Raw genomic sequence first — 113245 nt, forward strand, 5'->3', positions numbered from 1 at the left:
AAGGCGGCGTGCTGCAGTTCGGCACCGAGCTGGTCGCAGCCAAGGACGGCTCTCTCGCTGCCCTGCTTGGCGCTTCGCCAGGCGCTTCGGTGACCGTCTCGATCATGCTCGAACTGATCGAGCGCTGCTTCCCGGCCAAGGCGGCTGGCGAGTGGGCCAGCAAGCTCAAGGAAATCTTCCCGGCCCGTGAAAAGGCCCTGGAAACCGACGCAGCGCTGTATCGCAAGATCAACAGCGAGAACAACGTCAGCCTGGAGCTGGTCGAGCAGAGCAGCGAAGCCGAAAGCTACGCTTAAGCCGCGCCCATGAAAAACGCCCCGCTCTCTTGAAGAACGGGGCGTTTTTTATGGCTGCTTTAAAGACAACCACTTCCGGGGCGACGCGCTTTCAGCCGCGGGCTTTTTCGATCAGTTCGATGTAATCGGCGGCATTGCGCTGGTCCTGGATCAGGGCCACGAAGTCCCTGCCGTGTTCGTCCTTGCCGTCCAGGTCGTAGCCGGCCTCGACGAAGAACACCAGGAAACGCTCGAAATCGTCGATACGCAGGCCACGATAGGCCTTGATCAGCTTGTGCAGGGACGGCGAAGTGGCGTCGGCCGGCTCGAAATCGAGGAACAGTTTGATCTGCGCATCGCCGATCTCGTCACCAATCACTTGTTTCTTATCTTTACGCATTGCCGACTCCAGCTCGCAGACATTTCACGGGGCAGGCAGTTTACCCCCAGGCCGCGTCGGGCCTCAACGCGAGCGTACCGCGCCGGTGTGCAGGTCGGCCCAGATGTGGCCGTTGGCATAGCTGAGGAACTGGCAATACACCGTGTCGTTGCGCAGCAGGTCCATCACCACCCGATACTGGGCCAGCGGGTAGAACAGGGTGAGGGTCTTGGTCTTGTCGTCGAACTGCGGTTTTTTCAGGCTTTTGCTCTCGCCGTCGAAATTCACCAGCACCTGGCTGATGGTCGCGCCCTTGTTCAGCGGCTTGCCCTTGAGGCGGACCAGCAGCGGCGAGGTCACCGGGATCGGTTGCTGGTTGGATTGGCGCTGGCTGCCGATGACCACCGAGTACTCAGTGACCTGCAACAACTGTTGCTGCTCGGGAGCGGCATCACGCAGGGTCAGGTCATCGGGGGGCAGGAACTGCGCGTGCATGGGCGCCGGGGCGGCGGCCAGGGGCAGGCTCAGGATCAGAACAAAGGCCGCGCAACTGCGAATCAAAAGGCTCATGACAGGCTCCGGACACAAGGCCTGGCACTCTAGCATGGGTCAGCGCAGATTTTTGCAGGCGCGGCTACAGCTCAAGCGCGAGGATGGCGCTCAGTCGAACTGGGCGCGCATCCAGGCCTGGTACTCGGCCACGCCCGACTCACCTTCGCGGGGCGCCCAAGCAGCCAGCTCACCTTCGCCGACCGGACGATAAGGCCCGGCCTTGCATTCGAACATCAGGCTATCGGGCTCAAGCACCACCAGGCCGTGGTAGACGCCGACCGGCAGGTCGACGCCCATGCAATCCCCACCCGCCTGCAGCACACGCTTGCCCAGCACCTGACCGGCATCGTCGAAAACCAGCAGGCCCAGGCGCCCCTTGAGCACCAGCAGGGTCTCGGCCTTGTCGTCGCTCAGGTGGCGATGGGGCGGGATGTAGGTGGATGGCTGCAGCCCCACCGCCATGCGGTGACAAGGCTCTTGCATCTGATGGAAGTTGTGATGGTGGCGACCACGGGGGCTGGCCGAGGCTTTTTCGGCCAGTTCGGCAAACAGCGACTGATCCAGAAAGCTCGGCCCGTTCATGATTTACATGCCCTTGACGGCAAAGATGCCGGCAGCGTTGCGCCAGTAACCCTTGTAGTCCATGCCGTAACCGAAGATGTAGCGGTCCACGCATGGCAGGCCAACGTAATCGGCTTTCAGGTCGGGACGGGCCTTGCGGTCGTGGTCCTTGTCGATCAGCACGGCGGTGTGCACCGCGCGGGCACCGGCGTGTTTGCAGAAGTCGATGATCGCGCCCAGGGTATGACCTTCGTCGAGGATGTCGTCGATGATCAGCACATCACGGTCGATGAAGGACACTTCCGGCTTGGATTTCCAGAACAGCTCGCCGCCGCTGGTTTCGTTGCGATAGCGGGTGGCGTGCAGGTAGGAAGCTTCCAGCGGGAATTTGAGGTGGGTCAGCAGCTTGCCGGAGAAGATCAGGCCACCGTTCATCACGCAGAAAACCACCGGATTGCGTTCCGCCAGTTGTTCATTGATTTGTGCACCGACTCGGGCAATGGCCGCCTCGACCTCAGCTTCGGTGTACAGGCAGTCAGCCTCGCGCATGATTTGACGGATATGCTCGAGATCAGCGGACATGGCGCTCTCCAGGGGGTGGCAGTTTCGGAAAAGCGAGCAAAGGTACGCATCCGGCCCGGTCGAATCAAGCGTTTCTGGACTAACGTACTTAGATGTCTATAGGACAACACCCCCGGATAGATTAATCTAGGCCGTTTTTTTTGCCCGCCGCCGGAGCCTTTCCCTATGCCCATCCGTGAGATCCGCCATCCGCTGATCCGACACAAACTTGGCCTTATGCGCCGCGCCGACATTAGCACGAAGAACTTCCGCGAGCTCGCTCAGGAAGTCGGTGCCCTGCTGACGTACGAAGCCACCAAAGACCTGCCGCTCGAATCCTATGAGATTCCAGGTTGGTGCGGCCCTGTCCAGGTCGAGAAGATCGCCGGCAAGAAGATTACCGTGGTGCCTATCCTGCGCGCCGGTATCGGCATGCTCGAAGGCGTGCTCAGCCTGATCCCGGGCGCCAAGGTCAGCGCCGTGGGCGTGGCCCGCAACGAGGAAACCCTGCAGGCGCACACTTACCTGGAAAAACTGGTTCCGGAAATCGACGAACGCCTGGCCATGATCATCGACCCGATGCTCGCCACCGGCAGCTCCATGGTCGCGACCATCGACCTGTTGAAAAAGGCCGGCTGCAAGGACATCCGCGCCATGGTGCTGGTCGCCGCTCCCGAAGGCATCGAAGCCGTCGAGAAAGCTCACCCGGACGTGACCATCTACACCGCTTCCATCGATCAGAAACTCAACGAGCACGGCTACATCATCCCGGGCCTGGGCGATGCCGGCGACAAGATCTTCGGCACCAAGCAGAAGGACGCCTGAGCATGCGGGATGAGTTCAACGATCCGCTCTGGCGCCAGGTGCTGTCTGGCGCGCAGATGCTCTTCGTGGCCTTTGGCGCGTTGGTGTTGATGCCGCTGATTACCGGTCTCGACCCCAACGTGGCGCTGTTCACGGCGGGTCTCGGGACTCTGTTGTTCCAGCTCGTGACCGGGCGCCAGGTACCGGTATTCCTGGCCTCCAGCTTTGCCTTCATCACCCCGATCATTCTCGCCAAGGGCCAGTTCGGCCTGGCCGCGACCATGGGCGGCGTGATGGCGGCCGGTTTCGTTTATACCTTCCTGGGCCTGGCGGTGAAGATCAAGGGCACCGGTTTCATCGACCGGCTGCTGCCACCGGTGGTAATCGGCCCGGTGATCATTTCCATCGGCCTGGCCATGGCCCCGATCGCCGCCAACATGGCGATGGGCAAGGCCGGCGACGGCAGCGAACTGATTCATTACCAGACGGCGATGATGATCTCGATGCCGGCGCTGCTCACCACCCTGATTGTCGCAGTGTTCGGCAAAGGCATCTTCCGCCTGGTGCCGATCATCTCCGGGGTGCTGGTGGGCTTTGCCCTGTCCTTTTACTTCGGCGTGGTCGATACCGCGAAGATCGCCGCGGCGCCCTGGCTGGCCCTGCCGCACTTCACCGCGCCAGAGTTCAACTGGCAGGCGATCCTGTTCATCGTCCCCGTGGCCCTGGCCCCCGCCATCGAGCACATCGGTGGGGTGATCGCAGTCGGCAGCGTGACCGGTCGCGACTACCTGAAGAAGCCCGGCCTGCATCGCACCTTGTTCGGTGACGGTATCGCCACCACCGCCGCCGGCCTGTTCGGCGGTCCGCCCAATACCACCTACGCCGAAGTGACTGGCGCGGTAATGCTGACCAAGAACTACAACCCGAAAATCATGACCTGGGCGGCGATCTTCGCCATCAGCCTGGCGTTCATCGGCAAGTTCGGCGCACTGCTGCAAAGCATTCCGGTACCGGTGATGGGCGGGATTCTCTGCCTGTTGTTCGGTTCGATCGCGGCAGTGGGCATGAACACCCTGATCCGTCACAAGATCGACCTGGGCGAAGCCCGCAACCTGGTGATCGTCTCGGTGACCCTGGTGTTCGGGATTGGCGGGGTACTGATCGGTACCGGTACCGGACCGGACGACTTCGGCCTGAAAGGGATCGCCCTGTGCGCCATCGTCGCGATTGCGCTGAACCTGATCCTGCCGGGCAACGATAGCTGGAAGAACAAGAGGGCTGACGAGCCGCTGATCTGAGGATCTCTGTAGCCGCTGCCGCAGGTTCGGGCCACGTTCGGACGATAAGGCTCGAAGAGCCTTCCCGCGATAGCAAGAGCACGGCCGCTGCGCTGCCGATCGCAGCCTTCGGCAGCGGCTACAGGGTTGCGTTACAACGCCAAAGGCGCGCGCTCGCACAAGGCGTTCAATGCCTTGGCCCATTGCGGGTCGTCGTTCAGGCATGGCACCAGCACCAACTCCTCCCCTCCCGCTTCGCGGAACTGCTCGCGACCGCGATCGCCGATCTCTTCCAGGGTCTCGATGCAGTCGGCGACGAACGCCGGGCACATCACCAGGATCTTCTTCACCCCCTGTCGGGCCAATTCATCCAGCCGCGCCTCGGTATAGGGCTCGATCCATTTGGCACGTCCCAGACGGGACTGGAACGACACCGACCACTTGCCGTCCGCCAGCCCCATGCGCTCGGCGAATGCCCGGGCCGTGTTCAGGCACTGGCCGCGGTAACAGGTGGCGGCCACCTCGGGGGTCGCGTCGCGGCAGCAATCGCCGTCCAGGCTGTGGCCGGGATTGAGCTTTTTCAGGTGCCGTTCGGGCAAGCCATGGAAACTCAACAGCAAATGATCGAAGTCCTGTTGCAAGTGCGGCCTGGCACTGGCCACCAGCGCGTCGAGGTACTCCGGCTGATCGTAAAACGGTTGCAGCACCGAAAGCTGCACATCCAGCTTCTTGTCCCGGATCACCCGCCGGGCCTCTTCCACCACCGTGGTCACGGTGCTGTCGGCAAATTGTGGATAGAGCGGCGCCAGGGTGATTTTCTTCTGCCCCTGGGCCACCAGACGCACCAATGCCGACTCGATGGACGGCTCGCCATAACGCATCGCCAGTTCCACCGGGCCGTGCTTCCACTCACTCGTCATGGTTTCCTGCAAACGGCGGCTGAGCACCACCAGCGGCGAACCCTGCTCCCACCAGATCGAGGCGTAGGCATGGGCCGACTGCTCCGGACGCTTGATCAGAATCAGCGACACCAGCAGACGCCGGACCGGCCACGGCAGATCGATCACGTAAGGGTCCATCAGGAATTGATTGAGGTAGCTGCGCACATCCGCCACCGAGGTGGAGGCCGGCGAACCCAGGTTGACCAGGAGCAACGCGTGATCGGTCATGCAACGTCCTATTTCAGAGGCGGCTGGACAGGTCGTCCAGGGCCGCGCGCAAATCAGTGAACTGGAAAGTGAATCCGGCGGCCAACAACCGCGCAGGGACCGCGCGCTGACCACCCAGCAACAACAACGACAATTCCCCCAGGCCGACGCGCAAGACAAAGGCCGGCACCGGCACTACCGCCGGCCGGTGCAAGACGCTGCCCAGGGTCTTGGCGAACTCGCGATTGCGCACCGGCTTCGGCGCGCAGGCATTATAAGGACCGCTGGCATCACTGCGGTGCAGAAGAAAATCAATCAGGGCGATTTGATCCTTGATATGAATCCACGGCATCCACTGCCGACCGTTGCCGATCGGCCCGCCCAGGGCCAGTTTGAAGGGCAGCAGCAAGCGCGACAAAAAGCCGCCCTCGGCCGCCAGCACCAGGCCCGTGCGAATCAGCACCACCCGCACGCCCATGGCCTCGGCACGTTGTGCGGTCTCCTCCCAGGCGATGCACAACTGGCTGGCGAAGTCCTCACTGACCGGGGGCGAGTCCTCGTTCAGCTCGCGCTCCCCGCCATCGCCGTACCAGCCCACCGCCGACCCGGAGATCAACAACCCGGGTTTCTGCCCGCGGCTTTCCAGCCAGGCCAGGAGCTTTTCCGTCAGGGTAATGCGGCTGCTCCAGAGCAGCGCCTTGCGCTTGTGGGTCCAGGGCCGGTCGGCGATCGGCGCTCCCGCCAGGTTGATGATGGCGTCGACCGGCTCCTCCGCGAGTTCGTCCAGGCGGGCAATGCCGCGGACCTGAGTGCCGCACAGTTTGGGCACCGCGGCAGGCCGACGACTCCATACGGTCAACTGATGGCCCTGGGTCAGCCAGTGACGGCAGAGTTGACGTCCTATCAAACCAGTACCGCCGGTCAGCAATATGTGCATGACATCTTCCTCGCGTGGCGTTTTACCCGGATCACTAGTCTATTTTTATAAGCAGGGATCTTTTCAATCGGGCAGGCTCTGTGTTTAACAATAGGACACCCTGTAAAACCGATAACGCCGAAAGTTATACCAAAAAACAAAATTGTACAGATTTTAACGACGGCGTAGTCTGCACAGAAAGGTAAACGAGGCCCCTATGACCGTACCCATCGCAATCATCGGTACCGGCATCGCCGGACTCTCCGCCACCCAGGCGCTGAGAGACGCCGGGCATGTCGTGCAACTCTTCGATAAAAGCCGCGGCAGCGGCGGGCGTATGTCCAGCAAGCGCAGCGACGCCGGCGCGCTGGACATGGGCGCTCAATATTTCACCGCTCGCGACCGGCGCTTCGTCACCGAAGTCCAGCGCTGGCAAGCCAATGGCTGGGCCGCCGAATGGGCGCCGCAGCTGTACAACTTCCATGGCGGCCAACTCACCCCGTCGCCGGACGAACAGACCCGCTGGGTCGGCACCCCGCGCATGAGCGCTATTACCCGTGGCTTGCTGGGCGAAACGGAGGTGCATTTCGCCTGCCGCATCACCGAGGTCTACCGCGGCGAACGGCATTGGCACCTGCAGGATGCCGAAGGTTTCACCCACGGCCCGTTCAGCCACGTGATCATCGCCACGCCGGCCCCCCAGGCCACGGCCCTGCTGGCCGCCGCGCCGAAACTGGCGAGCGCCGCCGCCGGGGTGAAGATGGACCCGACCTGGGCCGTCGCCCTGGCTTTCGAGACCGCGCTGGAAACCCCGGTGGAAGGCTGCTTCGTACAGGACAGCCCGCTGGACTGGCTGGCCCGCAACCGCAGCAAGCCAGGGCGCGACAACAGCCTCGACACCTGGGTCCTGCACGCCAGCAGCACCTGGAGCCGCCAGCACATCGACCTGCCGAAAGAAGCAGTGATCGAACAACTGCACGGCGCATTCGCCGAACTGCTGCACAGCGCCATGCCCGCCCCAAGCTTCAGCCTCGCCCACCGCTGGCTCTACGCCCGCCCAGCGAGCAGCCATGAATGGGGAGCCCTGGCGGATGTCGACCTGGGACTCTATGTGTGCGGCGACTGGTGCCTGTCCGGTCGCGTCGAAGGGGCCTGGCTCAGCGGGCAGGAGGCCGCCCGCCGGTTGCACGAAAACCTGTAAGCGCATCACCCCGCGTAACATTGCTGCTGTCGCCCTGGACAGCAGCCTGTCTCCTCCACTCAAGACTCGAACACACTTCTGCTGATCGGACTGTTCCGAGATGAAGAAAAACACGCGGCAAAATTTCCTGTGTTAGCCATCCAGCAATCGAACGGCTACAGACCAGCGACCGACAGATGAGCAGAACGTAACCCGAAAGGCTGCGCGGCAAAGCTGTACAAAATATTTGACTTGCACACCTTTGATCCTATGATGATGCAAAGTTGTACAAAATCTTATTTCTGTACATGAAAACCCGGAGCCCTGCACATGCCCGACAATCCGACCCAGGCCGACAAACCGAGAATCGCCATCAGCGCCTGCCTGCTGGGTGCGCCGGTGCGCTACAACGGCGGGCACAAGGAATCGCGCCTGTGCAGCCAGGCCCTCGCTGAGTTTTTCGAGTTTGTCCCACTGTGCCCGGAAGTCGCCATCGGCCTGGGCACACCCCGCGAACCGATCCGCCTGGTGGGCGATCCGCGGCAACCGCGGGCCGTCGGCAGCATCAATCCGGCCATGGATGTCACCCAGGCCCTCACGGATTACGGCCAGCACATGGCCGATGAACTGGGCAGCCTCTGTGGCTACATCTTCATGCAGAAATCTCCGTCCTGCGGCCTGGAGCGGGTCAAGGTCTACCAGGACCAGGGCCGCCCCGCCGAACTCAGCGGGCGCGGTATCCATGCCGCAGCTTTCTGCAGCCGCCATCCGGACCTGCCGGTGGAAGAAGACGGCCGACTCAATGATCCGGTGCTGCGGGAAAACTTCCTGACCCGGGTGTTCGCCTACAGCGCCTGGCAGGACGTGCTCAGGCAAGGCCTGACCCATCGCCGCCTGACCGATTTTCACGCGCGCTACAAATACCTGCTGATGGCCCACAACCCGGAGCAATACAAGGCCCTCGGCACCCTGCTGGGCAGCATGGGCCAAAGCGATCCAGCGCAAATCGGCCCACGTTATTTCAGCCAGCTGATGGCGGCCCTGAAAAAGTGTGCCACCCGCCGTACCCACAGCAACGTACTGCAACACATCAGCGGCTATCTCAAGCAAGCCATCAGCCGCGAAGACAAACAGGAAATGCAGCACCTCATCGGCCAGTACCGCCACGGCATCGTGCCTCTGGTCGTGCCGCTGACCCTGCTCAAGCATCACCTGCGCCGGCATCCCGATCCCTACATCGCGCAACAGGTGTACCTGCAGCCCCATCCGGAAACTCTCAGCCTGCGTAATGCGCTCTGAACCATGAACGATTCGACGTTCGACGACCCGGATGCAGCCGCCAGCGAATCCGATCGCGCCCATGGGCAAGGCTGGTTGCCGATTCGCGAAGTAACCCGCCAGACCGGGGTCAACGCCGTCACCCTGCGGGCCTGGGAACGTCGTTACGGGTTGATCGTGCCGCAGCGTACCGCCAAGGGTCACCGGCTGTTTTCGAACGAACATGTGCAACGCATTCTGAAGATCCTGACCTGGCTCAATCGCGGCGTGGCGGTCAGCCAGGTCAAGCACCTGCTGGACGCCGAGCCGGCACTCGGCGAAGCGACCCGCAACGACTGGCACCTGCAACGCCAGAGCCTGATCCAGGCCATCAGCCAACTGGCCGAGTGCCAGGTCGACGACAGCGTCAACCAGGCCATGGCGCTCTACCCGCCGCGGACCTTGTGCGAGCACCTGCTGCTACCGCTGCTGGGCGAACTCGAACAGCGCTGGCAGGGCCGCTTCGGCATGCAGATGGAGCGGTTTTTTTTCCATTCCTGGCTGCGCAGCAAATTCGCAGTGCGGGTCTATCACAACAACCGCCAGTTGCAAGGCGCCCCGCTGCTGCTGATCAATCACTCGGACCTGCCGCTGGAGCCGCACCTGTGGCTCTGCGCCTGGCTGATCAGCAATAGCGACTGCCCGGTGGCAGTCTTCGACTGGCCGCTGCCTCCCGGTGAATTGGCCCTGGCCGTCGAGCGCCTGAAAGCGCGGGGCGTGCTGCTGTACGCGAGCCAGTCGATCAACCTGCGGCAACTGCCACGCCTGCTCGGCGGCCTCGAGCGCCCGGCATTCATCGTCGGCCCCGCGGTGAGCATCCACCCCGCCGAACTGGCGATCCGCACCAACCAGATTGCCAATCTGCACCTCGTCGCAGACCCGCTCTCGGCGCACCAGGCCCTGACCGGGCTAGGACTTCTCTAATGCAGGAACTCCCATGCAACTGATCTGGCTACGCAGCGACCTGCGCCTGCATGACAACACCGCGCTGAGCGCCGCCATCCGGCGCGGGCCGACTGTGGCCGTATACCTGCTGAGCCCGCGGCAATGGCAGGCGCATGACGATGCGCCGTGCAAGGTCGACTTCTGGCTGCGCAACCTGGAGCAACTGAGCAGCGACCTGGTCCGGCTGAACATCCCGCTGCTGATTCGCCAAGCGCCGAGTTGGGAGCAGGCCCCCCAGGTGCTGCTGCAACTGTGCCGGGAACTGGCCATCGAGGCGCTGCACGTCAACGAGGAATACGGCATTCACGAGAGTCGCCGCGATACGGCGGTGGCCAGCCTGCTGAAGAGCCAGGGCGTGAGCTTCCACAGTTACCTCGACCAGTTGCTGTTCCGGCCCGGCAGTGTGCTGACCGGGAGCGGCGGCTACTTCCAGGTCTTCAGCCAGTTTCGCAAGGTCTGCTACAACCGGCTGTACAGCGCCCTGCCGCCACAGCTGGCGGCTCCCAGGGCGCAAGCCGCGCTGAGGACAAAGGCCGATGCGCTGCCCCGACAGGTCGAGGGGTTCCCGACACCCGGCCCGCACCTGCAGGCGCTCTGGCCAGCCGGTGAAACCGCGGCGCAACAGCGCCTGGCGCACTTTGCCGAAACGCAGCTCGATCACTACCAGGCCGAGCGCGACTTGCCGGCCAAGCCCGGCACCAGCCAGCTTTCGCCCTACCTCGCCGCCGGCGTGCTGTCGCCGCGTCAGTGCCTGCACGCGGCCCTGCAAAACAACCGGGGCGAGTTCGCCAGCGGCAGCCCCGGCGCCGTCACCTGGATCAACGAACTGCTCTGGCGCGAGTTCTACAAACACATCCTGGTGGGCTACCCACGGGTGTCCCGGCACCGGGCCTTCCGCCCGGAAACCGAAGCCGTGGCCTGGCGCGATGCCCCCGATGAGCTAGCGGCCTGGCAACAGGCCCGCACCGGCCTGCCGATCATCGACGCGGCCATGCGCCAGTTGCTGGAAACCGGCTGGATGCACAACCGCCTGCGGATGATCGTGGCGATGTTCCTGACCAAGAACCTGCTGATCGACTGGCGCCAGGGCGAGCGTTTTTTCATGCGCCACCTGATCGACGGCGACCTGGCGGCGAACAACGGTGGCTGGCAGTGGAGTTCATCCACCGGCACCGACTCGGCGCCCTACTTCCGGATCTTCAACCCGTTGAGCCAGTCACAGAGGTTCGACAGCCAAGGGACTTTCATCAAGCACTGGCTGCCGGAGCTGGCGGGGCTGAATGAAAAAGATATCCACAACCCGGCCGCCATGGGCGGCCTGTTCGGCGTGGCCGATTACCCGCCGCCGATGGTCGATCTGTCGATGTCCCGCGAGCGCGCCCTGGCGGCCTTCAAGAACCTGCCGTCACGGGGGGTTGCCGAGGGGTATCAGCAATAAGATCGCGGCAGGCGTCCGTCAGTGGTTTCACACAGCCTGCGGCCACTGCCTTACACTGCGCGCCTATGACCACTATTCCCGTCACCCAGATCGCCGAAGCGGCGGTCACCTGCTCGAGCTGCGCGGCCTGCTGCTGCCAACTGGAAGTGATGCTGATCACCGAAACCGGGGTGCCCGAACGTTTTATCGACACCGACGATTGGGGTGGCGAAGTCATGTTGCGGCTGGATGATGGCTGGTGCGCCGCGCTGGATCGCAACAGCATGCTGTGCAGCATCTACGAACAACGGCCGCTGATCTGCCGGGAGTTCGAGATGGGGGAAGTGGACTGCCTCAACGAACGCCGTGGCATCGCCACGGCGTATCGCTGAAAAGAGTCTTACAACGGCATGGTGTAATGCAGCGAGTAGCTCTCTACACCGTCGTTGGGCGTCGCGATGCCGGCGTTGGAATAGTGCGTGGCACGGAGACCGACTTCATGCCCGCCGTTGAACCGCAGGCCGAAACCGAAGCGGTCCTCGAACTGGAACGCCGAACCGAGCTTATTGTCCTCCACCTCGGTGTTGGCGAACACCGCCACGCCGATCCCCGCCTCGATGTAAGGCTTGATGTTCTGCCCGGCAAATTCGTACACCAGCACCGGCGAGAACGACAGGCTGTGGTTGCTGGACTTCTCGTCGCCATCCCAGAAGGTATAGGCGCCGCTCCAGTAGCCGGTCAGGCGACCGACATCGCTTTGCAGCCAGCTTTTGTCCCAATCGAATTGCATGCCCAGGCGATAGGTCTGGGTCGAATCGCCGGTCTGCCCCACCGAAAACTCGACGCCGGCCGCCTGTGCCGAAAAACTTTGTCCCAATAACGCAGCTGCAAGTGCAGCCAAACAAAACATTCGTCTCATCAGGAACATCCTTTTCAAACGATTTGTATGGTGTTGTACAGATTCTGCAGACACGTTAATAGAAATCTGCGCTTGAACAGAAGTTCAGCGCAAATCAGCGCTTCTGCAGTTTTTTATAAAGTGAAGCTTTGCACCGCTCCCGCCTCTTTCCAGAGCAACGGCAGGATATGTCTGAAGTGACACGGATCGCCACTGGTCCAGAACTGAGCCTGGCGCGCAGGCCCCGCAGCCAACAACTCGCGCTCGCCGAGCAGGCGCTCCAGCTGGCGGGCAACCGCGGCCCCGGTATCGATCAGGCTAATGTCCTCGGGGATCATCGACTTGAGCAACGGCTTGAGAAACGGATAGTGGGTGCAGCCGAGGATGATGGTGTCGCAGCCGGCCGCCAGCAGCGGCTCGACATACCCCTGCAGCAGTTGGCGCAATGCGGGGCTGTGCAGGTCACCGGCTTCGATCCGTTCCACCAGGCCCGGGCATGGCCGGGTAATGACCTTGATGTCGGTGGCGAAACGATCGAGCAAGGCGGCGAACTTGGCGCTCTGCAAGGTGCCGGTGGTGGCCAGCACGCCGACCACGCCGCTGCGAGTGGCGGCGGCAGCCGGCTTGACCGCGGGCTCCATGCCGATGATAGGCCAGTCCGGGTAGTCTCGACGCAGGTCGGCGACAGCGGCCACGGTCGCGGTGTTGCAGGCCAGCACCAGCGCCTTGGCCCCCTGCTCGCGGAAAAACCCGGCGACCAGGCTGCAACGCTGACGGATGAATTCAGGGGTTTTCTCGCCGTAGGGAATGTTGCCGCAATCGGCTACATACAGCAGCGACTCATGGGGCAGGCGCTGCTGGATTTCCGCCAGCACCGACAGGCCGCCGACGCCAGAGTCGAAGACACCGATCGGCGCTTCACGCATGCTGGCCTCCACAGACGCTGCAGCCCGGATCACGCTTGACCCGCAGTTCACGAAAGCGCGTGCCCAGGGCATCGATCAACAACAGACGGCCCACCAGCGGCTCACCGAACCCCACCAGCAGCTTCAACGCCTCGAGCGCCTGCAGGCTGCCCACCAGGCCCACCAGCGGCCCGACCACACCGGCTTCGCTGCACGTCAGCTCGGCTTCGCTGCCGTGCCCATATAAACAGTGGTAGCACGGGCTCTCGGGGCGCCGCGGATCGAACACCGACAGCTGCCCTTCCAGGCGAATCGCCGCGCCACTGACCAGCGGCTTGCCGGCGGCGACACAGGCGGCGTTCACCGCCTCGCGGGTCGAGAAGTTGTCGGTGCAATCGAGCACCAGGTCCACCGCCGTGACCGCGGCCGCCAGGGAATCGGCATCCAGCGCGGCACGATGGGGCACCAGCTGGATGTCGGGATTGATCGCGGACAGGCGACGCATCGCCGAATCGACCTTGCTCAGGCCGACGCTGTCGGTGTCATGGATGATCTGGCGTTGCAGGTTGGTCAGGTCGACCGTATCGAAGTCGGCCAGGTGCAGCTCGCCGACACCCGCGGCGGCCAGGTACAAGGCCACCGGAGCACCCAGGCCGCCCAGGCCGACGATCAATACGCGGCTGGCCTTGAGTCGCAACTGGCCGTCGATGTCGACGTGCTGCAACAGAATCTGCCGGCTGTAGCGCAACAACTCCTGATCGTTCAGCACGGCAGGCTTCCTAAGCTGATGCGTTCATGACCGCCCAGGTCGACACGGCTGTGCACCTCGGCGAACCCTTGGCTGAGTAACAGGTCGCGCACCGCCGGCGCCTGGTCGTAGCCATGCTCCAGCATCAGCCAGCCGCCGGCCTCGAGGTGCCCTGGCGCCAGGGCGATGATCAGGCGCAGATCGTCCAGCCCGTCCTTGCCCGCAACCAGCGCGCTTTCCGGCTCGAAACGCACATCGCCGGCCGCCAGGTGCGGGTCGGCTTCGGCAATATAGGGCGGGTTGCTGATGATCAGCTGATAACGCTCGCCTTGCAGGGCGCTGAACCAATGGCTGCTCAGCACCGTGACATTGTCCAGTTGCAGGCGCTCGCGATTGCGTTCGGCCAGGGCCACGGCTTCCAGCACCCGGTCAACCGCGGTGACCCGCCACGCCGGGCGCTCGCTGGCCAGGGCCAGGGCAATGGCGCCGCTGCCGGTGCCCAGGTCGAGCACCTTGGCCGGCGTGGCGGGCAGCAGTTCCAGCGCCGCCTCCACCAGCAACTCGGTGTCGGGACGCGGGATCAGGGTGTGCGGCGCCACTTCCAGGTCCAGTTTCCAGAAGCCCTGCTGGCCAAGGATATAAGCCACCGGCTCGCCGGAGCGGCGCCGCTGCAGATAACTGGCGAAAGTCAGTGCCGCTTCGCTGGGCACGATCCGCTCGGGCCAGGTGTGCAGGAAGCTGCGCGGCTTGCCCAGGGCAGCGGCCAGCAACAACTCGGCATCCAGACGGGCCGTAGGCGAATCGGGCAATTGGGCGGCGCGCAACAGGCTGGCAATGATGGTCATTGTGTTTACTCGCCCAGTGCCGCAAGTTGATCGGCCTGGTATTCGGCCAGAAGCGGCTCGATCACCGCTTCGACGCCACCGGCGAGGATTTCATCGAGGGAGTAGAGAGTCAGGTTGACGCGGTGATCGGTCACCCGGCCCTGGGGAAAGTTGTAGGTACGGATGCGCTCGGAGCGGTCGCCCGAACCCACCAGCAGCTTGCGTTCGCTGGCGATCGCATTGGCCGCGGCGCTGGTCTGCTGGTCGTTGAGCTTGGCCGACAGCCAGGACATGGCCCGCGCCCGGTTCTTGTGCTGGGAACGTTCTTCCTGACACTCGACCACGATTCCCGACGGGATGTGGGTAATGCGGATCGCCGAGTCGGTCTTGTTGACGTGCTGGCCGCCGGCACCGGAGGAGCGGTAGGTGTCGATCCGCAGGTCCGCCGGGTTGATCTCGATGGCTTCCTGTTCGTCCGGCTCGGGCAGCACCGCCACGGTGCAGGCCGAAGTATGGATGCGGCCCTGGGATTCGGTGGCCGGTACCCGCTGTACGCGGTGGGCGCCGGATTCGAATTTCAGCTTGCCGTAGACGTTCTCGCCCTCGACCCGGGCGATGACTTCTTTATAGCCGCCGTGCTCGCCCTCGTTTTCCGAGAGGATCTCCAGCCGCCAGCCACGCCGCTCGGCATAACGCGAATACATGCGGAACAGGTCGCCGGAGAAGATCGCCGCCTCGTCGCCGCCGGTGCCGGCGCGGATTTCCAGGAACACGTTGCGCCCGTCGTTGGGGTCCTTGGGCAGCAGCATGCGTTGCAGGGTGCTTTCCAGCCCGACCAGTTGTTCCTTGGCCTGGCGGACTTCTTCCACCGCCATTTCGCGCATATCCGGGTCGCTGTCCTTGAGCAGCGCCTGGGCGCCCTCGAGGTCGGCCTGGACCTTGAGTACCTGTTTATAGGTCTCGACGATCGGCTCGACTTCGGCGTACTCCTTGGAATAGGCGCGGAACTTGGCCTGATCGGAAATGACTTCGGCGTCGCCAAGCAACGCGGTCAGTTCCTCGAAACGGTCCTGGAGGACATCCAGCTTATTGAGCAGTGACGCTTTCATTGCGGTTTTTTATCCGAAGAGTCCGAAGCGCCCTCACCGAGGGCAAAGAGTTCCTGGGCCATGGCCAGCGCATCCAGGCGGCCTTCAGCGGTCAGTTTTTTCAACTGGACGCTGGGCGCATGCAGCAATTTGTTGGTCAGGCCGCGAGCCAGTTGCATCAGGACGTCTTCGGCGCTGCTGCCGTTGGCCAGCATGCGCTGGGCCTTTTGCAACTCTTCGTCGCGCAGGCGCTCGCTCTGCTGACGATACGCCTTGAGCACATCCACCGCAGCCAGCTCGCGCAGGCGCACCATGAAATCCTCGGCGCCGATGTTCACCAGTTCTTCCGCCGCCTGCGCCGCGCCTTGGCGGCTCTTGAGGTTTTCGGCGACCACTTCGTGGAGATCGTCGACGGTATAGAGGTAAACGTCGTCCAACTCGCCGACTTCCGGCTCGATATCCCGGGGAACGGCGATGTCCACCATGAAGATCGGCTTGTGCTTGCGCAGCTTCAGCGCGCTTTCCACCGCGCCCTTGCCCAGGATCGGCAGCTGGCTGGCGGTGGAACTGATGACGATGTCGCTGTGCACCAACTCCTGAGGGATATCCGACAGCAGCACGGCATGGGCTCCAAACTGTTCGGCCAGGGTACTGGCGCGCTCCAGGGTGCGGTTGGCGACCACGATGCGCTTGACCCCCAGGTCATGCAGGTGGCGGGCGACCAGGGTGATGGTCTCGCCGGCACCGATCAGCAGCGCCTGGCTGCGCTGCAGATCGCTGAAAATCTGTTTCGCCAGGCTCACCGCGGCAAAGGCGACCGAAACCGGGTTTTCGCCGATGGCGGTGTCGGTGCGCACCTGCTTGGCGGCGCTGAAAGTGGCCTGGAACAGCCGCCCCAACAGCGGACCAATGGTTCCGGCCTCACGCGCCACGGCGTAGGCGGATTTCATCTGCCCGAGGATCTGCGGTTCGCCCAGCACCAGCGAATCCAGCCCCGAGGCGACACGCATCATGTGACGAACGGCCGCATCGTCTTCGTGCACATAGGCACTGGCGCGCAGGTCTTCGAGACTCAGATGGTGGTACTCGGCCAGCCAGCGCAGCACGACATCCGCCGAAAGGTGATCCTGTTCTATATAGAGTTCACTGCGATTGCAGGTGGAGAGGATCGCAGCTTCGCGGCTGTCGGTGAGGCGGCAGAGCTGCTGCAAGGCCTCAACCAACTGCTCAGGGGTAAAGGCCACGCGCTCGCGGACGTCTACTGAGGCAGTCTTGTGGTTAATACCGAGTGCGAGGAAGGCCATTCAAGGTCGCTGATGATGTCGAGAAGCCGACAATTGTCCTACTTCGAAAGATTCAGAACAACCACTGCCGACTATTGTCCCAATAGACTGCCTCTGTAAGGCATCCGCTGAGTCTCGGTTATGTTTGGCCGAAGGCTTGTGTCATGATGATCCGACCGCAGGTTAGTCGTCCTCTTCCTATATGAATAGATCTTCCGCGTTGCTCCTCGCTTTTGTCTTCCTCAGCGGCTGCCAGGCCTTGGCCCCCGTTTCACCGGACGGTACACCGCCGGTCGAAGACAGCACACCGGCTCCTGAAAAGCCCAAGGTTTACTCCTCGTTCAGCGAAGACACGATCTTCAGCCTGCTGAGCGCGGAACTGGCTGGCCAACGCAATCGTTTCGACATTGCCCTGGACAACTATGTCACCCAGGCCATCAATACCCAGGACCCGGGCATCTCCGAGCGGGCGTTTCGCATCGCCGAATACCTGGGCGCCGACCAGGCTGCGCTGGACACCGCGCTGATCTGGGCGAAAAACGCCCCGCAAGACCTGGAAGCCCAGCGCGCCGCCGCCATCCAACTGGCCCGCACCGGGCGTTACGACGAATCCATGGTCTATATGGAGAAAGTCCTGCAGGGCAAGGGCGATACCCATTTCGATTTCCTCGCGCTGTCGGCCGCCGACACCGACCAGGACACCCGCAACGGTCTGATGAAGAGTTTCGACCGCCTGCTGCAAAAACACCCGAACAACGGCCAGTTGATCTTCGGCAAGGCGCTGCTGCTGCAACAGGACGGCGACACCCGCGAAGCCCTGAAACTGCTGGAGCAGCACCCGCCGGAAGAAGGCGAAATCGCCCCGATCCTCCTGCGTGCCCGCCTGCTGCAGAGCCTCAGCCGCGCCGACGAAGCCCTGCCGCTGCTGGAAAAAAGCATTCGCAAGTACCCGGACGACAAGCGCCTGCGCCTGACTTACGCGCGCATGCTGGTCGAGCAGGATCGCATGGACGACGCCAAGGCTCAGTTCTCCAGCCTGGTCCAACAGTATCCGGAAGACGACGAGCTGCGTTACTCCCTGGCACTGGTCTGCCTGGAAGCCAAGGACTGGACAGAAGCCAAGGGTTACCTGGAAGACCTGATCGCCCGGGAAAGCCATGTCGATTCGGCGCACCTGAACCTGGGCCGGATCGCCGAAGAACTCAACGATCCGCAAGGCGCGCTGGCGGAATACGGCCAGGTCGGCCCAGGTAACGACTACCTGCCGGCACAATTGCGTCAGGCCGACATCCTGATGAACAACGGCCGTACCGCCGAAGCCGAAAAACGCCTGGCCGCCGCCCGCGACACCCAACCGGACTATGCCATCCAGCTGTACTTGATCGAAGCCGAAACCCTGTCCGCCAACAAGCAGGGGGACAAGGCCTGGAAGATTCTCCAGCAAGCCCTGCAGCAATACCCGGACGACGTGAACCTGCTCTACACCCGGGCGATGCAGGCCGAGAAGCGCAACGACCTGGCGCAGATGGAAAAGGACCTGCGCCTGATCATCAAGCGCGAGCCGGACAACGCCATGGCATTGAACGCCCTCGGCTATACCCTGTCGGATCGTACGACCCGCTACGCCGAAGCCAAGGCCCTGATCGAACAGGCCCACCAGCTGACCCCGGACGATCCGGCGGTACTCGACAGCCTGGGCTGGGTGAACTATCGCCTGGGCAACCTCGTGGAAGCCGAGCGCCTGCTGCGCCAGGCGCTGGAACGCTTCCCCGACCAGGAAGTCGCCGCGCACCTGGGCGAAGTGCTCTGGGCCAACGGCAAGCAACGCGAAGCCAAGCAGATCTGGAGCAAGTTCCTCAAGGATCAGCCCGACAGCCCTATCCTGCGCAGCACCATCAAGCGCCTGACCGGATCAGAGACTCTTTAAGACTATGTTTTTGCGCCACTTTATCGTTTTCAGCTTTATCGCTCTGCTCGCCGGCTGCTCGGGTTTCGGTACCCGCGAATCCGTCGAGGGTCATGGCAGCCCCGCGCTATGGCGCGAACACAAACAGCAGCTGACTGGTCTCGACGGTTGGCAGATCAACGGCAAGATTGGCATTCGTGCCCCCAAGGATTCGGGCAGCGGCACCCTGTTCTGGCTGCAACGCCAGGATTACTACGATATCCGCCTGTCCGGGCCGCTGGGTCGTGGCGCCGCCCGCCTGACCGGCCGTCCCGGCCAGGTCGCGCTGGAAGTCGCCAACCAGGGACGTTATGAAGCGCCAACCCCGGAAGCCCTGCTCGAAGAACAGCTGGGCTGGAACCTGCCGGTCTCGCATCTGGCCTGGTGGGTTCGCGGACTGCCCGCCCCCGACAGCAAGAGCCGCCTGACCCTGGATGGCGACAGCCGCCTGTCCAATCTCGAACAGGACAATTGGCAGGTCGAGTACCTGAGTTATGCACAACAGAGCGGTTACTGGCTGCCCGAGCGGATCAAGCTGCATGGCCGCGACCTTGACGTCACGCTGGTGATCAAGGAATGGCAACCACGCAAGCTGGGGCAGTAAGCATGAACGCGCCACGACTGACCCTGCCCTCCCCGGCAAAACTCAATCTGATGCTGCACATCCTCGGTCGCCGTGAAGACGGTTATCACGAACTGCAGACAATCTTTCAGTTTCTCGATTACGGCGATGAAATCACCTTTGCCGTGCGCGATGACGGCGTCATTCGCCTGCATACGGAGTTCGCTGGCGTCCCCCACGACAGCAATCTGATCGTGCGAGCAGCCAAGCAGCTTCAGGAACAGTCCGCGTGCCCACTGGGTATCGACATCTGGATCGAGAAAGTCCTGCCCATGGGCGGCGGCATCGGTGGCGGCAGCTCCAATGCGGCGACCACTCTGCTGGGCCTGAATCACCTCTGGCAACTGGGCTGGGACGACGATCGCCTGGCCGCGCTGGGCCTTTCCCTGGGCGCCGATGTGCCGGTTTTCGTGCGCGGGCATGCGGCTTTCGCCGAGGGCGTGGGAGAAAAACTCACCCCGGTGGACCCCGAGGAGCCCTGGTATCTCGTACTGGTGCCGCAAGTCTCTGTAAGTACAGCAGAAATTTTTTCAGATCCGCTGTTGACACGTGACACTCCGCCCATTAAAGTGCGCCCCGTTCCCAAGGGAAACAGCAGAAATGACTGCTTGCCGGTGGTTGCAAGGCGTTATCCAGATGTACGCAACGCATTGAATTTGCTAGGTAAATTTACCGAAGCAAAACTGACCGGGACTGGAAGTTGTGTGTTTGGGGGCTTCCCAAGCAAAGCTGAAGCTGATAAAGTCTCGGCCCTTCTTACAGAGACCCTTACAGGGTTTGTAGCAAAAGGAAGCAACGTTTCGATGTTGCATCGCAAGCTGCAAAGTCTGCTCTAAAAGGAACCAAGTGCCAGGCACTTGATGCACAGATACAGGGGCGTCGCCAAGCGGTAAGGCAGCAGGTTTTGATCCTGCCATGCGTTGGTTCGAATCCAGCCGCCCCTGCCATTTTCCTTATACTCATCCAGGTATACCCTCAGCCTTCAGGTACTGCGCGTGTCCAAGATGATGGTCTTTACGGGGAACGCTAACCCCGATCTGGCTCGGCGTGTCGTACGTCAGCTGCATATCCCTCTCGGTGACATCTCTGTTGGAAAATTTTCCGACGGCGAAATTACCGCTGAGATCAATGAAAATGTCCGCGGTAAAGACGTCTTCATTATTCAGCCGACCTGCGCTCCGACCAACGATAACCTGATGGAACTCGTCGTGATGGCTGATGCCTTCCGCCGCTCCTCAGCGACTCGAATCACTGCTGTAATTCCTTACTTTGGTTATGCCCGTCAGGATCGCCGTCCGCGTTCCGCACGTGTGGCTATCAGCGCGAAAGTCGTGGCTGACATGCTTACCGTAGTCGGCATCGACCGTGTTCTCACGGTTGATCTGCATGCTGACCAGATTCAGGGCTTCTTCGATATTCCGGTAGATAACATCTACGGCTCCCCGGTTTTGGTGGATGACATCGAAGACCAACGTTTCGAAAACCTGATGATCGTCTCCCCGGACATTGGTGGCGTCGTGCGTGCACGTGCCGTTGCCAAATCCCTGGGCGTGGATCTCGGGATCATCGACAAGCGCCGTGAGAAAGCCAATCACTCTGAAGTGATGCATATCATCGGTGACGTTGAAGGCCGTACCTGCATCCTGGTTGACGACATGGTCGATACCGCCGGCACCCTGTGCCACGCGGCCAAGGCCCTGAAAGAGCATGGCGCTGCCAAGGTCTTTGCCTACTGCACACACCCTGTGCTGTCGGGTCGAGCAATCGAGAACATTGAAAATTCCGTGCTGGACGAGCTGGTGGTGACCAACACCATCCCGCTGTCCGCTGCTGCACAAGCCTGTGCGCGTATCCGTCAACTGGACATCGCACCGGTTGTTGCCGAAGCGGTTCGCCGTATCAGCAACGAAGAATCGATCAGCGCGATGTTCCGCTAGGGCCCTGCCCTAGCCTGACATCTCGATGACGAAAAGCGCCCCGCCCCAGCATTCCTGTTGGGGCGGGGCTTTTTTGCCCATATCGCCTTTAGCGCTGGTCGCAAACGCTGGGGCGAGTGTGGTTATTTTGGAGATACAACATGAACGAATTTACTCTGAATGCTGAACTGCGTTCCGACCTGGGGAAAGGTGCGAGCCGCCGCCTGCGTCGTCTCGCAAGCCTGGTTCCAGCTGTAGTTTACGGTGGCGACAAAGCCCCTGAATCCATCAGCATGCTGGCCAAAGAAGTTGCCAAACTGCTCGAAAACGAAGCTGCTTTCAGCCACGTTATCGAACTGAACGTTGGCGGCACCAAGCAAAACGTCGTGATCAAGGCGCTGCAACGTCACCCGGCCAAAGGCCACGTGATGCACGCTGACTTCGTACGCGTTGTTGCTGGTCAGAAACTGACCGCTATCGTTCCAGTGCACTTCATCAACGAAGCTGCTCCGGTCAAGAAAGGCGGCGAGATTTCGCACGTTATCGCTGAAATCGAAGTGTCCTGCCTGCCGAAAGACCTGCCTGAGTTCATCGAAGTCGACCTGGGCGACGCTGAAATCGGCACCATCGTTCACCTGTCGAACATCAAGGCCCCTAAAGGCGTTGAGTTCGTTGCTCTGGCTCACGGTAACGACCTGGCTGTTGCCAACGTCCACGCTCCACGTGTTGCTCCAGAAGCTACAGAAGGCGCTGCAGAGTAATTCACTCTGCTTGCCGGAGTTACCGGAAACATCGCGGACTGGAACGTAGCGAGAAAGCGGGCGGGAACGCGGAGTTTACATAATGGTAAATGAGCACTTGTCGTCCACTTTCGCCGCACACTCCAGTCGCGGCGATGTTATCCACAACTCCAAGGAAGGGCCCCTATCGTGACTGCCATCAAACTGATCGTTGGCCTGGGTAATCCAGGCGCCGAATACGAACAGACCCGGCATAACGCAGGGGCCCTTTTTGTTGAGCGCATCGCCGAGAAACGAGGTGTCAACCTTGTGGCCGATCGCAAATATTTCGGCCTGACCGGGCGTTTTTCGCACCAGGGTCAGGACATTCGCCTGCTGATACCCACCACCTACATGAACCGCAGCGGCCAGGCCGTGGCGGCATTGGCCGGTTTCTTCCGCATCAAGCCCGAAGAAATCCTGGTGGCGCATGACGAACTCGACCTGCCACCCGGCGTCGCCAAGCTCAAACAGGGCGGCGGGCATGGCGGGCACAACGGGTTGCGCGACATCATCGCGCAACTGGGCAACCAGAATACCTTTCACCGCTTGCGGCTTGGCATCGGCCACCCAGGCGTCGCCAGCATGGTCTCGAACTTTGTCCTGGGTCGCGCGCCACGTGCCGAACAGGAAAAGCTCGATGCCAGCATCGATTTTGCCCTCGGCGTGCTGCCGGATATCTTCGCCGGTGAATGGAACCGTGCGATGAAAAACCTGCACAGCCAGAAGGCCTGACTCTTATCCGAGGGGAAACACCATGGGATTCAACTGCGGCATCGTCGGCCTGCCTAACGTCGGCAAGTCCACCCTGTTCAACGCCCTGACCAAATCCGGTATCGCGGCCGAGAACTTCCCCTTCTGCACCATCGAGCCGAACAGCGGTATCGTGCCGATGCCGGATCCGCGTCTGGACGCCCTGGCCGCCATCGTGGTGCCCGAGCGCGTGCTGCCGACCACCATGGAGTTCGTCGACATCGCCGGCCTGGTGGCGGGCGCCTCGAAAGGTGAAGGCCTGGGTAACAAGTTCCTGGCCAACATCCGCGAAACCGATGCCATCGCCCACGTGGTCCGCTGCTTCGAAGACGACAACGTGATCCACGTTTCCAACAGCGTCGACCCGAAACGCGACATCGAGATCATCGACCTGGAACTGATCTTCGCCGACCTCGACAGCTGCGAAAAGCAGCTGCAGAAAGTCGCGCGCAACGCCAAGGGCGGCGACAAGGACGCCGTGGCGCAGAAAGCCCTGCTCGAGCAACTGATCGCGCACTTCACCGAAGGCAAGCCAGCGCGCAGCCTGATGAAGAACATGAGCGCCGAGGAAAAATCGGTGATCAAGGGCTTCCACCTGCTGACCACCAAGCCGGTCATGTACATCGCCAACGTTGCTGAAGACGGTTTCGAAAACAACCCGCACCTTGACGTGGTCAAGGCCATCGCCGAAGAAGAAGGCGCCGTGGTTGTGCCGGTCTGCAACAAGATCGAAGCGGAAATCGCCGAACTTGAAGACGGCGAAGAGAAAGACATGTTCCTCGAAGCCCTGGGGCTCGAAGAACCTGGCCTGAACCGCGTGATCCGCGCCGGCTACGAAATGCTGCACCTGCAGACCTACTTCACCGCCGGCGTCAAGGAAGTTCGCGCCTGGACCGTTCGCGTCGGCGCCACCGCCCCACAGGCCGCCGCCGTGATCCACACCGACTTCGAGAAAGGCTTCATCCGCGCCGAAGTGATCGCCTACGACGACTTCATCCAGTTCAAGGGTGAAGCCGGTGCCAAGGAAGCCGGCAAATGGCGCCTGGAAGGCAAGGACTACATCGTCAAGGACGGCGACGTGATGCACTTCCGCTTCAACGTGTGAGGCGCTTTAGCCGAAGCTCAGTGGCGTTCAGCAGGACGCCACTGATAATAGAGCTCTTCAAGCAAAAGATTGTTGAAAACAGTAGGGCCCCATACGGGGCCCTACTGTTTTCAGCCAAAAAAACGGAGTATTTCGATTCAAGATCAAGCCAGTAAAACGGTCGCGGTAGGAATGGCAGTTACCTGCCACCCACACAGATCCGTACGGGCGGAACTACCGCATATGACTCCCGCCTTGGGTACGTGACGCGAAGCGATCTTCAGGGGACGGGGGTGCATTCTTTAGGTTCGGTATGTAGTGATCTGTGAGCAGCCTAAAGGCCGCGTGGCTAGAGAGCCTGATGCCAATGTCGGCATAAAGCCTTCAAAACCACTCAGTAGTTTCAAGTTTCCTGGCGCCAACTGGATAAAAGTCCTGATGCAGGATGTCGTAAGCATCTGGCTTGCAGCGCGACAAATTCAGGGCGTAAAAAACGTCCTTGATGAAGACGTCTTTTCATTACAGATCTTGGTAAGGACAAGGCCTGCACATCCTCACTGGATGCACTCCGCCTTCGCACAACCGGCCAGCACAGACAAAGTTACGAAGAAAAGTCCACAGATTAGCCTTTTCATTCACTTCTCCACGACCAACGTGCCAACATACTTTCCTTTTCCTTCTTTCATGCGCTTATCAATCAGGTAGTCGTAAATATCATTCCACTTCAGTAGTTCGTAAAAGGTAACGCAGCCCTCTGATAAATGACCGATGTGGACGTATCGACCGCTGTTCCCGATCATGATCCGATGAGTGCAGGTCACCACCTCGTTTGCACTGCCAGGCGATACGTTTGGCGTAATCTGCACACAACGCGCACTGAGTGGAATCTGCAACGCCAACATACCTTGCCCGATTGTTCCCGCCTTCGTGTTTTCCGTAAGAAAATCCAGACTTCTCAATAAGGCGACTCCTATCCCCTAATTTCATCAAGGAAAACTCCTAAAGTGACTTCACATAGCCGAGGACGATCTCTATGTGGATAGGGGTTGGTTGCCGTCATCATGCAGCGACAACTCCGGATCGCTCGATAACGCTCTTGCAGGCCAAGTCCTGATGAGCGTCAAATTGCAAACCAGATCCATCGTCTTCTCAATAGAAAACCGCAGTCTTGGGTAGCTCTGCCGCTGAAAGCCATGGACATTTCATTGCGCCACGCCGGCCGGCATACCCTGCGCATTGCGATACAGGCAGCTACGTGCACAGGTTCTGCTTAACTCATTCTCTCGCTCATGTTACGCACGGACAGGGACCCGCCACAGATGCAAAGGAAAGTAATAGTCGTCGATGATCATCTGCTGACACTGATCGGCATCCGAGCTTCGCTCAGTAGCGACAGCACGTTGCAGATCGTCGGTGAAGCCCAGGATGTCGAAGGGCTTTTCCAGCTATTGACCGAACAGCCCTGTGACCTGGTCGTCACCGACCTGATGATGCCCCACAGCCAACAGGCCGATGGCATCCGCCTGATCGAACAATTGCGCCGTCGTTATCCGGCCATCGCGGTCATAGTGGTCACCATGCTCAACAATCCGGCGCTGCTGGCCTCGATCCTCAAACTGGGCGTCCAGGGGCTGATCAGTAAACGCGGGGTACAGGGCGACCTGCAAAAGGCGATTCGCGCCAGCCAGGCCAAACCCTTCATATCCCCGTCCATCAGGCATCTGCTCAACCCGGGGCAGCCCGTACCCCAGGTCGAACAACTGTCTCCTCGCGAAGTCGAGGTGCTACGCCTGTACGGCGCCGGGCTGTCGGTCAATGAAATAGCCCTGCACCTCAACCGTTCCAAGCAGACCATCAGCAGCCAGAAAAGCAGCGCCATGCGCAAACTGGGTCTGGATAACAACGCCAGCCTGTACCTGTACATCCAGGAAGTCGGGCTGGCCTGAGACTATGCCTAACCCTCTCGCGAGCCTGTCACGCCTGACCCTCTGGATCACGCTCTTGCTGGCCAGCGTTGCTTCCCTGGGCGCCACCGAGCCTGAACCTGCGCCGCTGTCCCTGGCCACGCTGATGAGCATGCGCCAGACGTTGCCCCCGCGCCCGCTACGGGTCGCCGAGGTAAGCGCCTCCAACGAGCAACCCGAGCCTCGTGGCAACGATGTCCTCAACCAGATCACCAACGATTACCTGGAACACATCAGCCAGTTTCTCGAACTGCCGATCCAGCGCGTGCCCTACCCCACGGTGGACACCGCCATCGCCGCCCTGACCACCGGGGACATCGACCTGATGCCCCGCGCCACCGAGTATGAAAGGAAGCAACCCGGCTTCATCTACAGCATGCCCTACCTGGACAACGAGCCGATCATCGTCGGCCGCATCGCCGACAAGGACCTGTCTCCTGACCTGGCGGGCAAACGCGTGCTGGTCCCTGCCTACTATGTCCAGGCCGCAACAGTCGCCAAGGCCTACCCCAAGGCCGAACTGATCGTGATCAAAAGCATTGTCGAAGGCCTGCAACGCCTGGCCGACGGCGAGGCCGATGCGCTGATCGGCGATCAGCTGCGCAGCAACTTCTACATGCGCAGCCTGGCCAACCTCAAGCTGCAGAACAAATACGTCGCCAACCTGCCGGCCATGGGTTTCAGCTTCGCCGCGCAAGGGCATGAAGAGAATCTGGTCACCCTGATCAACGCCGCGCTAAAGACAGTTTCCCGGGAGCGCAAACAAGAGATATTGCAGCACTGGGAACGCTCGCCCTGGCTGTTCGCGCCGACCGACTCCTTCGCCCTCAACAGCGCGGAAGACAGCTGGCTCAAGCGTCTTCCGTCGCTGAACCTGATCGCCCGCGAAATCCCCAATTACCTGTACCGCAAGGCCGACGGCCAATGGGCCGGGCTGGCGTTCAATGTTCTGCGCAGCCTGGCCGACGACTATCAGCTGCAACTGAACATCATCGACAGTCAGTCACCGGAAATCGATCGGCAGCGCCTGGAGCGCGACGAGGCGCAAATCGCCCTGTCACTGGTACCGACCCCGGTCCGACAAAAGAGCCTGCTGTTCAGCGATGGCTTCGGCACCGAATACTGGGCCTTCGTTACCCGCCAGGGCGCCAGTTCCCCCAGCTCACTGGCGGCCCTGGGCGGCAGGCGCCTGGCACTCCAGGCCGGGCATCCCCTGCAGCACCTGCTCCAGAGCCGCTACCCGAGCATCGAACTGGTGCTCACCGACCACTACGCCCAGACCGTGCAATTGGTGGAACAGGGCATGGTCGACGCCATGCTGAACAACGCCGCCGATGCCAGGCAAATGACCAACCCGGGGCTGCGCGCCGGCAAGCAGTTCCAGGCCCAGCCCGAACCCATGGTGTTCGCCGTATCGGCCCAGCACCCCGAACTCCTGAGCATCCTCAACAAACTCCTGTACTCGTTGAAGAACTCGGACGGCAACCAGGACCGCATCAGTATCCTGGCGCAGCCCGTGACCAAGGGCTCGCTCTGGGACTACCTGCCGAACTGGGTGTGGCAGACCGCTGCGCTGGTCCTGGTGCTGGTGGCGCTATCCTTGCACTGGAACTGGCGCCTGCGGGTGCAGATCCGCAAGCGGCGCGCTGCGCAGAACCAGCTCAAGGACCAGCTGGCCTTCCAGTTCGCCTTGCTCAACGGCTTGCCCGTTCCCCTTTACGTGCGCGACCTGCAGGGACGCCTGAGCACCTGCAACCATGCCTATGAGCAGTTCTTCGGCAAGTCCCTGGAGGAGATCCGCGGCACCACGCCCCGGGAGCAAGGCATCGCCCCGCCCGCGCTGGCCCGGGAGCTGGAGGAACAGCACCAGCGGCTGCTGGATAACCGCCAGTCGCAGTTCCTCGACAGCGTGATCGAAGTCGACGGCAAGACCCACCATATCTACCAATGGCTGGTGCCCTTCTACACCGCGCTCGGTAAACAGCAGGGCTTGCTGGGAGGCTGGATCGACATCAGCATGCGCAAGCATCTGGAAAACAAACTGCTCGAAGCCCAGCAACAGGCACTCGACGCCAGCGCGGCGAAAAGCCAGTTCCTCGCGACCATGAGCCATGAGCTGCGCACCCCGCTGAACGCCATGGTCGGCCTGTTGGAGCTGGAAACCAGTGGCTCGCCCACGGCCTCGCAGAACCTGAGCATCGCCCAGCAGTCGGCACAAGCGATGATCGACCTGATCGGCAACATTCTCGATCTGGACAAGGTCGAAACCGGCCAGATGGAACTGGCGCCCAGCCCCACCGCGCTCGCCCCGTTGCTGGAGAACTGTCTTGAGCTGTTCGCTGTCCAGGCCCGGGAAAAGCACCTGAAGCTGAAACTGGAACATGACCTGGACCCGCGGCGGCACTATCAGGTGGACGCCATGCGCCTGACGCAAATCCTCCATAACCTGCTGTCTAACGCCCTGAAGTTCACCGATCACGGACAGGTCGAACTGCAGGTCCGGGAACTGGACTCGGCACCGCGCCAGAGCCGGTTGACATTCCAGGTCAACGACACCGGTATCGGCATCGCCGATGAGCTCCAGCCGCAAATCTTCGCGCCCTACCAGCAAGCCCATGCGCAGATCGCCCACCTGCACGGCGGCTCCGGCCTGGGCCTGAGCATCTGCAAACAGTTGGTCGAACTCATGGGTGGCAACATCCGGCTCGACAGTGCCCCAGACCAGGGTTGCCGGGTCAGCTTCGAACTGATCCTGCCCTGGCAGCTTGCCGAGGACGAGGCGCAGCAGGCCGCTCATGACGCTGCGGCGGTCGCCGCGCTGAATGTCCTGATCGTCGACGACGTCTCCACCAACGGCCTGGTGCTCGAGCAACAACTGCTCAGGCTCGGCCATCGGGGAACCTATGTCAGCAGCGGCAAGGCGGCCCTGCTAGCCTGGGAACAGGGCCACTTCGATGTGCTGATCACCGACTGCAACATGCCGGAAATGGACGGCTATGCCCTCACCCGCAATGTACGGGCCGCGGAACAGATGCGCGGGCTGCAAAGGCTACCAATCATCGGCTACACCGCCCGTGCCCTGGCGGATGAAAGGCAGCGTTGCCAGGCGGCCGGCATGGACGACCTGATGATCAAACCCATCGTTCTCGAGCGTCTGCGTGAAATGCTCGGTGGGCTGAAAGCGCTCGGCTTCCTTCCCCAAACCACAGCCGCTTTGCCCCTCGCCCCGGCACCCGAGCCAGCCTCCGAAAAGACGGCGCCCGCCACCTTCGACCTGTCCCAACTGGAGGTATTCCAGAACGACCCGCAGCTCAAGGAACGGCTGCTCCAGGAGCTGCGCCGCAACCTGGAACAGGAACATGAGCTGTTGAACGCCCCGCTGCCCGATACGCCGGACTTCCTCGAACAGTGGGTCCACCGGGTCAGCGGGTTGGCCTGCACAGTCGATTCGCCGGCGTTGATGCGGGCCTGCCTCGACCTGCAACTCGCGGCCCGCCAGGGTGCGCAGAATCTGGACGAGCAACGCGAAGCAGTGCTGTCCGTCATCGAACGCATGCTGCGCGACATCGAACGCCACGGCTGACCCGCTCCGGGCCCAGGTATTGCGCCCCGGGCGGCACCCAAGCCGGCGCCTGAAACATCTTGTTCCATTCCCTCCTCCGGCCTTTCGTACTCGTCTCATACAAGCTCACAGCCGTGCTCGGCATCCTAGGCGCCCTTCGTTACCGGGCACTGCCAGCACGGCAACCCTGGCCGCACCCTAGGGCGCTCGGCATCGAAGATCTCCATAAACCTAACTATCGCTAAATAAGGTAATTCGATGCTTCCTAGCACTCGCGTCAGCGCCATGCGCAAGCTCCCGCTGGCCATCACCCTCGGCCTGGCTTCGTTGGCCAGCCAGCAAGCCTTCGCCCATGCTTATGTCGAAAGTCCGAAGTCTCGCTCCTTCATGTGTTCCTCGACCGGGGGCAACCTCAACCGTGATTGCGGTGAGATCACCTATGAACCGCAAAGTGCCGAGTACTCGCCATCGGTCAACCACCACTACCCTTCCGAGTACTGCGGGGGCGACTTCACCCAGTGCGGCCCGGCGAACGGCACAATCCCGGGGGCCGGCACGAACCGTTTCGCTGAACTCAACGAACAGACGGCGACCCGCTGGCAGAAAACCACGATCAAGCCGGGCATGAATGAGTTCAGCTGGTTCTACAAGGCCGGTCACGCCAGCGCCTATTACCAATTCTACATCACCAAAAAAGACTGGAACCCGAACCAACCGCTGACCCGCGACTCCTTCGAGCTCCAACCGCTGCTCAATGAAGATGCTGGAGGCAAACTTCCACCGAGCGAAACCCGGACCAAGCACATGGTCAACATTCCTGCCGATCGCAGTGGTTACCACGTGATCCTGGCGACCTGGAAGGTCGCCGACACCGCCGCCACCTTCTACCAGGCCATCGACGTCAACATCGACAACGATGGCGCGCCGATTCCTGACTGGAAAATCCTCGGTGCGGTGCAGCCTGAACAACTACAGGTTGGCGACAAGGTCAGCACCCGCGTGTTCACCAATGCCGGCGAGCAGCAGAACCGCCAGACCCGCCTGAGCATCGAAACCGAGGAACAGGCCCAGGCCAACACCTGGCCGTTCCTGTTGGCGCAACAAGTCAACAAGGCCAATGCCGGCTACGTGATGGGCGAGCTCAACGCCAATAATGAAGTCGTGCCCAACTACGGCAAGAACACCATGTACGCCAAGAACAACAGCGACGTGGTACGCGTGGAAATCCAGAAAGAGCAGCCGAGCATTCCTGGCGAGCTGAAGCTTTCCGGCCTGCAGGCTGAGTACACCCTGAAGGACAACGGCACCGACCTGCACTTCAACGCCATCGCCCAGGGCGGCAAGTACACCATCGCCTCCACCGTGTTCAACGGCAAAGGCGAAAGCATCGCCCACCAGCAGGCGCAAGCCGGCAACAACACCCCACACTTCTCCATCCCGCTGCGTAATGTCAGCGAAGGCGAATATGACGTGGTGGTCGTAGCCAAGCCGGAGAAAGGCGAGCTGCTGCAACAGACCCACCACTTCAAGCTGAAAGCTGAAGAAGTGGGCGGCGGTGACTACGACTTCGTCTTCCCCAAAGGCCTGACCGGCTACAAGGCGGGCACCAAGGTGCTGGCCAAGGACGGCAACGTCTATGAGTGCAAGCCTTTCCCTTACAGCGGCTACTGCATGCAGTGGAACGCTAGCGCCACTCAGTACGAGCCTGGCGTCGGCAGCAGCTGGAAGGACGCCTGGATTCGCAAGTAATCCATAAACCTGACCAACCGCAGTGTGGTGCCTCGGCACCGCGTTGCGGACCTTGGGAATCGACATGAACCACCTTCACTACTCAAGAACGCGCAGGCTGCTGCACTGGCTGTTCGCCGCCGTAGTCCTGTGGGCAACCATCAGCGGCTACGCCAGCGCCCTGTTGCAGCCGTCCCCTTCGATCAAGCAGACAATCGCCTTTATCAACGTCTCGCTGACCACCCTGCTGGTGCCGCTGTTCGTCCTGCGGCTGTTCTACCTCGTGCGCCATCCCGCTCCGCCGGCCCCCGCCCATCAGAGCGCGGCTGAACGCCGCCTGGTGCATGCTGGGCACGCCGCCCTGCTGGTCAGCCTCGGCACCGTTCTGCTCAGCGGCGTGCTGATGATGTCGCGCCCGATCGACCTGTTCGGCCTGCAGCTCCCGCAACCCTTGCAGGACCCGGCGGCCATCACCTTTTTCGAGGAGTTTCACCACTACAGCTGCATAGCCCTGGCCCTGCTGGTGGCCGGCCATATCGCCGCGGTAATCCTCCACCAACTGCGCGGGCATGGCGTGCTCAGACGCATGCTGCCCAAACGCCCATGAAAACGCTGCCCTCATGGCGCCCGCGCGGCTCCGGCCAACGCTACCTGCTCCCCACCAGCCTGGTCGCCCTGGGTCTCTGGCTGGCCTGGCTCGGCCTCGACAGCAGGACCTACCGGCAAGTGCTGGCGGGCCAGCCGGTGCCGACCGCAGTCCCGAGCGTCAGCGCCGAACAGCCGCTGCCCGCGCCCCTGGACGACCGCAACATCGCCAGGGTCTTCGGCGCCGTGCCGGTCGAATTCGACAGCGCGCAGGCCAGCCTGCCGCTGGTCCTGCTCGCCAGCCTGCTGGGCAACCAGCCCGAGCAATCCAGGGCGCTGATCCAGCATGCCGACAGCCGGGCCTTCTACTCCCCGGGCGAACGCCTGCCCGACGGCACGCTGCTCAAGAGCGTCAGCGCCGACCAGGTGGTGGTGCTGCGCAACGGCCGTGAACAAAACCTGCTGCTGCCCGGGCGCCAGATGCGCCTGCTCAGCCCCCAGACAACCCCACCGGAGGTCGCCGACCGAAAAGCCACGGCCCTTCTGCAAGCGATAGAGAACACACCATGAAACTGTCCCAGATTGCCGGCGCCGTGCTCAGCCTCGGCCTCCTGCTGAACACCCTGCCCAGTAGTGCGGCCCTCACCACCCAGCGCCTGTGGACGCTGAACATGAAGGACGCCGAACTGCGCGACCTGGCCAGCGAGGTCGGGGAAATCACCGGCAAGACCCTGGTGGTCGATGCCCGACTGCAAGGCAAGGTCAGCGTGCAATCGTCCAAAGCCCTGGACAAGGACGGGATCTATTCGCTGTTCCTCAGCGTGCTGCGCAGCCAGGGTTTCGTCGCCCTGGACCAGGGCGACCGGGTGCTGATCATGCCGACGGTGGAAGCCAAGACCAAATCCAGCGATCAATCGGGCGATGAGTTCGTCACCCGGGTCCTGGACCTGCGCAACGCCAACGCCGCGGAAATATCCGGGGTGGTGCGCCCGCTGGTGAGCGACGACGCCTATGTCGCGCCCTCGGCCAGCTCCAATGCCCTGGTGGTTTCCGACAGCGCCAGCAACGTCGAGCGCATCCGCCAGGTGGTCAGCGAACTGGACCAGGCCGGCAACCGCTCGTTCAGCACCGTGGCCCTCAAGCACGCCTGGGCCAGCGATGTGGCCCGTACCCTGAACGAAAGCATCAGCCAGAACGGCAATGGCCCCAGCCAGGCCAAGGCTGTGGGCGACACCCGCAGCAACCGGGTGATCCTCGCAGGCTCCGCCCAGGCCCGCCAGCGCATGGCCGAGCTGGTCAGGGCCATCGACGTGCCGAGCAATTCCAATGACAGCGCGCGGGTGGTGCGCCTGCACCACAGCGATGCCAAGCAGCTGTCGAAGCTGCTCAACGGCATCGGCAAGCGCCTGGAAGACGGTAATCGCGCTGGCGGCGAAGGCAAGGGCGGCGGCAACTCGATACTGGTGAGCGCCGACGAAAGCCAGAACGCCCTGGTGCTGATGGCCGACCCGGCGCAGCTGAGCATGCTCAATAAAGTCATCACCCAGCTGGACCAGCCACGGGCCCAGGTGCTGGTGGAAGCGGCCATCGTCGAAGTCAGCGGCGACATCAATGAAGCCCTCGGCGTGCAATGGGCGGCGCGCGCCGGCAACGTCGCCGGCGGCACCAACTTCAGCGGCACCGGCCTGTCGATCGGTACCCTGCTGGGGAATGGCAAGGACAAGAACATCACCCTGCCGGACGGCGCCATCATCGGCATCGGTACGAGCAATTTCGGCGCGTTGGTCACGGCCCTGTCCAGCGACTCCAAGAACAACCTGCTGTCCACCCCGAGCCTGCTGACCCTGGACAACGAAGCGGCGGAAATCCTCGTCGGCCAGAACGTGCCGTTCCAGACAGGCTCGTACACCACCGATACCGCCGGCGCCAGCAACCCCTTCACCACCGTGGAACGCCAGGACGTCGGCGTGACCCTCAAGGTGACCCCGCACATCAACGAGGGCAACACCCTGCGCCTGAAGGTCGAGCAGGAAAGCTCGGAACTGGCCAGTGCCCCGCCCGGCATCACCACCAGCGACGTGATCACCAACAAGCGTTCGGTGAAAAGCACCATCCTCGCCGACGACGGCCAGATCATCGTGCTCGGCGGCCTGATCAAGGACAACGTCAAGACCCAGGTCAGCAAGGTCCCGGTGCTGGGCAGCATTCCCCTGCTCGGCCGGCTGTTCACCAGCACCAAGGACGTCACCGAAAAGACCAACCTGATGGTCTTCCTGCGGCCGACCCTGGTGCGGGGCAGCGCCGATGCCGTCAACGTCAGCGAGCGCAAGTACAACGACCTACGCAAGCTGCGCGCCAACGGTGACAGCCGCAGCGGCCTGGCCCTGCCGGCCGACTCACGCCAATTGTTCGATGCCGCCCCGCAGGATGGGACAATCGACATGCGCGCCAGAGAGCCACGCCGATGAACCCGGTCGCTCGCCTGCCCTTTGGTTTCGCCAAGCGCCATGGGGTCCTGCTGGAGCCCATGGAGAGCGGCCTGCGGCTTTATTGCCGGGCCGACACGCCGGTGGAAATCCTCGCCGAGATCCGCCGCTGCCACGGCCCGCTGCAGGGCCACCGGATACTCGACGCCGAGGCTTTCGCCGAACGGCTGGCCGAGCAGTATCGCGATGGGCGCGACGACGCCATGCAAATGGCCGAGGGCCTGGGCGACCAGATCGCCGGCCAGGACGACCTGGCCAGCCTGGCCGAGCAACTGCCGCAGATCACCGACCTGTTGGAGCAGGAAGACGACGCGCCTATCATTCGCCTGATCAACGCGATCCTCGGCGAGGCAGTCAAGGTCAAGGCTTCGGACATCCATCTGGAAACCTTCGAGCAACACCTGTCCGTGCGCCTGCGGGTCGACGGCCTGCTGCGCGAAGTGCTGCGCCCGCGCCGAGAACTGGCGGGCCTGCTGGTGTCGCGGATCAAGGTCATGTCCAAGCTCGACATCGCCGAAAAGCGCATCCCCCAGGACGGCCGCATCGCCCTGCGCATCGGCGGCCATGAAGTGGATGTGCGGGTCTCCACCCTGCCTTCTGCCTATGGCGAACGAGTGGTCATGCGCCTGCTCGATAAACAGGCCGGGCGCCTGGACCTGGGGCGGCTGGGCATGGCCGAGGCGATCCGCGGCAAGCTCGAAGACGCCCTGCTGCGCCCCCACGGCATCCTGCTGGTCACCGGTCCCACTGGCTCCGGCAAGACCACCACGCTGTATGCCGGGCTCAGCAGCCTGAACAACCAGACCCGCAACATCCTGACCATCGAAGACCCGGTGGAATACCACCTGGCCGGCATCGGCCAGACCCAGGTCAACACCAAGGTCGACATGACCTTCGCCCGTGGCCTGCGCGCCATCCTGCGCCAGGACCCGGACGTGGTCATGGTCGGCGAGATCCGTGACCGGGAAACCGCCGACATCGCCGTGCAAGCCTCCCTCACCGGCCACCTGGTGCTGTCCACCCTGCACACCAACAGCGCCATCGGCGCCGTCACCCGCCTGCTGGACATGGGCATCGAGCCCTTCCTGCTGTGCACCTCGCTGCTCGGCGTGGTCGCCCAGCGCCTGGTGCGGGTGCTCTGCATCGATTGCAAGCGCGCCGCGCCCGCCGATGCCGCGGCCTGCCACCAGCTGAACCTCGACCCGCAACAGGCGCCGCTGCTCTATCACCCGGTCGGCTGCCCGGCCTGCCAGCACAGCGGCTATCGCGGTCGCCAGGGCATCTACGAACTGGTGCTGTTCGACGAACCGCTGCGCCAGCTGATCCATGAAGGGGCTGGTGAGGCCGCCTTGACCCACTACGCGCGCCAGCATGCCCACAGCCTGTTCGCCGACGGCCGGGACAAGGTGCTGCAAGGCGTCACCAGCGTCGAAGAACTGCTACGCGTAACCCGGGAGCACTGACCGTGGCCGCCTACGAATACCTCGCGATGTGCAACGCCGGACGCAAGACCCGCGGCGTGCAGGAAGCCGACAGCGCCCGGCAGGTCCGCCAGCTGCTGCGCGAACGCAATCTGATCGCCCTGCAGGTCAAGCCGGCCCGCGGGCAAAAGGACCGCTCCGGCGCCGCGCTGACCAGCAACCAACGTCTCAGCCCGGCGCAACTGGCCTTGCTCACCCGCCAATTGGCGACCCTGGTCCAGGCCTCGCTGCCGCTGGAAGAAGTGCTGGCCGCCGTCGCCGCGCAATGCAGCAAACGCGCGCAGCAAAGCATGATGCTGGCGATCCGCGCACGAGTGCTGGAAGGTCATGACCTGGCGCGGGCCATGGGCGAATACCCGCGCGCCTTCGCCTCGATGTACCGGGCCACGGTGGCCGCCGGCGAACGCGCCGGCCACCTGGCCCAGGTCCTGATGCAACTGGCCGACTACACCGAGGCCCGCCACGCCGCCCGCCAGCAGCTGCAACTGGCCATGCTGTACCCGAGCATCCTGCTGCTGGCGGCCTTCGGCATCGTCGGTTTCCTCCTCAGTTTCGTGGTGCCGGATGTGGTCAAGGTGTTCATCGACAGTGGCCAGCAACTGCCGGTGCTGACCCGTGGCCTGATCGCCACCAGCGACTTCGCCCGGGACTACGGCCTGGTCCTGCTGCTGATACTCGGTAGCCTCGCCGCCGGCCTGCGCGTGGCCCTGCGCAAGCCCGCCCTGGCCATGCGCTGGCACCAGGTCCAGTTGCGCCTGCCGGTGATCGGGCGGGTCATCCAGGCCAGCAACAGCACCCGGTTTGTCAGCACCCTGGCGATTCTCGGGCGCAGCGGCGTGCCACTTGTTGATGCTCTGGAGATTTCCGCCGAGGTGGTCGCCAACCAGCAGATTCGTACTCGTATGAAAGACGTGGCGCGCACCGTGCGCGAAGGTAGCGGGCTGACCCGGGCCCTGGAACAGAGCGGCGATTTCCCGCCGATGATGCTGTACATGATCGCCAGCGGCGAACGCTCGGGGGAACTGGACAGCATGCTCGAACGCGCCGCCCACCAGCAGCAGACCCAGCTGTCCAACGGCATCGCCATGCTGGTCGGGCTGTTCGAGCCGGCGATGCTGGTGTTCATGGGCGCCAGCGTACTGGTCATCGTCCTGGCGATCCTGATGCCCATTCTCAACCTCAACCAACTCATCACCTGAAGAGCACACAACATGCGCAACCCATCCCGCCAACGCGGCTTCACCCTGATCGAGATCATGGTGGTCGTGGTGATTCTCGGTGTCCTGGCCGCCCTGGTGGTCCCGCAGATCATGAGCCGTCCGGACCAGGCCAAGGTCACCGCCGCCCGCAGCGACATCAAGGCGGTGGCCACGGCCCTGGAAATCTACAAGCTCGACAACCACCACTACCCCTCTACCCAGCAGGGCCTGGAAGCCCTGGTGAAAAAACCGGCCGGCCTGCCGGCGGCCCTCAACTGGAACCCCGACGGCTACCTCAAGCGCCTGCCCAAGGATCCGTGGGGCAACCCTTACCAGTTCCTCGCCCCGGGTCGCGAAGGCTCGGCCTACGACCTGTATTCCTTCGGTGCCGACGGCCGCAACGGCGGCGACGGGACCAATGCCGACATCGGCAACTGGGAGCCTTGAAGTGCGCAAGCCAATGGCGGGTTTCACCCTGCTGGAGCTGCTGGTGGTCATGGTGATCATCGGCTTGCTGGCCGGCCTGGTCGGGCTGGTCCAGAGCGACTCGGGCGGGCAGAAGGCCCGGCGCGAGGCCGAGCGCCTGCAGAACCTCATTGGCCTGCTGCGTGAAGACGCGGTCTTGAACAACGTCAATCACGGCCTGCGCCTGGCGCCGGACCACTACGCAGTGCTGAGCCTCGACCATGGCGGCCAGTGGCAAGCGGACAAGCGCTTCAAGGAACACCGGCTGCCCGGCGAGCTGCGCCTGAACCTGAAGGATCCACGACCACAGGGCAAGGAACCACAGCTCTGGGTGCTGGCCAACGACCAGATCTCGCCTTTCAACCTGCTGCTGGAATACCGCCAGCAGCCGCTGCTGTCGCTGTCCAGCGACGGAGTCGAGGAGGTGCGTCTTGCGCCGGTGCAATGAACAGGCGGGCTTCACCCTGCTGGAAGTGATGGTCGCCCTGGCCATTTTCGCCGTGCTGTCGCTGTCGCTCTACAGCGCCACCGAACACCTGATCGGCAACAACGGCGGCCTCAGCGAACGCACCCTGGCGCAATGGCTGGCGGACAACCGCCTGAACGAACTGCGCGCCGGCATGCGCCAGGCCCGGAGCCAGCGCCAGGAACCGATCCGCTTCGCCGGGCGCGACTGGCTGCTGACCAGCGAAACCACCGCCGCGCCCGACCCACGCCTGCTGAAGATCGTGCTCGAAGTCTCCACCGACGCGCCCATGCCCCGGCAACGCGCGCGCCTGGCGGGCTACCTGGAGGCCCGCCCATGAAACGCCAGCAGCAGGGCTTCACCCTGCTCGAAGTGCTGATTGCCATGGCCCTGTTCAGCCTGCTCGGCCTGGCCTGTTATCAGTTACTCGAACGCATGATCCACACCGACCAGCGGATTCATCAGCACGAACTGCAACTGCGGCGCCTGCAGCGTGCGGTAGGTATCTTCGAGCGTGACCTGACCCAGGCCATCGCCTACCCGGTCAACGGCAGCTCGGCGCGCCAGGCACTGATCGGCGAGCCCGGGCGCGTCCAGCTGGTACGCGGCGGCTGGAGCAATCCCTTGCAGCAGGCGCGCAACGACCTGCTGCTGGTCACCTATCGCTGGAACGACAACCAATGGCTGCGCGAATACCGCAGCCCGGTGGAAGGTCCCGACCTGTCCGGCACCGCCGCGCAACAGGTGCTGCTCGATGGCGTCCGGCTCGAACGCCTGCGCTACATCGACGACCAGGGTAAGGCCCATTCCAACTGGCCCGTCGACCAGGCGCCATTGAGCCTGCCTCAGGCCATTGAGCTGGAACTCGACGCCCCGGGTTATCCCGGCCTGCGGCGGGTGATCCTGCTGCCGGGCTTCAAGGGGCTGGACCATGGTTAGGGCCTGTAGACAACGGGGCATCGCGCTGATCAGCGTGCTGTTGATCACTTCCCTGGCGACCCTGATCGTCAGTGACATGCTGGCCCGCCAGCGCCTGAGCCTGATCGGCAGTTCCAATCAACTGTTGCAACAGCAACTGTGGCAACTGGCACTCAGCGGCGAAGCCTGGGCCCGTGGCCAACTGCGTGACGACTGGCGCAACGAACCGGAGCCCAAGCGCATACACCTGGGCCAGCGCTGGGCGCACAGCACACCGACCTTCGACATCGACGGCGGGCGTATCGGCATCCAGCTGCAGGACCTCAGCGCGCGCTTCAACCTCGGCACCCTGCGCACGCCCAACGACCGGATCAGCCGCTTGCGTTATCAGCGCCTGCTGCAAGTGCTCGGCCTGCCGCCCCACGACCCCAGGCGCCTGCCGCCGGTGCGTGGTTTCGACGGCAAGCCGCTGGCCTGGAACGACAGCAGCGAATTGATGCGCCTGGAAGGCGTCGACACAGCGGTCATGGAACGCCTGCGGCCCTGGGTCAGAACCACGCCGGGGGCGCTGAACCTCAACACCGCCCCGGCCGAACAACTGGCCAGCCTGGGCAAGCTCGACCTGGCCCAGGCCGTCGCCCTGGTGCAGGCGCGCCCCGCCGATGGCTACAAGACGGTGCAGGAGTTTCTTGACGCCCCGGTGCTGAAACAGCACGAGATCAACAGCCAGGGGCTCGATGTCAGCAGCCGGTATTTCCAGGCGGTGCTGGATGTCGAACTGGGCGACCGCCAATTGCGTTTGATCAGCCGCCTGCGCATCGAGCCAGACGGCCAGGTCAGCGTACTGCAGCGCACCCTCGCCGCCCCTTCCCGTTTTCCGGAGTAAACCCCATGCAAGCCTGGCTTTACCTCACCACCGTGAATGCGGACGACGACTCGCCCGTCACCTGGTGGCAAACCGACTGCGAGCCGGTGCACGGCACGCTGCAACAGGCGGCGGTGCTGGCCGGCCTGCGCCTGACCCTGTTGCTGCCGGCCGAAATCGCCAGCCACCACCGCTTCGACGTACCGCCGCGCAGCGGCCGCTGGCTACAGCAAGCCATCCATTCGGTGCTGGAAGAACGGCTGCTGGACGATCCCGAGCAGTTGCATCTGGCCCGCGGGCCGTTGCAGGCGCGTCGACACTGCCGCGTGTTCGCCCTGCAACGCCAGTGGCTGGAACAACTGCTGGAACGGCTGGCCCGCCATGGCCTGACGGCCGAGCGCATTCATGTCGATGCCGACTGCCTGCCGGACAGCCAGGCGCTGGCCCTGCGTTGCCAGGAGCGCTGGCTGATCGGAGGGGGCTGCCAGCAACGCCTGGCACTCGATGACCAGGCCCTAGAAGAACTGGCCCCGCTGCTGCCCGACAACCTGCAACGCAGCGAGGAAACGCCCTGGCCGCTGTTGGCCCGGGGCAGCACGCAGGCCATCGACCTGCGCCAGGGCGCGTTCGCCCTGCGCAGCCCGTCGCGCACACCCTGGCGGGCGTTGCTGGCGATCCTGGCCATCGCCTGCGGCGCTCAAGTGGCACAGGACGCGAGTCATCGCTGGCTGCTGCAACACCAGACCGCCGAGGTGACCGAGGCCAGCCTGGAACTCTGGCGCCAACGCTTCCCCGACGAGCCGCGGGTGATCGACCTTGCCCGCCAGGTCCAGGCCCGTGCCCGGCAGGCCGGCCAGCCCCGGCAAAGCCTGGCGCGCCGGCTCGACAGCCTGGCCAGCCAATGGACCAACAGCGACGGCGGCGATACGCGGATCCGCCGGCTGGACTACCAACAGGCGCAAGGCTGGACCCTGCAAGTCAACGCGCCGGATTTCTCCACCCTCGAACGTCTGCGCGAAGCCCTCGCGCAGCAGGGCGCGAACGTGCAGGCCGACTCGGCCGTGCTCGCCCCGGACGGGGTCAGCGCCCGCCTGAAAATCACGGACTAAACCATGACCACCCTTTTCAATCGTTACTCGAACCGCTGGCAGCAGCTACCGGCCCGCGATCGCCTGGCCCTGAAGCTGCTCAGCCTGTTCCTGGCGGTGACGCTGTTCTGGACCCTGCTCTGGAATCCGCAGCGCCAGGCCCTGCGCCAGGCTGAACAGCAGTTCCAGGAGGCCCTACAGTTGCAAACCGATCTGCTCAAGCTCCCTTCGTCCACCCAGGCCCGCGGCCAACAGGCCAACAGCCGCACCCTGGCCGGCCTGATCACCGCCAGCACGGCCGCGGCCAACCTGAGCATCGAACGCATGGACAGCGAAGAGTCCGGACGCCTCAATCTCAACCTGGGCGGCGCGCTGCAAGACTTGCTGACCTGGCTGGACGAGGTGGAAAACCAGGGCGTCAACCTGGTGTCGCTGCAATTGGAGGTCGACCCTCAGGCCCTGGTCCAGGCGCGCCTGACCCTGGAGGCGAACTGATCCCGCCCGCCGCTCAGCGGGCGGGTTCCTCATCGACCCGCTCAGTACCCAGCAGGCGCGGGCCCCAATCCTCGACCGCCGCCAGTTCGACCCGACGCTCCAGAGTGCGGCGCCAGGAAGGCACCAGCGGCAGCTCCAGGCACAGACGAATCTCCTCCACTGCCACCTCGCGGGAAAACAGCACCGCGCTCAAGCGCGACAGCGGCCACTGCTCGAAGGGGCGCTCGACCTGCTGCAACACGTCCCCGGCGCTTACGCTGCCCGCTTCCAGCACCCGGTAATACCAGCCGGTGCGCCCGCTCTGCTGGACTCGCAGCGACATGTCTTTCACGGCAAAGCGGTCATTGAGTTTCCAGCACGGCATGCGTCCCTGGGACACCTCCAGCAACACGCTGCCAACCCGGACACGGTCGCCCAGGCAGACGTTCTGCTCGGTCCAGCCGTGGCTGCTGAAGTTCTCGCCAAAGGCGCCCGGCTGTTCCAGCAACGCGTGCGGCCCCAACTCGGCGGCCCAGGCGGCGTAATGCTCGCGGGGGTAGTGATGAATGGCTTTTTCCGTGCCGCCATGCACCCGCAGGTCGCCCTGCTCGTCGTCCAGCAGGCCCAGCGGACCGACCTGCAGACTGCCGGTGCGCGGGGTCTTGGCGATCGCGCTCATAGACCCCGGGCGGCTGTAGGCCACGGCGCGGCCGGTCAACAGGGCATCGAGGGTTATACGCTCAGGGGTCATTACCTTACTCCATGGTTTCATCGGCGAACTGATGTTCCCGGCAGATCAACTCAAGCGCCGACATCGCTGTCGGCGCCCTTTCGTTCACGGCATGCACTCAGGCTTTTTGGGTCCGCGGCAGGAAGATCGCCAGCAGGCCGAACAGTGGCAGGAACGAGCACAGGAAGTACACGTACTCGATGCCGTGGATGTCCGCCAAGTGGCCCAGTAATGCCGCGCCGATCCCGCCGAAACCGAACATCAGGCCAAAGAACACCCCGGCGATCATGCCGACGTTGCCCGGCACCAGCTCCTGGGCGTAGACCACGATGGCCGAGAACGCCGACGCCAGGATGAAGCCGATCACCACGCTGAGCACGCTGGTCCAAAACAGGTCGACATGGGGCAGCAGCAGGGTGAACGGCGCCACGCCGAGGATCGAGAACCCGATCACCGCCTTACGCCCGATCTTGTCGCCGATCGGCCCGCCGAAGAAGGTCCCGGCCGCCACCGCGCCGAGGAACAGGAACAAGTGCAGCTGCGAGCTGGCCACCGACAGGTCGAACTTCTCGATCAGGTAAAAGGTGAAGTAGCTGGTGAGGCTGGCCATGTAGAAATACTTGGAGAACACCAGCAGCCCCAGCACCATCAGGGCGCTGAGCACCCGCCCCTTGGACAGGCCGTGGGTCGCCGCCTGGCCCTGCTTGAGCTTGAACAGCTTGAGGTGGTTGGCGTACCAGCGGCTGATGGCGTAAAGCAGCGCCACGGCGAAGACCGCCAGCAGGCCGAACCAGGCCACATTGCCCTGGCCGAAAGGAATGATGATCGCCGCCGCCAGCAGCGGGCCGAAGGCGGTGCCGGCGTTGCCGCCGACCTGGAAGCTCGATTGCGCCAGGCCATAACGCCCACCGGAAGCCAGCCGCGCCACCCGCGAGGCTTCCGGGTGGAAGGTCGAGGAGCCGACACCGATCAGCCCCGCCGCCAGCAGGATCAAGGCAAAGCTGCCGACCTGGGACATCATCAGAATGCCAACCAGGGTGCAGATCATGCCCACCGGCAGCAGGTACGGCTTGGGATGGCGGTCGGTGTAATAACCGACCCAGGGCTGCAGCAGCGAGGCCGTGAGCTGAAAGGTCAGGGTGATCAGGCCGACCTGGGTGAAGGTCAGGTCGTAGCTGGCCTTGAGCATCGGGTAGATCGCCGGCAGCACCGCCTGGATCAGGTCGTTGATCAAATGCGCCAGCGCCACCGCGCCAATGATGCGCAGCACCAGGGGGCTGCTTTGAGAGGCCGAGGGAGTCGCCACGGAGGCCGACTGAAGGTTGCTGATAGCCATGAGAGTTTCCGTACAGCAGATGGATGCGCAGTTGCAGGGGCGGCCAATGTGCCATTTTTCGGTGCGCCGCGGCTATCCCCTTAGCTTGCTAACGACTTGAATATTTTTCCTGAACAGGGCATTGCCGTACCTGGGCCGATAGCGGCTGCGCCAATGGCGACAGGGGTTCCGTTGGGCTTGCGAGCTGTAGCCGCTGCCGCAGGCTGCGATCGGCGGCGTAACCGTCGTAAGGCTGTTAAAGGTCGACGCACTGGCGAGATTGCCCACCCTCACCGACCAATCACCGCCTCCGGAAAGTCCGCTTCCAGTTCGGTTTTCAGCCATTGGATAAACCACTGCACATCCGCCGAAAGCTCTGCTGACGGGGTTAGCACCCGATAGCTTTCCAGCTTCACCTGATCATCCAGTACCCGCACCAGCCTGCCCGCCTTGAGTTCCTCGCGTACCAGCACCTCGTTGGCCAGGGCGATGCCCTGGCCGCTTTCGGCCACCGACAGCGCATGGTCGTTGTTCACGTAGATCAGGTCGCAGGTGAGGTGGATATCCAGGCCGTTGGCGGCGAACCACATGTTCCACCACTCGCCATCGTCGAAGTGGATCAGCTCGTGCTTCACCAGGTCGCTCGGGTTGTGGACGGGTTCGATGCTGGCCAGGTATTCCGGGCTGCAGATCGGAAATACCCGTGGGCAGATCAGCGTCGCCCGCGAGCCGGCGTATTGCCCGTCCAGACCGTAGGCGATGCCCAGGTCGGTGGTCTTGGCGTCCACTTCGGTGAAGGTCGAGTTGGGCTCGATGGCGAACTTCAGGCCGGGGCGCAAATGCCGCATGGCCTCGAGCCGCGGGGTCAGCCAGCGCTTGGCGAAACCCGGCACCACCATGATCCGCAGCCAGCGTTCGGCGGCCTTGGGCTGCACCTCCTTGCCGGCCTCGATGATCAGTTGCAGGGCCGCGGCGATCTTGCGGTGGTACTTCTCCCCGGCCGGGGTCAGGGTGACGCCGCGCGACGTGCGCTCGAACAAGGGCGTGCCCAGCCATTCCTCCAGCAGCTTCACATGGCGGCCAATGGCCGGCTGGGTCACGTGCAGGGCTTTCGAGGCTTCGACATAGCTGCCCAGGCGGGCGGCGGCATCAAAGGCACGCACCGCGTTGAGCGGTGGCAAACGGTGCTCAGGCATGACTGGAGACGTCTTTAGCTATTAAATTATTTAACAGCTGCTATGTTAAAATTGAAGTTTCGCCCCCGCAACCCCTCACTGATAATCGCCCCCAGCAGAACAATAAAGAGCCTGCAAGACCGGCTCGCCACACACCCGAACACATCTCGATCCTGCCCAGAAAAATAATATCCATGGCCTGGCCGCGCGGCGTCTTGCAGACGCTTGCCAAGGGCGATGGGGGAATCGGAGGTTACGCATGAATGCCCTGCATTCGCTGCAAACGCTGGCGGTGTCTATCCGCGCCGTACGCAAAGTCTACGGCGATCCGCACACCGGGCCAGTGGCGCTGAAAGGCATCGACCTGGACATCCGCGACAACGAATTCTTCACCCTGCTCGGCCCGTCCGGCTGTGGCAAGACCACCTTGCTGCGGATGATCGCCGGGTTCGAATTTCCGACCCAGGGCGAGATCCTGCTCTACGGCGAAAACATCGCCGATCGCCCTCCCTTCCAGCGCCCGGTCAACACGGTGTTCCAGCACTACGCGCTGTTTCCCCATATGAGCATCGCCGAGAACCTGGCCTTCGGCCTGGAATCCCAGCCCATGGGCAAGGTATTGAGCAAGGCGCAGATCGCCGAGCGGGTACGGGAAATGCTCGCCCTGGTGCAGATGGAACGCTTCGCCACGCGCAAGCCCGCCCAACTGTCCGGCGGCCAGCAACAGCGTGTGGCCCTGGCCCGCGCCCTGGCCCCCCATCCCAAGGTGCTGCTGCTCGACGAACCGCTCTCGGCCCTCGACCTCAAGCTGCGCCAGGCCATGCGCGAAGAGCTGAAAAGCATCCAGGCCAGGACCGGCATCACCTTTATCTTCGTCACCCACGACCAGGAAGAAGCCCTGACCATGTCCGACCGCATCGCTGTGCTGTCGGAAGGCGAGGTGCAGCAGGTCGGTCGCCCCGAGGACATCTACGAACGGCCGCGCAACCGCTTCGTCGCCGACTTCATCGGTGAAACCAACTTCATCGACGCCAACGTGACCCGCGTCGAAGCCGGCCTCGCCTGGTTCGTCGGGCCGGCCGGGCATCCGCTGCCCGCCCAGCCGTGCAGCGACATCAGCGTCGGCGCGACCGTGGCCCTGTCGGTCCGCCCCGAGCGCCTGCACCTGCTGCCACAAGGCAGCGAAGGCGCTCTGCCCTGCCGGATCGAGGCGCAGATCTACCTGGGCACCGACCTGCAATACCAGGTCAGCCTCAGCGACGGGTCGCGCCTGACAGTGCGCACCCCCAACAGCGTCGACCAGAGCCAGCGCTTCCCGGTGGGCAGCCAGGCCGGCCTGTTGTTCGACCGTGGCAGCGCCAGCGTCCTGCTGGATTGAGCACGAGGGTTCGTCATGCACACATCATCGCTATCCAACACCCTGGAACGGCGCAAGGCCTTGCACAGCTTCCTCGGGGTCAGCCCGGCGCTGCTGGCCATCGCCCTGTTTCTGCTGGTGCCGATCCTGATCGTCATCGGCTACTCGCTGATGCAGGCCAACCCCTATGGTGGGGTCGACCCGGTCTTCAGCAGCGACGCCTACACCGCTCTGCTGTTCGAACGGCAACTGGACGACAGCCTGGCCTTCGCCGACTCCTACCTGATCATCGCCCTGCGCTCCATCGGCATCGCCGGGCTGACCACGGTCATCACCCTGCTGATCGGTTTCCCGGTGGCGGTGTGGCTGGCCATGCAACCGCCACAGCGTCGCGGCCTGCTGATCTTCCTGATCACCGTGCCGTTCTGGGCCAACCTGCTGATCCGCACCTACGCCTGGATTCTGTTGCTGCGCAGCAGCGGTGTGATCAACAACAGCCTGATGGACCTGGGAGTCATCCACGAGCCGCTGCAGATGCTCTACACCGACGGCGCGGTGCTGCTGGGGCTGGTCTACACCTACGCGCCCTTCGTGGTGCTGCCGATCTACGCGACCCTGGAAAAAATGGACACCCGCCTGCTGGAAGCCGCCCAGGACCTGTATGCCGGGCGTATCCGCACCCTGCGCAAGGTGATGCTGCCCCTGGCCAAGCCGGGAATCCTGGCCGGCGCCATCCTCACCTTCGTGCCTTGCCTGGGGGCGATGATCGCCCCGGAACTGCTGGGCGGCGGGACCCGGATGATGCTCGGCAACCTGATCTTCCGCCAGTTCAGCGATGCCCGTAACTGGCCGTTCGGCGCCGCGCTGTCGCTGGTGCTGATGGCGGCGGTGATGCTGGTCCTGACGTTGTATGCCCTGCGCGCCCAGCGCCAGCGCGTTGCCCGGGGAGGTGTGTGATGCTGCGCCTGTTCAAGCGAAACGGCCTCGGCGTACAGGACTTTCCTGGCTTCGGCGGCTTCAGCTTCCTGTTCTACCTGTACCTCTACGCGCCGATCCTGGTGCTGGTGGTGTTCTCCTTCAACGCCAACCAGTCGGCCACGGTCTGGACCGGCTTCAGCCTCGACTGGTACCGCGCCGCCTTCGCCAACCAGGCGCTGCGTTCGGCGGCCGGCAACAGCCTGCTGATCGCCGTGTGCGCCAGCATGATCGCCACCGCCATCGCCACCCTGGCGGCGCTGGGGACCTCCCGCGGGGCGAAGTTCAAGGGCCTGCAACTGTCCATGGGCGCCATCATGCTGCCGCTGGTGCTGCCGGAAATCGTGGTCGGCGTGGCCACCCTGGCGCTGTTCTCCACCATCGGCCTGTCCCTGGGCTACGGCAACCTGATCATCGCCCATACGGTGTTCTGCATTCCGTTCGCCTACCTGCCGATCCGCGCGCGGCTCAACGACATGGACCTGTCCCTGGAGCAGGCCGCGGCCGACCTCTACTCAGGGCCGTGGCGCACCTTCCGCAAGGTCACCCTGCCACTGCTGATGCCGGGGATCGTCTCCGGGCTGATGCTGGCCTTCATCGTCTCGCTGGATAACTTCGTGATCTCGATGATGGTCTCCCAGGCCGGCACCACCACCTTGCCGATCTTCATCTTCGGCCTGTTGCGCATGGGCGTGACACCCGACGTCAACGCCGTCTCGACCCTGATCCTGGGCGTCTCGGTGCTGTTCGTCAGCCTCTCTTATCTGCTGGGCAAAAAACACGCTTGAACCTTCCACTGACCTTGGGGAAAAGACATGAGCAAGTTGATCGCAAGCCTCGGTACCTCATTGCTGCTGAGCCTGCCACTGGGTGTGCACGCCGCCGAGAAACTCAACGTGGTGAGCTGGAGCGGCTATTTCTCGCCAGAGATCCTCGCCAAGTTCCAGAAGCAGACCGGCATCGAGGTCACGGTGGATTCCTACGACTCCAACGAAACCCTGCTGGCCAAGCTGAAACAGGGCGGCACCGGCTATGACGTGGCGGTCCCTTCGCACCAGTTCATCCCGATCCTGGTCAAGGAACAGCTGCTGGAGCGCTTCGACCCGGCCAAGGAGCCCTACTATGCCGGCCTCGTCGACCACCTGAAAAAGCCCACCTGGGACCCCGAGGGCGCCTACTCCGTGCCCTTTATCTGGGGCACCACCAGCGTGGTGCTCGACGGCGAGCGCTACAAGGGCCCGGCCGACAGCTACAAGGTGCTCTACCAGCCGCCGGCCGAGTTGCAGGGGCGGATCAACATGTTCGACTCGGTCAGCGAGGTGATCGACATGGCCAGCCTGTACCTGGACATCCCGCTGTGCAGCGAAGACCCCAAGCAGATGCAGCAGGTGCTGACCCTGCTCAAGGCGCAGAAACCCTTCGTCAAGACCTACAGTTCCAAGGCCGGCTCGATCCGCGAGAACCTGGCCTCGGGCGAGATCGACATGTCGATGTTCTGGGGCGGCTCGTCGATGCGCGCCCGGGAGATGAAACCCAGCCTGAAATACCTCTATCCCAAGGAGGGCGTGCTGGCCTGGGTCGACAACATGGTCATCCCCAAGGGCAGCAAGAACCCGGCGAACGCCAAGGCCTTCATCGCCTTCCTCAGCGAGCCTGAAAACGCTGCGATGACCCAGAACTTCCTCAAGCACCAGAGCCCGGTCAAGGGCGTGGAAAGTTTCCTCGACGCCGGCCTCAAGGACGCACCTGAACTGCACATTTCCGAAGGCACCAAGGTGGTGTTCAGCCAGACCTGCGGCGAAGGCGCAATCCGCCTGGCCGACCGCCTGTGGACCAACCTGATGCGTTGACCTGTACCGCCCCGCCAGCCTGGCGGGGCGCTTCTCCAGCCGTTTGAAAGGCAGCCCTGCCATGACTTCCAATAACATCAGCGAACTGGTCCTGCTGCAGGCCCACGAACTCGCCGAACGCATCCGCTTGCGCCACGTTTCGTGCCGGGAAGTGATGCAGGCTTATCTTGCCCATATCAAGCGGTTCAACCCCAGGGTCAACGCCCTGGTCAGCCTGCAACCGGCCGAGCAACTGCTGGCCCAGGCCGACACCCGCGATGCCGAACTGGCCCGCGGGCAATACCGTGGCTGGATGCACGGCCTGCCCCATGCGATCAAGGACCTGTCCCTGACCCAGGGCATCCGCACCACCCTCGGCTCGCCGCTGTACAAGGATTTTATTCCCCCGCGCGACGGCATCATGGTCGAGCGGATCAAGGCCGCCGGGGCGATCATCATCGGCAAAAGCAACACCCCGGAATTCGGCCTCGGTTCGCAAAGCTACAACCCGCTGTTCGGCGCCACCGCCTGCGCCTTCGATGCAGGCAAGACCGCTGGCGGCAGCAGCGGGGGCGCCGCCGCGGCCCTGGCCATGCACCTGGTGCCAGTGGCCGACGGCAGCGACATGATGGGCTCGCTGCGCAACCCGGCGGCGTTCAACAACATCATCGGCTTCCGCCCGTCCCAGGGCCGCGTGCCCTTCGACGACAGCAGCGACCTGTTCTTCGACCAGCTGGGCTACGAAGGCCCCATGGGCCGCAGCGTGCGCGATACCGCGTTGCTGCTGTCGGTACAGGCCGGCGCCGATGCCCGGGCGCCGCTGTCCATCGCCGAATCCGGCACGGCCTTCACGGTCCCGCTGGAGCGCGACTTCAAGGGCACCCGGCTGGGCTGGCTGGGGGACTTCAACGGCTACCTGCCGATGGAACCGGGCCTGCTCGCGCTGTGCGAGGCGACCTTTGCCGACTTCGAAAGCCTCGGCTGCCGCATCGAACCGGTGCAACCCGATTTCGCCATGCCGCAGTTGTGGAGCTGCTGGCGCACCTTGCGCCACTGGATGGTCGCCGGCTCCCTGGGCACGGCCTATGCCGATCCGCAACAACGTGCGTTATTGAAACCGGAAGCCCGGTGGGAAGTGGAAAACGGCCTGACGCTCTCGGCCAGCGAGGTGTTTGCCGCCTCGGTCCAGCGCAGCAACTGGTACCGGGCAATCTCCCGGTTGTTCGAGGATTTCGACTACCTGCTGCTGCCCAGCGCCCAGGTCTTCCCCTTCGATAAAACCCTGGCCTGGCCCCAGAGCATCAACGGCGTGGCCATGGACACCTACCACCGCTGGATGGAAGTGGTGATCCCCGGCACCCTGTCCGGCTGCCCGGTGGCCAACGTCCAGGCCGGCTTCAATAAAGACGGCCTGCCCATGGGCCTGCAGATCATCGGCAAGCACCAGGCAGACTTCGCCGTCCTGCAACTGGCCCACGCCTACGAACAGGCCAGCCGCTGGTTCCAGCGCTGCCCATCGCCATTGCTACAGGAGGGAATTGGATAAACGGTTGATAGCGTAGATAATTTTTTTATAAAAAGCGCTTGACGCCTTACCGTTCTACGCGAATAATGCGCGCCACTTGGCTACATAGCTCAGTTGGTTAGAGCATAGCATTCATAATGCTGGGGTCCGGGGTTCAAGTCCCTGTGTAGCCACCAAGTACCGATCCATAGATGTCTACAGCAGTCTATGAATCACCTCAAGAAGCCCGCCTCGTGCGGGCTTTCTTGTTTCTGGCTGTCCACCTCTATCTACACCTATCCTTCCCCACCGTGTATGCCCACGTGTATGCTTCAGAACTAATTGAACTGGAGGCATACACGGATGAAGCGCGCCGATATCAAGCGACGTCCTCTCGCTGATACAACACTTTCCAGCCTGGAGCCTGAGGCCGGGGCATACCGCGAACTAGACAGTCCTGGGCTGTATTTCAGAGTCAAACCAAATGGCCAAAAATCTTGGGAATTACGCTACAAGAAACCGGACGGCAAATGGTCTTGGCTAGGTCTCGGCGGCTATCCAGAAGTAAGCGGCGCCTTCGCTCGACAGAAAGCGGCAGAGCTGCGAGCTGACGCCTCAGAGGGCAAGAACCCAATCATCTCCAAGAAGGCTCGTCAGGCGGCTGACATTGACGCAGCCAATGACACCTTCGAATCACTAGCCAGGGAATGGCATACGTCTCGCCTCAGCGGCTGGGATGCTGGGACTGCCAAAAGGATACTCGGCGCACTCGAACGCCACGTGTTCCCCTCGCTAGGTAAACGCCCCTACACCTCAATCATGTCTATGGAATGGATGGAGCTATTGAGAGGACTTGAGCGCCAGGGGATTCTGGAACAGATGAGTCGCGTGAGGGCTTACTGCAAAGATATCTATGACCTGGCTCGTGTAACTGGCAGAGCCGTCAACAATCCCTTGGAGGGCGTGCATAAGTTTCTGTCTTCGGGAAAGGCAGAGAACTACGCTCATGTCTCTCCTGACGAGCTTCCTCAGTTACTCAGAGCGATACGTTCCTATCCGCATGCCAAAGATGTTCAGCTTGGCCTGCGGCTGTTGACACTGATGGCAATCCGTCCCAGCGAACTTCGCGAAGCTCATTGGGTGGAGTTCGACTTCGACAAGAAACTGTGGACAGTGCCTGTCGAACGCAAGGGACGTAAAAAAGGCCGCGAACATCTGGTGCCGCTATGCACTCAAGCCATAGATGCCCTATTGGAGCTTCGGCAACTTACCGGGGCGTACTCTCTCCTATTTCCAGGCAGAAGCGACCGCACCAAACCCCGAAGCGACACTGTATTTCTCATGGCACTCAGGCGCCTTGGTTACGAAGGCCGCCAGACCGGTCATGGCTTCCGCCACATCGCCAGCACCATCCTCAATGAGCATGGTTACCCCGCTGACCATATCGAGGCCCAACTCAGTCATAAGGCACAGGGAGTCCGGGGGATCTACAACAAAGCCCAGTACCTTGAGCAGCGTGTAAAGATGATGCAGTGGTATGCAGATCACCTTGATGCCTTGGAAGCAGGCAATGTCGTGCAAGGCCAATTCGGAAAGGCAGTATGAGTACACATACCCAGCCCACCTCTAAAACCGGTGTAACGCGTGTGACACGTGTAACGGAAAACACCAACCAATTGAATTTATTGTGTTTTTTTCGAGTTACACCGCGACCACCTCAACGATACACCGAGTGTAACGACACCAAGTCGTGTAACGAAAATCCGCCTCCTTCAGCCCTGCGGGCGGTGACGTCTTCATATGTGCATCGCTGCGACTGCCCTCCAGCTCCGGGGCGACGGGGTGCCCAACATGCCCATTGAACCGAGCACTGGAATAGAGAAGCTGGAAATCGCAGGGATCGACGTAAAGTGCTTAATCCAGGACATGGACGACGTCGAACGTGCCGCTCGCGAATTGGCCCTCTATCGCCAGTTCAGCGAGCACTTCCGACAAGCATTCGACCTTATCGACGACGCTACTTCATTCTGGCTTGAGGATGGCTCCTACGCACTGCGTGCTGAGCCAGTCACAACAACGGTCTTTGAACTACGTGACGTCATCAATGACCATGCCAGCATCGCGGGAGCAGCCTCATTACCAAATGTCATTCGACATCTCCCTGGCTTCAATCATCAAGCTACAGACTCGCAACTGGCAGCGACCTTTGCTCTCGTACTTGGCACCGAAGCTGTAGAGGTACTCGGAAACTGGTTGTTCGAACTTGAACTTGCGACCTACGACATCGATGCAGAACTGCTAGAGCAGTTGAGAAATGAGTCGCCCCGCCAGTATCTAGCCCTGGTCGAAAAAGAACGATTCCGCCGCAGTGGAACCGAAATCAAAGCGCGAGAGCGATTCGCTGAATTGCTGGGTGAAGCCAAACAGACCCTATCGATGGCAGTACTGTATAGGCAAGCGGAGAACATCGACGTATCCAAAACTGGCTTCAACACATCCAGTCTGATACACCAAATGCTCGACGAGGCTTTCTCGGCAAAGGCATCAAAGCGTGGTCATGAAGCCGGTAAGGGAAACCGAGATCCTGAATCAAAAATACAATCGGACACGATGCATAGGCGCGCGAATATCAAGACAGCGGCCGAAAAAATCATCAATGGCCGCTTGATTGAAAAGCGCAGTCTGAGCGATGCAGAGCTAACCAATCTGCTTTTCGACCAGAACGTTCATGGAACTAAAAAAACCATCAGAGACCATCTGAACATTCTGGGTCTTAGACCCCTCAAGTGAAAAAAAAGGGAGCGGACACTGTCCGTTCCCCCTCCCCTACGTAGCGTATGGCCTGTTGTCTCTTTTCACTCAGGTTAGGCTCGCTATGAATATTGCATTAAAAACCATCGCTTCTCATGACCCAGCATCGACCCTCATCCGAATGCCTGAGGTCATTTCAATCGTAGGGCTCGCACGCCCAACCATCTACAAGCTCATGCGCCAACCGGACAGTGGATTCCCAATGCCGGTGAAGCTCAGCAACAGCAACGCCCGAAGCGCTCCGGTTGCATGGGTTTTGGCAGAAGTTCAAGCATGGACACGAGCACGCATCGCTGCCCGTGATCAGGTGGCCGCATGAGCCGCAAGATCGCCAACAAAGCCCTGATGCACCCGTTTTCCATTCTTCGCCAGATCGGCTTTTCGCCCCGCCTCATGCAACGCCTGGAGCGCTACCGCAGCCAGCAGGACAAACAAGGTCGTGTGGTCAGCGTACTCAGTTGGGCTGATGGCACCTGGTGCGCGCTTTCCCTGCACTGCGAGAAGACCGGGGCGGTGATTGTCGACGAGGGCCAGCAAGCGGAAGCCTATGAGGATGCCCGCTCGATGCTCCAAGGCGGCTTCCTGCCCCTGCTTTCCCTGCGCTTCGACTTTCATGCCTGAAACGAAAACGCCTCCGGGGGCGATCCGGAGGCGTTGAGGTAAATCTACATGCCCGAACAATTTATGCCACACCCGAAAAATCCGCAAGTCATCCCCATAGTTGCACTTTCGAAAAACGGACGTTACTCTCTGGCCGTCGCTGCAAAATCAGCGACCGGGTTTAGCGGCCCGAGTACATACAGGCGCACAGGCGCCCCCATACCGATTGCAGGCGCTTTTTTTGTGCCCGCATTCCCGTTTTATGGTGGCTGTGCGTGGGAGACCTTCGGGTCTGCCGGGGTCCTGTATGCCCGGTCCGCTAACCCGCGCACAGCTGCCACCCAAATTCGTTTAGCGGCGAACCGTGGCAGCTCCTCACATACAGGAGTTACGCCAGATGAAACACGCCCTCAATCCGTCCAAAATTCGCGCCGCTGCACACCGCGCAATGGCTCTCGCCGCTTTACACGCCAACTCCAGCCTCGCTACTCGCCTTGCCCGTTACAACGCCCATATGGTCAAAGCTCGCGCTCTCGAAGCCGCAGGCGGTGCCCAATGAACTCCTCCCTCAGCTTCGCCTTGCCCGAAGACCTGCTCTGCGTCAGCAAAGACATCGAGAAGGGTGTCCCTGTTGATGCAATCACCTGTGCTATCAACCGCGCAGAGTCCGTACTGATGTTGCTTGAGGACCATTTCGAAAGCGAAAGCGACAGACCACGCCTAGCCAATCACGTCCTAGCTGCGGTTATTTGGGATGTTCGGGGCACCCTGGGATTGATCAAAACCCTAACCCTGCACGGTGACACCACGTCTGTTCCGATGGATCAGAAAGGCGGTGCGCTATGAACGCTTCCACCACGCTGGGCCACGCCACCTTTTCCCGCGTCAACGCTACCGACCTGAAGTTGTTCCGGGTGAACGCCGGTGTGCCGGTCGAGGACGCGTTGGAGATGGTGTCATTGCTTCAGCATCACGCAAACCAACTCAATCTCGACGCCGCCATGAGCGACAACGGCGAGCGCTTCAGTTGGGCCGCCCTGCACCTGGGCGAGATGGCCAAAGCACTGGTCGACGACATCAACGACGCGTTGTTTCTGCCGAGGGCTGATACATGAGCCAACGCCCAAACAGCACCGCGAAACGTCCGAGCTTCGCCGACGTGAAAGCCGCCGCGCTGAAAGACATTGATCGTGTCTTGTCGCACTGGCTGCCCAACGGCAAGCGGGTCGATGGAGGCAAGGAATACACCGCCCCCAATCCGACCCGCACGGACAAACGTGCCGGGTCGCTCAAGGTCAACTTGAGCAAAGGCACCTGGGCGGATTTTGCTACCGGTGACAAGGGTGGCGACCTAATCGATCTGGTGCGTTACCTCGACGGCGGCACAGACGTCGAAGCCTGCAACAAGCTGGCGGATATGCTGCACGTATCGGCAGGCGCCGCGCAATCGAAGCCTGCACCGAGCAAAAGCAAAGCACCGGAATGGATCGCCATCCAACCGATCCCAGTCGAGGTCATGAACAAGTGCCCGGCCAAGCACCGGCAACATGGCGCGCCCTCCAAGGTGTGGATCTATCGCGATGCCCAAGGCCAGCCGCTCATGGCGCTTTATCGCTTCGACCTTGGGCCGGACGAAGACGGCAAGCCAAGGAAAGTCTTTGCCCCGCTGACCTGGTGCCAACGCGCCGACAGCCAAACTACTCAATGGCGTTGGCAAGGTCTGCCCGATCCGCGCCCCCTTCTGTGCCTGGACGAACTATCGCAACGGCTCGATGCACCTGTCGTACTGTGCGAGGGCGAGAAAGCCGCCGATGCCGCTGCCGAGCTGATGCCAAGCTACGTGGCGACCTGCTGGCCGAACGGATCCAACTCTTGGCATAAGGCAGACCTGACGCCGCTCAAAGGGCGGTCTGTCTTGTTGTGGCCGGACAACGACTCCAGCGGTCAGAGCTGCATGGAGGCCGTCGCGGAAAAGCTGTGTGAAATCGGCGCCGCCTCAGTGCACGTACTCGCCCTGGACGTCTTCAAACGCAAGCCCACGCTCAAGAATGGCAAACCGACCTTTGCCAAAGGTGGTCAATGGGACGATGGCGACGATGCGGCCGATGCCATCGGCAAAGGCTGGACCGCCGCCCACTTCGACGCGCTGGAAAGCAACGGTGATCTGTTCGGTGTGATCGAAGAAAAGGCGGTGGTTGCCCAGGTGGAACCCGAGCCGGAACCGAAGCCCAAAGCAGCAGCCAAGCGACCGGCAAAACCGAAAAATGACCTAATGCCAGGTGGCTTTCGCCTGACGTCCGAAGGCGTGTTTTATGCCGGCGATGACGGCGAAGCACGCCCGGTGTGTTCGCCGCTGGCGATCCTTGCGCGTACCCGTGACGAGAAGGGCCACAACTGGGGCTTGCTGGTCGAGTTCGACGACCCCGACGGCACCAAGAAACGCTGGAACATCCCGGCGCGCACCATGACCGGCGACTTCGGCAAGGACGTGCTTGGACCTTTGGTGGACATGGGACTACGCCTCGCCGGTAGCCGTTCGGGACGCAACGCACGCAACGACCTGCAGAGTTACCTGGGCAGCTTCGACAGTGCACAACGTGCGCGTCTGGTCACCCGTTTGGGTTGGCATGACAGCGCCTTTCTGCTGCCCGAGCAGCAGGTCGGCGTGCACTCGGAACAGCTGCACTTCTACGAGGCCGGCGCCCAGCTTCCTCCGATCAGCGAAGCGGGCACTTTGGAACAATGGCAGCAGCAGATCGGCGCGCTGTGCATCGGTAACCACCGCTTGGCGTTTGTCGTCGGTGTGGCCTTTGCCGGTCCACTGCTGCACATGCTCGGCCATGAGTCGGGCGGTTTTCACCTGTACGGCGACAGCTCTGGCGGCAAGACCACTCACCTGCAAGTCGCCGCCTCAATCTACGGCGGACCGCGTCTGGTGCGATCGTGGCGCTCGACCGACAACGCACTGGAGTCCATTGCCGCCGCGCATTCCGACGGTCTTTTAGTGCTCGATGAGATCGGCATGTGTGACGCCCGAATCATCGGCGAGACGGTGTATATGCTCGGCAACGGCACCGGCAAGGCCCGCGCCAATGATCGAGGCCAAGCGGGCCGACAGGTGCAAGAGTGGCGCTTGCTGTTCCTCTCCACCGGCGAGAAGACCTTGGCCCAGCACATGGCCGAAGCCAACAAGGAGCTGAAAGCCGGCATGGAGGTGCGCATGCTTGCCGTTCCGGCCGATGCCAGCAAAGGCCTCGGCATGTTCGACACGCTGAACGGATTCGAAGATGCAGCAGCACTGTCAGACGCGCTCAAGGCACGAGTAGGAAATTACTACGGCACCCCGCTCACCGCCTTTCTGACGGCACTCTGCGAACCCGGCAAGCGCCACGGCTGGGTCGCGATCCTGCGCCGTACGCTAGAAGGCTTCATCGCTCAATCGCTCCCAGCATCTGCCAGCGGTCAAGCGCACCGCGCAGCTGCTCGCTTCGGCCTCGCGGCTGCCGCGGGCGAACTGGCCACCGCGATGGGCATCACCGGTTGGCCGGACGGCACGGCCACCACCGCCGCTCGCGTGTGCTTAAGCGCATGGCTGAACGAGCGTGGCGGCGCCGGTAACTTCGAGGGCGACGCGATCTTGGCGCGGCTGCGCCAGGTCATCGAGCGCTTCGGCGAAAGCCGCTTCACCCGTTGGGAATCGGCGGCGGCCAAGATCGACGAACACGGCCCGCGCACCATTGACCGACTTGGCTTTCGCAAGACGCTGGAGCACGGCATGGGCGACACCATGCACACCACCAACACCTATTACGTGCTGACCGAGGCATGGCGCTCGGAAATCTTCCGAGGCATGAACCTCACCGCCGTGAACAAGGAGTTGTTGCAGCGCGGTGTGCTGGAACCCAGTAGCGACGGCAAGGCGTCGAGTCTGGTCAGGTTGCCCGGCCTGGGGCCCCAGCGCTGCTACATCGTGAAGACGATTCCGGGAACGGATGAGAGCGAGGCTCGGGCTGCCTGAGGGTATCTCTGCTGATTGAGGTAGCGCCGGCTTATTCCCGGCCTCGCCAGCCGCTCATTCAACCCAAACCCAATTTGAAGGAACAAGACAGATGAACGAATTCCAAGCTTCTACCGAACAACACGAACTGCTGGTCAGCGAACTGGACAGCCGGGAGACCACCGGGCTTGCACAGCCGATTTCGGAAAGCATTACCGCGAGCGATCTATGCGAAAAGAAGCAACGGTTGATCGACGAGATCGACCAGCTGACCGTCCGCCGCGATAAATACCTGAGCGAGGCTGAAGAGCACTACGCCAAGATGGCGCCGTTGGAAGCGCTATTGGAAGGCGACGAGGTCATGGAGGCGGACCGGTTGATCGAAATCCGCACCGAGCACAGCAGGCTGAAACTTCCGTACGATTCCAGTAAACACCATGCTTGGCTCATCGACGCTCAGATCACTCGACGCGAGCAACTGCTCAATCACAAAACCTTGATGGCGGGTTACACCGACTCGATGGCGAACTGGAAAGCCGACGAGCAAGAGCTCAACGAAAAACGCGACAGCCTCAGCACCCGCTTGGAACAGATCCAGCAGCAAGCGGTAGAAGACATGGCCAAAGCCCGGCAAGCCGAAACCGATGCCGCCACTGCCTATGCGCAGGCCGTGGCCTGGGGCGATACCGAGGGCGAAAAGAACGCCAATGCCGACGCGCAGAAGGCCGCGAAAAACCTTGCGACGGCCATCGAACACAATCGTCGCCAACACCTGATCATCGCCGCGTTGGAACAGGAGCTGGCAATTGTCGACCGACACATTGCCGAGGCGCAAAGGGAACACCTTGCCATCCAGAGAACAGCCATGTTGCTGGCACGGACGGTATTGGAAGAACAGTGGAACGAAAAAGCGCAGGCGCTATTGGATTTCGGCGCAAAGCTGTGGGCTGTCCAAGGCATGCTGGGGGGTGATCAACCCAGCCTCAGGAGGCTGGTGCTTCCTGAAGCAGGTGGAAGCTTCGCCAAATGGAGCAGCAGTGAGCTGTCGGAGCGCGCACTCAAGTTCACTGTAGAAGACATCCTCTCGCTGTAACCCGCTGAGCCACCTGAAACAGCCTACGCACGTAGGCTGTTTAGAGCATCGTTAGGATATAGATCATGATCACGCAAATCCGAAGCAGCACGAGCTGGAGCGACTCCTTGAAGGCGCGCAAGAAGCATTTGACCGAGCTGATGAAAATCGTGGACATCAAAACGGGCAAAGTCTCGAATGTTCAGACACTAACGGTCAACTTGATCAAGAGCGAAATGAGCTTCATCGAAGACCAGTTGCAGGGTCGAAAATAAGCTGAACTCCATGCTGTAATACAATTCAAATAGATATCGTCAAAACACTAAACAGGGAATGCAAATGTCCAAACTTGCCGAATACCGTCAGCTTGAAAAAGACCTCGCCGAACAACTCCAGGCTTTGGAGGCACTGAAAAGTGACGGCACGTTGAAAAAAGAAATCGAGTTTGAAACCAAGCTGCGCGAACTGCTCGATAAATACGGCTTCAACCTCAAGCACATCATCAATCTGCTTGACCCACAGAGCAGCTCGCGCCGCCAAGCGCCTGCTCAAACGACCAGCACTCGCAAGCCTCGCCAGCTGAAGACTTACAAAAACCCACACACCGGTGAAGTGGTTGAAACCAAAGGCGGCAATCACAAGACGCTGAAAGAGTGGAAAACCAAGCACGGCTCCACCGAGGTGGAAAGCTGGTTGAAAATGTAACCACGATCCATCAGCAAGGGCCAAAAGGCCCTTTCTGATGGATTATCGTAGGACAGACATGCACCTGCCTAATACTTCTTCATTGCCTATAATCACAACATTCAACCTTTTCCTAGCGCGGGTAATGTTCTGGAAAAGCATTTTGGTCATATTATAATAGGCCGCCCCCTTATAATATAATCCGCCATCTGCACCATACGAAAAATACTGATCGATCGGTATCGCGACACCGTCAAACTCTTGCCCGATAACCCGATGCGATGTTTTTTTGGCGACGGCACAATACTTTTCGTGATGTTCATTTCCGTATTGAGAAGGAGTAAAGCGCAGCACTTCCCACTTACTCTCATTCAATGTATCAAGATAGTATTTTGCATCCTCTAAATTATTAAAATAGCTAAGCTCGATATTGCTCGTACTTGACAACTGGATATTTCTCCCACTATTAAAAAGAACCCTTATGAAATTTGCAATTTCTTTGTTTGTGCGAATTTTTTCGGACAACTTGTATACTACCAGATTTCTTATACCACTTATTGACGCATCTATATCGCTTCTCTCTTCCCAACTAGCTAAAGTCTGAAGCTTGTCATAAGAGAAAATACAGCTTCCGTTCGACGCCTGAACCTTATCTACAATATCCTTTAACTGATGAGGGCGAACACGCTGAGCCTCATCAACGATAACAAAATCATATTTCGCCAAATCATAAGACAAGTAGCTTTTTATGGGAATAATATTCCACCCCATTCCCCTTAACGCAATCTGCCCATCGTTTAACTGCCCACAATGGATAATAAGATTAGTTCTCTTAATTTTCGAAAGCTGTTTCGAAATATCATATACAAGCAGAGTTTTTCCAGTACCAGCACTGCCTATCACAGAAATAAATCTCACCATTTTCGGAAGAGTTAAATACCGTATAATTCGGCTCCTAATCTCCTCCTGCTGATGAGTTAAAAAATACTCATCACGCAAGAACTTCTGAGTAGAGTTGAAAGGTGAAACCAAGTAATCAGATGGATCAAAAAGATCATCAATAACTTCCTCGTGGTTTATCTCCTGAGAAACAAGCAGATCTCTCAAAAAACCAAAATCGACCTTTACTAGGCAGCTGTCCTCCCGTAGATAATACAGTACCATCACATCCGAAACATAGGTAAAACAATATACATATCTACCAACACAGGATAAATAATATCTATTTCGCACCAACTGATCTTTTATTTTTTCTTCTGGGCAGGTTTTTTTAAGTTCAACATTAATAATTTTATCCCTCCCAAACCTTAATAAGTCGAACTCCTTACCTATTTGGGGGATTTGATAACCAACGTAAAACGCAGAAAAAACATTAGCATCACCTGATAAATCATACAGCCCGCCAACTAGCCCTTTAAGATCTTCGATTTCTGCCGGCTTTATTTTTATATCATAATGAGCTAAAAACTGATTAAACACAGGAGACGCCAGTGAAGTATTAGCTTGAACTAAAGACAGGATGTTTATGTGTTTCACATCATACCCCGAAAATCCAATTAAAAATTTAATTTCACTTTCTTAACCTGACGACCATGGCCATTCAAGGTCAGGATCGGGATACCATTAAACTTTCCTAAAACACTCCTATCATAGAAGCAATTAAATCAAGAACAACTCAACTACTTATTTTCTCCAACGCTCAATGACCTGAGCAAAGACAACATCGCGCCATGGCGTTTTCCATTCACTATGAACCTTGACGCTTTGTGAATGTGGTTCTGGAACCGGTAGCGGCATCTTAATCACAGCTGGCAGCAACACGGCGTCACCGACCACAACGCACTCGCCAGGAGCTAGGTTAGGAAGGATCTCTGTGATCGCATTGGCGTTATCGGGGAATAGCCGTCGCACATAGGTCTGATCTGCGTCGTTCGTCAGGCGCAAGGAAATGAAGTTGTTGCACTGGGCGAATATTGTTTCCGATACTTCCGAGGGTCGTTGGCTAACCACCATCAGACTCAAGCCGTATTTCCGTCCCTCCTTTGCAATGCGTTCGATAGATTTTCGGGATGCTCGATAGGCTGCATGACCGTCCCTCGGTACATAGTTGTGAGCCTCTTCGCATACGAGCATCACGGGGATGTCATTGAGTTTGTCTTCAGCATGCTGCAATTTTGAATAATGAAAGCAAAAGTCAAATATAAGGCGAGAGATCAGACTAACCGTGACGCTAAGAACTTCGAACGGAACTCCGCTCAAGTCTACAATGGTAACGTTCGCCTTATGGAGGTAGCCAATGAATTGCTTCATCAGCGCTTCAAAGTCATCAGTAACATGCGCCTGCCCATCCGTTTTCTTAGAATTCAAGAGAAACCGGAGACGTTTATCAGTCAATTTCGCCTCCAGCCGCGAAACGAACCTATTGAACTCTCCATTGAATGGCCCATTGGTCGCCTTGGTCGCTGCCGCAGCCGAGTTGGCAACAAAATCGTGGATTTTTTCGAAATAAATTTTCCGGTCAGGCACCAAGTCTCCACTGGCTAGCTTAGGCTTGTCTTCTCCAGGCAGCCGACCAATGACCTCTCGATTCAGGTTTTCAATGAAGTTGTAAACCTCCCTAATCGAGAAATAAACAGGAGTGTCGTACGTCACTTCTGGAACATCTGGATTATGCATTTCTTTGTTCAAAACAACAGCATGCTTGAACTGACTAACTTGGTTATGAGAGTTCGATTCGTTACTCTCGATAAACATGCTTTCGAGCTCTTCAGAATTCATCAACCAGTATGGAAGCTGGAGGGAATCAATATCTAGTCGACTCAGAGTGAAAGACTCTTCCGCATGCAAAGTAAACGCAGCGGTATATTCATCATGGACATCAAATATCACCACATGCGAGTTATTTTGCATGTCCTTGTTACTATTCTTACGCTGAGATATTCCAACGATACCCTGTAGCACGCTCGCAACAGTGCATGATTTACCAGAGCCAGTGGAGCCCACAACGGCAATATGCTTACTAAAAAATCTATTGCCGTTGATCATAAGATCAATGGCTTTATTCATTGAGAGTTTGCCAAGAGGGAAATCGTGATCGCCATCTGCCGAGAATATCTTGTCTAAGGTATCGTTTTCCGCAATGAATGCATGTTCAGTTGGTACCGGCAAGAGGAGACTACTACGATCAAACGTTTTGTCCTCTACTAGAGTTCCTATCGCTTGGCACTCAATTTGGAAGCTCCAGGTCGGCTTTCCGTCTGGAGTGATCGTGTTTGTGCCTTTGATGTTTCGGATGGTGGCAATCGTAAAATCATGGTTGCCTTGTGCAATCTTCAGAAAACGGCCAACTTGCAGTCCTTCCTTATTTTTCTCGAACGCTTCAAGACTATCTACCGCAACGATGACAGCTTCTGGCGCACACGAAAGCACAGCTCCAATTTTAATAGGCATTGCTCATCCCCATCATATATTTGATTTCATCAAATTTTTCGGCACCTAGGGCTTCAAGATTTACATCCTGAAGGTCTAGACTTGTAATATCTCCATCTCCAATTACAAAAAAATCATCCGCCTTAATTTTAAGCTGAAGATTTTTGTAATCATCCCAACGAATAAACCGCAGAACAAACTCTTTTTTATCCTTTAGAACCATCGGTTCACGGAAAAAACTGATCTCGGAAAACGCCTTTACTGGTCGTCCGAGGTTTGGCACCACATCCTTCCCGATTAATCGTTCCGCGATCTCATCAAATAAATCTTGAGAAACGTCCAGCGCAAAGAGGGGTGTGTGTGTATGTACCTGCTTAAAATGGTACTTATCAATAAATGACTTGATAAAGAGGACAATCTGCTCATCGAACTGTTCTAGGAACGCAGGAAATATAACCAAGAAGCGCAGACGAACGTTTGCACTCAAGTTTTCTTTTAGCTGTTTACGTCGTGTCTCCAAAACCTTCTGTCGCGTCTTTAACGCAAGTGTCCATTGAGAAACCGCAGTAGATCTAATCCGACGTAACTCTTCCAAAAAACTCCTCTTGGTGATTTTTCTAAGCTTCTCCTGATGTTTGATACTTAAATCAGCAATGATTTGAATGGCATTTGGATAAAACAGTGTTTCCACTTCCCCCCTATTGAAACCAAGACCCTCAAGCAGCTTTGCATTTTCCTCCACTAAGTCGTCATACTTTGGTGTTACCGTAATTGCAAATACTTTCAGGAATTCATCAACATCAACACCAGCAACCTCTGCAACCAAAGTTTTTAATTCTTTGTTTCTAGAGCCGAGAGCACTCTTCAACTCTACAGCGGAGATGACGATCACTGGATTGTTTGGAAAGTGTGCAAACAGATGATATTTTATTTTCGCGGCTGGATTAGACTTAAAGTGTTTCATCATCTGAAGCAAAGGATCATACAGAATACTCGGCGTATACTTATCCTGCGTCTCGTGATACTTACACTGAATCGCCTTGGTACCCGTAAATGTTGCTACCTCAATATCTTCGACAATACCTTCGATAGTAATTTCCGCCTCATCCGCAGCCTTCAGCAGTTCAGCGAGCGTCTGATTAAACTGGTACAGGAATCCTTGTATTGTGTAGTCGGCCGAACGTCCCATTATGACCTCTGCAATTTTTTCTATGCCGTTAAATTCGGGAGGCCAGCCTCGCTGAGCACTGCTCGAAGGATGTTGCGCTCCTCGCTGTAGGTCCAGGCACTTGGATGATGAATTGCAATGTGCCGCGCTGACTCCTCCCAGGGCGCATACCAATCATCTTTTACAGCGATGAATACTGGGGGGCAGCCATCGAACTGGTCGCTGGTAATGTCAATAACTACACCGTCGAGCTCAAGCCACGCATGGGAGCCGCCACCACGCTCGCCACAGACGTATTCAACCCGCAAACCTAGCTGGGTATTGAGATAGTCCCCGAGCAGCTCCGAAACGACACCACAACAGCCCCGTGGGAATGTCTGCAGGTGTGTCGAGAGCTGGCCTCGTAATTTTTGTGCGTCAAGCCCTTTACGAAAAGAATGAGTGACGACAGTAAAATCCAATATTTTCCTCCTCGCTTTCTGATGCGCCCTACGTTCTGTATCGACCCCAGCTTAGTAGACGCTTTGAATGTCTGCTTTTTTGGCCGATAGCTACTTGGCACGAAAGGGATCTGCTAGCCTGCTGGCCGCACTAGACGGGCTGCTGATAATGCTACTGGGCAGATGATGATCCGAAGGGCCTACATCAAAGCACTCATGCACTCTTCTAAAGCATTACACCAGTTAGCCTAGTAACACTCCCCACTACTGACTCACAACAACGGTGTAACTCAATAAATATTCAATAAATACAGCTAGTTAGATAGCACCGTTACACCAGTAACATGGGTAACACAGCTTTTAGGGGGAAACGTAACCCCCACTCCCCGGAAGCATCATTCCCTCCAGCGAATGTCACGTGCATGGTCGAAAGTACGCCGGGGTCCCTGAGGAGTTCATTAGGACACGGGGTCGGAAACCCGCGGGATTTTGTTAGCGGGAGAACTCCCTGCTTAGTGAACAGGTGAACCCGGTGAACTGCCTGTTTACCTGTGCATTTGCCCTACGAAACGATCGATCAGAGGTCACCGTTACCGCCCCGGTAACGATGCCCTCTTTTCTTCAAGATCCTTTCAATTTCAACCTTTGAATTTCAGTAAGCTGGAGCACCTTCCACTACTGAAACCCCGCGGGTTTCCGACCCCGTACCTTTACGGATGTCTCAGGGTCCCCAGCGATATCAGGCCTATCAGCTAAGGCACTTAATCAGTACCAAGGTCGAATGCCAGTAGTGAGATGGTGACTTTCCTATCCACATCCTGAGGTAGGGAAAAAACGTACCGATCACTGGTTTCGTCAAGCTTCACTGGCCCGCTTTCATAATGTGGGTGCTTCTTGACCAAGACCCTCATTTTTTCAACAACAGCAGTAAAGCCCGCATTTCGGTTGAACATTACTATGGCAGCCTTGGTATCCCGCCATGTCAGGTAGCTCAGTAGTTGGTCTATCGTTGCCAAAAAACGTTTGTCACCACCCCATATTTTGAATTCAGCAACAAACAAATTCCCCCCTTCGTGACGTATCAGCACGTCAGTTTTGCCTTGATAGTTGAAAGCCTCGCCTGAAGCCGTACCGAAGTGAGCGTTGAGAGGAACCAAAAAGAGATCCCGCAATGCTTCTTCATCCAGCTTTCTCGTGCGCGACGAACTCTGCTCAATGCTGTGGCCCGCTCCCCTGACCAGGCCAAGGATAGTCTCGTACTGCTTGAGGTCGAGTGTCGGATCCAAGGCACGTGCCGGAGTCATAGGAGGCAACTGGGGCGTAACCTTTTGCTTAACTGCAGGAGGAATGTAACTGCGGGCATCTCCTGGCTTTTCCTTGAGCCGAATACCCATGCTTGAAAGCTTCGAAGCATTGTCTTTTTGCTCAAGGAGCTTTTTACGCCGCGAGGCAATCTCAGCCACAACCGAGGTAGACAGTTGCTGTCTAAACCCCGCCCATTGTCTGCGATGCGACTCTAGATATTTTTCAATTGACGCAAGGCGAGAGTCCAGTTCGGCTTTGACTGCCTCAGGGGTAAGCTGGCGATCTGCAATGGTGAATGTCAATACCTGTTGACGCACTACAGCCTGGGGCGGTGAGAGATCAAATGAATTGGGGCGTAGCTTGAATATGTCAGCCTCCCCTTCAAATGGCACTTCGAAATCGTATGCCTCACCGGGGACTGATCTCATTTCACGATCCCACTGAAAATAAACCTCTACCTGTCGTTCGTGATGCGTAGCGACTATCCCCTCACGAACCAAAATTGGTATCTCGACGTCGTACTTTTCAATGAAGTATCTCGCTAGAGCGTCGGGTTCCGTTTCTAAAATTCGTTTTTCGGCAAGCTTGCTGATTTCAACGCAAGCTGAATTGATTTGGCCAGTGATGGCATTCGTCGCATCCCCACTCACGAACAAGTAGTCGCGCACATCCCTGTAACTCATAACGGCACCTATAGCTGCTCTCAAATTGCTATCAAAGCTAAATGTCATGAATAGAACAAGCAATGCCGTGGTGGGCCAGAATCAATGCTCTTGTATGCCCATATGTATGCCTATCTAATGACAAGAACAATAAACCCAATAAAATCAACCATTTTACAAACAGGTTCAAATGACTGTGTACACCAAGTACCTGTTTACAGACATCCACGGAAGTCTCTAAACAACCTCAAGAAGCCCGCCTAGTGCGGGCTTTCTTGTTTCTGGCTATCTCTCCTCGTATCCCCCTCTACCTTCGCCTTCGTCTTCCCTCCGCCCTCTTGCCCCATGAGCGCATGAAGCATTTTCTGCGACTGCCTGGGCCAGACTGTCGCCCTCAATACCGACGGCCGGATCAACGCCCCTGTCACCGCCGCTCGCTTCGACAAAGCCCCCCCAACGAATGGCTTCACCTCGATTCCACCGAGGCCCCTACCAGATCTTGCAGGTGCCAAGCCTGTGCAAGTCCTCTATAAAACTGCACTCCCCCTAAGGAACACCCAGCAATGCACATGGAAGAGCACACACTGAACGAAATGAGCGATGAGCTGAAACTCATGCTCGGCCGCTTTCGGCACGAACAATTTATCGAGAAACTCGGATGGCGGCTGCCCGCCCATCCGAGCCAGGCAGGTTGTGAATGGGACCAATACGACGCCGAACACGCCCGCTACCTCCTGGCGTTCAATGAAGACCGCGCCATCGTTGGCTGCGCCCGGCTGATTCCCACCACGCTCCCCAACCTGCTTGAAGGGGTGTTCAGCCATGCCTGTGCCGGGTCGCCGCCCAAGCATCCAGCCATCTGGGAAATGACTCGCTTCACCACCCGCGAACCGCAATTGGCGATGCCGTTGTTCTGGAGAAGCCTCAAGACGGCCGCCCTGGCGGGCGCAGAGGCCATCGTCGGGATCGTCAACAGCACCATGGAGCGCTATTACAAAATCAACGGCGTCCACTACGAACGGCTGGGCCCGGTCACGGTGCACCAGAATGAAAAAATCCTCGCCATCAAACTCTCGGCCCACCGCGAGCACCACCGCAGCGCAGTCGCACCGTCAGCCTTCATGTCCGACACATTATTGAAAGAGACCGCTTGATACAGGCCGAGTCGTCCTTTTTGAATGCCCCTCAGATATAGCCCATCGCGACTGCGTAAGACACTGCCTGCAGGCGGTTACTGGCGCCGATTTTGCGCTGGATGTTGCGGTGATGGTAATTCACGGTATCGGTGCACACCCCCATGATCACGCCGATTTCCTCCGAGGTCTTGCCGTCGGCCGTCCAGCGCAGCACATCACATTCCCTCCCACTGAACTCCACGTCCGTATTGAAGACACGCACGTCGCTCTCCAGCTCGGAAATTTTCTCGTGGGCCGCTGCGGCAAAGGCTCTGGTCACCGGCTTCAAGGCTTCAAACTCCTGAAGGCTGATGGGGTTATTCTTGCGCGCCAGGCTTAACACCCCGACCCTCCCCTGGGCGTTGAACGAGGGTTGTGCCAGGCCGTGGCATAAATGTGAATCCTTGGCTTCAGACCACAGGTCCGCGCACCCCCGGAACAACTCATTGCTCCACAGAATGGGGGCCGACGAGACTTTGCTGTGCTTCACCGTGGGATCGATTACCGCGTAGTTAGCCGCCTGATATCGCTGCACCCAGTCCTTGGGGTAATTGCCGTACATATAAGTCCTGGGCCGCATGAACGGAGTCACGCTGCACATGCCGTAGGCAAAAAAATCGAACCGTAGTTCGCGCAAGGCCCTCAACGCGACAGCCGTAAACTCCTGCATATCCATGGTTCGCGCAAAGATACTATAAAAGTACACATCCCATCCCAACTGCTGCCCTAATTCCATTTTGAGCACCACCAAAGTTGAAAACAGGCCGTTAGACTAGACCAACCTGAATCTCTGTCAACAAGCAAAATCACACCGTCATAGACGGCTTTGTGCTAGCACTAGATTCATTGCGCCTAATCCAACTAACTACTTAGAACATTGCATCCGGGCGATGTTAGTAAGCCATTACCGCCTCTCAGCCGACGAATGAACCTGCCTCTTCACAATAATGCAACAGTTCATCCGGCGGGCTGCAGCCAACCCGTTCATGCCCCTAATCACTACAAGATCTGGTAGTTCCACCCCCAAGAAACGCAGGTGTATAAACAACACCCACTCAGCACCGCCACGAAGGAACAATAGTTAAACACTGTAAATATTTACCCACGTCAATTAACTAAATATTTATTTTCAACATTATCACCCCCAACTAAGGAGGATGCTGCCCATGCCTGCTTCGCTTTCCCCTAGCGGCTTTAATGATCATCTTGAACTTCGCCAGAAAAATCGCGCCACGGTCGAACAGTACATGCGCACTAACGGCAAAGATCGACTGCGTCGGCATGAGCTGTTCACTCAGGATGGCAGTGGCGGTTCCTGGAACACCGAAACCGGTAAACCCCTCGTGTTCCAGGGCCACTCGAAACTGGCCGCCCTCGGCGCATGGCTGGAGAAGTGCTTTCCAGACTGGCAATGGCACAACGTCCGGGTGTTTGAAACCGATAACCCCAACCACTTCTGGGTGGAGAGCGACGGTCGTGGCAAGACTCTGGTTCCCGGCTACCCCGAAGGTTATTGCGAAAATCATTACATCCATTCTTTCGAACTGGATGACGGCAAGATCACGCAGAGCCGTGAATTCATGAACCCCTTCGAACAACTTCGCGCCTTGGGCATCCCCGTTCCAAGAATCAAGCGTGAAGGTATCCCCGCCTCATAGGCCCCCTGATTCATTGGAGATTGAGCATGCCTAATAGTGCAACGCAACAACTAACCGCTAACGACACCACTGAACTTCGCCGCAAGAACCGCGCCACGGTCGAGCAATATATGCGGACCAAAGGCCAGGACCGCCTGCGCCGTCATGAACTATTTACCGAGGATGGTACAGGTGGCTTATGGACCACCGACACCGGTGCGCCGATTGTAATCAGTGGCAAAGCCAAGTTGGCCGAACATGCTGTTTGGTCACTCAAGTGCTTCCCGGACTGGGAGTGGTACAACGTCAAAGTATTTGAAACCGATGATCCTAACCATATCTGGGTCGAGTGCGATGGCCGCGGCAAGATCCTCTTTCCCGGCTATCCGGAAGGCTATTACGAGAACCACTTTCTGCACTCCTTCGAGCTGGAAGACGGCAAAGTAAAACGCAATCGCGAATTCATGAACGTCTTTCAGCAACTGCGCGCCCTGGGTATTCCAGTACCGCAAATCAAACGCGAAGGCATTCCAACTTAATCTCTCGTGAGAGTGATCGCATCATGGAAGACTTACTGAAACGGGTTCTAAGTTGTGAAGCGTTCCAGCAGCCTCAATGGAGCGAACCTTCACAATTGCATGACGCGCAGGCCTACCTCAGGGACAGCGCCCCATTGATTCGAGTGGAAGACATCCTGGTGCTGCGCGCCACGCTGGCGCGTGTAGCGGCCGGCGAAGCGATGGTCATCCAGTCCGGTGACTGCGCCGAGGACATGGATGAAAGCACTCCCGACCATGTGGCCCGCAAAGCCGCGGTGCTGGACATCCTGGCCGGTACGTTCCGGCTGGTGACCCAGCAACCAGTGGTACGAGTGGGCCGGATTGCCGGGCAGTTTGCCAAGCCGCGTTCCAACAACAACGAACGCATTGGCGATATCGAGTTGCCGGTATATCGCGGCGACATGGTCAACGGCCGCGAGGCCGTCTGCGGCCATCGCCAGCACGATGCGCAACGCCTGGTGCGAGGCTATAGCGCCGCGCGGGACATCATGCAACACCTGGGCTGGAAAGCGTCGGCAAGCCAGGAACAACTCAGCGGTTCACCGGCCTGGACCAGCCACGAAATGCTGGTACTCGACTACGAACTGCCACAACTGCGCCAGGACGAACAGGGCCGGGTGTTTCTCGGTTCTACCCACTGGCCGTGGATCGGCGAGCGTACCCGTCAGTTAACGGGTGCTCACGTGACGCTGCTCAGCGAAGTGCTCAATCCGGTGGCGTGCAAGGTCGGCCCGGACATCACCCGGGACCAGTTGCTGAGCCTGTGTGAACGCCTGGACTCCCAGCGCGAACCCGGCCGGCTGACCCTGATTGCCCGCATGGGCGCGCAAAAGGTCGCCGATCGCCTGCCGCCGCTGGTTGAAGCGGTGCGCCAGGCCGGCCACAAGATCATCTGGCTGAGCGACCCGATGCACGGCAACACCATCGTCGCGCCCTGCGGCAACAAGACCCGCATGGTGCAGGCCATCACCGAGGAAATCACCGCCTTCAAGCATGCCGTGACCTCAGCCGGTGGCGTGGCCGCCGGGCTGCACCTGGAAACCACCCCTGACGACGTCAGCGAGTGCGCTTCCGATGCCGCCGGCCTGCATCAGGTCGCCAGCCGCTACAAAAGCCTGTGCGACCCGCGCCTGACCCCCTGGCAGGCCATTACCGCGGTGATGGCCTGGAAAAACCAGCCCACCTCAACCCTTGCCTCCTTTTGACTGGAGTTTGTCGACATGACCGGCATTCCATCGATCGTCCCTTACGTCTTGCCTACTTCGCGCGACCTGCCCGTCAACCTCGCGCAATGGAGCATCGACCCCGAGCGTGCCGTGCTGCTGGTGCATGACATGCAGCGCTACTTCCTGCGGCCCTTGCCCGACGCCCTGCGTGAACAGGTCGTGAGCAATGCCGCGCGCATTCGCCAGTGGGCCGCCGACAACGGCGTCCCGGTGGCCTACACCGCCCAACCTGGCAGCATGAGCGAGGAGCAACGCGGGCTGCTCAAGGATTTCTGGGGCCCGGGCATGAAGGCCAGCCCCGCCGACCGCGAGGTGGTCGACGCCCTGACCCCCAAGCCCAGTGACTGGCTGCTGACCAAGTGGCGCTACAGCGCGTTCTTCAACTCCGACCTGCTGGAACGCATGCGCGCCAACAAGCGCGATCAGTTGATCCTGTGCGGGGTGTACGCCCATGTCGGGGTACTGATTTCCACCGTGGATGCCTACTCCAACGATATCCAGCCCTTCCTCGTTGCCGACGCGATCGCCGACTTCAGCAAGGAGCACCACTGGATGGCCATCGAATACGCCGCCAGCCGTTGCGCCATGGTCATCACCACCGACGAGGTGGTGCTATGAGCCAAGCCGCCCGTCTCATGGAGCGCATCCTGCAACCGGCTCCCGAGCCGTTTGCCCTGTTGTACCGCCCGGAATCCAGCGGGCCCGGCCTGCTGGATGTGCTGATCGGCGAAATGTCGGAACCGCAGGTCCTGGCCGATATCGACTTGCCTGCCACCTCGATCGGCGCGCCTCGCCTGGATGTACTGACGCTGATCCCCTACCGCCAGATCGCCGAACGCGGTTTCGAGGCGGTGGACGATCAGTCGCCGCTGCTGGCGATGAAAATCACCGAGCAGCAATCCATCAGCATCGAACGCTTGCTGGGATTGCTGCCCAACGTGCCGATCCAGTTGGATAGCGAACGCTTCGACCTCAGCGACGCGAGCTACGCCGAGATCGTCAGCCAGGTGATCGCCAACGAAATCGGCTCCGGGGAAGGCGCCAACTTCGTCATCAAGCGCACCTTCCTGGCCGAGATCAGCGAGTACGGCCCGGCCAGTGCGCTGTCGTTCTTCCGCCATCTGCTGGAACGGGAGAAAGGCGCCTACTGGACGTTCATCATCCACACCGGCAGCCGTACCTTTGTGGGAGCGTCCCCCGAGCGCCACATCAGCATCAAGGATGGGCTCGCGGTGATGAACCCCATCAGCGGCACTTACCGCTATCCGCCCGCCGGCCCCAACCTGACCGAAGTCATGGACTTCCTGGCGGATCGCAAGGAAGCCGACGAGCTCTACATGGTGGTGGATGAAGAGCTGAAAATGATGGCGCGCATTTGTGAGGACGGCGGCCACGTCCTCGGCCCTTACCTCAAGGAAATGGCGCACCTGGCCCACACCGAGTACTTCATCGAAGGCAAGACCCATCGCGATGTACGGGAAATTCTGCGCGAAACCCTGTTTGCGCCCACCGTCACCGGCAGCCCGCTGGAAAGCGCCTGCCGGGTCATCCAGCGTTATGAGCCGCAAGGCCGCGCGTATTACAGCGGCATGGCCGCGCTGATCGGCAGCGATGGCAAGGGCGGGCGCTCCCTGGACTCGGCGATCCTGATTCGCACCGCCGACATCGATAACAGCGGCCAGGTGCGGATCAGCGTGGGTTCGACCATCGTGCGCCATTCCGACCCGATGACCGAGGCTGCCGAAAGCCGGGCCAAGGCCACTGGCCTGATCAGCGCACTGAAAAACCAGGCGCCGTCGCGTTTCGGCAACCACCTGCAAGTGCGCGCCGCATTGGCCAACCGCAATGCCTACGTCTCGGACTTCTGGTTGATGGACAGCCAGCAGCGGGAGCAGATCCAGGCCGACTTCAATGGGCGCCAGGTGCTGATCGTCGACGCCGAAGACACCTTCACCTCGATGATCGCCAAGCAACTGCGGGCCCTGGGCCTGGTGGTGACGGTGTGCAGCTTCAGCGACGAATACAGCTTTGACGGCTACGACCTGGTCATCATGGGCCCCGGCCCCGGCAACCCGAGCGAAGTCCAACAGCCGAAAATCAACCACCTGCACGTGGCCATCCGCTCCTTGCTCAGCCAGCAGCGGCCGTTCCTGGCGGTGTGCCTGAGCCATCAGGTGCTGAGCTTGTGCCTGGGCCTGGAACTGCAACGCAAAGCCATTCCCAACCAGGGCGTGCAAAAACAGATCGACCTGTTCGGCACCACCGAACGGGTGGGTTTCTACAACACCTTCGCCGCCCAGAGCTCGAGTGACCGCCTGGACATCGACGGCATCGGCACCGTCGAAATCAGCCGCGACAGCGAGACCGGCGAGGTGCATGCCCTGCGTGGACCGTCGTTTGCCTCCATGCAGTTTCATGCCGAGTCGCTGCTGACCCAGGAAGGTCCGCGCATCATCGCCGACCTGCTGCGGCACGCCCTGATCCACACACCTGTCGAGAACAACGCTTCGGCCGCCGGGAGATAACCATGCACAACTACGTCATCATCGACGCCTTTGCCAGCGTCCCGCTGGAAGGCAATCCGGTCGCGGTGTTCTTTGACGCCGATGACTTGTCGGCCGAGCAAATGCAACGCATCGCCCGGGAGATGAACCTGTCGGAAACCACCTTCGTGCTCAAGCCACGTAACTGTGGTGATGCGCTGATCCGGATCTTCACCCCGGTCAACGAACTGCCCTTCGCCGGGCACCCGTTGCTGGGCACGGCCATTGCCCTGGGTGCGCGCACCGACAATCACCGGCTGTTCCTGGAAACCCAGATGGGCACCATCGCCTTTGAGCTGGAGCGCCAGAACGGCAGCGTCATCGCCGCCAGCATGGACCAGCCGATACCGACCTGGACGGCCCTGGGGCGCGACGCCGAATTGCTCAAGGCCCTGGGCATCAGCGACTCGACCTTTCCCATCGAGATCTATCACAACGGCCCGCGCCATGTGTTTGTCGGCCTGCCGAGCATCGCCGCGCTGTCGGCCCTGCACCCCGACCACCGTGCCCTGTGCAGCTTCCACGACATGGCCATCAACTGTTTTGCCGGTGCAGGACGGCGCTGGCGCAGCCGGATGTTCTCGCCGGCCTATGGGGTGGTCGAGGATGCGGCCACGGGCTCCGCTGCCGGGCCCTTGGCGATCCATCTGGCGCGGCATGGCCAGATCGAGTTCGGCCAGCAGATCGAAATTCTTCAGGGCGTGGAAATCGGCCGCCCTTCACTCATGTTCGCCCGGGCCGAGGGCCGCGCCGATCAACTGACGCGGGTCGAAGTATCAGGCAATGGCATCACCTTCGGACGGGGGACCATCGTTCTATGAACAGTTCAGTACTAGGCAAACCGCTGTTGGGTAAAGGCATGTCGGAATCGCTGACCGGCACCCTGGATGCGCCGTTCCCCGAGTACCAGAAGCCGCCTGCCGATCCCATGAGCGTGCTGCACAACTGGCTCGAACGCGCACGCCGCGTGAGCATTCGCGAACCCCGTGCGCTGGCGCTGGCCACGGCTGACAGCCAGGGCCGGCCTTCGACGCGCATCGTGGTGATCAGTGAGATCAGTGACACCGGGGTAATGTTCAGCACCCATGCCGGAAGCCAGAAAGGCCGCGAACTCACAGAGAACCCCTGGGCCTCGGGCACGCTGTATTGGCGCGAAACCAGCCAGCAGATCATCCTCAATGGCCAGGCCGTGCGCATGCCGGATGCCAAGGCTGACGAGGCCTGGTTGAAGCGCCCTTATGCCACGCATCCGATGTCATCGGCGTCTCGCCAGAGTGAAGAGCTCACGGATGTCGAGGCCCTGCGCAACGCCGCCAGGAAACTGGCCGAAGTTCAAGGTCCGCTACCGCGTCCCGAGGGTTATTGCGTGTTTGAGTTGCGCCTTGAATCGTTGGAGTTCTGGGGTAACGGCCAGGATCGCCTGCATGAACGCTTGCGGTATGACCGCAGCGATACGGGCTGGAAGGTGCGGCGTCTGCAACCCTGAATAACGCGATTGGTCTTCTTCCTTTCGGCGAGGATGAAGGTCAGTAACCGAACGAGTCAGCCAAGGAGGCTGACTCACTGAAGACGCTCCGACGGACCTGGCGCGGCTCAACTATTCATTACAGGAGTTATTAAATGTGTGGTCTCACAGGATGGGTGGACTATACGCGCAGGCTCGAAGGGGAAGACCCTGCAATTCGTGCCATGACCAATACGCTCGCACTTCGCGGGCCTGATGCCGAAGGCATATGGAAACATCGACACGCCCTTCTGGGGCATCGACGGCTGGCGGTCATCGACCTGAGCGGCGGTATCCAGCCGATGGTCTATCGCTTTGCGGACGGCCAGGAGGTCTCGCTGGTCTACACAGGGGAGGTCTACAACCACGATGCATTGCGCGACCAGCTACGGCAGGCGGGGCATGAGTTTCAGACTCGCAGCGATACCGAGGTCGTGCTGCATGCCTACCTGGAATGGGGCGAGCGTTGCTGTGATCACCTGACCGGCATGTTCGCCTTTGCCCTGTTCGACGGACGCGATGGCCACCTGCTTCTGGTACGCGATCGCCTTGGGATCAAGCCGCTGTTCTATGCCCGGCATCGTGAAGGGCTGCTCTTCGGCTCGGAGATCAAGGCCATCCTGGCTCACCCGGAATTCACCACGGGGCTGGAGGTGACAGGGTTGGTCGACGTGCTCACGCTGTCGAAGGGAACCGCCCAGACGCCTTTCAGGAACCTGATGGAGCTGCTTCCCGGCCACTTCCTGTCCTGGCGCCCCAATGGGCAGATGAAGATCCAGTGCTACTGGAAGGTACGCCGCCAGGAGCACCAGGACGACCTGCAGACGACCGTGCAACAGACCCGCGAGTTGGTCACCCACGCGCTGGGCTCGCAGTTGTATGCCGACGTTCCCGTGTGCTCGCTGCTGTCCGGCGGGCTCGACTCCACCACCCTCACGGCTATCGCGCAACGTATCGTCAAGGCGAAGACCGGCGGGGATATCAATTCCTTTTCGGTGGACTTCACTGGCCAGTCCGCGCAGTTCAAGAGCGATGACCTGCGTCCCGACCAGGACCAGCCCTTTGCCCTGTTGGCCGCGAAGTTCATCGGTAGCCGGCACCAGACTGTCCTCATCGACAACGAGGAACTGGTCTCCGACCTGGCGCGCGAGGAAGTGTTCCGCGCCAAGGACGTGCCGTTCACCTTCGGCGACATGGATACCTCGTTGAACCTGTTGTTCAGGGAAATTCGCAAGCACTCCACGGTGGCCATCTCGGGAGAAGGTGCCGATGAGGTCTTCGGTGGCTATGGCTGGTTCCGTGATCCTCAGGTCATAGCCTCCGCGTCCTTTCCATGGTCGTCGCGGGTGAAGTTGCCGGCCGGTTTCATCAATGCCGACTTCAACCGCCAATGCGATCTCGCCCAGTACCAACAGGCGAGCTACGACGATGCCCTGCGCCAGGTCGAACACCTGGCACACGACAGCCCGCACGAGCGCCGGATGCGCGAGCTTTGCCACATGCACCTGAAACGCTGGATGGTGATGCTGCTGGACCGCAAGGACCGTTTGAGCATGTGCAACAGCCTCGAGGTACGTGTGCCGTTCACCGATCACGAACTGGTCGAGTACGTCTATAACGTGCCTTGGTCGATCAAGAGCAAGGATGGCGAGGAGAAGTGGTTGCTCAAGCAGGCCTGTGCCGACTTCGTACCGGAGGCGGTGATCAAACGCCGGAAGAGCCCCTATCCGACCTCGGCCGACCTGGGCTACGAACGCTTCCTTCGCCAGAGTGCCCGGCAGCTTCTGCAGGACACGGGGAACCCGGTGTTCGGCATCGTATCCCACGCCTATATGGCCGAAGAACTGCGCCAGCCCGAGGGCTACTTCAATACGCAGATGAGCCGGCACAACCTGGAAACAGCACTGGCGCTGGATGCCTGGCTACGCTTGCACGGGATCTCGGTCTGAGACGAGCCAGGTTTGCCGGCGCCCCCTTCGTTCGAGCCATGCCACCCTGGCAGGCTCGTTCAGTTGTAGCGGTCAGCCTGTCGCCGGTTGGCTTGCCACCCGTACCGAACGTCAGTAGGGCGCTTGGGCCGGGTGGCATCCGGGAACGCAGTGAAACGCGTCGCCTGGTTCCAGCCCAGGCGCTGGCCACCGAAGAAAACACGGCGCTCGGCAGCGCCCATGCACACCGGCGCGCCGCGCTTTCATGGCAAAGCCCAAGCCCCGTCCCTGCCCCTCCCAAGCGCCACCACCCGCCACCTCCAGGCCAGCGTCTGGCATCGGGTCTTGCCCAGAAGCGCCAGCCATATCGGCACCGTAGCGATCAACAAAAGGCCCAGCATGGGCTTGCTCACTGCTGTACATTCCTCCCCACGGACGACACATCATTTACCCAGTGAACGGAGTTCAACGCGTGTTCTCGACCCTCAATCCGCGTCATCGCCGGCTTGCCAGTTTCTCGCTGATAGCCGTCGCCCTCAGCCTCGCCGCCTGCAACGCTTCCGCCCCCTCCCACACCGCCCTGCCCCCCGCCCCGGAAATCGCTTCGGGTTATCGCACCGACCTGCAAGTGCAGCACGCCGACCAGCATATGGCGGCCGCGGCCAACCCGTTGGCGGCCGAAGCCGGGCGCGAGATGTTGCGCAAGGGCGGTTCGGCAATCGATGCGGCGATTGCCATGCAAGCGGTGCTGACCCTGGTGGAGCCGCAATCGTCGGGCATCGGCGGCGGGGCCTTGATCGTGCTCTGGGACGGCAAGGCCGTGCGCACTTATGACGGTCGCGAAACCGCGCCGGCCGGGGCCACCGAGAAGTTGTTCCTGCAGGCCGACGGCAAACCCATGCCGTTCCCCCAGGCGCAGATCGGCGGCCGCTCGGTGGGTACGCCTGGGGTGTTGCGGGCCCTGGAACTGGCCCATAAAAAACACGGCCGCCTGCCGTGGGCGCAACTGTTCGAGCCGGCGATCCGCCTGGCGGACCAGGGCTTCCCGATCTCCCCGCGCCTGCACAGCATGATCGTCGCCGACCCGTACCTGGCGAAATCGCCGGACATGGCGGCCTACTTCCTGAATGCCGATGGCACGCCGAAAGCCGTCGGCACCCTGCTGAAAAACCCGCAGTTGGCCGCGGTGCTCGAGCGCATCGCCAAAGAAGGCCCGAACGCCTTGTACCAAGGCCCGGTCGCCCGGGAAATCGTCGCCAAGGTGCAGGGCCACGCCAACCCGGGCAGCCTGTCGCTCAACGACCTGCAAGGCTACCGCGCCAAGGAGCGCGAACCGCTGTGCACCGGCTACAAGCGCTGGCAGGTCTGCGGCATGCCACCGCCCTCCTCGGGCGGGATCGCCCTGGCGCAGATCCTCGGCACCCTGCAGGCGCTGGAAGCCCGCGACCCGCGTTATGCACTGCCACCGCTGAAACCGGTCAAGACCAGCCTGCCGGCCGGCCTGGAACCGGCGCCTGAAGCCGTGCACCTGATCGCCGAGGCCGAACGCCTGGCCTATGCCGATCGCGCGTTGTACGTGGCGGATTCGGACTTCGCCCCGGTGCCGATCGCCGGCCTGGTCGCCCCGCGGTACCTGGCGCAGCGTGCCGCCTTGATCGGCGAGCGCAGCATGGCCAAGGCCGAGCCCGGCAAGCCCCAGGGCATCCAGGTGGCCTATGCCCCGGACCGCTCGCCGATGCGCATTTCCACCTCGCAAGTGGTGGCCGTGGATGACCAGGGCGGCGCGGTGTCCATGACCACCACCGTGGAAGCCGCCTTCGGCTCGCACCTGATGGTCCAGGGCTTCATGCTCAACAACCAGATGACCGACTTCTCCTTCGTCCCCGAAGAGAACGGCCAGCCGGTGGCCAACCGCGTCCAGCCGGGCAAACGCCCACGCTCGTCCATGGCACCGACCCTGGTCTTCGACCGCAACAGCGGTGAACTGCTGGCTACCGTCGGCTCGCCGGGCGGCTCGCAGATCATCGAGTACGTGGCCAAGTCGGTGATCGGCATGCTCGACTGGAACCTCGACCCGCAAGCCGCCATCAGCCTGCCCAACTTCGGCAGCCGCAACGGCCCGACCGAACTGGAGCAAGGCCAGTTCACACCTGGGTTGAAAGCGGCGCTGAAAGCCAAGGGGCATGAGCTGACCGATATCGACATGACCAGCGGTACCCAGGCGATCGTGCGGGTGCGCGATGCCCAGGGTAAAACCTCGTGGGCCGGTGGCGCCGATCCACGGCGCGAAGGGGCCGCGTTGGGGGATTGAGGCCAACGCCGGAAACCACAAGGGCTTGCCGCGAGGCAGGCCCTTTTTATTGCTTCCGCCACAGAAGCGCCGGCATGCGGGGCCAAGGCTGTATGCCGATTTTTACTGGGCTCTGTGTCTGACGCGGTGTTTTGATCCCTCCTAGCATCACCTTTTTTGCCGAGGTGCATGGGATGAGCGAGATTCCTGGCGGTATCGATTTTTCAGGCTTGGCGGTGCGCCGGCTGGTGGCCGACGACCTCGAACTGGTCTGCCGCCACCGCGAGGCGATGTTCCTCGAAGCCGGAGGAGAACCCGCGGCCCTGCAACGGATGACCGAGCACTTCCGCCCCTGGTTGCGCGAGCGTTTGCCCGATGGCCGCTATTACGGCTTTGCCCTGCTGGACGGCCAGCAACCGGTGGCGGCCATTGGCTTGATGAGTATCGACTGGCCGCCCCACCCGTCCCATCCGACCCAGGACCAGCGCGGTTATGTGCTCAACGTATACGTCGAACCCGCCTACCGGCGCCGAGGGCTGGCCTCGGCCCTGATGAAGCTGGCGGAAGCCGAATTCATCCAGCGCGGGCTGAGCTTCGCCGTGCTGCATGCCACCGAGGTGGGCAAGCCGGTGTATGCCGGATTGGGCTGGGCCGCTACCGCGGAAATGGCGAAGGTGCTGGAAGGCGACTGAACACAGACTCCTGTAGCCGCTGACGAAGGCTGCGATAAGGACCGAAGGGCCTTCAACGCCAGAAAGATCGCCGCGCCCGTGCCGGTCGATCGCAGCCTTCGGCAGCGGCTACAGGATCCTTTATGGCTTCAAGAAATGCGCATTCGCCGGTTGCCTTGATTCCCGCTCCGCCAATCCTGCGTAACCCGTCACCCTGATCTGTTTGGCGGCAGACGGTGATGATTCTTCGAATCAAGGAGGTTCACCATGAAACACACCCTCAATCCGTCCCCTTCCTCCCTGCATACCCTCGGCGAAATAACCTTTGCCAATTGTGGCGAAGGCAAACGCCCGCTGCTGCGGGTCAACGCCGACGTCCCCCTGGCTGACGCCCTGGAACACGCCTCGCTGCTGCTACATCTGGCAAAACAGTTGCCCCTGGATGCGGCCATGGAACCGCAGGCGGACCGCTATGCTTGGGCGGCACATTACCTGGGTGAGATGGGTAAAGCGGTGATGGATGATGTGCACACCGCGATGACAGCAGGCGCTGATCGACACTGAGCCACACCTGCGGGACGGGTAGCCTCGATGGCTGTCCGTCCATCGCCTTCCTCTCTCACTCCCTTGCTTAAGTCCCAGGGCGGGACTAGGATTTTGAGCCATGAGGATTATCGCCGTCAGTCATTTGAAGACGTTCTGGGAACAGCACCCGGATGTCGAGCAACCGCTTCTGGCCTGGATCGATGAAGCGCGCAACGCCAACTGGTCGAACCCTGCACAGATCAAGGATCAGTTTTGCAGCGCGAGCATTCTTAAAAGCCGTCGCGTGGTGTTCAACATCAAAGGCAATGACTACCGCCTGGTAGTCGCCGTGGCTTACCGCTTTGGCGCCCTCTACATCAAGTTCGTTGGCACTCACCAGCAGTACGATGCCATCGACGCCGACAGCGTTGAAATGGAGTAACGACCATGCAGATTCGCCCCATTCGCACCGACCAGGATTACCGCGCGGCACTCAAGCAGGTGTCGGTACTGTTCGATAACGAGCCCGAACCCGGCACCGCAGAAGGCGACTACTTCGACGTGATGATCACCCTGATCGAAGCCTATGAAGCCAAGCACTTCCCCATCGACCTGCCCAACCCGATCGATGCCATCAAGTTCCGCATGGAGCAATCGGACCTGTCAGCCGCCGACCTGGCCCCGGCCATCGGCCGAACCAACCGGGTCTACGAGGTGCTCAACGGCAAACGCGCCCTGACCCTGCCGATGATCTGGAAGCTGCACCAACTGTTCGGCATCCCCGCCGAGAGCCTGATCAAACCGGTGAAATCGGTCTGAGCGGTTCTATCCGCCGCGCATCTCCACGGTCCCCCGCCAGCCTCTTCCTATGCCCTCGTCGTCGGCAAGGGCATTTTCTATACGAATTCCATACAGCACTTGCGCCACTACGACAGCATCGGTCTGTTCACTCCAGCGCTGGCCGGGCAGGACAACGGTTATCGCTATTACAAGCCGGAACAGATCGGCATCCTGGGGCGCATTGTCTGGTTGCGGCAGCTGGGCATGGGGCTGGAGGAGATTCGCGGGTTGGCGGACAGCGGTGCGCTGCACAGCGTGTTGAGTTTGCGCCAGGCGTTGCAGGCCCATGCCGGTGAGCTGGAAACGCAGATCGCCCGCAGCCAGAACGTGCTCGGCCAGTTGCAGCGTTATCTGGCGCAGCCCGAATACAGCCTGCCGGCGCCGCAGACGCCGGTGCGGGTGACGCTGGCGGCGCAGCGCATCATCGGCATGGCCTGGCAGCAGGATGACCAGGGCTCGATTGCCGAACTGTGGCAGCGCTTCGAGCCACGGGAGCAGGAGATCCAGCGCCTGGCCGAACCGGTCGGCACTTACGGTATTTGCCAGCCCTTGAGCGACGGCCAGTGGCGTTACGTCGCCGGGCTGCCGGTCAGCGCCGAGGCGCCCTTGGTGGAAGGCATGGTGGAACTGGAAATCCCCGCCTGCCAGTACGCCCGGGTCGAGCATCGGGGCACGGTGCGGACCCTGCCGGAAACCTTCCGCGCCGCCTACAGCGAATGGCTGCCGGCCGCCGGGATGCGGGCCGATGAAGGGGTAGAATTCGAGTACACCGGGGAGCGTTTTTTCGGGCCGATGCACCCGGACAGCGTGGTCGAACTCTATATCCCGCTGAAAAACTGATGCCTCGATCGGACAAGCAGCCGACCAGATGACAGGTCCCTGTCAGCAAAAGGACTCATGATCCCGCTATGCTCTGTAGCTAATCCACAGCAACAGAGCGAAGGTCCGATGAGTTTCCAGGCGCCAGTGTTGAAGCAGATACCAGGCATCCGTCACGAGTTTTCTCGGATCGGGGCACCACTGCCTGCCAACCTGTTCTTCTGCTCCCAGGCCCACACCGGCGAGGTGGTCGAGGCCAGCACCACGCTGCCGAGCGGCATCATCCGCGGCGACGCAGTGTTCACCCGCACCGGCCGGCCTATAGCGGTGATTACAGCCGACTGCCTGCCGCTGCTGATCAGCAGTGAAGACGCCTCGTGGGTCGCCGCGGTCCATGCCGGCTGGAAAGGCCTGCACGGCGGCATCATCGACAACGTGCTGCAACACTTCGCCGCCAAGGGCATCGCCGCCCATCAGTTGCGCGTGGCGTTCGGCCCCTCGATCAAGCCTTGCTGCTATGAAGTCAGTCCGGATTTCATCGACACCCTGTCGGCCACCCAAGGCCACCTGTGGCCAGAGGAGCAGGCACCCTGGAGCCACGAACGCCCCACGCCACAGTTGCCGCCAGAAATTGCCCCGCCACCACCGACCCGGCCGGACTCGCTGTGGTTCGACCTGAGCGGCTATGCGCTGCACCTGTTGCGCGCGGTGGGCATCACCCATGAACAGATCGAACACTGCAAGCACTGCACCTACTGTTCCAGCGCGACCCTGGCCAGCTATCGGCGCCGCGGCCACCGGGGCGAGGAAAAATCCTTTCAGTACTCCTGGATAGGGCGAGCCTGAACCAGCGGGTACATCGAGCGGCCTCTCCACGGCTGGAGCGATAGTTTTTTAACGCAGCATCGGATTAACCTTGCGCGTCTCCCCAGGCCAAACGAAGGAGTGATCGTGTCTGACAATCTCTATGCCCCACCTCAAGCCGAGCTGGCCACTGCCAGCGAAGTGCAGCGACCTTTCTATGTGGTGTCCAGAACCAAGTTTCTGACCCTGTTCCTGCTGACCCTCGGCATCTACCAGCTGTACTGGGCCTACAAGAACTGGCAGCAGTTCAAACAGGCCACCGGCCAGGAAATGTGGCCCATCGCCCGCGCGCTGTTCGCGATTTTCTTCACCCATGCGCTGTACCGCGAAGGCGATGCCAAGATCAAGGCGAGCGGCCGTACCTTCGACTGGCGGCCAGGCGAGCTGGCGACGCTGTTCGTGATCATGGTGATTGTCAGCAACGTGATCGATGGCCTGGTGAGAAAGAACATCGGCTTCCCGCTGCTGGATCTGTTCAGCCTGGCGCTGTTGCCGGTGCATGCCTGGATCACCTATCTGGGCCAGCGCGGCCTCAATGAAGCCGCCGGCGACCCGCTAGGGGAAAGCAACGCCCGGTTCACGCCGATCAACTATGTGTTCATTGTGCTGGGCGCGCTGGTCTGGGCCCTGGCGCTGTTCGGCCTGACCCTGCCGCCGGAATAACCTCGGCTCAAACGCTCACATACACCCACGCCTCGATCCCGGACTGCAGCACCACGCTCACGCGCTTGTAGTCCGCCACCTCGTAGCTGTCCGCCGCGGCCAGCTCCTGGGCGGTGATGCGAAACACCGTCCCCGGGATAGGCGCGCTGGCTGCGCTGCCCGGGCGCAGGATCGGGTGATGGGTCTTGCCACTGGTGGCCAGCACCTCGGGGTCGGTGATCTCCACCCAGGCCTGTTCATAACCCGGCAGCGCGTCCGCGCTCCCCTGCAGTTCACGACCGAAATTGGCCAGTTGCACGGCCTTGTCCTGCAAGGTGCCGTAGGAAAACAGATACTCCGATGCTTCAGTGGCAACGCTCATTTTTCCCTCCAGAATTCAGCGGCTGATTTTCAACGCCTGGCGCGCCGCATGGCGCTCCAGCGCCAGCTCGATCAAGCGGCTGACCAGTTCGCTATAGGTCATGCCCGCGGCCTGCCACAGCTTCGGGTACATGCTGATGCGGGTGAAACCGGGCAGCGAATTGATCTCGTTGATCAGCACTTCGCCGCCCTGGGTCAGGAACACATCGACCCGCGCCAGCCCCGAACAACCCAGCACCTGGAACGCCTCGACGGCCAGGGAGCGAATGCGCTCGCTGACCTCTTCGCTGAGGTCCGCCGGCACCACCACCTGGGCCGCCTGGTCATCGATGTATTTGCTGTCGTAGGAATAAAAACCGCTGCCAACGACGATTTCCCCGCAACCGCTGGCGATCGGCTGGTCGTTGCCCAGCACCGCGCATTCAATCTCGCGACCACTGACCGCCGACTCCACCAAGATCTTTTCATCGAAGCCCAGCGCCAGCTCGATAGCCGTGTTGTATTGCGCCTCGCTGGTGACCTTGCTCACGCCCACGGACGAGCCCTGGTTCGCCGGTTTGACGAACATCGGCAGGCCCAGCTTGCCCTGCGCCTGGGCAAAGTCGGTGCGCGCCGCGGTGGCCCGGTTCAGGGTGATAAAGGGCGTCACCGCCAGGCCGGCATCGCGCAGCAGGCGCTTGCTGATGTCCTTGTCCATGCACACCGCCGAACCCAGCACATCGGAGCCCACGAACGGCAGGTCGGCCATGCGCAGCAGGCCTTGCAGGCAGCCATCTTCGCCGAGGGTGCCGTGGACGATGGGGAAAATCACATCGACGTGACCCAGCAGTTCCTGGCTGGAGGTTTCCAGCAGTTGCTGGCTGGCCTTGCCCGGCACCACCGCCAGTTCGCGGTTGGACTGGTTGAGGGCGATCAGCGCCGGATTTTCCTGGTTGATCAGGAAGTTCGAGGTGTCATTGAGGTGCCAGTGGCCGTTCTTGTCGATGCCGATCAGCACCGGCTCGAAACGCTCGCGATCCAGCGCATCAACGATGTTGCGCGCCGATTGCAGCGACACTTCGTGTTCAGCCGAACGGCCACCAAAAATAATCCCGACCCGCAGCTTGCTCATGGTTTGTTCCCGTTAAAAAGTGGTTCAGCGCTTGTATCGGACCGCTCAAGCCGGCTGATGTCGCAGATGAATCAGCGCCACCCGCTGATTCTGTTTGTTCCGGCGCTCTTCGATGGCGAACGGCACGAACCCGAGCTTCGGATACAGCAGCAGGCCCGTCACGTTGTCATTGAAGCAGGACAGGGTCACCTGTGTGGCCTGGTGTTTGTCCCCGGCGATGCGCAGCATCTCGCCGATCAGCTGTCCGGCGACGCCGACGCCGCGAGCCTCGGGATCGACGATGACGTTGCCGATGGTGCAGGTGCCGTGGGTTTCCCACTGATAGAAGTTGGCAAAACCCAGCACCTGGCCGTCTCGCTCGATCACTGTCGAATCGGAGCGCTGGGCAATGGAGTCGCGCAGTTGCTCATGGGTCAGCGGCCAGTTGGCCGCCGGGAAAAAGAAAAACAACTCGTCGGGATGACGGGCAAAACCGCAGATCCGTGGAATATCCCGATCCTGCACGGGGCGAAAAGTGAAGCTCATGTCCTGTCTCCTGACCCTGAAAATCCATGGCGTGCGCGCGGCCCCGGTTTCAACGATTGGCCACCAGATGGGCGCCGAACAGCAGGTAGCAACTGCCGGCAAAGCGGTCCAGCCATTTGCGCGAACGACTATAGACGGCAGCCATCCGGCTGCTGGCGAAGAACAGCGCGACGCAGCAATACCAGGTGAACGACAGCGAGGCCATGGTGAGCACGGCCAGGGCCAGCAGCAACGGCGGCGGTGACGCCGGCATCGAGGTGGCGAAGATGGTGGCGACAAACAGCGCCGATTTGGGGTTGGTCATGTTGCCGAGAAAGCCCAGGCGATAGGCCGAGAACAGGCTGCGGCCCGACTCGCCAGGCAAACCGTTGCCGGCACCGGTCGGCGCTGGCTTGCGCTTGAACTGCTTGAGCCCCAGGTAGATCAGGTAGCAGCCGCCGGCGATCTTGAAGGCCAGGTACAGGGCCGGGGCGGCGCTGAACAGCGACTTGATCCCCAGGCCGCCGGCCAGCCCCCACAGCACCGTGCCGGTGGCGACGCCCAGCGCGGCGGTCATGCCATGGCGACGCGAACAGCTGGCGGCCAATTGCGCCGTGGTAAAGAAGTTCGGCCCCGGCGTGACCACGGCCACGGTCCAGAGCAGCGCCAGCGACAGCAGCGGGCCGGCATACAGCAAATGTTCAAGCGCCATGACACAGACCACCTTTATCGCGTGAAGGGAGGCCGACGCTACTCCACCTCGGGCTCATGGATCAACAGGTCGCCCGGCTGACATTCCAGGTATTGGCAGATCGCGTCCAGGGTCGCGAGCCGCAGGCCCTTGACCTTGCCCTGCTTGAGCAGGGACAGGTTGGCCTCGGTAATGCCGATCGCCGCCGCGAGGTCCTTGGATTTGACCTTGCGCCGGGCCAGCATCACGTCCAGTTGAATGACAATTGACATACTGATCTCACACGAAGGCGCGGTTTTCCGAATCCACTTCACTGGCCTGCCAGAGGATACGCGCGATGATGGAAATGCATGCAGCCAAAAACAGCGCGACAAAGGTCGGGGCGGTGATGCTGAGACTGATCAGGCGTTCGCCTACCGGGGCGTTCAGGGTGACCCAGATGCTGAGCAGCGGCTCGCAGAGAAAGTCCAGCAACACCCACAACGCCACGCCCCGCCCGACCTTGCCCAGATGCACCGCCGCCGCGCTGGAAAAGTACTCGCCGCGGGCATAGCTCTGGAACAACTGGCGCAGATGGCTCAAGCCAAAGGCCAGCGCCAGCAGGGGAATGCTCGACAGCAGAATGCCACCCAGGGTTTGCCACCAGGGAAAAACAGCACCGGCGGCCAGATGGCTCGACAGGCTATTGCTCAAGCCAAAACCGAACCCATAACCACTTTCCGCGCTCAACTGCGGAAACAGCCACAGTGCCGCGTTGAGCAGCAACATGGCAATGATCAGTAACAGGGTGACAGCCGACATGCGCTGGCTGAACCGGGCAAGACCTTGAGACGTCATGGGAAGGCTCCAGAGGAACGAATGTGAGAGAAACCATAAAGAATTAATTATCGTAAAACAATAATTAATTTCTGATTTTCGATCATTTAATTCATAAGCCCAGCGATACCCCCGGGACTATGCTGAAAGTAATGGAGGCCATTGGAGAACGCTCATGAACGGTTTCCTGGTGATTTTCTTCACCCAGCAAAATCGCCGCTATCACGGCAAGATGGTCGGTGACTGGCTCGTCGACCTGGCCAACGAGCTGGGCCTGCGCGGCGCGACCATGAGCACCGCCATCGAAGGTTTCGGCCACACCGGCCGGCTGCACTCCGCACACTTTTTCGAACTCGCCGACCAACCCATCGAGGTCCGCCTGGCACTCACCGAAGAGGAGTCAGCCCGGCTGTTCGAACGCCTGGAGGACGAGGACATTTCGCTGTTCTATATCAAGACGCCGATCGAGTTCGGCACCCTTGGTAAAGAGGCCAAGAAAGCGGACGCGGGCGGATGACGCGCTGAAGACAGTCGCACGCGCCTGGGTTACCGTAAGGGCCTGACGTTGTGTCGAGGACAGCTCCATGGGCAAGCCCGCCCCCAGTAAAGACTGGGTCCACCGCGCGCCTCCCACCCGGGGACTGGAGCGCATCGAGGCGTTTTTCGCCGGTCATGGCTACGACCTGCACCGCCACGACACCTACGCCATCGGTCGCACGCTGTCGGGGGTGCAGAGCTTCCAGTACCGCGGCGGCTGGCGCCACAACCTGCCGGGCGGGACCATGGTCCTGCATCCGGATGAAGTCCACGACGGCGAGGCCGGCACCCAGGATGGCTTCCATTACCGCATGCTTTATATCGAGCCGGCGCTGATCCAGCAGATCCTCGGCGGCCAGCCGCTGCCCTTCATCAAGAACGGCCTGTCCACCGACCCACGCTTGTTCGCCGCCACCGACACCTTGCTGCGCAGCATGGAAAGCCCGCTGGACCCGCTGGAACAGGAAGACGCGCTGTTCGATCTGGCCCATGCGCTGAATGCCGTGTCGGGGGTTTCCCGGCCGGCGCAGCGCTTTGACTACCAGGCCGCGGAGCGCGCGCGGGAATACATGCACAGCGCCCTGGACCAGAACATCACCCTCGACGAACTGGCCACCCACAGCGGTCGCGACCGCTGGAGCCTGTCGCGGGACTTTCGCCTGCTGTTCGGCACCAGCCCCTATCGCTACCTGACCATGCGCCGCCTGGACCTGGTCAGGGCGCTGTTGCTGCAAGGCCAGTCGCTGGTCAGCGCGGCGCTGCTGGCCGGCTTCACCGACCAGAGCCACATGACCCGGCAATTCAGCAAGACCTACGGCCTGCCGCCGGCCCGCTGGCTGAAAATGCACGGCCGCTGAACGCCGCCCGGCACGCACAATCGTACAAGAACCGCCGCGCCGCGCTGATTACCGTAGAGGCCCGATCACCTCTTTACGGAGCCGCACCATGAACCCGGCCAGCACTACGCCCATCCCCTACCAGAGCCTGAACTTCGCCTACAAACTCAGCCTGTTCGACGATCACTGGCAAGCCCGCGTCATCGCCGAAATGAACGACTACCAGTTCAAGCTGGTGAAGCTGCAAGGGGACTTCATCTGGCACGACCACCCGCACACCGACGAGACCTTTATCGTCCTCGAAGGCCAGTTGCGCATCGACTTTACCGACGGCCAGGTGACGATCAACCAGGGCGAGATGTTTGTCGTGCCCAAGGGCATGAAACACAAGCCGTACGCCGAGCAGGAGGTCAAGTTGCTGCTGATCGAACCCAAGGGCGTACGCAACACCGGCGAAGAAGGCGGCGAACGCACGGCGGCCAATGATGTGTGGATCTGAGTTGCCCCGGGGTTGAGCCTCTGTAGCCGCTGCCACTCAGCCGCGCTCGGCGGTTGCCGCCAGGCCCTCGGAGCCTGCCGTCGGCACCCGCAAGCGCAAGGCTAGCAGCGCCCCCAGCAGGGCGAGCAAGGCGCTGGCGCCCACCGCCTGTTCGATGCCGGCCGCCTGCGAGCCATCCAGCCCGGCATTGGCCAGGGACACCAGCAGCGCCAGCCCCAGCGCCCCGCCGATCTGCTGGCTGGTGGAGGCCATGCCCGCCGCCACGCCCTGCTCGCCCGACGCAATGCCCTGGCCGGCCGAGACCCACATGGCGGTCCAGGTCATGCCCTGACCGATGCTCAGCACCACGATGCCCGGCATCAGGCTCCAGAACCCCGCCCCGTCGGGCAGCGCCACATACACCCCACCAATGCCCAGCGCCCCCAGGAGCAGACCGCTGACCAGGGTCGCCCGCAGCCCGAAGCGCAGCAACGAACGTTCGGCCAGCCAGATGCCCACGGTGCACAGCAGCGTCGCCGGCAAAAACGCCACGCCGCTTTGCAGCACGCTGTAGCCGTAGACCTGCTGGAAATACAACGCGAGGAAGTAGTACTGCACACCGAAGCTGCTCATGAACAAGGCGGTAAGGAACATCGCCAGGCGCAACTCGCGATGGGCCAGCAGGCGCAACGGCATCAGCGGGTCGTGGCCACGCTGTTCGATCCAGGCGAACAGACCAAGCAGGAACAACGCCAGCGCGCCGCAACCCAGGGTCGCCGGTGCGCTCCAGCCCCATTCCGGGCCCTGGACAATGGCGAACACCAGCAGCGTGCCGCCCACCGTCACGGTCAAGGCGCCGCTGAGGTCGAAACGCCGGCCACGCTCGCGCTGGCCATCAGCCGGAATCCAGCGCCGGGCCAACAGGGCACAGGCGCCAGCCAGGGGTACGTTGACCAGAAACACCGCTTCCCAGCCCCACCATTGGGTCAATACGCCCCCCAGCAGCGCGCCCAGGGCCAGGCCCGCCGCCGAAGCCGCGCTCCACACCGCGAACGCCCGATTGCGCGCCGGCCCTTCGGGGTAATGGCTGTTGATCAGCGCCAGCGTCGCCGGGAACAGCATCGCCCCGCCGACACCCTGCACCGCCCGCGCCAGCACCAGCAGCAGCGCGCTGCCACCCAGGCCGCCGGCCAGCGAAGCCAGGGCGTACAGGCTTTGCCCGACGATGTAGAAACGGCGCTTGCCCAGCAGGTCGGCCGCCCGACCGCCCAGCAGCAGAAAGCCGCCGAAGGCCACACTGTAGGCGCTGACCACCCATTGCAGCTGTTGCGCGGAAAAACCCAGGTGGCTGCCGATCTCCGGCAAGGCAACGAAGACGATGGTCGCGTCCAGGGCGATGATCAACTGCGCGCTGGCCAGCAGGAGCAGCATCCAGCCGGACGGCCTGGCTGAAGAGGTGGCGGGCATCGTGTCGAGTCCTTGTGTGAATGGAGGGCCCTCAGTTTCTTTGATGCTGATTAGATGATAAATACCGTCATTGCTCTTTCAGTGATGACTTTAATCATGGATCTGAACGCCGTTCGTTTGCTGGTCCGGGTCGCCGAGACCCGCAGCTTCACCCGTGCCGCCGGCGATCTGCGGCTGACCCAGTCCGGCCTGTCGCGGACCATTTCGCGCCTGGAGCAGCAACTGGGCGTGCGCCTGCTGCAACGCAACACCCGCAGCGTCAGCCTGACCCCGGACGGCCAGTTGCTGGTGGAGCGCGCCACACCGCTGCTGGCCGAACTGGCGCAGACCGAATGCCTGTTGCTGGACCGCCGCGACTCGCCCACCGGGCTGCTGAAGATCAGCACGCCGTCGCTGTTCGGGCGCAAGGTGGTGATGCCGCTGATCGGCCGCCTGACCGAGCAATACCCGGACCTGAGCATCGAGGCGGTGATGACCGATCGCCTGGTGGACATCGTCGACGAAGGCTTCGACGCCATCCTGCGCACCGGCGAGATCCAGGACCAGCGCCTGATCGCCCGGCCCCTGGCGCCGCTGCGCTGGGTCACCGTGGCCTCTCCGGCCTACCTGGCGCGCCATGGCACACCGCAGACAGTGGAAGAGTTACAGCAGCACAACTGCCTGACCGTGCGCAACCTGCGCAGCGGGCGCCTGGTGGACTGGCAGTTCATGCTCGATGGCAAGGTGCGCGATGTCAGCGTGCCCAGCCGGCTGATCTTCGATATCGGCGACGCGCTGGTGGACGGTGTCCTGGGTGGTTTCGGCATCGCCCAGCTGATGAACTTCGCCGTCGAGGACGCCCTCGCCGACGGCCGCCTGGTGCCGATCCTGCAGGCCTTTTCCGGACGCAGCCGGGCGCTGTCGCTGGTCTACCCGCCGTCGCGCCAGTACTCGCCCAAACTCAAGGTCTTCGCCGACGCCCTGAACACTGTCAGTTGGTAAACCACGGCTACAGGCGTACCCGCTCGGCGAGGAAATCGATAAAGGCCCTGACCCGGGATGGCAGATGCCCGCCCTGCCCCAGGTACACCGCGTGGAAACTTTCCGGCCGGCTGTCGTCAAACCTCTCCAACAGCGGCAGCAGTCGCCCCTGGGCCAGGTCGTCGGCAATGGTGAAAGTCGCCAGCTGGGCGATGCCGACCCCGTTCAGGGCCAGATGCCGCAGCGCTTCGCCATCGCTGGCCTGCACTCGACCGTTAGGCTGGATCAGCATGGGCGTGCCGTTTTCCATCAGGCGCCAGCCTTCCACTGCCCGCGCATAGTCGAAGCCGATCAGGTTGTGCTGCCCCAGTTGCGAAGGTGCCTGGGGAGTCCCGTGACGTGCCAGATAAGCAGGCGCCGCGACTATGATCGAACGGCTCTCGCCAAGTTTGCGCGCTACCAGCCGCGAGTTCTCCAGCGGCCCGGCGCGCACCGCGACATCGGTCAGCTCACCCAGCAGGTCGACCAGGGAATCGGTGTGCACGATATCCAGGGACACCGCCGGATAACGCCCGAGAAACTCCGCCACCAACGGTGCCAGCACATGCAGGCCGAACGACGCGCTGGTGTTGACCCGAATCCGCCCCACCGGCTCGCGACCGTTGGTGGCCTCGCGCTCCACCTCGCGCACATCAGCCAGGACCCGCACGCAGTTGTCGTAGAACGCCCGGCCTTCCGGGGTCAGTTGCAACTGGCGGGTCGAGCGGTTGAGCAGGCGCACACCCAGCCGTGACTCCAGGCGGCCCAGCAGCTTGCTCACCGAGGACGGCGTGGTGCGCTTGAGCCGCGCGGCGGCGGACATGCCGCCGGACTCCACGACCCTGACGAAGGTTTCCATCTCGGCGAAGCGGTTGATATCGCTGCCAGCCATATGAATTCAACTCACAAATGATGTGCCAGACAGCCGTCTATTTCACGGCAAAAGCCAACTCTATGATGGTCCGCACACTCACTCAAGGACCTCTGGCATGAACACTCCAACCTCCCCCGCGCGCCACTTGCTGGTGGTCGGCGGCTACGGCGTCACCGGCAGCGCCATCGTCGAACACATGGTTCGCCAACCCGACTGGCGACTGACCACCGCCGCACGCCGTAGCGCCCCCGCGCAACTGGCCGACGGCAGCCCGGCGCCGGCCCATGTCAGCGTCGACCTGCTGGACGCTGATGCGGTGAATCGTGCCTTCGGCGATCTGCGCGAGGTCACCGACCTGGTGTTCTGCGCCTACAGCGAACGGGAAACCATGGCCGCCACCGTGGCGCCCAACGTGACCATGCTCGAACACAGCCTGTTGGCCCTGAAACAGGCCGGGGCGAAGCTGCGGCATGTGGTGCTGATCGGTGGCGGCAAGTCTTACGGCGAGCACCTGGGCCACTACAAGACCCCGGCCAAGGAGAGCGACGGCCGGATGATGGGACCGATCTTCTATAACGATCAGGAGGACCTGCTGTGGCAGCGCGCCGAGCAGGACGGCTTCGGCTGGACCGTGCTGCGCCCGGACGGGGTGATGGGCACCAGCCTGGGCTCACCGATGAATATCCTCACCGGGGTGGCGGCCTTTGCCGCGATCAGCCAGGAGCTGGGCGTGCCCCTGCGTTTCCCCGGCAGCCTGCCGGCCTGGAACGCCCTGCATCAAAGCACCGATGCCCGACTGCTGGCACAGGCGGTGCTCTGGGCGCTGAACGCCAGCAGCGCGCGCAATGAAGTCTTCAACATCACCAATGGCGACCACTTCCGCTGGCAGCATGTGTGGCCGGAGATCGCCGGGTTCTTCGACCTGCCGGCCGCCGCACCGCAGCCGATGAACCTGGGAGTGCAGATGGCCGACAAGGCGCCGCTGTGGCAACGCATCGTGGCCAGACACGGCCTGCAACCGACGCCCTGGGAGCAGCTCGCCGCCTGGCCATTCGTCGACGGCTGGCTGAACACCGGCTACGACATGGTGCAGAGCACCATCAAGATCCGCCAGGCCGGTTTCCACGGCTGCATCGACACTCACCAGAGCATCCGCGAGCAACTGCAGAACCTGCGCGAGCGGCGGCTGATTCCCTGAGGCGGATCATAGCGGCAGGGTCTTGCCGTCCACCGAGTCGCCAATCGTCAGGAAATGCCCGCCCGCCACATGGTGCAAGGTGCGCAAGGCATCGTGCCCGGTGAAATGCCAGCGGCCCTCGCTGAACACCCGCTCATCGGCCTGGGCGGCGATGACTTCGGCGAGGAACAGGTCGTAGCGTTCATGGTTGTCCGGCTCCGGCAGCAGCCGGCATTCGAGCCAGGCTACGCAGCCATCGAGCAATGGCGCGTCGACCCGCTCGCCGGCGAAGGTCGGCAGGCCATACAGCACGAACTTGTCGCGGCCCTGGTCACGGCTCAGCTCCAGGCCCGAGGTGGAACCCACGGTCTGCACGATATCGACCTGGGCGGCGCACGGTACGTTGAGCACGAAGGTGCCGGCGGCTCCCAGCAACTGGCGGGTCCAGGTGGACTTGTCGAGCACCACGGCGACTTTCGGCGGTTCGAAATCCAGAGGCATGGCCCAGGCCGCGGCCATGATGTTGCGCTGGCCGCCATGGGTGGCGCTGACCAGCACGGTCGGCCCGTGGTTGAGCAGGCGATAGGCCTTGGCCAGGGAAACCGGGCGACGATGGGATGCGCTCATAGGTAAGGCTCCGGGAGAAAAAGAGTCAATTGTAGCGACATCCTGGTGCTGGGCAGCCGTCGGGATTGGGCATTTTTCCTGGACAATCCATCCAGATTGACCGGGCTTATCCCTGACTCGCAACTACTTAGACTGAGCCTTCACCCCACAGGTTGAAGGAGCTTTTCCATGGCAGACCATTCTCTGAAAAACAAGGTCGCATTGATCGCCGGCGGCGCGAAGAACCTGGGCGGCCTGATCGCCCGGGACCTGGCCGCCCATGGCGCGCAGGCCATCGCCGTGCATTACAAAAGCAGCGCCAGCAAGGCCGACGCCGACCAGACCGTGGCGGCGATCAAGAACCTGGGCGTCGACGCCCATGCCTGGCAGGCCGACCTGACCACCGCCGCGGCCGTGGAACAACTCTTCAGCGACGCCAAGGCCCGCTTCGGCAGGATCGACATCGCCATCAACACCGTGGGCAAGGTCCTGAAAAAACCCATAGTCGAGATCAGCGAAGCCGAGTACGACGACATGTTCGCGGTCAACTCCAAGAGCGCGTTCTTCTTTATCAAGGAAGCCGGCAAACACCTGGAGGACCACGGCAAGCTGGTGACGCTGGTGACCTCGCTGCTTGGCGCCTACACGCCGTTCTATGCCGCCTACGGCGGGGCCAAGGCTCCGGTGGAGCACTTCACCCGCGCCGCCTCCAAGGAGTTCGGCGCCCGCGGTATCTCGGTGACCGCCGTGGGCCCGGGGCCGATGGACACACCGTTCTTCTACCCGGCCGAAGGCGCGGACGCCGTGGCTTACCACAAGACCGCCGCGGCGCTGTCCGGCTTCAGCAAGACCGGCCTGACCGACATCGAGGACGTGGTGCCCTTCATCCGTCATCTGGTCACCGACGGCTGGTGGATCACCGGCCAGACCCTGCTGATCAACGGCGGCTACACCACCAAGTGAGGCTCGGCCTTCTGATCGACGGTTGTCATCGACCCGAGTAATCCGCCAAGGGGCGAGGTAGATTGGCGTCTGGAAAAGATCGCCATCAGGTGCGACATGATTCCGTAGGAGCGAGACTTGCCCGCGATCAAGGTCTGTCTGATACAACGCTACGCGGGCAAGCCTCGCTCCTACAGAAAATGCGCACCGCAAGCTTCGGACCCCGCCCCATCCATGGATAAGCTCGAGCAATACCGTGTGTTCATCCAGGTGGCCGACATGGGCAGTTTCATCAAGGCCGCGCATGCCCTGGAGCTGCCCCGGGCCACCGTCTCGGCAGCGGTGCAGCAACTGGAAACCGCCCTCGCCACGCGCCTGTTGCACCGCACCACGCGCCAGGTGCAACTGACCGCCGACGGCGCGGTCCTGCTGGAGCGTGCGCGCCTGTTGCTGAGCGATGCGGTGGAACTCGAGCAACTGTTTCACACCCGTCAGCTGGACGTTTATGGCCGGCTCAATGTCGACGTGCCCAGCCGGATCGCCCGGCGCCTGATCGCCCCCGCCCTGCCCGGGTTTTTCGCCAGCTACCCCAGCCTGAAACTGGCCCTGGGCTCCACCGACCGTTCCATCGATCTGGTGCAGGAGGGGGTGGATTGCGCGATCCGCGTCGGCGCCCTGCGCGACAGCAGCCTGATCGTTCGGCGCCTGGGCCACCTGGCCCTGATCAACTGCGCCAGCCCCGCATACCTGGCGGAGCACGGCCAGCCGCGAACCCCGGGCGACCTGGCCGACAGTCACTGGATGGTCGGCTACGGCTCCCCCAGCACGGGCCGCGAACAGCCCTGGGAATACCTGGCCGACGGTCACGAACTGGAACTGAACCTGCCCAGCCGAGTGATCGTCAACAACGCCGAAAACTACATCGCCTGCTGCCGGGCCGGGCTGGGGCTGATCCAGATCCCGCGCTTCGACGTGCAGTACCTGCTCGACAGCGGCGAACTGGTGGAAGTCCTGCCCGGTTTTCGCCCCGCGTCCATGGCGATCTCCGCGCTCTATCCCAATCGCAACCATCGCTCGCGCCGGCTGAACGCCTTTATCGAATGGTTCGAAACCCTGGTCGCGCCCCATCTCGAAAACGACAGGCAGGGCTGACAACTGCCCCGCCCGGTCATGACGCCCACGCCGGCCTAGGCCGCCTGGAGATCAGCTGGACAATTGGTTGGCGAACTGGCCGACGGCGCTCACCACTTTCTGCGCCCCGTCCTGGATCTCGACGATCACCGTGCCGGCTTCGGCGACCAGGGCCAGGCCCTGCTCGGCCTGGGTCTTGCCGTCGGCCATCAGCACCACTGCGTTGCGGGCCATGTCCTGGTTGCGCCGGACCACGCCGACGATTTCGTCGGTGGCCTTGCTGGTGCGCGAGGCCAGTTGCCGGACCTCGTCCGCCACCACCGCGAAGCCACGCCCCTGGTCACCCGCGCGGGCCGCTTCGATGGCCGCGTTGAGCGCCAGCAGGTTGGTCTGCTCGGCGATGTCGCTGATGGTCTTGACGATGCTGCCGATCACCCGCGACTGCTCGTTCAGCGCCTCGATGCCGTCACTGGCCTGCTGCATGTGCGTGGCCAGATCGCGCATCACCGCCACCGCCTCGGTCACCACCGAAGAACCGCGCTGGGCGCTGCTATCGGTCTGCTGCGAGATGGTGTAGGCGATTTCCGCGGCCTCGGCGACGGACTGCTCCTGCTTGACCTGCTCGGTGATCACCGTGGCGAACTTCACCACCTTGTAGAGCTTGCCGTTGGCATCGACCACCGGGTTGTACGAGGCATCGAGCCAGACCACGCGGCCGTGGCTGTCGATGCGCTTGAAGCGGTCGGCGACATACTCGCCGGTGTTCAGGCGCGCCCAGAACGTCTGATAGCCAGGACTGTTGTACTCCTGCGGCTCGCAGAACAGGCTGTGGTTCTGGCCCAGGATCTGTTCGAGGCTGTAGCCCATGCAGCTCAGGAACCGCTCGTTGGCGGTCAGTACCCGGCCCTTGAGGTCGAACTCGATCACCGCGGTCGAACGCAGCAGGGCCGCGATCAGGTTGTCGTGCTCGCAGGTGGTTTCCACGGTCTCGGTCAGGTCATTGGCGATCAGGGAAAAGGACCTGAGTTGCCGCTCAGTGTTGAAAATCGGCTGCAGGATCACCCTCAGCCAGGCGTCATGGCCGTCGCCGCGACGCAGGCGCAGGATATCGTCGAAGGGCTCGCTGCAGGCGAGCGCGGTCATGAAGCGCGAGTGCGCCTCTTCGGACCGGGTATCGTCCGGCAACAGCTTGTCGATGGGTGAGCCCAGCAGCGCCTCGGAGGAATACTGCATGCACTGGGTAACGTTGCGGTTCACCACCTGGACCCGGCGCTGCGGATCGAGTTCGATGCTGAGCAGGGTGCGCTCGAAACCTTCCTTGACCTGCTCAAGTACACGAAACTCTTCGCCCAACGCGAGGAGCTTCTGATTCAAACGTTTATTGAACATGGATACACCGATAGCCTGTGATTGGAGACTGCTGGAGCCTCACCATCGGCGTTGGGGAAGTATTCTTGACGCGCTCAAGGCTCTTTAGGATTTGTCTCCCGCAGAGACAGGAAACTTCCTAACGGAACACCTGCGCAGAGCGCACAGGCATCGGGGCAGATCGTGGCCACCGGCTTGGCGGCCACTTGATCACCGACGTCACAGCCTGGAACAGGCCTGACGCCGGATCAGGGGCAAGACTCAGTTCGACAGCTGGCTGGCGAACTGGCCAACGACATTCACCACCTTCTGCGCGCCGTCCTGGATCTCGACAATCACCGTACCGGCTTCGGCGGCCAGGGCCAGACCCTGCTCGGCCTGCGCCTTGCCGTCGGTCATCAGCGCCACGGCCTCGCGCGCCATGTCCTGGTTCTGCCGCACCACGCCGACGATTTCGTCGGTGGCCTTGCTGGTGCGCGAGGCCAGTTGCCGGACTTCGTCGGCCACCACGGCAAAGCCGCGCCCCTGTTCACCGGCGCGCGCCGCTTCGATGGCCGCGTTGAGCGCCAGCAGGTTGGTCTGCTCGGCTATGCCGCTGATGGTCTTGACGATGGTGCCGATCACCAGCGACTGCTCGTTCAGCGCCTCGATGCCTTCACCGGCCTGCTGCATGTGCTTGGCCAGGTCACGCATCACGTTCACCGCCTCGGTCACCACGCTGGTGCCGCGCTGGGCGCTGTTGTCGGTTTGCAGCGAGGTGCTGTAGGCGATGTTCGCCGCCTCGGCGACGGCCTGCTCCTGGTTCACCTGGTCGGTGATCACGGTGGCGAACTTCACCACCTTGTAGAGCCGGTTGTTGGCATCGACCACCGGGTTGTAGGAGGCCTCGAGCCAGACCACGCGGCCGTAGCTGTCGATGCGCTTGAACCGCCCGGCGACGAACTCGCCGGCGTTCAGGCGCTTCCAGAACGCCTGGTACTCGGCGCTGTTGTACTCCTCGGGTTCGCAGAAGGTGCGGTGATGCTTGCCCTGGATTTGCGCCAGGCTGTAGCCCATGGCGTTGAGGAACCGCTCATTGGCCGTCAGCACGTTGCCGTTGAGGTCGAACTCGATCACCGCCGTGGAACGGACCAGCGCGCCGATCAGGTTCTCGTGCTCGCGAGACGCTTCGATGGTGCGGGTCAGGTCGCTGGAGTAGATCGAGAACTGCTTGATCCGCCCCTGGGAATCGCGAACCGGCTGGGAGATCGAACGCAGCCAGGCTTCCTGGCCATTGCCGCGCAGCAGGCGTACCGCGCCGGCAAAGTGTTCGCCACGGGTCAGCGTCGCCTTGAAACGGTGGTGGAACTCATCGGTCTTGACGTGGGCCGGCACAATGTCCTCGATGTGGCGGCCGACCAGTTCGCTGCCCCTGTAGAGCATTTCCTGGTTGAAGTTGCCGTTGGCCGACAGAATGCGTCCATCAGGATCGAGAATCAGCACCAACATTTCGCTGTCGAGACTGTCCTTCACTTGCTGGAGACTCGAGAGTTCTTCGCGTAGAGCCAACAGCTCTTGCTTCAAGCTTTTGTTGAACATGGGATGCACCGGTGAAGGAGTTTTCAAGAACGACTTAGCGTCTCCATCGGCATTGGCGAAGTTTTCTGGAGGTCCCGCCGACCGGCGTCAGCGAAAATATTCTCGCCCCTCGAATCGGCGCTGAGCGCCAGCGGGGCGGAGCACTTGCGGCAACGTCCTCGCGAGCGCTTGCGCGAAGACGCTGCCCTTCGTCAAAGGCGTCCTGGCAAAGGCTCTAGAACTGGTATTGCATGCGCATGACCAGGCCGTTGCCGGTGTCGTCGCCCACCGCGTTGCTGAGGTTATCGGTGCGCGCCTTGACGTAGTTGGCGCTGAGTTTCAGGGCTTCGTTGGCGTACCAGTTGACCCCCAGGGTATGAGTCTTGCCCTCAGTATCGCCGACCTGGCGCGTAGCGCTGCTGACCACCACATTGTCGTCCTCGACGTTGATCGAGTCGTAGCGGTAGAACAGTTCCCAGGCGCCCCACTGCTTGTTCTCGGGCTTGATGGTGTCGAACCTGGCGCCGTCCAGTTTGTAGATCCGCGGCTCGCCCGTCAGGGTATAAGCCAATTGCGCATAATAACCGGAGGCCTTTATGTCGCTTTGTGCGGCGTCGGCCTTGAGCGTCCGGCGCAGGTATTCCGCCTGAACCGAGAACGCATCCACGGCCCAGGCCCCTTCGACGCCCCAGACCGAATCGTCCGTCCACAGCCCCTGCTGCGCCGTGCTGCCGCCAAACACCGCGCGATTGCCGTTGCTGTCGGCGCTGTTGCCGCCATTGGTCTCCACGCCGCGCATGCCCATGCGCGAACGGATACGGGTATCGACGGCGGCATCCTTGAGGTCGCGATAAGCATATTGGGCACCGACATGCAGCACGTTGCCGGATTCATGCAGCGGGGCGAACACCCCCCGCAGGTTGTAGCGCTTGACGCTATCGCCATCGGTGTCGTTGTTGTTTTCGCTGAACACACTGCCGGACAGATACGCCATGCCGCCCACCACGCCATTGGCCTGCACGCCCATGCCGCTGTTGTCGTTGATCCACTCCGCCAGGTCATAGGACAGATTGCGCTCCATCGCAGTGACCCACTTGGAGCTGGTGGCCTTTTCCAGGCCGAAGTCGGTATAGAAGCGCCCCACTTTCAGGTTCAACGGGTTGAAGCCGGTATAGGTCAGGCTGCCCTCGTCGAAATAGCCGGTACTGTCGTTGCCCACGTTACGGGAAAGGTCGTAGTTGATCTGATACTTCCAGTCCCGGTAGAGCGTGCCGCCCAACTCCAGGTAGGCCCGGCGAAAGTACGCCGCATCCGCGGAGTTGCCGTTGCGTGTGTAGTAACCGTCGAAGGTGCCGTAGTCCGCCTGCACGCGGCCGCCCAATTTGAAACTGAACGCCTTGTCCGTGGTCGACAGTTCCAGACCGCCCTTGGTCTTCAACACTATATCGGCCCCATCGGTGGTCACTATGCCGGCCTGGGCCGTCCCGGACAGGGTCGCGCCGAGCAAACCCAAGGCAATACCGTTCCCCAACCCTATATAGAGCTTTTTAATAAACATTCGAGACTCCCGATTTGGCTTTTAGTGTGGCGGCAACCTGCAACCAGCAACTTCAGCGGCTGGATCAGGTTGACCGTGGGCGATCCTGGGAATCCGACATGACACTTTTTGTTTATTAAAAAGATAATTCGATGACAACTAAGCCGGTCTCGACTTCGTAGCGGGCGCAGCGCTTGAAAACACGGGTTTGCTGGAAAAACATCCCGCTTCTCGCTATCCGTCGCGCAGATGTCAGAAACATTTCAACTTTTGAAAACGGTGGATAAAACCAGCCTTCGGGTGTCGGCCGCCGCCCCCGGAAAAACGCCCCGGGCACGGGGTCAGAACCACTCCTGGCGCGCGTCGAACGCCTGGCGAATCAGCGTCACGATGGCCTGTACCTCAGGGCGCCCGGCCGCCAGCGCATGGGTGCTCAACCAGGCGTTGCGCTGCATCTGCTGCGGGAACAGCGCCGGAAGCGCCAGCAGGTTGCTGTCCAGGGAAGTGATATAGGCAGGCAGCACGCCGATGCAGGCACCGCGCCTGATCATTTCCAGCGCCAGTTCATGGGTATGCACCTGCGCCACGCCGGCCGGTCGCTGGCGGACCAGTTGGTTCCAGGGTTCCAGCGCCGCGACGTTCAGGTACTCACGCACCTGTACCAGCATGTAGTCGTCCAGGTGCCTGGCCTGGCTGGGCAAGGCCGCCACTCGCCAATAGCGCTTGGCCACGCAGACCTGATAGCCGATCCGGGCCAGGGCGAATGGCGTGGTGGTGGCGAAGCCGGGATCGGGCCGCGGGCTTCCGGGTTCGGCGAGCCAGAGCATGATGTCCGCCGGGCGCGCGCAGGCGTGGGGAGCGCTGGAGATTTCCAGATCCAGGCGCACGGTCGCATTGCGCCGTACAAAGGCCAGCAGGTCGCGCAGGACAAGGTCGTGCAACAAGGCGTCAGCCGCCAGCAGGCGCACCACGGGCACTGCCGCGCGGCCGGATTTGGGTAATTCAGGGACTTGCCGTTGCGCCGCCAACAGTGTCTGCAGTCGCTGGCCCTTGAGGGTCAGGCGCAAGACGTTCTGCCGGTAGACAAACAGCGGACCACCGAGGCGCTCCTCCAATAGCCGCAACTGCTTGCGCAACACTGTCACGCGGGTATTCAGGCTGCGCGCTGCCTGTTTGAAGCACGCGCAGCGAGCACTGGTCAGAAAATACTCAACGACATCTCGATCGATCGATCCGGGGTCCAATGCTCGCGATTCATCGCACATAGGCAGCCCGTTCAACTGCCGTTGGTACGGCATACTCCCAGCACGCTGTACTCGATGGTGTTGAGCTTGCCCGCCGAGTCCTCATAGGTCATGCGCGATGGCACGATATTGCAGGACTTGATCGGCGGTGTGACGTTGACCACCTTCTTGATATCCAGCTTCTTCTCGTAGGTGTAGTCCTCGACGACGGGCGCCTCCTTGCCCCGCTTCGCCGCATAAGCCGCCATGGCCCGCTCGTTTTCCTTCATGGCCCGCTCGAAGGTGCGGTCGCCACCACCCTCGGCCATGGCCAGGGACGACATGGAAAGTACCAGGGCGGCAATACTCAATTTAAATAGTTTCATGACTCTTTCCTCGCTGTGGTTAGTTGCAACGAGGATAACCAGCAGACCCTGTCAGGAAGATCACGCCTACATTACTTATATTTAATAAACCCAACATCTGTTTCTGGACACGAACAAAGCCTATATAAAACAAGGCCTGCGACCATTAACCGAAACAACTTCACATTGATAATCTTGCAAAATTGTAATAACCGGGTCACCTCCGCGTTATCTGTTGTTTGCAACTATCGGCATTGACTCCAGCCGTTGACCGGACGGTTCGCGAGAACAACTAACAAGAACGCCTCAGGCGACATAACAGCTGATAGCTGCCCATATCCAGGAGCAAACAACATGCGTACCCATACCCGCTTGTCCCTGTCCGTGTTTTCCGCGGTACTGGGGCTCGGCCCATTGGCCGTGAACGCTGCAGAAGAAAAACCCGAAGGCTTTATCGAGGGCAGCAGCCTCAACGTGCTGGCCCGCAATTTCTACTTCAACCGCGACGACCGCAAAGGCCAGTCCAGCCCCACCGGCAACGGCTACTCGGAAGCCTGGGCCCAGGCCCTGATCGGCAAGTTCGAGTCCGGCTTCACCCAGGGCACGGTCGGCTTCGGCCTCGACGCCTTTGTCATGTACGGCCTCAAGCTCGATTCGGGCGGCGGCCGCAGCGGCGGGCGCGGCTCATTCGGCATGCTGCCAGTGGACAGCGACAACCAGCCGGCCGACAACTACAGCAAGGTCGGCGGCGCGGCGAAACTGCGCCTGCTCGACACCGTGATCAAGGTCGGCGACGTCTTCCCGAAAACCCCGGTGGTGCACTACGGCGACTCGCGCCTGCTGCCGGAGAGCTTTCGCGGGGCCACCTTCGAGAACACCAGCATCGACGGCCTGAACCTCCAGGGCGGGCGCCTGCACAGCATGAGCCAGCCCGACAGCAGCAGCCTGCGCGACGGCTTCGCGACCTTCTATGCCGGCAAGGTCGATTCGCCCTGGGTCGCCTACTTCGGCGGCGACTACAGCCCAAACAAACACCTCAGCTTCAGCCTCTACAGCAGCCGCCTGAAGGACGCCTGGGACCAGTACTACTTCGGCACCGCGGCCACCTGGCCGATCTCCGACCAGTTCTCGCTGTTCGCCGGGTTCAACTATTATAAAGCGGTGGACGAGGGCAAGAAGCTGCTCGGCGAGTTCGACAACAACATCTGGAGCGCCAAGGTCGGCGCCACCTATGGCGCCCACACCCTGTCGCTGTCGCACCAGCGCAACAACGGTGACGACGACTTCGACTACCTGCGCCAGTCGGACTCGATCTTCCTCGACAACTCGATCCAGTACAGCGACTTCAACTCGCCGAAGGAACGCTCGTGGATGGTCCGCTATGACCTCGACATGGAGACCTTCGGCATTCCCGGCCTGTCGTTCATGACCCGCTACGGCAAAGGCAGCGACGCCGACTACAGCAATGCCAACGCGGTGTACATGCGCCGTGATGCGGACGGCAATCCGCTGACCGACCAGCGCCGCTGGGAGCGCGATATCGAAGCCAGGTACGTGGTGCAGGGCGGCACCCTCAAGGACCTGTCGCTGCGCATCCGCCAGGCCACCGTGCGCTCCAGCAGCTTCGAGTCGGACCTGGAGGAATTTCGCCTGATCGTCGAGTATCCGCTGGCCATTCTTTAAACCTTTGTGCCGGGCGGGTGCGAGGCCTGCCCGACGTTAAAACTTCTTCACAGACGCCCATCTTTCAGAACTGTAATATCGCCCTCACCTTCTCGTCAGGTTGGCCTTCGTATACTTGCCCCCATGCCCGAGCCGACAGCGCTTCGCTAGCGGCCAGCCACTTGCGGGAGATCATGTCTTGAAGCCTGCCCACCTGACTCCGCCTGGCCAGCCCGGCGCGCTCCCCAGCGATAACGGCAGCGAACGCGCCAGGCATGCCCTGGAACAATTCTGGCTCGGCCAGCAACAGTACAACGGCGAAAAGAACCACGACGGCGCAACCAACGCCGCCCCTCAAAGAACCACAGGGCCCCAGGCACGCACAGCCTCCCGCTGACGCCGGCCCACCCCGAGCACATTCATCTCTGAAGCGTTTTTTCGAATGCTCCTTTGGAAAGAGATGAATTTTTAGCGTCCCGCATGGGGCGCTTTTTTTTGCCCCGACGCCCTCCCTGTAGCCGCTGCCGAAGGCTGCGATAGGTCCGAAGGACCTCCTGCGAGTTCAGGAGCAGCGCCTGCTTCGCGGTCGATCGCAGCCTCGCGGTGCTCGGCAGCGGCTACAGGGGGGCCACATGAACAAAACCCCGCCTGCGTATCACGCAAGCGGGGTTGGGTGAGCTAATCGCGGGTCAGTCGCTCAGCAGGTCTTGCAGCTCCTGTTCTTCTTCCTTGCGGTGCGCCCAGTGGTACAGCGCCGGCAGCACCAGCAGGGTCAGGGCGGTGGAAGAGATGATGCCGCCGATGACCACGGTGGCCAGCGGCCGTTGCACTTCGGCGCCGGTGCCGGTGGCCAGGGCCATGGGGATGAACCCCAGGGACGCCACCAGCGCGGTCATCAACACTGGGCGCAAGCGGGTCAGCGCACCTTCGTTGACCGCCGCCGCGAGCATCCGCCCTTCTTCGCGCAGGTTGCGGATAAAGGCGATCATCACCAGGCCGTTGAGCACCGCCACCCCCGACAGCGCGATGAAACCCACACCCGCCGAGATCGACAGCGGGATGTCGCGCAGCCACAGGGCCATGATCCCGCCGGTCAGGGCGAAGGGAATCCCGGTGAACACCAGCAGCCCGTCCTTGAGGTTGTTGAACATCATGAACAACAGGCCGAACACCAGCAGCAGCGCCACCGGCACCACGATCTCCAGGCGCTTGGAGGCTTCCTGCAACTGCTCGAACTGCCCCCCCCAGGTGATCCAGTAGCCGGTCGGGATCTTCACCTGGTCGCCGATGGCTCGGGTCGCCTCTTCGACGAAGGAGCCCATGTCGCGGCCGCGCACATTGGCGCTGACGATCACCAGGCGCTTGCCGTTCTCGCGGCTGACTTGCGCCGGGCCGAGCACCAGGTCGACGCTGGCGACTTCCGAGAGGGCGATGAAACCCAGCTGCCCGTTGACACTGCCCGCGGCCGCCGCCACCGGAATCAGCAGGCGCGACAGCCCGTCGATATCGGTGCGCTGGGCATCGGACATGCGCACCAGCATGTCGAAGCGCCGGTCGCCCTCGTACAGGATGCCCGCCTTGCGCCCGCCCACGGCAATCGCCACGGCGTCCTGCACATCGCCGACGTTGAGGCCAAAACGCGCCGCCTTGTCGCGGTCGACATTCACCGTCAGCACCGGCAGGCCGGTGGTCTGCTGCACCTTCACTTCGGCGGCGCCGTCGATCTTCTGCAAGGTCTGCGAAATCTCTTCGGCGGTCTTGTTCAGCCGCTCCATGTCATCGCCGAAGACCTTCACCGCGACATCGCTGCGCACCCCGGAAATCAGTTCGTTGAAGCGCAGCTGGATCGGTTGCGACAGCTCGTAGACGTTGCCTGGCAAGCTGTTGCCGACCCGTTCGATGTCGGCAATGATCGCCTCGCGCGACTTGCCCGGGTCTGGCCATTGCTCCTTGGGCTTGAGCATCAGGTAGGCATCGGAGATGTTCGGCGGCATCACGTCCGAGGCGATCTCGGCGGTGCCGGTGCGGGCGAATACCCGCTCGATTTCCGGGATCTGCGCCAGCAGGGTTTTCTCCAGGGTCTTCTGCATTTCTACCGACTGGGTGAGGCTGGCGTCGGGCACGCGCATTGCCTGCTGGGCGAAGTCGCCTTCGCTGAGGCTGGGGATGAACTCACTGCCCATGCGACTGGCCACCAGGCCCGAAACCAGCACACTGAGGAAGGCCAGGGCAAAGGCCAGGGCACGATGGCTGATCACCCAGCGCAGCACCGGCTCGTAGCCACGGCGGGCGCTGCGCATGACGAAGTTTTCTTCCTCCTTGACCTTGCCGGTGACGAACAGCGCGATCGCCGCCGGGACAAAAGTCACCGAGAGGATCATCGCCCCCAGAAGGGCTATCACCACGGTGAAGGCCATCGGGTGGAACATCTTCCCGGCCACCCCGGACAGGGCAAAGATCGGCAGGTACACCACCATGATGATCAGTTGCCCGTAGATCAGCGCCCGGCGTGCCTCCTTGGCCGCGGCGAAGACTTCGTGCAGGCGTTCGGAACGCGTAAGCATGCGTCCGTGGTGCTGCTGGGCATGGGCCAGGCGGCGGATGGCGTTCTCGACGATCACCACCGCGCCGTCGACGATGATCCCGAAGTCCAGCGCGCCGAGGCTCATCAAGTTGGCGCTGACCTTGTTGGTGAACATGCCGGTGAAGGTGAACAGCATGGCCAGCGGGATCACCATGGCGGTGATCAGCGCGGCGCGGATATTGCCCAGGAACAAAAACAGAATGGCGATGACCAGCAGCGCGCCTTCGATGAGGTTTTTCTTCACCGTGGCCACGGCCTTGTCCACCAGGTTGGTGCGGTCGTACACGGTGACTGCAGTCACGCCCTTGGGCAGCGAGCGATTGATCTCGGCGAGCTTTTCCGCCACCACCCGGGACACCGTGCGGCTGTTTTCCCCCACCAGCATGAACACCGTGCCGAGCACCACTTCGCGACCGTTCTCGGTGGCCGCGCCGGTGCGCAGCTCACGGCCGATGTCCACGGTGGCCACGTTGCTGACGCGGATCGGCGTGCCGTCCACGGTGTTGATCACGATATTGGCAATGTCCTCGATGGACTTGACCTGCCCCGGAGCGCGGATCAGCAACTGCTGGCCGTTGCGCTCGATGTAGCCGGCGCCGACGTTGGCGTTGTTACGGTCCAGGGCGGTCATCAGGTCGCTCAGGGTCAGGTTGTAGGCCGCCAGGCGCCTGGGGTCCGGGGCAATCTGATAGAGCTTGGCGAAACCGCCGATGGTGTTGATCTCGGCCACTCCCGGCACGTTGCGCAACTGCGGGGCGATGAGCCAGTCCTGGATTACCCGCAGGTCGGTCGGGGTATAGGCCGTGCCGTCTTCCTTGAGCGCGCCCGGCTCGGCTTCCACCGTCCAGAAGAAGATCTCGCCGAGGCCGGTGGAGATCGGCCCCATGCTCGCCTCCACGCCTTCGGGCAGCTGTTCGCGGGCCACTTGCAGGCGTTCGTTGACCAATTGCCGGGCGAAGTACAGGTCGGTGCCTTCCTTGAAGATCACCGTCACCTGGGACAGGCCCGAGCGCGAGGTCGAGCGGGTCTGCTCCAGGCCCGGCAGGCCCGCCATGGCCACTTCCACCGGATAGGTGATGCGCTGCTCGGTCTCCAGCGGCGAGTAGCCGGGCATGCTGGCGTTGACCTGGACCTGCACGTTAGTGATGTCCGGCACCGCGTCGATCGGCAGTTTCTGGTAGCTGCCGACGCCCACCGCGGCCATCAGCAGCACCGCCAGCAGCACGATGATGCGCTGCTCGATGGCGAATTGAATGATGCGTTCAAACATGGGAAGTCACTCTCCAGGAAAACACTCAATGAGGCGGATCAATGGCCGTGCTCGGCCGAGCCTTTGCCCAGTTCGGACTTGAGGATGAAGCTGCCGGAGGTCGCCACCTGGGCTCCGGCCGGCAAGCCTTCGCGGATCTCGACGAAGCCGCCTTCGCTGCCGCCCAGCACCACGGGCGTGGCCTGGAAACCGTCGGCGACGCGCACGAACACCGAAGGCTTGTCCTCCACGGTCTGGATTGCCTCTTGCGGCACGGTGACACCGGCCTGGTAGGTGTCGGTCGCCACCTGCACCGAGACGAAAAGCCCCGGCCGCCAGGCGTCGTCCGGGTTGGGCACCGTGACCCGCACCGTGGCGGTCCGGGTCTGCTCGCCCAGCAGGCTGCCGACATAGGCCACCGTGCCCTGCACCTGGGTGCCCAGCTCGGTGGATTGCACCCGGACCGGCTTGCCCACCCGGACCTTGTTCAGGTCCTTGGGAAACACGCCGAAGGTGACCCAGACCCGGGACAGGTCGGACAGGGTGAAGGCGGCGCTGGTCTCACCGACCACCTCGCCGACGCTCAGGTGTTTTTCCACCACCACGCCGTCGAACGGCGCGCGCATCTCATAGCGGTTGCCGCCCGCCAGCACCGCGCTGCCACTCAGGGCATTCATCTTTTGCCGGGCGTTGTTCAGGGCGATTTCGGCTTCCTGCAGGGTCTGGCGCGCCAGCAGGTAATCCTGCTCGGCGGAGATCTGGTCGACCCACAACTGGCGCTCGCGCTGGAAGGTGGTGCGCGCCAGCTCGACCCGGCGCTCGGCGGCGGCCAGTTCGCTGCGCTGGTCGGAGATCTGCTGGCTGGCGATCACCGCCAGCAGCTCGCCCTTCTTCACCGTCTGCCCGAGATTGACCGCCACCGACTCCACCACCCCGGCCGCGCGCGGCACGATGTGCGAGGTGCGGTCCTCGTCGAAGCGGATCTCCCCCGGCAGGGTCAGCAAGCTGCTGAGATTGCGCGGTGCGGCCGCGGCCAGTTGAATGTCGGCGGCCTTGATCTGCTCGGCGCTGAGTTCGACCTTGCCCTCTTCCTCGGCATGTCCCTCACCTTCCGATGGCCCCTCCTCACCTTCCTGATGTGCCTCGCCGTCCTTGTGCGTGTCCGCCTTGGCCGCGGGTTTCGCCTGCGCGGCCACCGGCGCCCCCTGGAACAGGTCCTGCCACATCAACCCGGCCACGCCGAGCGCGACCGCCACGGCCAATGCCAGGGCTGTGCTTCGTTTCTTGTCCATGAATGCTCCTGAAAAAATCGACTCGACACGCCATCCGGTAAACCGGCGCGTCACGAGGTCTGTGGAAAAAAGAAGTCGCCGAGCGCCCGATGCAACTCATGCAGGCACCAGTGGGACGAGCCCTCCTCGGCCCGGACCGGCACGCTGCAGTCCACGAGCAGCAGCCCGCCCAGGCACAGCAGGACGAACAATGCGGTTCTCACAGCGTGCGATCGGGGCCGGCGAGATCGCCGTAGATGCGCTCGATGCGCACCCAGGCGTCGGTGGACTGGGCCACCGCGGCGATGTACTGGGTGCGGGCGCTGATCAGCGTGCGCTGGGCGTCGAGCACCTCGATAAAGTTGAACTTGCCCATCTCGAAGCCGCGGGTGGCGGTGTCCACGGCGTTTTGCGCCGCCGGCAGAATCACCTGGTTGAACGACTGCACTTCGTTGCTGGCAGTGCTCCACTGATCGAGCGCCAGCTTGGTTTCGCTGCGCAGGCGCAGCTCCGCGGCGTTGCGCAAGTCCCGGGCCTGATCGGCGCGGCGCGCCGCCGACAGCACGTTGCCCTGGTTGCGGTTGAACAGCGGAATAGGCATCGACACCCCGACCAGGTTGACCCGCTCACGCACGCTGGCGTCGTACTGGCTGCCCACGCTGATATCGAGGTCGGGAATACGCTGGGCCTTTTCCAGCCCCAGGGATGCTTCGCGCTGCACCACCTGCATCTCCGCCAAACGCAATTCGGTGGTCTGTTGCAGACGCGCCAACAATTGCGCCGAAGGCGGCAGAGAGGGCAGCCCGCTGGCCGGCTCCGCGACGGCGCTGAAGTCGGTGGTGGCCGCGCCGGTCACGGTCGCCAGTTGCCGATAGGCATTGGCCCGGTCCATCTCGGCCCGGCTCAGTTCCAGGCGCACTTCCGAGAGCTGGACCTGGGCGCGGGTGGCTTCCACGGGCGAGGCCTTGCCCGCGCTCACCCGCCCCTTGGCCACCGTCAGCCCGCGCTCGGCCAGGGCCAGGGAGCGGCCGGCCAGGTCGCTGCGTTCCTGGGCACGCAAGGCGCCGTAAAAGGCCGCGATCACATCGGCGCGCAGCTGGTTGCGCTGGCGCTCCAGCTCCAGCGCCGCGGCGTCCTGGGCACGGCTGGCAACATCGATGCGCGCCCCGCGCTTGCCGCCCAGTTCCAGGGTCTGGCTGAGCTTGACGGTGGTGGTGCGCGAGCTGCGGCGGGTGTCCTCGGCGTCCCAGGACAACACCGGATTGGGGATCAGCCCGGCCTGCTGTCGACCGCCCTGGGCGATATCGATTTCCCAGCGCGCGGCCGCCAGCTCGGGGTTGTTGGCAAAGGCACTTGCCAGGGCGTTGTCGAGGCTCAGCACCCGGCCCTCGGCTGCCTCGGCTTCCTGCAGCGAGGCACTGGCCAACAACAGGACGCCGGACAATACCCCGACTATCCAGGCAAGTTTTTTAATAGTGGTTGGCATAACGCTTTCTGGCCCCTTACCGGTACAGAGTGACGGCAGAGGCTGGACGGCGCGAGGAAGTTGAACCGGCACGACGCATCCACACTCCACCCATAAAACAACTAACAGGTGAGTATTTAGTGCCGGCCAAATGTAGCCCTCGGTACTTATCGACAGGGTGGCGCAAAGATTACAAATCCGTTAGCAAGCGCTCTGCCACGGGCTTGTGTATTAACATCCGGGCCAACGACCCGAGGGCAAGTGCAATAAACCAACAACTTGAAATATAGAGAAACAACTTCTCCTCGCACGACACTTAGAAAGTTTTAAATCAAGAACTTTGAAAGTTGAATCATCCAGCCCGTTACTTCCAAAGAAGTTATTGGACTTCCCCACTGTATTAAACACCGAGGCTAATTCAGCATGCGCATTCTGGTGATCGAGGATGAACCGAAAACCGCCGACTACTTGCATCAGGGATTGAGCGAAAGCGGCTACGTCGTCGATTGCGCCAGCAACGGCGCCGACGGCCTGCACCTGACCCGCCAGCACGCCTACGACCTGGTGATTCTCGACGTCAATCTGCCGGAGCTGGACGGTTGGGGCGTGCTGCAGCGCATTCGCCAGAACAGCAATACGCGGATCATGATGCTTACCGCCCAGGGGCGCCTGGTGGACCGGATCAAGGGCCTGGACCTGGGCGCCGACGATTACCTGGTCAAGCCATTCGAGTTCCCCGAGTTGCTGGCGCGGGTGCGCAGCCTGTTGCGGCGCAGCGAGCAGTCGCCAACCCCCGACGTGCTGCGGGTGGCCGACCTGGAACTGGACCAGGGCCGCCACCGGGCGTTTCGCGGTAACCAGCGCATCGACCTGACCACCAAGGAGTTCGCCCTGCTGCACCTGCTGATGCGCCAGAGCGGTGTGGTGCTGTCGCGGACCCAGATCATCTCGTTCGTGTGGGACATGAACTTCGATTGCGACACCAATGTGGTGGAAGTCTCGATCCGCCGCCTGCGGGCCAAGATCGACGACCCGTTCGAGAGCAAGCTGATCCACACCCTGCGCGGCGTCGGCTACGTGCTCGAAGAGCGCGACTGACGGCACTCCTGCGAGCTCAAGAGCAGCGCCCGCTTTGCAGGCGATCGCAGCCTCGCGGTGCTCGGCAGCGGCTACAGGGTATGGAGCCCGATACGCCGGGGAATCAATGAACGTGCTCTTCGTGCCCCTGTTCGTGAAAGCCCGCCTGTTCGACCTGGACCGTCACATGGGAGATATCGAAGCGCTCGTGCATCAGCTCGGTGACCTCGACGAGGATCTGCTGTTCGCTGCGCCGCCCCAGGTCGGCCACCAGGTGCGTGCTCATCACGTTCTTGCCGCTGGTCAGGGCCCACAGGTGCAGGTCGTGAACCTCGGTCACCCCGTCGATGGCGCGGATGCCCTGTTCGACCTCATCGATATCGATGCCGTCCGGCACGCCTTGCAGCAGTACGTTCATGCTCTCCCTGAGCAGCGTCCAGGTGCGCGGCAGCACCCAGAAACCGATGGCCGCGGCGACCAGCGAATCGACCCAGCCCCAGCCGGTGTACATGATCACCAGTGCCGCGACGATCACACCGATGGAGCCGAGCATGTCGCTCCAGACTTCCAGGTAGGCGCCCTTGACGTTGAGGCTTTCGGCGCTCGCCGAGGCCAGCAGGCGCATGGAGATCAGGTTGACGATCAGCCCCAGCACCGCGATCACCAGCATGCCCATGGACTGGATTTCCGCCGGCGCGGACAGGCGCTGCCAGGCCTCGAACAGGATGTAGAAGGCAACCACGAACAACAGGATGGCGTTGAACGCCGCGGCGAGAATTTCGAAACGCGCATAACCGAAGGTGCGCTTGCGATCGGCCGCGCGCTTGCCGACCTGGATCGCCACCAGAGAGATCGTCAGCGCCAATGCGTCGGTCATCATGTGGGCGGCATCGGACAGCAGCGCCAGGCTGCCGGTGATAAAGGCGCCGATCACCTCGGCGATCATGAAACTGCCGGTCAGCCCCAAGGCCATCCATAACGTGCGTTCGTGTCCGGCCCGAACCTGTCCGTGACTGTGCCCTGCGCCCATGAAAGCCCCCGCCTGTGAAAATCGTCGTGGCTGATGATAGCCGGCCTGGGCAGCGTACCCCGGCAAAATGACGCAATGGTCATGTCGCTGCCATCTGACCGTTATACGTAACGGCTTTCAGCGCCCCAGCCGCGCCATCACCGCGAGCATGCCCGGGCGCTGGGCGGCCCATTCCTCGCGGGTGATGCCGAGCAGCATCACATCGATGCGCTGGCCGTCCTTCTCGACGTTCTGCCGGCGCACGCCCTCGAGGGTGAAACCGAACTTCTGGTGCAGGCGGATCACCGCCTGGTTCAGCGCCAGCACTTCGCAGTTGAGCTTTTCCAGGCCGGCCGCGCCAAAGGCATGATCAAGCAGCCAGAACTCCAACTGGCTGCCCAGGCCCTTGCCCTGCAAGCCGCTGTCCAGGTAGAAGGCCCAGTCGGCGCTCTTGTGCAGGGCATTGATCGCATTCAGCGACACCACACCGCAGGCGACTCCCTCTTGCAGCACCACGAACACTGACTGGCGCGGATTGCCCACCAACGAGTCGAGCCAGGCACGGTGCTCGGCCTCGGAAATCTCGTGGGAGG

Annotated in this window: 114 protein-coding genes, 2 tRNA genes and 2 pseudogenes (2 of these 118 running past the window's edge); 74 read left to right on the plus strand and 44 right to left on the minus strand. The window is 61.5% G+C overall.

What is annotated here, in order from left to right; genetic code table 11:
• Nucleotides 1–296, plus strand: the end of a protein-coding gene (gene mqo, locus H0I86_RS25970; RefSeq protein WP_180922680.1) for a malate dehydrogenase (quinone). Its footprint begins 1216 nt before the window's first position; the window shows 296 of its 1512 coding nt (coding positions 1217–1512); its start codon lies off the left edge, out of view; it ends in the stop codon at nucleotides 294–296.
• A gap of 91 nt (nucleotides 297–387) precedes the next feature.
• On the opposite strand, the gene H0I86_RS25975 is transcribed toward mqo, so the two are convergent.
• The 4 genes from H0I86_RS25975 to H0I86_RS25990 form a co-directional block, all read right to left on the minus strand.
• Entirely contained in the window at nucleotides 388–675 is a 288-nt protein-coding gene (locus H0I86_RS25975) for a PA4642 family protein (protein ID WP_180922681.1), read from the minus strand.
• Between the two features lie 63 nt (nucleotides 676–738).
• On the minus strand, nucleotides 739–1224 hold the full coding sequence (locus H0I86_RS25980) for a hypothetical protein (protein WP_028683374.1): 486 nt from the start codon (nucleotides 1222–1224) through the stop codon (nucleotides 739–741).
• Nucleotides 1225–1314: 90 nt separating this feature from the next.
• Nucleotides 1315–1788, minus strand: a complete 474-nt coding sequence (locus H0I86_RS25985; RefSeq protein WP_180922682.1) for a WbuC family cupin fold metalloprotein — start codon at nucleotides 1786–1788, stop codon at nucleotides 1315–1317.
• A 3-nt stretch (nucleotides 1789–1791) separates the two neighbouring features.
• A complete protein-coding gene (locus H0I86_RS25990) occupies nucleotides 1792–2349 on the minus strand; it encodes a hypoxanthine-guanine phosphoribosyltransferase (RefSeq protein WP_007928381.1) in 558 nt (185 codons plus the stop codon).
• 165 nt (nucleotides 2350–2514) lie between these two features.
• Between H0I86_RS25990 and upp the strand changes: the two genes are divergently transcribed.
• Nucleotides 2515–3153 (plus strand): uracil phosphoribosyltransferase, encoded by a 639-nt coding sequence (gene upp / locus H0I86_RS25995; protein WP_007928379.1) that lies wholly within the window; start codon nucleotides 2515–2517, stop codon nucleotides 3151–3153.
• A 2-nt stretch (nucleotides 3154–3155) separates the two neighbouring features.
• Nucleotides 3156–4430, plus strand: coding sequence for a uracil-xanthine permease family protein (locus H0I86_RS26000; protein WP_023967369.1), 1275 nt, complete (start codon nucleotides 3156–3158; stop codon nucleotides 4428–4430).
• 131 nt (nucleotides 4431–4561) lie between these two features.
• On the opposite strand, the gene hemH is transcribed toward H0I86_RS26000, so the two are convergent.
• Together hemH and H0I86_RS26010 are read right to left on the minus strand one after the other, a co-directional pair.
• On the minus strand, nucleotides 4562–5578 hold the full coding sequence (gene hemH, locus H0I86_RS26005; RefSeq protein ID WP_180922683.1) for a ferrochelatase: 1017 nt from the start codon (nucleotides 5576–5578) through the stop codon (nucleotides 4562–4564).
• Between the two features lie 13 nt (nucleotides 5579–5591).
• Complete coding sequence (locus H0I86_RS26010; RefSeq protein ID WP_180922684.1) at nucleotides 5592–6494, minus strand: TIGR01777 family oxidoreductase; 903 nt, start codon at nucleotides 6492–6494, stop codon at nucleotides 5592–5594.
• Between the two features lie 196 nt (nucleotides 6495–6690).
• Here H0I86_RS26010 and H0I86_RS26015 point away from each other — a divergent pair, with 196 nt between their 5' ends.
• The 5 genes from H0I86_RS26015 (at nucleotide 6691) to H0I86_RS26035 (ending at nucleotide 11724) form a co-directional block, all read left to right on the plus strand.
• A complete protein-coding gene (locus tag H0I86_RS26015; RefSeq protein WP_180922685.1) occupies nucleotides 6691–7674 on the plus strand; it encodes an NAD(P)/FAD-dependent oxidoreductase in 984 nt (327 codons plus the stop codon).
• A gap of 309 nt (nucleotides 7675–7983) precedes the next feature.
• Complete coding sequence (locus H0I86_RS26020) at nucleotides 7984–8952, plus strand: YbgA family protein (RefSeq protein ID WP_180922686.1); 969 nt, start codon at nucleotides 7984–7986, stop codon at nucleotides 8950–8952.
• A gap of 3 nt (nucleotides 8953–8955) precedes the next feature.
• Complete coding sequence (locus H0I86_RS26025; RefSeq protein ID WP_180922687.1) at nucleotides 8956–9894, plus strand: MerR family transcriptional regulator; 939 nt, start codon at nucleotides 8956–8958, stop codon at nucleotides 9892–9894.
• A gap of 13 nt (nucleotides 9895–9907) precedes the next feature.
• Entirely contained in the window at nucleotides 9908–11353 is a 1446-nt protein-coding gene (gene phrB, locus H0I86_RS26030; RefSeq protein ID WP_180922688.1) for a deoxyribodipyrimidine photo-lyase, read from the plus strand.
• Nucleotides 11354–11418: 65 nt separating this feature from the next.
• Nucleotides 11419–11724 (plus strand): YkgJ family cysteine cluster protein, encoded by a 306-nt coding sequence (locus tag H0I86_RS26035; protein ID WP_009050783.1) that lies wholly within the window; start codon nucleotides 11419–11421, stop codon nucleotides 11722–11724.
• An 8-nt stretch (nucleotides 11725–11732) separates the two neighbouring features.
• On the opposite strand, the gene H0I86_RS26040 is transcribed toward H0I86_RS26035, so the two are convergent.
• From H0I86_RS26040 to hemA, 6 genes are all read right to left on the minus strand, one after another.
• Nucleotides 11733–12251 carry an acyloxyacyl hydrolase gene (locus H0I86_RS26040; protein WP_007928361.1) on the minus strand — a complete coding sequence of 173 codons (519 nt, stop codon included), beginning with the start codon at nucleotides 12249–12251 and terminating at the stop codon, nucleotides 11733–11735.
• A 113-nt stretch (nucleotides 12252–12364) separates the two neighbouring features.
• On the minus strand, nucleotides 12365–13156 hold the full coding sequence (gene murI / locus H0I86_RS26045) for a glutamate racemase (RefSeq protein ID WP_180922689.1): 792 nt from the start codon (nucleotides 13154–13156) through the stop codon (nucleotides 12365–12367).
• Nucleotides 13149–13904 (minus strand): molybdopterin-synthase adenylyltransferase MoeB, encoded by a 756-nt coding sequence (locus H0I86_RS26050; RefSeq protein WP_180922690.1) that lies wholly within the window; start codon nucleotides 13902–13904, stop codon nucleotides 13149–13151. Before H0I86_RS26050 ends, murI begins: the two co-directional genes overlap by 8 nt.
• Nucleotides 13898–14728 (minus strand): peptide chain release factor N(5)-glutamine methyltransferase, encoded by an 831-nt coding sequence (prmC, locus tag H0I86_RS26055; RefSeq protein WP_180922691.1) that lies wholly within the window; start codon nucleotides 14726–14728, stop codon nucleotides 13898–13900. Before prmC ends, H0I86_RS26050 begins: the two co-directional genes overlap by 7 nt.
• Before the next feature lie 5 nt (nucleotides 14729–14733).
• Nucleotides 14734–15816 carry a peptide chain release factor 1 gene (prfA, locus tag H0I86_RS26060; RefSeq protein ID WP_180922692.1) on the minus strand — a complete coding sequence of 361 codons (1083 nt, stop codon included), beginning with the start codon at nucleotides 15814–15816 and terminating at the stop codon, nucleotides 14734–14736.
• Nucleotides 15813–17099 carry a glutamyl-tRNA reductase gene (gene hemA, locus H0I86_RS26065; RefSeq protein WP_009050788.1) on the minus strand — a complete coding sequence of 429 codons (1287 nt, stop codon included), beginning with the start codon at nucleotides 17097–17099 and terminating at the stop codon, nucleotides 15813–15815. The genes prfA and hemA overlap by 4 nt, the downstream gene beginning before the upstream one ends.
• A 181-nt stretch (nucleotides 17100–17280) precedes the next feature.
• Between hemA and H0I86_RS26070 the strand changes: the two genes are divergently transcribed.
• The 8 genes from H0I86_RS26070 (at nucleotide 17281) to ychF (ending at nucleotide 24198) form a co-directional block, all read left to right on the plus strand.
• On the plus strand, nucleotides 17281–19005 hold the full coding sequence (locus tag H0I86_RS26070; protein ID WP_180922693.1) for a tetratricopeptide repeat protein: 1725 nt from the start codon (nucleotides 17281–17283) through the stop codon (nucleotides 19003–19005).
• Nucleotides 19006–19009: 4 nt separating this feature from the next.
• A complete protein-coding gene (gene lolB / locus H0I86_RS26075; RefSeq protein ID WP_180922694.1) occupies nucleotides 19010–19627 on the plus strand; it encodes a lipoprotein insertase outer membrane protein LolB in 618 nt (205 codons plus the stop codon).
• Between the two features lie 2 nt (nucleotides 19628–19629).
• Nucleotides 19630–20481 carry a 4-(cytidine 5'-diphospho)-2-C-methyl-D-erythritol kinase gene (ispE, locus tag H0I86_RS26080; RefSeq protein WP_180925914.1) on the plus strand — a complete coding sequence of 284 codons (852 nt, stop codon included), beginning with the start codon at nucleotides 19630–19632 and terminating at the stop codon, nucleotides 20479–20481.
• Between the two features lie 36 nt (nucleotides 20482–20517).
• A tRNA-Gln gene (locus tag H0I86_RS26085) sits at nucleotides 20518–20592 on the plus strand.
• Between the two features lie 48 nt (nucleotides 20593–20640).
• Complete coding sequence (locus H0I86_RS26090; protein WP_003171603.1) at nucleotides 20641–21582, plus strand: ribose-phosphate pyrophosphokinase; 942 nt, start codon at nucleotides 20641–20643, stop codon at nucleotides 21580–21582.
• Between the two features lie 140 nt (nucleotides 21583–21722).
• Entirely contained in the window at nucleotides 21723–22322 is a 600-nt protein-coding gene (locus H0I86_RS26095; RefSeq protein WP_180922695.1) for a 50S ribosomal protein L25/general stress protein Ctc, read from the plus strand.
• Between the two features lie 168 nt (nucleotides 22323–22490).
• Nucleotides 22491–23075: an aminoacyl-tRNA hydrolase gene (pth, locus tag H0I86_RS26100; RefSeq protein ID WP_180922696.1), complete on the plus strand. Its 585-nt coding sequence runs from the start codon at nucleotides 22491–22493 to the stop codon at nucleotides 23073–23075.
• 22 nt (nucleotides 23076–23097) lie between these two features.
• The gene (ychF, locus tag H0I86_RS26105; protein ID WP_180922697.1) at nucleotides 23098–24198 is read left to right on the plus strand and encodes a redox-regulated ATPase YchF; all 1101 of its coding nucleotides are present in this window, start codon (nucleotides 23098–23100) and stop codon (nucleotides 24196–24198) included.
• A 614-nt stretch (nucleotides 24199–24812) separates the two neighbouring features.
• On the opposite strand, the gene H0I86_RS26110 is transcribed toward ychF, so the two are convergent.
• On the minus strand, nucleotides 24813–25136 hold the full coding sequence (locus tag H0I86_RS26110; RefSeq protein ID WP_180925952.1) for a hypothetical protein: 324 nt from the start codon (nucleotides 25134–25136) through the stop codon (nucleotides 24813–24815).
• Nucleotides 25137–25496: 360 nt separating this feature from the next.
• On the opposite strand from H0I86_RS26110, the gene H0I86_RS26115 reads away from it, so the two are divergent.
• The 15 genes from H0I86_RS26115 to gspM all read left to right on the plus strand — a co-directional run bounded on the left by H0I86_RS26115 (nucleotide 25497) and on the right by gspM (nucleotide 41479).
• The gene (locus H0I86_RS26115; protein WP_180922698.1) at nucleotides 25497–26123 is read left to right on the plus strand and encodes a response regulator; all 627 of its coding nucleotides are present in this window, start codon (nucleotides 25497–25499) and stop codon (nucleotides 26121–26123) included.
• Between the two features lie 4 nt (nucleotides 26124–26127).
• A complete protein-coding gene (locus H0I86_RS26120) occupies nucleotides 26128–29724 on the plus strand; it encodes an ATP-binding protein (protein WP_180922699.1) in 3597 nt (1198 codons plus the stop codon).
• 237 nt (nucleotides 29725–29961) lie between these two features.
• Nucleotides 29962–31452 carry an N-acetylglucosamine-binding protein GbpA gene (gene gbpA / locus H0I86_RS26125; protein WP_124355401.1) on the plus strand — a complete coding sequence of 497 codons (1491 nt, stop codon included), beginning with the start codon at nucleotides 29962–29964 and terminating at the stop codon, nucleotides 31450–31452.
• Between the two features lie 64 nt (nucleotides 31453–31516).
• Complete coding sequence (locus H0I86_RS26130) at nucleotides 31517–32038, plus strand: cytochrome b (protein ID WP_180922700.1); 522 nt, start codon at nucleotides 31517–31519, stop codon at nucleotides 32036–32038.
• Nucleotides 32035–32586: a type II secretion system protein N gene (locus tag H0I86_RS26135; protein ID WP_180922701.1), complete on the plus strand. Its 552-nt coding sequence runs from the start codon at nucleotides 32035–32037 to the stop codon at nucleotides 32584–32586. The genes H0I86_RS26130 and H0I86_RS26135 overlap by 4 nt, the downstream gene beginning before the upstream one ends.
• Nucleotides 32583–34484: a type II secretion system secretin GspD gene (gene gspD / locus H0I86_RS26140; RefSeq protein ID WP_180922702.1), complete on the plus strand. Its 1902-nt coding sequence runs from the start codon at nucleotides 32583–32585 to the stop codon at nucleotides 34482–34484. The genes H0I86_RS26135 and gspD overlap by 4 nt, the downstream gene beginning before the upstream one ends.
• Nucleotides 34481–35965, plus strand: coding sequence for a type II secretion system ATPase GspE (gene gspE / locus H0I86_RS26145; protein WP_180922703.1), 1485 nt, complete (start codon nucleotides 34481–34483; stop codon nucleotides 35963–35965). The genes gspD and gspE overlap by 4 nt, the downstream gene beginning before the upstream one ends.
• Before the next feature lie 2 nt (nucleotides 35966–35967).
• On the plus strand, nucleotides 35968–37182 hold the full coding sequence (gene gspF / locus H0I86_RS26150) for a type II secretion system inner membrane protein GspF (RefSeq protein WP_124355406.1): 1215 nt from the start codon (nucleotides 35968–35970) through the stop codon (nucleotides 37180–37182).
• A 12-nt stretch (nucleotides 37183–37194) separates the two neighbouring features.
• Nucleotides 37195–37629, plus strand: a complete 435-nt coding sequence (gene gspG / locus H0I86_RS26155) for a type II secretion system major pseudopilin GspG (RefSeq protein WP_009050803.1) — start codon at nucleotides 37195–37197, stop codon at nucleotides 37627–37629.
• A gap of 1 nt (nucleotide 37630) precedes the next feature.
• Nucleotides 37631–38095: a type II secretion system minor pseudopilin GspH gene (gene gspH / locus H0I86_RS26160; protein WP_150085894.1), complete on the plus strand. Its 465-nt coding sequence runs from the start codon at nucleotides 37631–37633 to the stop codon at nucleotides 38093–38095.
• Entirely contained in the window at nucleotides 38079–38453 is a 375-nt protein-coding gene (gene gspI, locus H0I86_RS26165; RefSeq protein ID WP_150085895.1) for a type II secretion system minor pseudopilin GspI, read from the plus strand. The genes gspH and gspI overlap by 17 nt, the downstream gene beginning before the upstream one ends.
• On the plus strand, nucleotides 38450–39052 hold the full coding sequence (gspJ, locus tag H0I86_RS26170) for a type II secretion system minor pseudopilin GspJ (RefSeq protein WP_180922704.1): 603 nt from the start codon (nucleotides 38450–38452) through the stop codon (nucleotides 39050–39052). Before gspI ends, gspJ begins: the two co-directional genes overlap by 4 nt.
• Complete coding sequence (gspK, locus tag H0I86_RS26175) at nucleotides 39045–39917, plus strand: type II secretion system minor pseudopilin GspK (RefSeq protein WP_124355410.1); 873 nt, start codon at nucleotides 39045–39047, stop codon at nucleotides 39915–39917. The genes gspJ and gspK overlap by 8 nt, the downstream gene beginning before the upstream one ends.
• Before the next feature lie 5 nt (nucleotides 39918–39922).
• Nucleotides 39923–41005: a type II secretion system protein GspL gene (gspL, locus tag H0I86_RS26180; RefSeq protein WP_180922705.1), complete on the plus strand. Its 1083-nt coding sequence runs from the start codon at nucleotides 39923–39925 to the stop codon at nucleotides 41003–41005.
• Nucleotides 41006–41008: 3 nt separating this feature from the next.
• Complete coding sequence (gene gspM, locus H0I86_RS26185; RefSeq protein WP_009050809.1) at nucleotides 41009–41479, plus strand: type II secretion system protein GspM; 471 nt, start codon at nucleotides 41009–41011, stop codon at nucleotides 41477–41479.
• Nucleotides 41480–41492: 13 nt separating this feature from the next.
• On the opposite strand, the gene H0I86_RS26190 is transcribed toward gspM, so the two are convergent.
• The 3 genes from H0I86_RS26190 to H0I86_RS26200 form a co-directional block, all read right to left on the minus strand.
• A complete protein-coding gene (locus H0I86_RS26190; RefSeq protein ID WP_180922706.1) occupies nucleotides 41493–42209 on the minus strand; it encodes an MOSC domain-containing protein in 717 nt (238 codons plus the stop codon).
• A gap of 97 nt (nucleotides 42210–42306) precedes the next feature.
• Nucleotides 42307–43524 (minus strand): MFS transporter, encoded by a 1218-nt coding sequence (locus H0I86_RS26195; protein ID WP_180922707.1) that lies wholly within the window; start codon nucleotides 43522–43524, stop codon nucleotides 42307–42309.
• Between the two features lie 269 nt (nucleotides 43525–43793).
• Nucleotides 43794–44699 (minus strand): LysR substrate-binding domain-containing protein, encoded by a 906-nt coding sequence (locus H0I86_RS26200; protein ID WP_180922708.1) that lies wholly within the window; start codon nucleotides 44697–44699, stop codon nucleotides 43794–43796.
• A gap of 238 nt (nucleotides 44700–44937) precedes the next feature.
• On the opposite strand from H0I86_RS26200, the gene H0I86_RS26205 reads away from it, so the two are divergent.
• The 17 genes from H0I86_RS26205 (at nucleotide 44938) to H0I86_RS26285 (ending at nucleotide 59528) form a co-directional block, all read left to right on the plus strand.
• Nucleotides 44938–46056, plus strand: a complete 1119-nt coding sequence (locus H0I86_RS26205; protein WP_180922709.1) for an ABC transporter ATP-binding protein — start codon at nucleotides 44938–44940, stop codon at nucleotides 46054–46056.
• Between the two features lie 15 nt (nucleotides 46057–46071).
• Complete coding sequence (locus H0I86_RS26210; protein ID WP_180922710.1) at nucleotides 46072–46992, plus strand: ABC transporter permease; 921 nt, start codon at nucleotides 46072–46074, stop codon at nucleotides 46990–46992.
• The gene (locus tag H0I86_RS26215; protein ID WP_162096075.1) at nucleotides 46989–47798 is read left to right on the plus strand and encodes an ABC transporter permease; all 810 of its coding nucleotides are present in this window, start codon (nucleotides 46989–46991) and stop codon (nucleotides 47796–47798) included. Before H0I86_RS26210 ends, H0I86_RS26215 begins: the two co-directional genes overlap by 4 nt.
• Before the next feature lie 27 nt (nucleotides 47799–47825).
• Entirely contained in the window at nucleotides 47826–48860 is a 1035-nt protein-coding gene (locus H0I86_RS26220; RefSeq protein ID WP_180922711.1) for an ABC transporter substrate-binding protein, read from the plus strand.
• 61 nt (nucleotides 48861–48921) lie between these two features.
• Nucleotides 48922–50385: an amidase gene (locus tag H0I86_RS26225; protein ID WP_180922712.1), complete on the plus strand. Its 1464-nt coding sequence runs from the start codon at nucleotides 48922–48924 to the stop codon at nucleotides 50383–50385.
• A 78-nt stretch (nucleotides 50386–50463) separates the two neighbouring features.
• Nucleotides 50464–50540 (plus strand) — tRNA-Met (locus H0I86_RS26230).
• Between the two features lie 166 nt (nucleotides 50541–50706).
• On the plus strand, nucleotides 50707–51948 hold the full coding sequence (locus tag H0I86_RS26235) for a tyrosine-type recombinase/integrase (protein ID WP_180922713.1): 1242 nt from the start codon (nucleotides 50707–50709) through the stop codon (nucleotides 51946–51948).
• A gap of 246 nt (nucleotides 51949–52194) precedes the next feature.
• Nucleotides 52195–53133 carry a hypothetical protein gene (locus tag H0I86_RS26240; RefSeq protein ID WP_180922714.1) on the plus strand — a complete coding sequence of 313 codons (939 nt, stop codon included), beginning with the start codon at nucleotides 52195–52197 and terminating at the stop codon, nucleotides 53131–53133.
• Between the two features lie 85 nt (nucleotides 53134–53218).
• Complete coding sequence (locus H0I86_RS26245) at nucleotides 53219–53473, plus strand: helix-turn-helix transcriptional regulator (protein WP_180922715.1); 255 nt, start codon at nucleotides 53219–53221, stop codon at nucleotides 53471–53473.
• Nucleotides 53470–53775 carry a hypothetical protein gene (locus tag H0I86_RS26250; protein WP_010457909.1) on the plus strand — a complete coding sequence of 102 codons (306 nt, stop codon included), beginning with the start codon at nucleotides 53470–53472 and terminating at the stop codon, nucleotides 53773–53775. The genes H0I86_RS26245 and H0I86_RS26250 overlap by 4 nt, the downstream gene beginning before the upstream one ends.
• 376 nt (nucleotides 53776–54151) lie before the next feature.
• Nucleotides 54152–54313: a hypothetical protein gene (locus H0I86_RS26255; protein WP_180922716.1), complete on the plus strand. Its 162-nt coding sequence runs from the start codon at nucleotides 54152–54154 to the stop codon at nucleotides 54311–54313.
• Nucleotides 54310–54600: a hypothetical protein gene (locus H0I86_RS26260; protein WP_180922717.1), complete on the plus strand. Its 291-nt coding sequence runs from the start codon at nucleotides 54310–54312 to the stop codon at nucleotides 54598–54600. The genes H0I86_RS26255 and H0I86_RS26260 overlap by 4 nt, the downstream gene beginning before the upstream one ends.
• Entirely contained in the window at nucleotides 54597–54869 is a 273-nt protein-coding gene (locus H0I86_RS26265) for a DUF3077 domain-containing protein (protein ID WP_180922718.1), read from the plus strand. The genes H0I86_RS26260 and H0I86_RS26265 overlap by 4 nt, the downstream gene beginning before the upstream one ends.
• A complete protein-coding gene (locus H0I86_RS26270) occupies nucleotides 54866–57772 on the plus strand; it encodes a DUF927 domain-containing protein (RefSeq protein WP_180922719.1) in 2907 nt (968 codons plus the stop codon). The genes H0I86_RS26265 and H0I86_RS26270 overlap by 4 nt, the downstream gene beginning before the upstream one ends.
• Nucleotides 57773–58001: 229 nt before the next feature.
• Nucleotides 58002–58844, plus strand: a complete 843-nt coding sequence (locus H0I86_RS26275; protein WP_180925915.1) for a chromosome segregation protein SMC — start codon at nucleotides 58002–58004, stop codon at nucleotides 58842–58844.
• 65 nt (nucleotides 58845–58909) lie between these two features.
• The gene (locus tag H0I86_RS26280) at nucleotides 58910–59098 is read left to right on the plus strand and encodes a hypothetical protein (RefSeq protein ID WP_180922720.1); all 189 of its coding nucleotides are present in this window, start codon (nucleotides 58910–58912) and stop codon (nucleotides 59096–59098) included.
• 64 nt (nucleotides 59099–59162) lie between these two features.
• Nucleotides 59163–59528, plus strand: a complete 366-nt coding sequence (locus H0I86_RS26285; protein WP_180922721.1) for a histone-like nucleoid-structuring protein, MvaT/MvaU family — start codon at nucleotides 59163–59165, stop codon at nucleotides 59526–59528.
• 42 nt (nucleotides 59529–59570) lie between these two features.
• Here the strand turns inward: H0I86_RS26285 and H0I86_RS26290 are convergent, their stop codons facing one another.
• The 5 genes from H0I86_RS26290 to H0I86_RS26310 form a co-directional block, all read right to left on the minus strand.
• Nucleotides 59571–61043, minus strand: coding sequence for a DNA/RNA helicase domain-containing protein (locus H0I86_RS26290; protein ID WP_180922722.1), 1473 nt, complete (start codon nucleotides 61041–61043; stop codon nucleotides 59571–59573).
• 147 nt (nucleotides 61044–61190) lie between these two features.
• On the minus strand, nucleotides 61191–62957 hold the full coding sequence (locus tag H0I86_RS26295) for an ATP-binding protein (protein WP_180922723.1): 1767 nt from the start codon (nucleotides 62955–62957) through the stop codon (nucleotides 61191–61193).
• The gene (locus H0I86_RS26300) at nucleotides 62947–64125 is read right to left on the minus strand and encodes a hypothetical protein (protein ID WP_180922724.1); all 1179 of its coding nucleotides are present in this window, start codon (nucleotides 64123–64125) and stop codon (nucleotides 62947–62949) included. Before H0I86_RS26300 ends, H0I86_RS26295 begins: the two co-directional genes overlap by 11 nt.
• Before the next feature lie 20 nt (nucleotides 64126–64145).
• Nucleotides 64146–64565, minus strand: coding sequence for a hypothetical protein (locus H0I86_RS26305; protein ID WP_180922725.1), 420 nt, complete (start codon nucleotides 64563–64565; stop codon nucleotides 64146–64148).
• 740 nt (nucleotides 64566–65305) lie between these two features.
• Nucleotides 65306–66532, minus strand: a complete 1227-nt coding sequence (locus H0I86_RS26310) for a hypothetical protein (RefSeq protein ID WP_180922726.1) — start codon at nucleotides 66530–66532, stop codon at nucleotides 65306–65308.
• A 542-nt stretch (nucleotides 66533–67074) separates the two neighbouring features.
• Here H0I86_RS26310 and H0I86_RS26315 point away from each other — a divergent pair.
• Nucleotides 67075–67665: an acyl-homoserine-lactone synthase gene (locus H0I86_RS26315; RefSeq protein ID WP_180922727.1), complete on the plus strand. Its 591-nt coding sequence runs from the start codon at nucleotides 67075–67077 to the stop codon at nucleotides 67663–67665.
• A gap of 31 nt (nucleotides 67666–67696) precedes the next feature.
• Here H0I86_RS26315 and H0I86_RS26320 read toward each other — a convergent pair whose 3' ends face one another.
• Complete coding sequence (locus H0I86_RS26320) at nucleotides 67697–68422, minus strand: autoinducer binding domain-containing protein (protein WP_180922728.1); 726 nt, start codon at nucleotides 68420–68422, stop codon at nucleotides 67697–67699.
• 430 nt (nucleotides 68423–68852) lie between these two features.
• Between H0I86_RS26320 and H0I86_RS26325 the strand changes: the two genes are divergently transcribed.
• The 16 genes from H0I86_RS26325 (at nucleotide 68853) to H0I86_RS26400 (ending at nucleotide 83756) form a co-directional block, all read left to right on the plus strand.
• A complete protein-coding gene (locus tag H0I86_RS26325; protein ID WP_081363156.1) occupies nucleotides 68853–69344 on the plus strand; it encodes a PhzA/PhzB family protein in 492 nt (163 codons plus the stop codon).
• A 26-nt stretch (nucleotides 69345–69370) separates the two neighbouring features.
• Nucleotides 69371–69862 (plus strand): PhzA/PhzB family protein, encoded by a 492-nt coding sequence (locus tag H0I86_RS26330; RefSeq protein WP_009050819.1) that lies wholly within the window; start codon nucleotides 69371–69373, stop codon nucleotides 69860–69862.
• Between the two features lie 23 nt (nucleotides 69863–69885).
• Complete coding sequence (locus tag H0I86_RS26335) at nucleotides 69886–71088, plus strand: 3-deoxy-7-phosphoheptulonate synthase (RefSeq protein ID WP_180922729.1); 1203 nt, start codon at nucleotides 69886–69888, stop codon at nucleotides 71086–71088.
• A gap of 15 nt (nucleotides 71089–71103) precedes the next feature.
• Nucleotides 71104–71727, plus strand: coding sequence for an isochorismatase family protein (locus H0I86_RS26340; RefSeq protein ID WP_180922730.1), 624 nt, complete (start codon nucleotides 71104–71106; stop codon nucleotides 71725–71727).
• Entirely contained in the window at nucleotides 71724–73634 is a 1911-nt protein-coding gene (locus H0I86_RS26345; protein ID WP_180922731.1) for an anthranilate synthase family protein, read from the plus strand. The genes H0I86_RS26340 and H0I86_RS26345 overlap by 4 nt, the downstream gene beginning before the upstream one ends.
• Nucleotides 73635–73636: 2 nt before the next feature.
• Entirely contained in the window at nucleotides 73637–74473 is an 837-nt protein-coding gene (locus H0I86_RS26350) for a PhzF family phenazine biosynthesis protein (protein ID WP_016703606.1), read from the plus strand.
• Complete coding sequence (gene phzG / locus H0I86_RS26355; protein ID WP_180922732.1) at nucleotides 74470–75138, plus strand: phenazine biosynthesis FMN-dependent oxidase PhzG; 669 nt, start codon at nucleotides 74470–74472, stop codon at nucleotides 75136–75138. Before H0I86_RS26350 ends, phzG begins: the two co-directional genes overlap by 4 nt.
• A gap of 134 nt (nucleotides 75139–75272) precedes the next feature.
• A complete protein-coding gene (gene asnB, locus H0I86_RS26360; protein ID WP_180922733.1) occupies nucleotides 75273–77105 on the plus strand; it encodes an asparagine synthase (glutamine-hydrolyzing) in 1833 nt (610 codons plus the stop codon).
• Nucleotides 77106–77556: 451 nt separating this feature from the next.
• Nucleotides 77557–79395, plus strand: a complete 1839-nt coding sequence (ggt, locus tag H0I86_RS26365) for a gamma-glutamyltransferase (protein ID WP_180922734.1) — start codon at nucleotides 77557–77559, stop codon at nucleotides 79393–79395.
• 173 nt (nucleotides 79396–79568) lie between these two features.
• On the plus strand, nucleotides 79569–80066 hold the full coding sequence (locus tag H0I86_RS26370; RefSeq protein WP_180922735.1) for a GNAT family N-acetyltransferase: 498 nt from the start codon (nucleotides 79569–79571) through the stop codon (nucleotides 80064–80066).
• A gap of 246 nt (nucleotides 80067–80312) precedes the next feature.
• Entirely contained in the window at nucleotides 80313–80609 is a 297-nt protein-coding gene (locus H0I86_RS26375; protein ID WP_180922736.1) for a DUF3077 domain-containing protein, read from the plus strand.
• A gap of 100 nt (nucleotides 80610–80709) precedes the next feature.
• Nucleotides 80710–81012: a type II toxin-antitoxin system HigB family toxin gene (locus H0I86_RS26380; protein WP_180922737.1), complete on the plus strand. Its 303-nt coding sequence runs from the start codon at nucleotides 80710–80712 to the stop codon at nucleotides 81010–81012.
• A gap of 5 nt (nucleotides 81013–81017) precedes the next feature.
• On the plus strand, nucleotides 81018–81389 hold the full coding sequence (locus H0I86_RS26385; RefSeq protein ID WP_180922738.1) for a helix-turn-helix domain-containing protein: 372 nt from the start codon (nucleotides 81018–81020) through the stop codon (nucleotides 81387–81389).
• Between the two features lie 99 nt (nucleotides 81390–81488).
• Nucleotides 81489–82250 carry a GyrI-like domain-containing protein gene (locus H0I86_RS26390; RefSeq protein ID WP_258019367.1) on the plus strand — a complete coding sequence of 254 codons (762 nt, stop codon included), beginning with the start codon at nucleotides 81489–81491 and terminating at the stop codon, nucleotides 82248–82250.
• 108 nt (nucleotides 82251–82358) lie between these two features.
• Nucleotides 82359–83075: a purine nucleoside phosphorylase YfiH/LACC1 family protein gene (locus H0I86_RS26395; RefSeq protein WP_180922739.1), complete on the plus strand. Its 717-nt coding sequence runs from the start codon at nucleotides 82359–82361 to the stop codon at nucleotides 83073–83075.
• A 105-nt stretch (nucleotides 83076–83180) separates the two neighbouring features.
• On the plus strand, nucleotides 83181–83756 hold the full coding sequence (locus H0I86_RS26400; protein ID WP_180922740.1) for a DUF4234 domain-containing protein: 576 nt from the start codon (nucleotides 83181–83183) through the stop codon (nucleotides 83754–83756).
• 7 nt (nucleotides 83757–83763) lie between these two features.
• Here the strand turns inward: H0I86_RS26400 and H0I86_RS26405 are convergent, their stop codons facing one another.
• Genes H0I86_RS26405 through H0I86_RS26430 form a run of 6 tightly spaced genes read right to left on the minus strand, consistent with a single transcriptional unit; the run spans nucleotide 83764 to nucleotide 87259 of the window.
• Nucleotides 83764–84117, minus strand: coding sequence for a gamma-glutamylcyclotransferase family protein (locus H0I86_RS26405; RefSeq protein ID WP_038575834.1), 354 nt, complete (start codon nucleotides 84115–84117; stop codon nucleotides 83764–83766).
• A 15-nt stretch (nucleotides 84118–84132) separates the two neighbouring features.
• Entirely contained in the window at nucleotides 84133–85227 is a 1095-nt protein-coding gene (gene ddlA, locus H0I86_RS26410) for a D-alanine--D-alanine ligase (protein ID WP_180922741.1), read from the minus strand.
• Nucleotides 85228–85272: 45 nt separating this feature from the next.
• Nucleotides 85273–85752, minus strand: a complete 480-nt coding sequence (locus H0I86_RS26415; protein ID WP_180922742.1) for a GNAT family N-acetyltransferase — start codon at nucleotides 85750–85752, stop codon at nucleotides 85273–85275.
• A 49-nt stretch (nucleotides 85753–85801) separates the two neighbouring features.
• On the minus strand, nucleotides 85802–86443 hold the full coding sequence (locus tag H0I86_RS26420) for a LysE family transporter (protein ID WP_180922743.1): 642 nt from the start codon (nucleotides 86441–86443) through the stop codon (nucleotides 85802–85804).
• Between the two features lie 38 nt (nucleotides 86444–86481).
• On the minus strand, nucleotides 86482–86694 hold the full coding sequence (locus H0I86_RS26425; protein WP_009050838.1) for a helix-turn-helix domain-containing protein: 213 nt from the start codon (nucleotides 86692–86694) through the stop codon (nucleotides 86482–86484).
• Between the two features lie 7 nt (nucleotides 86695–86701).
• On the minus strand, nucleotides 86702–87259 hold the full coding sequence (locus H0I86_RS26430) for a DUF2975 domain-containing protein (RefSeq protein WP_009050839.1): 558 nt from the start codon (nucleotides 87257–87259) through the stop codon (nucleotides 86702–86704).
• A 154-nt stretch (nucleotides 87260–87413) separates the two neighbouring features.
• On the opposite strand from H0I86_RS26430, the gene H0I86_RS26435 reads away from it, so the two are divergent.
• The 3 genes from H0I86_RS26435 to H0I86_RS26445 all read left to right on the plus strand — a co-directional run bounded on the left by H0I86_RS26435 (nucleotide 87414) and on the right by H0I86_RS26445 (nucleotide 89110).
• The gene (locus H0I86_RS26435; RefSeq protein ID WP_180922744.1) at nucleotides 87414–87755 is read left to right on the plus strand and encodes a DUF190 domain-containing protein; all 342 of its coding nucleotides are present in this window, start codon (nucleotides 87414–87416) and stop codon (nucleotides 87753–87755) included.
• A 67-nt stretch (nucleotides 87756–87822) separates the two neighbouring features.
• Nucleotides 87823–88632 carry an AraC family transcriptional regulator gene (locus H0I86_RS26440; RefSeq protein ID WP_180922745.1) on the plus strand — a complete coding sequence of 270 codons (810 nt, stop codon included), beginning with the start codon at nucleotides 87823–87825 and terminating at the stop codon, nucleotides 88630–88632.
• An 88-nt stretch (nucleotides 88633–88720) separates the two neighbouring features.
• Nucleotides 88721–89110, plus strand: a complete 390-nt coding sequence (locus H0I86_RS26445; RefSeq protein ID WP_180922746.1) for a cupin domain-containing protein — start codon at nucleotides 88721–88723, stop codon at nucleotides 89108–89110.
• A gap of 36 nt (nucleotides 89111–89146) precedes the next feature.
• On the opposite strand, the gene H0I86_RS26450 is transcribed toward H0I86_RS26445, so the two are convergent.
• Nucleotides 89147–90556: an MFS transporter gene (locus H0I86_RS26450; RefSeq protein ID WP_180922747.1), complete on the minus strand. Its 1410-nt coding sequence runs from the start codon at nucleotides 90554–90556 to the stop codon at nucleotides 89147–89149.
• Between the two features lie 96 nt (nucleotides 90557–90652).
• Here H0I86_RS26450 and H0I86_RS26455 point away from each other — a divergent pair, with 96 nt between their 5' ends.
• Complete coding sequence (locus tag H0I86_RS26455) at nucleotides 90653–91537, plus strand: LysR family transcriptional regulator (protein ID WP_180922748.1); 885 nt, start codon at nucleotides 90653–90655, stop codon at nucleotides 91535–91537.
• Between the two features lie 7 nt (nucleotides 91538–91544).
• On the opposite strand, the gene H0I86_RS26460 is transcribed toward H0I86_RS26455, so the two are convergent.
• Nucleotides 91545–92447, minus strand: a complete 903-nt coding sequence (locus H0I86_RS26460; protein WP_180922749.1) for a LysR family transcriptional regulator — start codon at nucleotides 92445–92447, stop codon at nucleotides 91545–91547.
• A gap of 97 nt (nucleotides 92448–92544) precedes the next feature.
• On the opposite strand from H0I86_RS26460, the gene H0I86_RS26465 reads away from it, so the two are divergent.
• Nucleotides 92545–93627 (plus strand): SDR family oxidoreductase, encoded by a 1083-nt coding sequence (locus tag H0I86_RS26465; protein WP_180922750.1) that lies wholly within the window; start codon nucleotides 92545–92547, stop codon nucleotides 93625–93627.
• 6 nt (nucleotides 93628–93633) lie between these two features.
• On the opposite strand, the gene H0I86_RS26470 is transcribed toward H0I86_RS26465, so the two are convergent.
• A complete protein-coding gene (locus H0I86_RS26470) occupies nucleotides 93634–94233 on the minus strand; it encodes a flavin reductase family protein (protein ID WP_180922751.1) in 600 nt (199 codons plus the stop codon).
• 168 nt (nucleotides 94234–94401) lie between these two features.
• Here H0I86_RS26470 and H0I86_RS26475 point away from each other — a divergent pair, with 168 nt between their 5' ends.
• Together H0I86_RS26475 and H0I86_RS26480 are read left to right on the plus strand one after the other, a co-directional pair.
• Nucleotides 94402–95175, plus strand: coding sequence for an SDR family oxidoreductase (locus H0I86_RS26475; RefSeq protein ID WP_180922752.1), 774 nt, complete (start codon nucleotides 94402–94404; stop codon nucleotides 95173–95175).
• A gap of 213 nt (nucleotides 95176–95388) precedes the next feature.
• Nucleotides 95389–96306 carry a LysR family transcriptional regulator gene (locus H0I86_RS26480; RefSeq protein WP_180922753.1) on the plus strand — a complete coding sequence of 306 codons (918 nt, stop codon included), beginning with the start codon at nucleotides 95389–95391 and terminating at the stop codon, nucleotides 96304–96306.
• 51 nt (nucleotides 96307–96357) lie between these two features.
• On the opposite strand, the gene H0I86_RS32605 is transcribed toward H0I86_RS26480, so the two are convergent.
• From H0I86_RS32605 to H0I86_RS26505, 7 genes and pseudogenes are all read right to left on the minus strand, one after another.
• On the minus strand, nucleotides 96358–96966 hold the full coding sequence (locus tag H0I86_RS32605) for a methyl-accepting chemotaxis protein (protein WP_373369438.1): 609 nt from the start codon (nucleotides 96964–96966) through the stop codon (nucleotides 96358–96360).
• Nucleotides 96949–97674 (minus strand): annotated as a pseudogene (locus H0I86_RS32610) (PAS domain-containing protein); the annotation flags it as partial. The gene H0I86_RS32605 and the pseudogene H0I86_RS32610, both read right to left, overlap by 18 nt.
• Nucleotides 97675–97914: 240 nt before the next feature.
• Nucleotides 97915–98346: a methyl-accepting chemotaxis protein gene (locus H0I86_RS32615; protein WP_373369439.1), complete on the minus strand. Its 432-nt coding sequence runs from the start codon at nucleotides 98344–98346 to the stop codon at nucleotides 97915–97917.
• 156 nt (nucleotides 98347–98502) lie between these two features.
• Nucleotides 98503–99231, minus strand: a pseudogene (locus H0I86_RS32620) (PAS domain-containing protein); the annotation flags it as partial.
• A gap of 214 nt (nucleotides 99232–99445) precedes the next feature.
• Nucleotides 99446–100768, minus strand: coding sequence for an OprO/OprP family phosphate-selective porin (locus H0I86_RS26495; protein WP_180922756.1), 1323 nt, complete (start codon nucleotides 100766–100768; stop codon nucleotides 99446–99448).
• Between the two features lie 320 nt (nucleotides 100769–101088).
• Entirely contained in the window at nucleotides 101089–102045 is a 957-nt protein-coding gene (locus tag H0I86_RS26500) for a LysR family transcriptional regulator (protein ID WP_308416447.1), read from the minus strand.
• The gene (locus tag H0I86_RS26505; protein WP_180922758.1) at nucleotides 102024–102356 is read right to left on the minus strand and encodes a DUF2790 domain-containing protein; all 333 of its coding nucleotides are present in this window, start codon (nucleotides 102354–102356) and stop codon (nucleotides 102024–102026) included. Before H0I86_RS26505 ends, H0I86_RS26500 begins: the two co-directional genes overlap by 22 nt.
• Before the next feature lie 333 nt (nucleotides 102357–102689).
• On the opposite strand from H0I86_RS26505, the gene H0I86_RS26510 reads away from it, so the two are divergent.
• A complete protein-coding gene (locus tag H0I86_RS26510; RefSeq protein ID WP_180922759.1) occupies nucleotides 102690–104018 on the plus strand; it encodes an OprD family porin in 1329 nt (442 codons plus the stop codon).
• 668 nt (nucleotides 104019–104686) lie between these two features.
• Here H0I86_RS26510 and H0I86_RS26515 read toward each other — a convergent pair.
• Genes H0I86_RS26515 through H0I86_RS26530 form a run of 4 tightly spaced genes read right to left on the minus strand, consistent with a single transcriptional unit; the run spans nucleotide 104687 to nucleotide 110587 of the window.
• A complete protein-coding gene (locus tag H0I86_RS26515) occupies nucleotides 104687–107851 on the minus strand; it encodes an efflux RND transporter permease subunit (protein ID WP_180922760.1) in 3165 nt (1054 codons plus the stop codon).
• A 38-nt stretch (nucleotides 107852–107889) separates the two neighbouring features.
• The gene (locus tag H0I86_RS26520; protein WP_180922761.1) at nucleotides 107890–109122 is read right to left on the minus strand and encodes an efflux RND transporter periplasmic adaptor subunit; all 1233 of its coding nucleotides are present in this window, start codon (nucleotides 109120–109122) and stop codon (nucleotides 107890–107892) included.
• 50 nt (nucleotides 109123–109172) lie between these two features.
• Nucleotides 109173–109325, minus strand: a complete 153-nt coding sequence (locus H0I86_RS26525; RefSeq protein ID WP_180925953.1) for a hypothetical protein — start codon at nucleotides 109323–109325, stop codon at nucleotides 109173–109175.
• Nucleotides 109322–110587 carry a TolC family protein gene (locus tag H0I86_RS26530; protein WP_180922762.1) on the minus strand — a complete coding sequence of 422 codons (1266 nt, stop codon included), beginning with the start codon at nucleotides 110585–110587 and terminating at the stop codon, nucleotides 109322–109324. Before H0I86_RS26530 ends, H0I86_RS26525 begins: the two co-directional genes overlap by 4 nt.
• Nucleotides 110588–110989: 402 nt before the next feature.
• Between H0I86_RS26530 and H0I86_RS26535 the strand changes: the two genes are divergently transcribed.
• A complete protein-coding gene (locus tag H0I86_RS26535; RefSeq protein WP_180922763.1) occupies nucleotides 110990–111664 on the plus strand; it encodes a heavy metal response regulator transcription factor in 675 nt (224 codons plus the stop codon).
• Between the two features lie 103 nt (nucleotides 111665–111767).
• On the opposite strand, the gene H0I86_RS26540 is transcribed toward H0I86_RS26535, so the two are convergent.
• Nucleotides 111768–112673: a cation diffusion facilitator family transporter gene (locus H0I86_RS26540; protein WP_180922764.1), complete on the minus strand. Its 906-nt coding sequence runs from the start codon at nucleotides 112671–112673 to the stop codon at nucleotides 111768–111770.
• A 117-nt stretch (nucleotides 112674–112790) separates the two neighbouring features.
• On the minus strand, nucleotides 112791–113245 hold the 3' portion of the coding sequence (gene pseH, locus H0I86_RS26545; protein ID WP_009050857.1) for a UDP-4-amino-4,6-dideoxy-N-acetyl-beta-L-altrosamine N-acetyltransferase. Its footprint extends 94 nt past the window's final position; only the last 455 of its 549 coding nucleotides appear in the window; its start codon lies beyond the right edge, outside the window — the gene reads right to left on this strand; its stop codon occupies nucleotides 112791–112793.

Origin of the sequence: Pseudomonas chlororaphis subsp. aurantiaca, from assembly GCF_013466605.1 — a bacterium.
GTDB classification, from domain to species: Bacteria; Pseudomonadota; Gammaproteobacteria; order Pseudomonadales; family Pseudomonadaceae; genus Aquipseudomonas; species Aquipseudomonas chlororaphis_I.

Bases quoted from the DNA above. Each gene is read 5' to 3' on its own strand.
- H0I86_RS26315 (WP_180922727.1), top strand. From the start codon at position 67,075: ATGCACATGGAAGAGCACACACTGAACGAAATGAGCGATGAGCTGAAA.
- H0I86_RS26520 (WP_180922761.1), bottom strand. From the start codon at position 109,122: ATGGACAAGAAACGAAGCACAGCCCTGGCATTGGCCGTGGCGGTCGCG.
- H0I86_RS26335 (WP_180922729.1), top strand. From the start codon at position 69,886: ATGGAAGACTTACTGAAACGGGTTCTAAGTTGTGAAGCGTTCCAGCAG.
- H0I86_RS26425 (WP_009050838.1), bottom strand. From the start codon at position 86,694: ATGTCAATTGTCATTCAACTGGACGTGATGCTGGCCCGGCGCAAGGTC.
- gspM (WP_009050809.1), top strand. From the start codon at position 41,009: ATGACCACCCTTTTCAATCGTTACTCGAACCGCTGGCAGCAGCTACCG.
- phzG (WP_180922732.1), top strand. From the start codon at position 74,470: ATGAACAGTTCAGTACTAGGCAAACCGCTGTTGGGTAAAGGCATGTCG.
- H0I86_RS26415 (WP_180922742.1), bottom strand. From the start codon at position 85,752: ATGAGCTTCACTTTTCGCCCCGTGCAGGATCGGGATATTCCACGGATC.
- H0I86_RS25990 (WP_007928381.1), bottom strand. From the start codon at position 2,349: ATGTCCGCTGATCTCGAGCATATCCGTCAAATCATGCGCGAGGCTGAC.
- H0I86_RS26395 (WP_180922739.1), top strand. From the start codon at position 82,359: ATGAGTTTCCAGGCGCCAGTGTTGAAGCAGATACCAGGCATCCGTCAC.
- H0I86_RS26025 (WP_180922687.1), top strand. From the start codon at position 8,956: ATGAACGATTCGACGTTCGACGACCCGGATGCAGCCGCCAGCGAATCC.
- H0I86_RS26460 (WP_180922749.1), bottom strand. From the start codon at position 92,447: ATGGCTGGCAGCGATATCAACCGCTTCGCCGAGATGGAAACCTTCGTC.
- H0I86_RS26320 (WP_180922728.1), bottom strand. From the start codon at position 68,422: ATGGAATTAGGGCAGCAGTTGGGATGGGATGTGTACTTTTATAGTATC.
- H0I86_RS26070 (WP_180922693.1), top strand. From the start codon at position 17,281: ATGAATAGATCTTCCGCGTTGCTCCTCGCTTTTGTCTTCCTCAGCGGC.
- H0I86_RS26135 (WP_180922701.1), top strand. From the start codon at position 32,035: ATGAAAACGCTGCCCTCATGGCGCCCGCGCGGCTCCGGCCAACGCTAC.
- H0I86_RS26120 (WP_180922699.1), top strand. From the start codon at position 26,128: ATGCCTAACCCTCTCGCGAGCCTGTCACGCCTGACCCTCTGGATCACG.
- H0I86_RS26375 (WP_180922736.1), top strand. From the start codon at position 80,313: ATGAAACACACCCTCAATCCGTCCCCTTCCTCCCTGCATACCCTCGGC.
- hemH (WP_180922683.1), bottom strand. From the start codon at position 5,578: ATGACCGATCACGCGTTGCTCCTGGTCAACCTGGGTTCGCCGGCCTCC.
- ddlA (WP_180922741.1), bottom strand. From the start codon at position 85,227: ATGAGCAAGCTGCGGGTCGGGATTATTTTTGGTGGCCGTTCGGCTGAA.
- H0I86_RS26210 (WP_180922710.1), top strand. From the start codon at position 46,072: ATGCACACATCATCGCTATCCAACACCCTGGAACGGCGCAAGGCCTTG.
- H0I86_RS26010 (WP_180922684.1), bottom strand. From the start codon at position 6,494: ATGCACATATTGCTGACCGGCGGTACTGGTTTGATAGGACGTCAACTC.
- prmC (WP_180922691.1), bottom strand. From the start codon at position 14,728: ATGACCATCATTGCCAGCCTGTTGCGCGCCGCCCAATTGCCCGATTCG.
- H0I86_RS26035 (WP_009050783.1), top strand. From the start codon at position 11,419: ATGACCACTATTCCCGTCACCCAGATCGCCGAAGCGGCGGTCACCTGC.
- H0I86_RS26260 (WP_180922717.1), top strand. From the start codon at position 54,310: ATGAACTCCTCCCTCAGCTTCGCCTTGCCCGAAGACCTGCTCTGCGTC.
- H0I86_RS26535 (WP_180922763.1), top strand. From the start codon at position 110,990: ATGCGCATTCTGGTGATCGAGGATGAACCGAAAACCGCCGACTACTTG.
- gspD (WP_180922702.1), top strand. From the start codon at position 32,583: ATGAAACTGTCCCAGATTGCCGGCGCCGTGCTCAGCCTCGGCCTCCTG.
- H0I86_RS26445 (WP_180922746.1), top strand. From the start codon at position 88,721: ATGAACCCGGCCAGCACTACGCCCATCCCCTACCAGAGCCTGAACTTC.
- H0I86_RS26510 (WP_180922759.1), top strand. From the start codon at position 102,690: ATGCGTACCCATACCCGCTTGTCCCTGTCCGTGTTTTCCGCGGTACTG.
- H0I86_RS26020 (WP_180922686.1), top strand. From the start codon at position 7,984: ATGCCCGACAATCCGACCCAGGCCGACAAACCGAGAATCGCCATCAGC.
- H0I86_RS26295 (WP_180922723.1), bottom strand. From the start codon at position 62,957: ATGCCTATTAAAATTGGAGCTGTGCTTTCGTGTGCGCCAGAAGCTGTC.
- gspE (WP_180922703.1), top strand. From the start codon at position 34,481: ATGAACCCGGTCGCTCGCCTGCCCTTTGGTTTCGCCAAGCGCCATGGG.
- H0I86_RS26455 (WP_180922748.1), top strand. From the start codon at position 90,653: ATGGATCTGAACGCCGTTCGTTTGCTGGTCCGGGTCGCCGAGACCCGC.
- H0I86_RS26040 (WP_007928361.1), bottom strand. From the start codon at position 12,251: ATGAGACGAATGTTTTGTTTGGCTGCACTTGCAGCTGCGTTATTGGGA.
- ispE (WP_180925914.1), top strand. From the start codon at position 19,630: ATGAACGCGCCACGACTGACCCTGCCCTCCCCGGCAAAACTCAATCTG.
- H0I86_RS26220 (WP_180922711.1), top strand. From the start codon at position 47,826: ATGAGCAAGTTGATCGCAAGCCTCGGTACCTCATTGCTGCTGAGCCTG.
- ychF (WP_180922697.1), top strand. From the start codon at position 23,098: ATGGGATTCAACTGCGGCATCGTCGGCCTGCCTAACGTCGGCAAGTCC.
- H0I86_RS26240 (WP_180922714.1), top strand. From the start codon at position 52,195: ATGCCCATTGAACCGAGCACTGGAATAGAGAAGCTGGAAATCGCAGGG.
- H0I86_RS26200 (WP_180922708.1), bottom strand. From the start codon at position 44,699: ATGCCTGAGCACCGTTTGCCACCGCTCAACGCGGTGCGTGCCTTTGAT.
- H0I86_RS26515 (WP_180922760.1), bottom strand. From the start codon at position 107,851: ATGTTTGAACGCATCATTCAATTCGCCATCGAGCAGCGCATCATCGTG.
- H0I86_RS25980 (WP_028683374.1), bottom strand. From the start codon at position 1,224: ATGAGCCTTTTGATTCGCAGTTGCGCGGCCTTTGTTCTGATCCTGAGC.
- gspL (WP_180922705.1), top strand. From the start codon at position 39,923: ATGCAAGCCTGGCTTTACCTCACCACCGTGAATGCGGACGACGACTCG.
- H0I86_RS26480 (WP_180922753.1), top strand. From the start codon at position 95,389: ATGGATAAGCTCGAGCAATACCGTGTGTTCATCCAGGTGGCCGACATG.
- H0I86_RS26000 (WP_023967369.1), top strand. From the start codon at position 3,156: ATGCGGGATGAGTTCAACGATCCGCTCTGGCGCCAGGTGCTGTCTGGC.
- gbpA (WP_124355401.1), top strand. From the start codon at position 29,962: ATGCTTCCTAGCACTCGCGTCAGCGCCATGCGCAAGCTCCCGCTGGCC.
- H0I86_RS26300 (WP_180922724.1), bottom strand. From the start codon at position 64,125: ATGGGACGTTCGGCCGACTACACAATACAAGGATTCCTGTACCAGTTT.
- H0I86_RS26235 (WP_180922713.1), top strand. From the start codon at position 50,707: ATGAAGCGCGCCGATATCAAGCGACGTCCTCTCGCTGATACAACACTT.
- H0I86_RS26225 (WP_180922712.1), top strand. From the start codon at position 48,922: ATGACTTCCAATAACATCAGCGAACTGGTCCTGCTGCAGGCCCACGAA.
- H0I86_RS26190 (WP_180922706.1), bottom strand. From the start codon at position 42,209: ATGACCCCTGAGCGTATAACCCTCGATGCCCTGTTGACCGGCCGCGCC.
- asnB (WP_180922733.1), top strand. From the start codon at position 75,273: ATGTGTGGTCTCACAGGATGGGTGGACTATACGCGCAGGCTCGAAGGG.
- H0I86_RS26500 (WP_308416447.1), bottom strand. From the start codon at position 102,045: ATGCCGTACCAACGGCAGTTGAACGGGCTGCCTATGTGCGATGAATCG.
- hemA (WP_009050788.1), bottom strand. From the start codon at position 17,099: ATGGCCTTCCTCGCACTCGGTATTAACCACAAGACTGCCTCAGTAGAC.
- H0I86_RS32615 (WP_373369439.1), bottom strand. From the start codon at position 98,346: ATGCGTGACCTGGCCAAGCACATGCAGCAGGCCGGTGAAGGCATCGAG.
- H0I86_RS26495 (WP_180922756.1), bottom strand. From the start codon at position 100,768: ATGTTTATTAAAAAGCTCTATATAGGGTTGGGGAACGGTATTGCCTTG.
- H0I86_RS26015 (WP_180922685.1), top strand. From the start codon at position 6,691: ATGACCGTACCCATCGCAATCATCGGTACCGGCATCGCCGGACTCTCC.
- H0I86_RS26310 (WP_180922726.1), bottom strand. From the start codon at position 66,532: ATGAGTTACAGGGATGTGCGCGACTACTTGTTCGTGAGTGGGGATGCG.
- H0I86_RS26475 (WP_180922752.1), top strand. From the start codon at position 94,402: ATGGCAGACCATTCTCTGAAAAACAAGGTCGCATTGATCGCCGGCGGC.
- H0I86_RS26255 (WP_180922716.1), top strand. From the start codon at position 54,152: ATGAAACACGCCCTCAATCCGTCCAAAATTCGCGCCGCTGCACACCGC.
- H0I86_RS26385 (WP_180922738.1), top strand. From the start codon at position 81,018: ATGCAGATTCGCCCCATTCGCACCGACCAGGATTACCGCGCGGCACTC.
- H0I86_RS26370 (WP_180922735.1), top strand. From the start codon at position 79,569: ATGAGCGAGATTCCTGGCGGTATCGATTTTTCAGGCTTGGCGGTGCGC.
- H0I86_RS25985 (WP_180922682.1), bottom strand. From the start codon at position 1,788: ATGAACGGGCCGAGCTTTCTGGATCAGTCGCTGTTTGCCGAACTGGCC.
- gspJ (WP_180922704.1), top strand. From the start codon at position 38,450: ATGAAACGCCAGCAGCAGGGCTTCACCCTGCTCGAAGTGCTGATTGCC.
- H0I86_RS26285 (WP_180922721.1), top strand. From the start codon at position 59,163: ATGTCCAAACTTGCCGAATACCGTCAGCTTGAAAAAGACCTCGCCGAA.
- H0I86_RS26115 (WP_180922698.1), top strand. From the start codon at position 25,497: ATGCAAAGGAAAGTAATAGTCGTCGATGATCATCTGCTGACACTGATC.
- H0I86_RS26505 (WP_180922758.1), bottom strand. From the start codon at position 102,356: ATGAAACTATTTAAATTGAGTATTGCCGCCCTGGTACTTTCCATGTCG.
- H0I86_RS26380 (WP_180922737.1), top strand. From the start codon at position 80,710: ATGAGGATTATCGCCGTCAGTCATTTGAAGACGTTCTGGGAACAGCAC.
- H0I86_RS26280 (WP_180922720.1), top strand. From the start codon at position 58,910: ATGATCACGCAAATCCGAAGCAGCACGAGCTGGAGCGACTCCTTGAAG.
- H0I86_RS26420 (WP_180922743.1), bottom strand. From the start codon at position 86,443: ATGGCGCTTGAACATTTGCTGTATGCCGGCCCGCTGCTGTCGCTGGCG.
- H0I86_RS26195 (WP_180922707.1), bottom strand. From the start codon at position 43,524: ATGGCTATCAGCAACCTTCAGTCGGCCTCCGTGGCGACTCCCTCGGCC.
- H0I86_RS26540 (WP_180922764.1), bottom strand. From the start codon at position 112,673: ATGGGCGCAGGGCACAGTCACGGACAGGTTCGGGCCGGACACGAACGC.
- gspK (WP_124355410.1), top strand. From the start codon at position 39,045: ATGGTTAGGGCCTGTAGACAACGGGGCATCGCGCTGATCAGCGTGCTG.
- H0I86_RS26470 (WP_180922751.1), bottom strand. From the start codon at position 94,233: ATGAGCGCATCCCATCGTCGCCCGGTTTCCCTGGCCAAGGCCTATCGC.
- H0I86_RS25975 (WP_180922681.1), bottom strand. From the start codon at position 675: ATGCGTAAAGATAAGAAACAAGTGATTGGTGACGAGATCGGCGATGCG.
- H0I86_RS26095 (WP_180922695.1), top strand. From the start codon at position 21,723: ATGAACGAATTTACTCTGAATGCTGAACTGCGTTCCGACCTGGGGAAA.
- H0I86_RS26450 (WP_180922747.1), bottom strand. From the start codon at position 90,556: ATGCCCGCCACCTCTTCAGCCAGGCCGTCCGGCTGGATGCTGCTCCTG.
- H0I86_RS26265 (WP_180922718.1), top strand. From the start codon at position 54,597: ATGAACGCTTCCACCACGCTGGGCCACGCCACCTTTTCCCGCGTCAAC.
- upp (WP_007928379.1), top strand. From the start codon at position 2,515: ATGCCCATCCGTGAGATCCGCCATCCGCTGATCCGACACAAACTTGGC.
- prfA (WP_180922692.1), bottom strand. From the start codon at position 15,816: ATGAAAGCGTCACTGCTCAATAAGCTGGATGTCCTCCAGGACCGTTTC.
- H0I86_RS26530 (WP_180922762.1), bottom strand. From the start codon at position 110,587: ATGCCAACCACTATTAAAAAACTTGCCTGGATAGTCGGGGTATTGTCC.
- H0I86_RS26340 (WP_180922730.1), top strand. From the start codon at position 71,104: ATGACCGGCATTCCATCGATCGTCCCTTACGTCTTGCCTACTTCGCGC.
- lolB (WP_180922694.1), top strand. From the start codon at position 19,010: ATGTTTTTGCGCCACTTTATCGTTTTCAGCTTTATCGCTCTGCTCGCC.
- H0I86_RS26430 (WP_009050839.1), bottom strand. From the start codon at position 87,259: ATGACGTCTCAAGGTCTTGCCCGGTTCAGCCAGCGCATGTCGGCTGTC.
- H0I86_RS26465 (WP_180922750.1), top strand. From the start codon at position 92,545: ATGAACACTCCAACCTCCCCCGCGCGCCACTTGCTGGTGGTCGGCGGC.
- H0I86_RS26205 (WP_180922709.1), top strand. From the start codon at position 44,938: ATGAATGCCCTGCATTCGCTGCAAACGCTGGCGGTGTCTATCCGCGCC.
- H0I86_RS26440 (WP_180922745.1), top strand. From the start codon at position 87,823: ATGGGCAAGCCCGCCCCCAGTAAAGACTGGGTCCACCGCGCGCCTCCC.
- H0I86_RS26250 (WP_010457909.1), top strand. From the start codon at position 53,470: ATGAGCCGCAAGATCGCCAACAAAGCCCTGATGCACCCGTTTTCCATT.
- H0I86_RS26330 (WP_009050819.1), top strand. From the start codon at position 69,371: ATGCCTAATAGTGCAACGCAACAACTAACCGCTAACGACACCACTGAA.
- murI (WP_180922689.1), bottom strand. From the start codon at position 13,156: ATGCGTGAAGCGCCGATCGGTGTCTTCGACTCTGGCGTCGGCGGCCTG.
- H0I86_RS26325 (WP_081363156.1), top strand. From the start codon at position 68,853: ATGCCTGCTTCGCTTTCCCCTAGCGGCTTTAATGATCATCTTGAACTT.
- H0I86_RS26405 (WP_038575834.1), bottom strand. From the start codon at position 84,117: ATGAGCGTTGCCACTGAAGCATCGGAGTATCTGTTTTCCTACGGCACC.
- H0I86_RS26130 (WP_180922700.1), top strand. From the start codon at position 31,517: ATGAACCACCTTCACTACTCAAGAACGCGCAGGCTGCTGCACTGGCTG.
- gspG (WP_009050803.1), top strand. From the start codon at position 37,195: ATGCGCAACCCATCCCGCCAACGCGGCTTCACCCTGATCGAGATCATG.
- H0I86_RS26350 (WP_016703606.1), top strand. From the start codon at position 73,637: ATGCACAACTACGTCATCATCGACGCCTTTGCCAGCGTCCCGCTGGAA.
- H0I86_RS26270 (WP_180922719.1), top strand. From the start codon at position 54,866: ATGAGCCAACGCCCAAACAGCACCGCGAAACGTCCGAGCTTCGCCGAC.
- H0I86_RS26435 (WP_180922744.1), top strand. From the start codon at position 87,414: ATGAACGGTTTCCTGGTGATTTTCTTCACCCAGCAAAATCGCCGCTAT.
- H0I86_RS26245 (WP_180922715.1), top strand. From the start codon at position 53,219: ATGAATATTGCATTAAAAACCATCGCTTCTCATGACCCAGCATCGACC.
- phrB (WP_180922688.1), top strand. From the start codon at position 9,908: ATGCAACTGATCTGGCTACGCAGCGACCTGCGCCTGCATGACAACACC.
- H0I86_RS26345 (WP_180922731.1), top strand. From the start codon at position 71,724: ATGAGCCAAGCCGCCCGTCTCATGGAGCGCATCCTGCAACCGGCTCCC.